This is a genomic window from Actinomycetota bacterium, from assembly GCA_004297305.1.
Classification (GTDB): Bacteria; Actinomycetota; Actinomycetes; order S36-B12; family FW305-bin1; genus FW305-bin1.
This window is the reverse complement of record SCTR01000007.1, coordinates 1-115,343: the sequence shown is the minus strand read 5'-3', so window position 1 is coordinate 115,343 and position 115,343 is coordinate 1. Positions and strand designations below refer to the sequence as shown.

The window sequence follows — 115,343 nt, the reverse complement described above, 5'->3', positions numbered from 1 at the left end:
CCGCAACGACGGCCGACTCCACCACACCGACAGCAGTGGCCTCCGTGGCCGCCATACCGACGACGACCGGGCACGCCGTGGCGGTCGGGCCCGACACCGTCACTCGTTCTGGAACCGTCGCCCCCGCCGGCGAGGACGGGACGGTGTCGCGCCGGGTCGTGGCGGGGCGGGCGTACGCGGTCGGTGACTCGGTGATGCTGGGCGCGCGATCCTGCCTGGCCAGCAAGAGGTTCGCCGTCGACGCGGTCGGCAGCCGGCAGGCCTCGGCAGGGGCCGCGGTGATCGCCGCCCACCGACGGACGCTGCCGCCGATTCTCGTCGTCCACCTGGGCACCAACGGTGGCCTCACCCGGCCGTGGGTCGACCGGATCATGCGCCTCGCCGGCCCGCAACGGTTGGTCGTCTGGCTCACCCTGCAGTTGCGCAACGACTATCGCCGCTACACCTTCGAGAATCGGAGCAACACGATGCTTCGCGCGGCGATACCGCGCTACCCCAACGCACGGCTCGCGGACTGGAACGCCGCGTCGGAGTTGCGTCGTACGAGCTGGCTGGGCGGCGACGGCATCCACCTCACCGCTGCGGGCTGCCGGGGGTACGCCGCACTCGTCCGCAACGTGGTGCGAGCAGGCTGATCAACGGGAGCCCGGAACCCATACCCAGCCGGCATCGTGCGAGGTACTGTCGGCGGCGTTCCGGGGAGGCGACGGCGCCAACACGCCGCCGCCTCGCCGCCCTCCACCTCGCTGGCCTCAACGACCCGGGCGCCGATCCGGAGAGCCGTGGCTCAGCCGTCGCCAAGGAGCCGACCATGCCCAGGATGTTGCGTCGTGCCGCCGTACTCGGAGCGACCGCGCATGTCGCCTCCAAGCGGGGTGCCGCCAAGGCCGAAGCAGCGCAGGCCCAAACAGCACAGGCTCAAGCGGCACAGGCCCCGCCGGCCGCGACCCCTGCTGCCGATGCGCCTGCCCCGGACAACTTCGCGGAGCTGATGAAACTCAAGCAGTTGCTCGACGCCGGCGTCTTGACGCAGGCCGAGTTCGACGCAGAGAAGCTCAAGATCCTGAACGCCTGACCGACCTCCGCCTTACGCAGCCCCAGCCACGCATCACCACGTTTGAGGAGTTCGACCCATGCCCATCGGACCGGTGCAACTACTCGTCGTCGGTTTCGACCAGCCCAACTTCACCGGAGAGATCCTCACCGAACTCAATCGGCTGCGGGACACCAACGTGATCCGGCTGATCGACGCGCTGGTGGTGCAGAAGAATCTGGACGGGGACCTGGCCGCGCTGCAGTGGAGCGACTTGTCGCTCGACGAGGCCGAGGGGCTCGGCGCGACCGTCGGTGCACTGTTGGGTCTGGGAGCGGCGGGCGAAGCCGGCGCCGAACTGGGCGCTGTCGCCGGGGCCGAGGCCGTAGCCGCGACCGACGGACACCTCATCGACGAAGCCGAGGTCTGGGACGTCGCCGAGGCGATCGCTCCCGGGAGTGCGGCGGCGATCGCGCTCATCGAGCATGTCTGGGCCATTCCGCTGCGGACCGCGATCGCCAACGCCGGCGGCGTTCCGGTCAGCGACGAATGGGTGCACCCGCTGGATCTGGTCGAGATCGGCCTGCTGGCCTCGGACGACCTCGAGATCGGCTGAGGTCAACCCGCATCGCGGTCCCGCCACTGCAGCACCGATTGCGGCTGCGCAGCGGGGTACCGCGGCTTCGGCGCTGAGGCGGAACACGTGCCGTCCTCGGCGGCACTGACGCTGCCTGCACCGCACGGCCATGGCGCTGGGCGTTTGCCGACAGGTACCGCCGGGCACCACTGCCGCCTCGATCGGGCGACAGTGAGGGACGACGATGACGAACAACGACGAACTCGACGACATCAACAAGGCGGCCGACGAGGCACGCGACACCGTCGCCAAGCAGCTCGGCATCACTGACACCGACGATGACTCCGACGCGGTCGCGACGTCGTCCGCAGCATCGGAACCCCATGGGGACGACGCAGAACGGCGGGCGGACATCCCGCAGGACCAGGACGAAGCGCAGGCCTACGTCGAGAGCACGATCGAGGACAGCACCGATTGAGACCGGCATGACCGGAGCCTCCCGGTACGGCAGCAGGCGGGTGCACCACAGGGACGGCCATTCCGCGTTGTCACACTTCGGTCAGTGGGAGTTCAGCGAGCGGGACGTCCGAAATGCTTCAGACGTCGGGCTGGCAGGAACCACTGCCGAGTACGGCGAGACCCCGCAGGTCTCCGGCCTGGTAGTCGACGACCGCCGGCTGGAGCTGCGGCCACATGATCTGGTTCTTGTCATTGACGTGGCTGAGACCCAGAAGGTGTCCGAGTTCGTGTAGCACCGCTGCCCGAGCGACGTCGTCGCCGTAGCGGGCCTGTGCCTTGCCCATCTTCGCTGCGTCGAGTGCGACTGTGCCTGAGACGAAGGCGTCGTCCCCGCTAGGGGTGCGGACCCGGACCGGACCCGCTTCGCCGAGGACGTCGATACCGAAGTCGGGTACCTCATCGGCCGTCGCCCATGTAATGAGCACTGGCGCCCAGCGCTCGCCGTACCGCGAGGGCTGATAGGCCGGTCGATCCTCCTGTGGCGCTTCGGTGGTGGTCCCGTCGTTGACGAACGACAAGCCGGTCGCGGCCGCGACCCGAGCGATGGCCGACGCGATGAGCCGCTCTCCGCCAGCGGGTGCCTTGTCCGGGCGGACGACATAGTGAATCGGTCGGCAGGGCGACCAGGTCACCGCGGTCGCGCTATCCGGCTGGTGGGCGATCACGCGGTAGCCCGGCTTGGCAGCCGAGGCGATCGCGGGCGGATGTCCCAGGGGGTGGCCGGCTTCCTCGAAACCGAGGGGCGGCGCCACTGCCTGACGGGAATCCGACGCCGGCGGCAGCTCGCCCGGTCCGGCTTCGATCTCGGGTGCCAGGCGCAGCACGACCGACGCCACCACGGACGCCGCGACGCAGGCGAGGAACAGGATGACGACGACAGCAGCTGTGGGAGGCCGCCGACTGCTTCGCCACCTCGCGGCGTCTGGGGTCGTCAGATCGGTACTACCGCTTCGGAACGGCACCGCATCGATCGGTGTGCGGCCGGCCGCCTCGTCCATGACCCAGCGCGGAATGCGCCCACTCGGCGATCGCCGGATCGGCGCATCACCGTCGCCTGGATCGCCGGCCATCAATCCCCCGTCTGTCGGCAGGCCGTCACGGCCGCGGTGTGCATGGTAGGTGGCACGGCGAACCCTCGATGAGCCACAACAGGAACGCCGCACGAACGGACGAGGTCGGCTCCGGGGACGCCCGGCGTACCGCGATATGGTCCAGTTCGCCTACCATCCTGGCCGGGACGATATCCACGGCATCCGGTCGGCGCCCACCAGGCGCCTCACGGCGCGCCGTGGTCCGGTGGCCGACGCCACCACACTCGCGGGGCACACGGGGATGACGTGAGCACGCGAAGGAGCCGGATGGCGACGACCGAGCTGAGCCGGGCCCGCCAGGTCCTGCTTCTCGGGGGATTGTGCTTGGGGCCCTTGACTTTCGGGCTGCTGTCGACCGCTGTCGTCCCGCTGGTCCCGATGGCCAGCACGCACTACGGCATATCGGCGGCGACGGCGAATCTGATCGTGACGGTGACCTTGATCGCCGGAACGGTGTCCATTCCCCTGCTGGCGCGACTGGGCGATCGTTACGGGCGGCGGCATGTCCTGCTGCTGTCACTTGGACTGCTGTTGAGCGGCTGCGTGCTGGCCGCCGCCACCGACAACGTCGCCGCGCTGCTCGTCGCGCGCTTCCTGCAGGGGCCGGGGGTCGCCTCAGCTCCCCTCGGCTTCGCGGTGGTCGCGGACCTGATCCCTGTCCGGCGGAGGACTTTCGGGATCGGCATCGTCAGTGCCGCCGCGTCGGTCGGCGGTGGGTTCGGCGCGCCGATGGGTGGACTCATCGTCGCGGGTACCGGCAGCATCCAAGCCGTCTTCTGGGTCTTGACCGGTATTGCCCTGGCCGCGTTCCTGGCCACGTGGCTGACCGTGCCGGCAACGCGGTCGGCCACAAGCGGCGACGGCGACGTCGTCGGTGGGGCGTTGCTCACCATGGCATTGGTCGGAATCCTCGTCGCACTGGCGGAGGGAGGCAGTTGGGGATGGGGCTCACCGGCAACCCTTGCCTTCGCCGGCGTCGGGCTGGTCAGCGGCGGCCTCTGGATAGCGCAGGGCTACCTGGCCGCCCATCCGCTGGTGGACATGCGGGTGTTCCTGAGCTGGCCGGTGCTGTCGACGAACGTCGGAGCCATCGCGCTGGGGGTCGGGCAGCTCAGCATGCTGCTGTCGTTCGTGGCGATCAGCCAACGCGATCCGGCCAGTGGCTACGGCCTCGGCCTCGGCATTCTCGCCGCGACGCTGATCATCGTGCCCTGTTCCCTGGTGCAGGCCGCCTCGTCGGCACTGCTCCCCCGCGTCGCCAGCCGCATCGGGCTTCGACGATCGCTCATGGGCGGATCGATCGTCGCCGGGCTGAGTCTGGTCCTGCTGGCTGTCTGGAACGACAACGCCTGGGCTCTGGTTATCGGCAGTTGCCTGTGTACGGCCGGTACCGGCGCGTCGATGTCGGCATCGCCGGCGTACATCGTCACGGTGGTCGTACCACCGGAACGGGGAGTTGCCACCGGGATGAACTTCATCTGTCGCACCATCGGCCAGGCTCTCGGGACCGCCATCGTCGCGGCGACCGCCACGGCTGCGACCCCGCCGGGCTCGGCCGTCCCTGGACTGGGGGGCTACCAGGTCGCCCTCGTGCTGGCGGCGGTCGCGTCACTGGGTTCCGCGGCCCTCATCGGGTACGCCCGCCGGCGTACCCCGGCGGCCGCGGGCACCCTGCTGTGAGGCCCGCATGCGGCCACGGTGGACGGCGGCCCTGCTGCCGCTGCCGGCACGAGCGGAGGCTGCAGCGGTGGTGACGACGTCGGATCCGTTGTCGGAGTATCTCCACCGGATCACGCCTACGGCAGTTCCGGCCGCGGCGCCCCTGGTACGCGAGCTGCATTCGGTGATCACGCGAACCGCCCCCGAACTGGTGGCCGCGGTTCGCTACGGCATCCTCATGTATGCGTTGCCCGGCGAGCGACGGTTCTGGGTCGTCGCGCTGGACGCGGGCAAGGCCTCCGTCGCCATTCGGTTCCTGTACGGGGTGATCCTCGATGACCCGTTAGCGGTGCTGCGCAAGGGATCATCGGTCCTCATGACCTGGGACATTCCGTACGGCACCGCGGTCGATCAGGCGAATGTGGCGGCGTACGTCGGCGATGCCGTCGCGAAACACTCGACGTACCGAACGGATTGGCGGGAGATCACCGCCCGGGCGAAGAACACGAGCCGCGGCGACTCGGGGGGCACGCCCACCGACGTCCCCCGGGGCGACAGATAGGTCGACGACGGGGCCTACGCCGCACTGACCGTGGACATCACGACGACCGGCCCACCTGGGACGGGAGGGTCCGAGTTGTCAGTCCGGGCCGAGTCGTCAGTCCAGGTAGTCGCGCAGGACCTGCGAGCGGGAGGGGTGCCGCAGCTTCGACATGGTCTTCGATTCGATCTGCCGGATCCGCTCGCGGGTGACGCCGTACACCTTGCCGATCTCGTCGAGCGTCTTCGGCTGCCCGTCGGTGAGCCCGAAGCGCATCTTCACCACGCCGGCCTCGCGTTCACTCAGCGTGTCCAGCACGGAGTCGAGCTGCTCCTGCAGCAGCGTGAAGGAGACCGCGTCGGACGGCACGATCGCTTCGGAGTCCTCGATCAGATCCCCGAACTCACTGTCGCCGTCCTCGCCAAGCGGGGTGTGCAGCGAGATCGGCTCTCGGCCGTACTTCTGCACCTCGACGACCTTCTCCGGGGTCATGTCGAGTTCTTTGGCGAGTTCTTCAGGAGTGGGCTCGCGACCGAGGTCCTGCAGCATCTGCCGCTGAACTCGGGCGAGCTTGTTGATGACCTCGACCATGTGGACCGGAATCCGGATGGTGCGGGCCTGGTCGGCCATGGCCCGCGTGATGGCCTGCCTGATCCACCAGGTCGCGTACGTCGAGAACTTGTAGCCCTTGGTGTAGTCGAACTTCTCGACCGCCCGGATCAGGCCCAGGTTGCCTTCCTGGATGAGGTCCAAGAACAGCATTCCGCGTCCGGTGTAGCGCTTGGCCAGCGACACGACCAGACGAAGGTTCGCCTCCAGCAGATGGTTCTTGGCGCGACGACCGTCCTCGGCGATCCACTCGAGGTCGCCACGCAGCGTGGGATCGAGCTTGGCGCCGGAGTTCAACCGCTCCTCGGCGAACAGGCCCGCTTCGATCCGCTTAGCCAGCTCGACCTCCTGCTCGGCGTTGAGCAGTGGGACCTTGCCGATCTGCTTGAGATAGTCCTTGACCGGGTCGGCGGTCGCACCGGCCTGCGTCACCTGCTGAATGGGCTCGTCGGTGTCGTCGACATCGGAGATCGTGAAGGCTTCCGATTCCGTCTCCGGCTTCTGGTCGCCCTCCACCTTCTCTTCGGACTCGACCACGGCGAGATCCACCGCGAGCTCGGTTTCGAGTTCCGCCTCGATCTCCGCCTCGACCTCGAGGTCGATTACCTCGCCGCCTTCGACGACCACCGTCGGCTCGGCGTCCGGCGCCGCAGCGGCAGCGTCGACCTCGGTGGCCTTGGCCGCTGCGCTCTTCTTCCTGGCCGGGGGGGCCTTCACGACCTCGATCTGCTCGACGGCGGCGTCACCGGTCTGCCGGCGGCGAGACGGGCTCTTGGTCGGCTCCTTGGCGCTCGTCGTCGGGGCTGTGGGGGTCGCTGTGGTCGGCACCGGAGTGCTCGCCGCCTTCCGCTTGCGGGTGGACCGGGAGACGCCGGTCTCGGGAGCCTTCTCGTCGGCCGCCGGCGCTGGGTCGGCGACGGCGGTGGCGACAGCACGAGCAGACGAGGTTCGGGTCGGTGACACGGAGCACCTCTCGAGCTGGACCAATAACGAGGGCCCGTGTCAAGCCACCGTGGTGACCTGGACGGGCGCGGCGCCGGGCGAGGACGCACCGGCTGCAACATTGTGACATGGCAGGACCATTCCCACCCCTGCCCACCACCCCAAGGGGCGCTCGGACCTCAGTGCGGTAGCCGGCCGCAGCGGCGGGATACGACGAATCCTCGGCCACAATGGCGATCCCTCAGCTGGAACCCGCGCGAGCCGCCGCCTTCGCCGCCTGCTTGAACTCCCGCACCTTGGCCAGTGCCGCCGGACCAGTGACGTCGGCGACCGACCGATACCCCGGCAGGCCGTAATCACCGGCGGCCGCCTTCCACCCGGTCGGCCGTACGCCCAGTTGCTTGCCCAGCAGCGCGACGAAGATCTTCGCGGTCTGCTCGCCGAAGCCGGGCAACGCCTTCAGCCGGGTCAGCAACTGCGTCCCGGACGACGCCTCGGTCCAGATCCGGGTGACCTCACCGTCGTACTGCGACACAACGAGGCGCGCGAGGTCCTGCACCTTGGCCGCCTTCGCCGCCGGATAGCGGTGGATGGCCGGCGGCGTACGGCACAGCGCGGTGAACGTCTCGGAGTCGGCCTCGGCGATGTCGGCCGGTTCGAGCGAACCGAACCGGGACAGGATCTTCCAGCCGCCTCGGAAGGCGTGCTCGATCGGATACTGCTGATCCAGTTGCATGCCGATCACGACGGCGAGCGGGTACTCGTCGAGGACGGCGTCGGCAGCCGGATCGTTGGTGATCTGGAAGACCATGGCCGGATCCTTCCACGACGACCCGACGGATTGGCCGCTCAACGGGCGCCTCCTGCGCTCCCGGACGGTCCCAACACCAGGACCGCGCGAGCCTGCCGCACCGTCGAGGCGAGGGTGGCTTGCTGCAGCACAGGGTCGACGACGGCGAACGGACCGAGCTCGCCGATGGTGAAGGTCGCCGACCAGCGGGCCGTGACGCCGATCGAGACGCCGCCCGACTGCCGATAGGTGTGGACCACTGCACCGGCCGCGCCGCGATGCAGTACGGCGGGATCGAGGGAACCCGGCGACGAGGTCGCCGCCCGGGAGCCGTCGCCGAAGTCCCACGCCCAGCGAGCCACCGGCCGGGCCGTGACCTCGTAGCCGCCCAGGACGTAGTGCAGCTGTGGGGGCTCGGCCGACTGCCCGGCTGACAGCAGCGTCGGCAGGCCGGTGACCGGCCCGGCAGCCGGCGCGATCGCGGGCTGGAGCGGCGGTAGGCCGCGGGCGATCCGGTCACGCAGATCTGTCGCGACGTCGTCCACGGTGCGTGGCCGATCCGGCCCGAGACACGCGAAGGTGACGAAGTGAGCGGCTTCGCCCGGCCGGGCGAGCCAGACGGTCATGAACAGGCCGCCCTCGTCATTGCACCGTGGTTGTCCGCCTCGGCAGGACCCGGCATCCAGCCCGGCACGGCACAGCGGCCGGACATGCCACACGCAGTCTCGGCACGTGGCCAGCTGCGAGCGGGCGTCGGCCCCGGCCGAGTCGGAACCGGGCAGCAGCAGCCCGCCGGTGCCGACGAAGGCGTCGTGCTCGTCGTCGCCGGTCACCGCCGGGTCGCGGGCACCGGCGTCCGGTGGCGCAGCGGGGCCGGCAGCCAAGACCGGCGACGCGACGACGGCGCTGGTGGCCGGCGCCGCGACGGCGGCAGTGGTGGCCGGCGCCAGGACGGCGGCAGTGGATGGCGTTGGTGCGAGGGACAGCGTGGCGATCAGGGCAACGAGCCCGGCGACCGCGCCCGCCCCCCGTGGCGGGATCCTCATGAGCCGGAAGGTATGTCGGCGTCCAGGCCAGCGGAACCAGGTTGGGCCGACCTGGGGATAACCCTGGCGCTGCGTGGTCGGCTGTGCGCGAAGGGCAATCGTCAGCCGACGGACCGGGCCAACGTCTCCTCGACCAGCTTGCCCACCTGCACGCTCTCCAGCAGGAACGCGTCATGCCCGTGCGGCGAAGCGATGACGCGCAACTCTTCGGCGGTCGGCACCAGCGCGGCGATCTCCGCCTGCAGGCGTAACGGATACAACCGGTCGGAATCGATGCCGGCCACCACCAGCGGCAGCTGCACGGCGCGCAGCGCGGCAGGCACTCCGCCGCGGCCCCGCCCGATGTCGTGCGTCGACATCGCGTCGGTCAGGGCGACGTAGCTGCCGGCGTCGAAGCGACGGATCAGCGTGTCGGCCTGGTGATCGAGGTACGACTGCACCGCGAACCGACCGGACCCCGCGCTCGACCCCGCCACCGACGGCCCGAGAGGGTCCTCGCCGGGCTGTGCGGCTCGACCGAATCGCGCCTCGAGTTCGGTGTCGGTGCGATACGTCAGCTGGGCGATCCGGCGGGCGAGTCCGAGCCCGGCATGGGGCCCGTCGCCGGGTCGCGCCAGGTGGTAGTCACCGCCCGCCCAGCCGGGATCTCCGAGGATGGCTCGCAGTTGCACGGACTGGGTGGCGATCTGGTCGGTGGTCGCGGCAGCACCGACCGCCAGCACCAGCGCGGCGCCCACGCGGTGGGGAGCACCGACCGCCCACTCCAGCGCGCGCATCCCGCCCATCGATCCGCCGATGACGGCAGTCGCCCGCTGGACACCCAGGTGATCGAGGAGGGCGAGTTCGACGGCGACCTGGTCCCGGATGGTCGTGCGCGGCCACCGCGATCCCCAAGGCCGGCCGTCCGGTGCTCTCGACGACGGTCCAGTGGTGCCCTGGCACCCGCCGAGGACGTTGGCGCACAGGACCGCCCAGCGGTCGGTATCCAGCGCCCGCCCGGGACCGACGATCTGGTCCCACCACCCGGGAGTCGGGTGGCCCGGCCCCGGCTGACCGGCGACATGAGCGTCGCCGGTCAACGCGTGCAGCACGACGACGACGTTGTCTGCGCTGTCGTTGACGGTGCCGAGCAGTTCGTACGCGACCCGTACGGCGGGAATCCGCCCGCCGAGTTCGAGATCCAGCGAACCGAGTTCGGCGAAACGCCGGTCCCCGACCGGGTCCGTCTCCTGCCAGGCTCCCGTCGCAGGCGGAAGACGCTGATCCTCCTGCGGCGGGCAGTTCGAGGCCTGCGGCATACGACTCAGCCCTGCTTCGCCGCCCGGAACCCGGCATCGAGGTCGGCCAGGATGTCATCGATGTGTTCGATGCCGACGGCCAGCCGGACGAGGCCCGGTGTCACACCCGCGGTGAGCTGCTCGGCCGGCGACAGTTGCGAGTGTGTCGTCGACGCCGGGTGGATCACCAGGCTCCGCACATCTCCGATATTGGCGACGTGGCTGTGCAGGGTGAGCGCCTCGACGAACTGCCGCCCCGCATCGATGCCGCCGGCGATCTCGAACGCCAGGACCGCGCCCGGACCGCGCGGGGAGTACTTCTGCGCCAACGCATACCAGGGACTGGCCGGCAGGCCGGCATAGTTGACGGACAGGACCTCGTGCCTGCCGTCGAGCCAACTGGCCACCGTCTGAGCGTTCGCGACGTGTCGTTCGACGCGCAGGCTCAGCGTCTCCAGTCCCTGCGCGATGAGCCACGCATTGAACGGCGCCACGGCCGCTCCCAGGTCGCGCAGCAGCTGCACCCGCGCCTTGAGGATGAAGGAGAGATTGGCGCCGAATGCCGATCCGACGCCCAGATCGCGGGCATAGACCAAGCCGTGGTAGCTCGGATCCGGTGTGTTGTAGCCGGGGAATCGGTCCGGGTAGCGAGCGTAGTCGAACGACCCACCGTCCACGATGACGCCGGCGATCGCGGTCCCGTGGCCGCCCAGGTACTTCGTCGCCGAGTGCACGACGACGTCCGCTCCCCATTCGAGCGGGCGGATCAGGTACGGCGTCGCGACCGTGTTGTCCACGATGAGCGGGACGCCCGCCTCGTGCGCGACCGAAGCGACCCCTTCGATGTCGAGGATGTCGTTGCGCGGGTTGGCGATACTCTCGCCGAAGAACGCCTTCGTCCTCGGCGTCACCGCAGCGCGCCACGAGTCCAGATCATCGGGATCGTCGACGAAGGACACCTGGATGCCGAGCTTCGGCAGCGTGTAGTGGAACAGGTTGTAGGTGCCGCCGTACAAGCTCGGACTGCTGACGATGTGATCGCCGGCCTCGGCGACGTTGAGGATGGCCAGGGTCTCGGCAGCCTGCCCACTGGCGACCAGCAGACCAGCGACACCGCCTTCCAGCGCGGCAATGCGGTCCTCGACCACAGCCTGGGTGGGATTCATGATCCTGGTGTAGATGTTGCCCAGTTCCTTGAGCGCGAAGAGATTCGCCGCATGCGACGTGTCGTTGAACGCGTACGAGGTCGTCTGGTAGATCGGCAGGGCTCGCGCGCCCGTCGCCGAATCGGGGATCTGGCCGGAGTGGATCTGTTTGGTCTCGAACGACCATGCCTGACTCATGGGTACTCCCGGGTTGGCGCGGAGATTCCGCTCGGTCACGATGCGCTTCGACGCGAGACGTCCGCCCCGCGGTTGGTACCTGGTGGTGTGAGGTTGAGCGATTAACACTATTCGGGTAGGGCGAGTACGATAGCGCATCAGGAGGCGCCGAGGCAGTCCTGCTCGCTGAGACCGGCCATGAACGATCGCCAGCCGTCCGGGGGGACGCCCGCGCACAGCAGGCGATCGATCAGCCGGGCCAACGAGTAGCCAGGCTCGTCTGCTATCGCGCGGTCGATCGCAGCGCGGGCCAGAACCCCGTCACCGAGCAGCCAGGCGATCCCCGCGGCAACGGCGGCGACCGGGGCGACCTGGCCGCTCGGAGCCCGTCGGAGGACGTCGAGAACGACCGCGGCAGCGCGGTGCCAGACACCCGGATCGGCCTGCCCGTGGGACACCAGCCGGACCAGCACCAGGTCTCGGACGCCGGTGTCCCGCAACCAGACCAGGACGACGGCGACGTCGTCAGCCGGCAGTTCAGCCGCGCCGCCGGATATGCCGGCGACGACGTCGGGCTCGCTGAGCAAGCCGTAGATCCACTCGGCGGCCAGTCGCCTCGCCTCGTCCGCCGCACGAGCCGGTGTCCCGTCGCCCGCATCCGGCGAAGCGAGCACTCCCCCGCCGGCGGACGGCAGGAGCGTGCGCAGCGCCGCCGCTACTGCATCGCTGCCAGGCCCGGGGCGAACCTGCGCCACGACGTCGTCACGGCTGGCAAGGACGGCCGACCCCCGCAGCACGAAGGCTGCCCTGGCGCGCCACGCCTGCGGGTCAGCGTCGATCGCGCACCCGGCCGACGCGCCCACCACGCCGCCGCCGGCGTCAAGGAGCCACCACCGTCCGTCGTGGACGACCAAGGGGTCTCGCCACTGCGCACCGCTCGCCTCGAAGGCCGACCGCAAGGCGGCGAGCAGGTCCCGGTGTTCGGTGGCACGGTCCGGCACGGGTGGTCCCGCCGGATGCAGTACGGCGACCACGGCGGCGACCTGGGCGTGCCGGCACTGCTCGAGCAGTGCCGCCGCGAGCCGCGTCGCATCGGCACCCAGCAGGGCAGGAGCCGGTAGGTCGATCCGCATCGTCGCCCGTAACCGTCCAGCGACACCGGCCAGCAGCACGAGGACCAGGCTCCGGTGCGGCGTGAACCCCAGCAGGTGCGGGATCACCGCGGCGATGCCGCCTGGCGAATCGAGCTGGACCACGGCGCCGCCTGTGGCGACCTGCGGTGTGACGTCGGATGTCCGGTCAGGATCTCGCCGAGGTGCGGTCATGCCCGACAGCGTCCTCATAGACCAGGGGCGGCGCCGTGGTCGGCGCCGCCCCTGGGGACGTTCGAAACATACTGAGCCGCTTGGGGATAGCAAGCATCGCCGGAAGCCCGGCGGACCGGCGAGGTCAGGCGGCCGCAGCAGCACCGTCCGGGTCGACCGCGACGACCTTGCACGGCCACGGGCCGGTCGGCGCTTCCACCCAGACGGTGTGACCCGATCGCGCATCCAGCAGGGCGCGCGCCAGCGGAGACGTCACGGAAATGCGCTCGTCGTCGAGGAACGCCTCGATCGGATGCACCAACCGGACCTGGGCGACCTCGCCGTCGGGCATCTCGACCCGGACGAGCGACCCGAGACCGATCCGGCCGTCGAAGGCGTCGCCGTCGCGACCGACCTTCCCCGCCTCCGCAAGCACGCCTTCGAGGCGGTCGAGCTCAGCCTGGGTCCTTTCGAACTCGGCCACATCGCGCTCGTCGCGTTCCCATTCGACGAGCAGGGGACGCAGCCGGCCGAGCACCTCTTCACGCAGGTGACGGACCCGCTCCTCGAGCAGGCGCCGGCCGTCGGCGGTGAGAACGGGACCCGCCGGCAACCGCCCAGCAGGTGCGAGTGTGGTGGCGTTGGTCATGACGCTCTCCTTCTGCTTCGGTGCGGGCCGCTTCGGTGCGGGCTGATCCGTCGACGGGCTGGTGGTCATCACTGTTCCTTTGGAGGCTGTGATCCGGCCAAGAAACACGTCAGCGTCAGGTGAACATCTGCCGTCGCAGCACACCTGACGGTGTGGCGCGCCACGGGGTAGCCAGCGGCAGAGCCGACAGCCGGAACGACGAGTGCTCGGCCGGTCAGGGCGAGAGGAGAGACGAGCGAGGTAGCGGAACGAACTGTCACGGCGTGCCCTTCGGTCGGGGCAGGCAGCAGCCTGCTCGGCCGAAGGTCTCCCGCCGCCGGACCGAGGTCCGACCGGTCACACCGGGCGCGCGAGCGCCGTACTGACGATGTGCCGCGAGGGGGTACTCCCCTTCGAAGTCGTCACAGTGTCAAGGAGTCGCGCCGCAGAGTCAACTTGCCGCAGTGGGAGCCGGGGCTCCCGTCCTGCCGCGGGCCAGCGGACCGCACCTGACATGCAGAGGCCCGGCCGCACGAAGGCTTCCCCTCCCCCGCGCGACCGGGCTCGCACAGCTTAGAGGCGGCAAGCCACCGCGTCGTGACGGACACGCCGCACCGTGAACGACGAGGCGAATGGCAACCTCTGGGACCTCGCTCCTCGACGCCGGCGTGGCGCGCTGCCCGGTCAGATCTCGCCGGATCCGGGCGCGACTCCCGGCGCCCGGTCGCTGGCCAGCGCCGCGTGCCCGCGGCGTACCTGCCAGGTGATCAGGGTGGCGACGCCGGTCAACGCCAGTGGAACGAAGGACACTGCGCGCCAGACGATCGTGGCGGCCAGGGCATCGGCAGGGCTGGCACCGAACGACGTCAGCAACGCGGCCAGGGTGGCGTCGACGGTCCCTAGCCCTCCTGGCGTGATCGGGATCATGATCCCGATCTGCGCGATCGCCCAGGCGCCGAAGGTCTCCAGGAAGGTCACCGAGGACGGTGCGTCGCCTTCGACCGCGCGCAGCGCCAGGAACAGAATCGCGAACTGCGACAAGGACACCAGGAGATTCGTCACGGTGATCGCCGCCCAGCGGCGCTTGACCGTGTCGAGGATGCCGACGCGGAAATTGAGGATGGCGCCGGTGAGATCCAGCGAGCGACCGTGCCGGAACCGGCTGATCAGGCGGCCGGCGAGGCGGTCGGCTAGCGCGCCAACTCGCCGTGCCACAGTCTCTTTGGCCAGGATCAGCGCGAACAGCACGATCGCGACGGCGAGCACGAGCAGCCCGAGCAAGGCAGTGATGACGTTCGTGGAGTTGGCTCGACCGCTGGCGGCCAGGGCGGCCAGCCCGAGGATGGGGACCCCCAGCGTGATGAAGACGCTCCACACGCTGTTGACCGCGACCACGGCGGCCGCGCGCGCAGCGGGCAACCCGAACGACCCGAGCATGGCGTACTGCATCCCGACGCTCACCGCGGCGCCCGCCGGCACCGCGTTGCTGAGCATGAACGAGGTTTCCCCGACGACGAAGGCGTCGCGGTATCGCAGGCCGGGGGCGGCCGCGACGAACGGCAGCGGATAGACCAGCAGATACACCACCATCGCGACGGCCAGCCCGGCAACGGACACCAGACCCATGGTCTTGATCGAGTCCCACGCGTCGCCGTAGTTGCCGAGCTTGGGCAGCAGGAACGCGAACACGAAGACCAGGAAGACCAGGCCGATCACGCCCTGGATCACCGTCTTGCGCCGGTTGAGCCCCGTCCGGCCGCCGCTGGCGGTCGCCGGTGCCGGAGCCGTCTCGTCGGTCACGCCGGTCACCCTCCCACCTGTGGCCCCCCGGCGTCGCGCGGCACGCGCCCGTCGGCCGGCCGTCGGCGGGGCGGTGTCCGGCCCCGCCATGCCGACAGTGTTGGATGCCGGCCATGCGCCTCGACCACGTCTCCTATGCCTGTACGAACGAGGAAATCGGCGACGTCGTCCAGCGGCTCGGCTCGGCGCTGGGTGGCACGTTCACCGACGGGGGGCGGCATCCGCGCTTCGGCACCCGCAACTTCATCCTTCCGCTGGCGGCCGGGACCTACCTGGAGGTCGTGGCGGCACTGGAGCATCCAGCGGCGGACAAGGCGCCATTCGGTCAGGCAGTACGACGGCGCTGCGGGCTCGGTGGGGGCTGGCTGGGCTGGGTCGTGGCCGTGCCGGACCTGGCGCCGTACGAGCAGCGGCTGGGCCGCGCCGCAGTGCCGGGCAACCGGGTGCGACCCGACGGCGTCGAGCTGCGGTGGCACCAGATCGGCATTCTCGACGTGCTGGACGATCCGCAGCTGCCCTTCTTCACCCACTGGGAGGTCGAACCCGCCCTGCACCCCTCGGCGACTGCCTCCGACGCCATCGCGATCCACGGTCTGCAGATCGCCGGTGACCCCGTCACGTTGGCGCGGTGGCTGGGCGAACCAGCCGACCACCCACTGGAGGACATCGACGTGACGTGGACAACCGGGGAGGACGGTGGCAGCACCGGGCTGTCCGCCGTGGTCTTCCAGACCAGCCACGGCCTGGTTCGCATCGACTGAACAAGCGCTCGCGACGACGGCGCAGCAACGGGCTAGACCAGGGCGACGGCCGCGGCAGGTTCGGTGACGCGGAACGCGAACGACTGCTCCAGGTAGAGCTGGACGGCGTCGACGTCGTGGCCGGAGTAGCCCACGGACAGGTCCTGTCCGCTGTCGAAACGAAAGTCGCCGCCGCGCTGGCTCAGCACCACACCCCCGGTCAGGCCGGGCGTACGAACCACCGGACCGCCGAGAATCCGCTCAAGGTGCTTGTCCAGCAGGTAGCCACCGCTCTCGGTGCTCTCGGTGATCGAGGTGTAGCCGGCCGGGTCCACGGCCAGCGCGTAAGGGCCGCCGATCCCGCTGTCCTGCAACTGGTTCACCGCCGTCGCCACCGCTACCGGGTACTCCTGTGGACTGGCGCCGAGCGAGACCGGCGGCTGGCTCGAGGCCCGGACGATCCCGGTCACGCCGGCCTCGGCCCAGCCGAGCAGCACGGCGCGGTTCTCGGCGAGCGCCATACGTTCGGCAGCGACGTCGATCTCCTCGAGATCGGGCGCGTTCGCGCCGCGGTCGATGTCGTCGAGGGTGGCCCGGCGTACCGAGAATGCGACGCGGAGTTCGACGGCGGGCGCGACGACCCGGACCGCTGCCCGCACCCCGTCCTGCGCCGCGGGCAGCGATCGGACCTGACCGAGGCCGACCGAGGAGAACGTCCAGCCGTGGGGGCCGGCGAAGTCGACGAGCCTGCGTACCGCAAGTCGGGGGACCAGCCGAGCCCGCGCCTCGTCGTCGATGGCCGACCAACCGGCAGCGGTGATCGGCGCGTGACCGCGCAGCAGGTGCTCACCGTGCGTCATACGCCGACGCCCTCGCTGTCCGCGCTCTTCAGTCCACCGATCCCGAGCGACCCGGTCGCCGGGCCCGCGGCGCGATTGCTCGACGTGGCAGGCGCATCGCCGTCCGACGTCGCGCCTTCCTCGACCTCGAGCACGGCCGCCTCGGTGAACAGGTACGTCCGCAATTGCCTGTCCAACACCGGATCCCGTCGACGCAGCCACTCCAGGGTCATGACGGCGTGCTCCTTCTCCTCGTCCCGGTTGTGGCCGAGGATCGCGGCGAGTTCGGCGTCGCCGCAGGCCGCCGCACGCTGGTCGTACCAATCGACGGCCTCGAGTTCTTCCATGATCGAGACGATCGCCCGATGCCGGTCGACGAGGTCGGCGGACAGGACCGCCGGATCCTCGTGAAGTCCTGCGCTGCTGTCCGCCATGCCCCTCACCGCACCAGCCGCCGACAGCCCTGTCAAACCGAACGACGAGGTGCCCGGTGCCCGGCGCCGCCGCTCACAGGAGGAGTTCGGTCACCGTGTAGATCGCCAGCCCGGCGAGCGCACCGACGACAGTGCCGTTGATCCGGATGAACTGCAGGTCCCGCCCGACCTGCAGTTCGATTCGCCGGGATGCCTCCTGGGCGTCCCACCGTGCGACGGTCTCGGTGATCGTCGTGGTGATCTCGTCGCGGTACGTCGTGGTGACGTGGACGACCGCGTCCGCGGCCCAGCGATCGAGTTTCGCGCGGACCTGCGGATCCTCCTGCAGCGTGTGCCCGAGGCGGGCCAGGGACTCGTCGGCCCGGCGCCGCAACGGGCTGCTCGGGTCCTCGACGGCGTCCAGCAGGGCGATCCGGGCGGTGGCGGCCGCCTCGGCCAGGACACCTCGTACTCGCACGTGCCGCAACAGGTTTGCCGCGACCTCGTCCGCTCGGGCAATGGTCGGCGGGTCGTGTTGGAGTGCGCCGGAGAACTCCGACAGGAAGCGATCCAGCGCCTGCCGGAGTGGGTGGTCCCGGTCGGCGGCGAGCTCGCTGCTGATGCGCAGCAGCTCGGTATGGATGCGGGTACCGACGAGGTCGCCGACGAAACGGGGCGACCACGACGGTGCCTGGCCGGACACCAACGAGACGACGAGGTCACGGTTGGCCGCCACCCATCGATGGAACTCCCCGGCGGCCAGGTCGACCAGCTCGTGGTGCGCCCCGTCGACGACGACCTGCTCCAGCAGCCTGCCCAGCGGCGGTCCGACGTGGACCCGGGCGAGATAGCGAGAGAGGCTGGCCTCCAACGATGTCCGCACTTCCTCGTCGCTCAGCACGCCGAGCAGTCCGCGAACCATCGCCGCGCCCTCGCGGCCGACCCGCTCCACGTTCTGCGGCTGACACAACCAGTCGCCGACCCGCGAGGCCAGGTCGAGATTGGCCAGGCGGAGCCGGACCACCTCTTCGGACAGGAAGTTCTCGCCGACGAACGTGCCGAGGCTGGCCGCCAGCTGGTCCTTCTTCGTGGGAATGATCGCGGTGTGCGGGATCGGCAACCCGAACGGATGCCGGAACAACGCGGTCACGGCGAACCAGTCCGCCAACGCGCCGACCATGCCTGCCTCGGTAGCAGCGCGCAGGTACCCGGTCCAGGCCGGTCCGCCGCGTGCCTCAGCGACGCGCGCGACCAGGTAGACCGCGGCGACCGCCAGCAGCAGCCCGGTCGCCATAGCCTTCATCCGGCGCAGCTCGCGGCGCCGGCTGCGCTCGGCCGCTGTCAGCCAGCGGCTGCCGCGTCCAGAACCGGACGGCCCGGGCGGCCCGGACTCCACGCGAGGAGAGGTCGACAGCACGGGCATCCGGCGATTGTGGTGCACCCCGGCCGTCGGATCGTCGCGGCACACTGACCGCATGGTCAGCGCCGACGAGCCGGTCCTCACGTTCCACACCGGCGACGACTGGGAGGCGTGGCTGGAACGGCACCACGAGACGTCCGGCCCGGTCTGGCTGCGACTGGCCCGCAAGGGGGTGACGCCGGCGACCGTGGGCTACGTCGAGGCGGTCGAGGTTGCCTTGTGCTTCGGCTGGATCGACAGCCAGAAGGCGGCGTCGACGGGCGGCTATTCGGTGCAGCGCTTCAGCCGCCGTCGCGCCCGCAGCCCGTGGTCGGCCATCAACCGGGAGCGGGCCGTCGCGCTGGCAGCGGCCGGGCGGATGCGCCCCGCCGGCATCGTCGCGGTGGACGCGGCGAAGGCGGACGGCCGGTGGGACGCGGCGTACGCCGGCTCCCGCACGGCCACGGTGCCCGACGATCTCGCCGCGGCGCTGGCTGCGGTGCCGGAAGCCCGGCAGGCCTTCGACGAACTCGACAAGGCCAACCGGTACGCCATCCTGTACCGACTCATGGCTGCCAAGCGCCCGGAAACCCGAGCGCGCCGCATCACCACGTTCGTCGACATGCTGGCTCGCGGCGACGTACTGCACCCCACCAGCGCCCGGCGTCCGGCAAAGCCGCAGGGCACCTGACGGCGGTCAGCCGCCTGACTTGCGGCGGAACATCCGCTGTGTGGCCGCGTTCGATGTCGCGGCCGACGCCTTTCCCGCACCGGTCTGACCGCCCGTCCCGGAGGACTGCTTGCCCTTCTTGCGGGCCAGCGCCTCGCGGTACTTGCGACGCACGTCGTCGTCGGTGCCGGGTGTCGAACCGTCGTCGGGCGGTTGCGGAGATGCCGTGTCGGCCGTCGGCCGGGCAGGCGGGTCTGGCTGGCTCATGCGGTCATCCTGCCCGGCGCGAGACCACGGGGCCGATCCGGCACCCTCAGCCGGCCGCACGACCGGCCGAGCCGCCCGCGATGGCGAACGACCACAGTTCGCTGCTCACCGCGACCGACGGCCGGGCGGGTGCCTCCGACGAGCCGCTGCCGCCCTGCTCGTGGCCACTGCCCTCCGGCCCCCCGCTGTCCGCTGGGCCGCCACTGCCCTCCGCCCGGTGACTGCCGTCCGACCGGCCACTGCCTTCCGACGGGCCACTGCCCTCCGACCGGTGGCCGTGGCCGAAGGCCGGCGAGGCCACCCAGGCCTGGAACGCCGCTTCGTCGCGCCAGCGGGTCACCACCAGCCAGGTCGTGCGCTCGTCCGTGGGCTGCAGGAGCTCGAAGCCCTCGAAGCCGTCCTGGTCGTCGACCGCTCCGGCCCGGGCCGCAAACCGCCGGGCAAGTTCGTCGCCACTGTCGGCGGGGACCGTGATCACATTGATTTTGACGATGGTCATGCCGCCCATCCTGTCGGACCGTGACGGCATGCGGCTCATACCGGGACCGGCAGCGTGGCGGCGTATCCCGAGCCGACGTCGCCGGTCACCGTCGCCAGCTGCAGCGACCAGCCATCCCGGAAGACCGTGTCGGTGGCCAACGACGTCCGTCGCAGGTTCTGCGCACTCGCCTCGTATCCCGGTGAGGCGTACACGGCCTCGCAGACCTCGGCCGGCAGCGCCAGCTGTGAGGTCCGGAGTTTGTCACTGGCCGCCGTGGCCTGGGCGATGCTCGGATAGATCTCGAAGTGGAGATGCGGCCAGCGGCCCGAGTACGCCGCAGGGAAGATCGTCTGGAAGGTGACCGTCCCGTCGGCCGCGGTCGGCTGAACACCTCGAAGGTAGTTCTCCTGTGTCACGCCGGGGCTGTACATCGAGTACCGGCCTTCGCGATCGCAGTGCCACAGATACACCGCCGCGCCGACCAGCGGCGTGGCCCCCGCGGCGACCGACATCACCCGCAGGGTCACCGTCAGGGGCACACCTGCCGCCGTGGTCGTCGACGTACCGAAACTGCTGCGAATGTCGCGGCGGATGATCCCGCTGTCCCCCAACACATCGACGCCGTTGGACCCATCTGCAGGGAACGGCCCCGCCGTCTCTTCCGGGATCCGCGTCGAAGAGGCCGCAACAGACGTCCCCGGCGTCGCGGTCGCGCCGACGGTCGAGTTTCCGTCGGATGCCGACGCGCTGCCGCTGACGGATTGTGGTGTCGTGCCGCTCGGCAGGGCCGTCGTACTGCAGGCGGCCAGGGCACCGATCCCGGTCAACCCCAACAACGACAGGGCACGTCGGCGATCGAGCAGGACCGGCAGGTCCGCCGCTAGGCCGCCATCGTGCTCGTCGAGTTCACCCTGATCCTGCTGTGGTACCAGTGCGGATGCGCGATGCGCCGCGGGTGGCCGCGGCTGCGGTGACTGGGCGGGTAGCTTCGCCATGGCGTGTCCTCCGATCGAGTCCGACCCCGGATCGTCGACGTTAGGGCGACCGGCTGTGCACCAGCTATGACCGGACCCTGAGGCCATCGAACGCGCCAAGGCGCCTCGACCCTCGGCGGCGGACCATCACTCGCAGCGCCGGGGCGCTGCGCCGCGGATGGTCGTAACGTCACTTCCGGCCGACTCGCGAGGAGGACCGATGAACGCACCGATCGTGATCGTGGGAGCGGGTTTGGCCGGCTCGAAGGCGGCCGAGACGCTGCGGGCCGAGGGCGACGACTCCGACGTGGTCCTCATCGGCGCCGAGCCGGAGCGCCCGTATGAGCGGCCCGCCCTGTCGAAGGACTATCTGGCCGGGCGCGTCGACCGCGAATCCGTCTACGTCCACGAGGCGTCGTGGTACGAGTCGCACGCCGTGGACCTGCGCGTCGCCACGACGGTGGTCGCGGTGGACCGCACCGTTTCCGAGGTCCAGCTGAGCACCGGCGAGCGGCTCGCCTACCACCGGCTGCTACTGGCCACCGGGTCACAACCACGAACGTTGGACGTCCCGGGCTCGACGGCCAGCGGCATCCGGACGCTGCGGACGCTGCCGGACAGCGACCAGTTACGCGAGGCGATCGCCACCGCCAGTGACGTCGTCGTCGTCGGTGCCGGCTGGATCGGCCTGGAGGTCGCCGCGGCAGCGCGCGCCGCCGGGTGCACGGTCACGATCGTCGAGACGGCCGACCTGCCGCTCGTGCGCATCCTGGGACCGCAGATTGCGGCGGTCTTCGCCGCCCTCCATCGCGACAACGGCGTCGATCTGCGGTTGCGCACCGGGGTCAGCCGGTTCACCACTGCTGCCGGCCACGTCACCGGCGTAGAGCTCAGCGACGGGACCTCGGTCGCCGCGCAACTCGTCGTGGTCGGCGTCGGTATCAGCCCGCGAGTGGAACTCGCCGCCGGGGCAGGGCTGGACGTGGCCGACGGAGTGACCACCGACGCGTCGTTGCAGACCTCAGACCCCCGGATCTACGCCGCGGGCGACGTTGCGGCAGCCTTCCATCCGTTGCTCGGCAGGCGAATCCGCGTGGAGCACTGGGCGAATGCGCTCCACCAGCCGCAGGCCGCCGCCCGGGCCATGCTCGGCCAGGACGTCTCCTACGACCGGCTGCCGTATTTCTATACCGATCAGTTCGATCTCGGCATGGAGTACACCGGTTACGCGATGCCCGGCGAGTACGACGACGTGATCATTCGCGGTGACCTGGACGCTCGGGAGTTCGTTGCCTTCTGGACCAGCGGCGGGCGTGTCGCGGCCGGTATGAACGTCAATGTCTGGGACGTGACCGATCAGATCAAGGCGCTCATCCGCAGCCGCGCTGTTGTCGACCCGGTCGCGCTGGCCGATCCCGGGACACCGCTGGAATCGCTGAGCTGAGTTCAACCGGTCAGGAGACCGAGGATGCTGTTGCCGGCGCGCGGCCGGAACTGCCACGGATGTCGAGGCCGGCGAGCAACTCGACGGTCGCCTCGGTCACTGCCGCCACCGCCTGCTCGAACGCTTCGGCGTTGGCCCGGCTCGGCGCCCGGAAGCCGCTGATCTTCCGGACGTACTGCAAGGCGGCGGCATGCGCCTCTTCGGCGGTGGCGGCCTCGACGAACGGCGGACGCAACGTCTTGATGCTTCGGCACATGGCCCCACCGTAGAACTCGGGTGGCCACGCCGCCCTCAGGGTCGCCGAACCCGTCCCAGGACCGCCGCCAGCGGCGTCGCAGGGTGACCGGTCAGCCGCTCGACGTCGTCGTGGACCGCAGCGAACTCGCCGGCGGCGATGGCGGTGTAGGTCGAGACCCAGGCATCGAGCAGGTACTGCGGCGCACCGTAGTGGGCACGCGAGGCGTAGGCCTCGGCCACCGTCTCGGGCTGATACCGGAAGGACCGCCCCGAGGTCACCGCGAGGGCAGCAGCCAGCTCGTCGAGGGTGAGCGATTGCGGACCGGTCAGCTCGTACGTCGCGCCCCGGTGTGCACCGGGGTTCAGCAGGACCGCAGCGGCCACGTCGGCGATGTCGTCGATGGCGACGACCGCGACCCGGCCGCCCCCACCGGGGCCGCGGATGACGTCGTCCTCGCCGGCCAGCAACGGGACGAAGTCGGCATAGAGGTTGTCCCGCAGCAACGTCGTGGCCACGGACATGGCCTGCAGCAGCTGTTCGGTCGCGGCGTGGTCACGACCGAGGGTGAACACCGAATCGGCGGCAGCGCCGACGAACGACGTATAGACGATGTGCTCGACTCCCACGGCCGCCGCCGACTCGATGAAGGCCGCGTGCTCGGCGACCCGAACCGGCGACTCCGCGGCAGACACCATGAAGAGCACCCGCACGCCCTGCAACGCCGCACGAGCTGCGACCTGGTCGTCGTACGACGCCGCAGCGATCGACGCGCCGGGGAGCTGAGGCGCTCGAGCCGGGTCACGCACGATCAGTCGTTGCGCCACGCCGGCCGCTGCCAGCCGGCGCGCCACGGCACCGCCGAGCCGGCCGGTGGCGCCGGTGATCGCGATGTCCGTCATCTCATGCCAGGCATTCGGCGGGCGCAGCGCGATGACGACACGGCTCGACACGCCAGGGGCGGACGACTGCCGTCGCCCGCCCCTGACAGGTCTGCACTCAGGCGAGCGCCTTCGCCTTCGCGGCCTCGAACTCCGCGTCCGACAACACGCCGGAGTTGCGCAATTCCGCGAGGTGCGCGATCTCCTCGGCCGGGCTGCGGGAACCGGCGACGCTCTGGATGTACTCGCGGGCTTGCGCGTCCTGCTCCTTCAACGCCGCCAGCGTGCGCTCGTGCATTTTGCCGCCGCGGACGATCAGGTAGATCAGCACGCCCAGGTATGGCAACACGATGATCGCCACGGTCCAGATGCCCTTCGCCCAGCCGCCCAGGTCAGCAGACCGGAAGATGTCGCTGAACACCACGATGAGCAGCCAGATCCAGATGAAGAACATGACGAACCAGAGGAAACTCCACAGCACCTCGCCGGTGCCGAACTCAGCGGCGAGCAGACTCATGTCGCGCGTCCTTTCTCATCGGGCTTCCAGCCCGCGTGGCAGCCGCCCGGTATCCGGATGGTCGGGCATGATCATGGCACCGGCATGGACCTCCGGCATCAACCACACGGGATGATCGCGCCGCGCGATACGAGGCCACCGAGCCGCCGATTTGTCCGTCCCCTCGCGGTGGCACAAACTGGAGTCATCCGCATTCAGCGCGCTCAGCCACTCAGGCTCCTCCTGCTGCTTGCCCGGCGCATGGAGGAAGCTGTTGTCGTCGTCTCTTCTCACGACCACGGAGCCCGTCGGCTCGCCTGAGTACGACGGCACGACTGAGTACGACGGCCCGACTGAGTACGACGGCCACGTGCCGTTCGATCTGGCGCCGCGGCCAAAGGCGCCGGCCAGGCAGTCGCTGTCGCGGGTGTCGCTGGCTGTGACGCTCGGGGTCGTCCTCGTCCCGTTGATCGGCTTGGCCGCCGCCGTGGCGTTCGCGTGGGGTTCGTGGGTGAACCCGCTCGACCTCGGCATCGCGGCAGTCCTGTACGTCGCGACGGGCCTCGGGGTGACAGTCGGCTTCCACCGCCTCTTCACCCATCGATCCTTCACCGCCTGCCCGGCGCTACGCGCCAGCCTTGCGATCCTCGGTTCGATGGCCTTCCAAGGCGAGCTCATCGGCTGGGTCGCCCTTCACCGCCGCCACCACGCCCTTGCCGATCAACCGGGCGATCCGCACTCGCCGTACGAGTACGGCGGTAGCGGCCTGGCCCCGCTTCGGGGCCTGTTCCATGCCCATGTCGGCTGGTTGCTGCGTGGCGAGCAGGCCGACAGTGAGCGCTATGCGCCTGACCTGCTGAAGGACAAGGACATTCGGACGATCTCTCGGCTGTTCGTGCCGTTGTCCGTGCTCTCGCTGGCACTGCCCTTCGGGTTGGGGTGGTTGTTCGGTGACGGGATCGGCTCGGCACTGACGGCCCTGCTGTGGGGTGGCCTGGTCCGCATCGCGCTGCTGCAACACGTCACGTGGTCGGTGAACTCGTTGTGTCACGTAGTGGGACGGCGGCCGTTCCGCACCCGAGGACACGACCGCGCGACCAATCTGCGCCTGCTGTCCGTGGTCTCGCTGGGCGACAGCTGGCACAACGCCCACCATGCGTTTCCCGGTTGCGCTCGGCACGGCGTCGACGCCGGTCAAGCTGATCCCAGCGCGGCCCTGATCAAGCTCTTCGAACGCTGTGGCTGGGCCACCGACGTTCGCTGGCCGGACGCCAGCCGCCTCGACCGGCTACGGACGCACGTCGCTGCGCCGGGGGTCGACACCGCCTGAGGGCCGCCGTTCGGCGGTGCCACCAGATTCTCGGTGGCGGTGCGGGTCAGCCCATAACGTGGGGCCGGTCGGCCGTAGCGTGGGGCCGTGCCCGCCGCCGCAGTCAGTCCCGCCGCGACCGGACGGCGTGCCGCCGGCGACAGCCCCGCGACGACCGGCATCCCCGTCGAGGTGGCCACCCGCGGCGAGGGGCTACCGGCGGCCGTCTCGCCCAGCCAGGTGACGACGTACCTCAGTTGTCCTTTGCGGTATTACTTCGCCACCGTGGGTCGCTGGCGCGAGCCGCCGTCACCGGCCACGATCGCGGGCAGCCTCGTGCACGACACGTTCGAGGCGCTGTACCGGGAAGCGCCGGCCGACCGCACCCGGCAGCGGGCGCACGACCTGCTGCGAGCCGAAGCCGCCGAGTGCTTCAGCGCGCCGGAGAACGCGCCATACGCCCGCGATCCCGACGTCGCCGATCTGGCGAAGGCCAGCGTGGACGGGCTCTTCGAGGTGGAGGACCCCACCCGCGTTGCCGTCGCCGCCACGGATCTGGCGGCAGCTGTGGCGACCGAGGTCGGCGGGGTCAGGTTCGCCGGCCGGCTGGACCGCCGGAGCCGCGGCGAGGTCGACCGCCTGACCGACTACAAGACCGGCCAGCGGCCGGCGGCTGCCGACCTGGGAGATGCACTGCGGCAGCTGCATTTGTCCGCGGCAGCACTCGAGGTCACCGGCGACCCGGTCGACGAGGTGGAACTGCTCTACGTCGCAGTCGGGACACGCGTGCGGCGCCCGGTGTACCGGGCCGTGCTCGACGACGCCGTCGCGACCCTGTCCACCATGCGCGCGTCGTCGGCTGAGTCGCTGCAGCGCAACACCTGGGAGGCCCGGCGTGGCCCGCTGTGCCGTCGGTGCGCGTTTCGCCGGGCGTGCCCGGTGCTACGGCACGGCGCCCCGGCACCGGGAACCGCCGATTCCGATCTCCTGCTGACCGGCACTGGGCTGCAACGCCGGTCGGGTCCGCGACCCGAACCGCGACAGGCGGATCCCGCGACCGCGGCTGACCACGCCCGATGACCGGGACTCCGTCGACGCGCGATCACGCGGCCGCGAACGCCTGGACTCCGCCGTGGGATTACGACGGAAACCTCGACCATGTCCGGGTTAGCGCCAGCCTGCTCGGCGAGGTCGGTCCTGGTTCCTGCGCGGAGTACCTCGCGGGCAAGGCGCATCCGCAGGTCTGGCCGCGACGGGCCGAATGGGTACCGCGGCGGCAACCCCGCTGGGAGTCCTTCCCGCTGGGCCTGGTGGTCGCTGCCGTGCGATCGGTCGAGTCCGGCGGGGTGCCGGCTGCTGCGGACGAGCCGTGGTCGGCGATCGCCGATCGAGCCGTCGCCGCGGCCGTCGCTGGAGACGACGTACGACTCGAGGTCCATCCGGCGATGCAGCGCTGGGCCGAACACGCCACCGAGACCTATCTGGACCTCGCCGAGTCTCTGGCCGCCGTATCGGCCGGCCTGCTCCCCGATGCGCCGCGTGCCGTGGTGTGGGCGAACGACGGCGACATTCGCGAGGTGACGGCGTGGGGCTTGGGGTACGCCGCTGCCGACGGCACGGTCCGCGAGCTGCGGCTCCTCCGGCTGCGGTCAGCCCGCGACGTCAAACCTCGTCCGGCACAGCAGATCGCGGCCGCGGCGTACGTTACCGCGGTCGGACGCCGGGTGATCGACGGCACGGACCGCGGCGGCCCGGTGCGGGTCGCTCCCGCCGAACGACCCGTCCAGTTGGTGCGCCTGCTCGACGTCGGACTCGGCGACGGCAGCGTTGAGGTGCTGTGGGAGGGCGATCCGGCCGAGGCGACCGACCGCTACCGAGCGCTCGGGTTGCCGCTGGTCCCGGTGCTCATCGCCGGTGGGGACACCCGGCCGCAGCGGAAATGCGGGACCTGCCGGGCACGGCCGCAATGCCGCGCGGTGAACCGCGACCCAGGCCTGCTCGGGATGCCCGACAACGGCCGACGGCCGCGGGTACTCAACCCCAGCCGGCTGGTCACCTACGCGGTGTGTCCGGCGCGCTATCTGCTCACCGCCGATCTGAAGCTCCCGGCCGAACGCAGCACCGAATCGGCACCGATGCGCCGCGGCCTGCTGGCGCATCGGTGGCTGGAACAGTCCCATTCGCGCGGCACCGGCTGCTGCGCAGCCGACCTCGACCCGCAGTCTCCTGCCGCCGCGGACCTCCTCGACGCGGCGGGCATGTCGGTGCCAGAACTGACCGAGGTGGCCCCTTACCTGCTGCAGCACATGACGATCTGCCCGTTCCAGCTCCACGACGTCGGCGCGGTGCGGCCCGAAGCCGACCTCGCCATCGATGACACCGACGCCGAGGTCCTCGTCGTCATGCGTCCCGATTTGCAGTTGCGGACCCCCACGGGCGTGGTGTGGCGAGAGACCAAGACCCTGACTCACCTGCCCACCGCCTCCGACGATGTCCTGTTGGCTGCCTTCCCCCAGGTCGCCATCGCCATCTGCGCCCTGGCCGACGGCGCCGTCGGTGCAGCCGTCACCGAGTCCGGCCCTGCCGGCGACACCGGGGCCTACCCCGTCGCAGACCCGGGCGCTGGCACCGGGCCCGGTGCTGGTGCCAGCACGGACGCGGACGCCGCGCTCGGGGAGGGCGCCGCGACCGTGGAACTGGAACTGCTGAGCCCCGTCGAGTCCCGGCTCGTGCGGTACGACGCCAGGCACGAGGCCACCGTGGTAGCGGCGCGAGCGGCTCTGGCACAGGCGATCCATGCCTGGCACCACGACGACGACTTCGCCACGCGGCCAGGACCGGCTTGTGCCAGTTGCGAAGTCGCTCGCTGGTGCCCTGACGCCTTCGCCGACCGCGACTCCGGGACGAGGCAGACCGGCGGCACGGTTGCAGCGCCGGGCGACGGGTCAGACCCGGATACGCCGCCGGACGTCGATCCGGTCACCGGCGAGATTCTGGAGTCCGTCGACGACCCAGCGGCGATCGGGCTGGCCGCAGCCATCCTCGGGATCCCCGGCAGCGAGGACGACGAGTTTCCCTTCTGATTCGGCCTGCTGTCGGCCAGGAGATCCTCGGCCGCGCGGCTGCCTGGCCCGCGCGGTGGGACCACGCCGATGGTCGGCCGGGCGGCCTGCGGCGCGCTAACGTCATCCGCAGTCCTCGCCACCGCTGCACCCGACGGAGGGCACCATGACCGGTAGCGGCACCGCCGACGATCCGTGGCACCTGACGACCGCGCCCGGGACGTCGTCGTACACGATCCACCGTGACGACACGACCGACCCGCCGACGTTGCGCTGCCAGGTCGGTTCGACCTGGTTGTCCTACGACGCCCGGGCGATCGACGACCTGCACGCGATGCTCGTCGCCGCCAGTGACTGGATCGCGCTGGGCGCGGCTGACGAGAACAAGGAACCAGCACCCGGCACCGTAGAGGCGTGGGGCCGCGCGCCGGACAACCCGATCGGCGGGTGGTACGGCCTGCGCAAGGGGTACCGCGGCCGCTTCGGGATGTACCTGCCGCCGCTGCTGGAAGAACTCGGACTCGCTGAGCTGACGCACGAGCCACGCAACAACCGGGTTCGCGCCCGCTGACGCCACGCCGGCTCGCCCCGGCCGGACCTCGGTGTCACGGCCGGTCGGTGTCGCTCGCCGTACCTGTCGCCGTACCGGCCGCGGCGTCTGTCGCCGTACTCGCCGTACCGGCTGCGGTGTCGACCGGGGCGCCGTGGCGGCCGCCGATTGCGTCCCACCAGCGGGTACGGCGGTCACCCCAGATGGCCGCCCGGCGCCCGCCCCTGGCGAGCTTGTCGGGTCGGTCGCGGTACCAGCGCCTGGCCCACCACGACGACGGCTGGGCCAGCCGGAGCGCTCCGATCAAGGCCACGGTAGGAATCATGATTCCTATCGCGGCGCAGTAGTACTTGCCCTTGAGCGCGGAGCCGACCACGGTCGCGGTGTTGCCGACGACGACCAGCAGGGGAACCCACCACCAGCCGGCCAACCAGCCCAGCTGCAGGGTGTCCAGGTCCAGCGGGCGGTAGCCCAACGCGACGAGTCCGCCGACGGCGAAGGCAACGACGATGACGTCGACCGATCGCCTCCCCTCGTCACTCCAGTAGACATCGGACAGGTGCAGCCAGAGCGCGTACTCGTCCAACGTCAACGCCGCCCCGGCGCCGAACGCCACAGCCAGCAGTTCGAGCCAGGGCGACCCTGGCGCGAGGGCGAACACCAGGAAGCCGGACAGCAGCAACAAGAAGATGCCAGGTACCAGGTGATGGACGTGAGTCCCACCGCTGGACAGGCTTCGCGGCCACCAGGAGGGACCGTCACGTTGCATCCGGACCCATAGCCGGACGATGACGAAAGTGACCAGGAAACTGCCCACCAACAGCAACGCCACCCGATCCACCGGCAAGGTCCCGGCGGAAAACTCAAGATTCATCGACACCGCCAGCCCACCGGCATCGCAGACCGGCCCATCGAGGTCAACGAGCTTCCCTTCGCCAATGCATTGCCTGACAGTCAAACTAGACCACGACAGCCTCGTTGGGTGTCAGCGCTGGCTGCTTTCACCTGACCGCATGCGGGTGTAACGTGCCCACGCCTCGAGCCACGCTGCCGAGACGACTTCAGTCCGACAATCCGGCCGTCCGGTGATCGTCGGGTCCGGTCCACACCGCGCCCGATCTGCGATCCGCCACGATCGCTGCGGCGCAATGAGAAAGGACCTGGCATGGCGAGAATCCTGGTGACCGGAGCGACAGGCCTGATCGGCGCGCCGGTGACGCGGCAACTGGTCGAACTCGGTCACAGCATCATCGCCCAGGATCTGTTCCTCAACCCGGGACGCCTCGGAGCAGCCGCCGACGAGGTCGAACTGGTCCGTGGCGATGTCACCGACCTGGTCGGGCTGTTGTCGACACTCAAGCGAGGCAAGGTCGAGCGGATCGTCCACCTGGCCGGAGCCGTCGCGGACACGATCGTGCCGATGCAGGTCGTGATGGCCAACTGCGTCGGGACCACCAACGTGTTCGAAGCCGCCCGCATCCTGGACGTCGAACGCGTGTGCTGGGCCAGTTCGAGTGGGGTCTACGGCCGCAGCCAGGAGTACGGCGCGACGGGCCTGTTGGACGAGGACCAGCTGGTGGGACCGTTCACCGTCTACCGCGCGAGCAAGGTCACCTGCGAACAGGTCAGCTTGGCCTACCGCGACCAGTACGACCTCGACGTCGTGGGCATCCGGCCGGTCACGTCGTACGGCGTCGGCCGACTGGGGAGCGGCAGCGGTCTGATCGCCGATACCGTTCGCCGCGTCGCGCTGGGCGAGCCGGCCGTGTTCCCGGCGATGTTCGGTCCGCGAGAGGCCAAGTGGCAGCCGATGTACGCCGCGGACATCGCACGGACCTTCGTGGCCGGCGTTCTGGTCCCGCGCCCAGAACACGTCATCTTCAACGCGCCGGTGAGCGAGATCCTCACCGTCGGTGAGACGTTGGAGACCTTCCGGCAGGTCGTGCCCGACGCGCACCTCGACCTGGCGACTATGGGTGCGGCGGAATCGTCGGCCGACATCCCACTACTGGACGGCAGTCGCGCTCAGCGCGAACTCGGGGTCGTCCCGGAGTACACCTTCCGTACCGCGATCGAGGAGATGATCTCGATCTACCGGCAGGAGCAGGCCGCGACGGTCTAGCGGTCGGGAGTATCGGGGACGATCCGCGCGCGCCGTTGCCCGCCGCCCCGCCCCGAGTTGTGTCAGTAGCGGGCTGCGGCGTCCCCGGTCACGCCGGTGCCGGCGACCGGGGCCGGCTCGGTGTCGGCTTCGTCGAGACGGAAGCAGGTCCGCAGGATCGCCTCCTCGCTGATCTGCGCGCCAACCAGTTCTGCTCCGACGGCTCCGTCATGCAGGACGATCACGCGATGGCACAGCATCTCGAGTTCGGCCAGGTCGGCTGAGACCACCACGACGGTGCGGCCTTGCGCCGCCATGGACCGCAGCAGGTCGTAGATCTCGGCCTTGGCATGCACGTCGATACCGATCGTCGGTTCGTCGAGCAGGATGACCTGGGCGCCGGTCGCCAGCCATCGCGAGATCAGCACCTTCTGCTGGTTACCGCCCGACAGCGCGTCGATGTCGGTGTCCGGCTGCGCGCCGGCGATGCGGAGTTGGTCGATCAAGCCGCCGGCGCTGCGCCGTTCGGCAGCCACCGACGGCACCGGCAGCCAGGACAGCGCCCGGAAGCGTCGCAGCGATCCAATGGTGGTGTTCCAGCGCACCGAGAAGCCATGAAATGCCCCCTGGCCGGCGCGATCCTCGGTCAACAGGACCAGGCCCGCGGCGATCGAGGCGCGCGGTGACCCACGTCGTACCGGACGACCGCCGACAGTGACCTCGCCATCGAGTACCGGATCGGCGCCGTAGATCCCCCGGAGCAGTTCGGTACGCCCGGCACCGACGAGACCGCCGACGCCGAGCACCTCGCCTCGTCGTACCTGCATCGAGACCGGCGCTGTCGCACCGAGAACCTGCAGCTGCTGAACGTCGAGCATGACCGGGGCGTCGTCGGACAGCGGAGCCGGCGCGGCGGCACGGTGCACGTTGCGTGCCACTCCGCCAATGAGCGCGACCAGCTGAGCCTTCGTCAGGTCGGCCCGCGGGACATCAGCGACAACCAGCCCGTCGCGCATGACGACGATGCGGTCGGCGAGCGCGAGGACCTCGTCGAGCCGATGGGACACGTACAGCACTCCGACGCCCTCGGCGCGCAGGGATTGCACGGTTCGATGCAGATGACCGATCTCCTCCTCGGTCAGCGACGCCGTCGGCTCGTCGAGGATCAGCAGCCGGGCGTCCACCCACAGGGCCGCCGCAATCATGACGAGGCGCTGCTGGACCGGGGTCAGGTCCGTCATCGGGGTATCCGGGTCGAGTTGATCCAGATGAACTCGAGCCAGCACGCTGCGCGCCTTCCGATCCAAGGCGCGCCGGTCGATGAACAGGCCGGCCCGCCGGGGATAGCCCGCACCCAGCCCGAGGTTCTCCGCCACCGTCATCCGGGCAGCGACGTTCAACTCCTGATGCATCACCGAAACGCCGGCCTGCCGTGCCGCAAGCGGGCCGGAGAACCGGCGCGCCTGACCGACCAGCGAGATCGTCCCGGAGTCCCCCGTCGTCGCCCCGCTGACGGCGCGGATGATCGTGCTCTTGCCGGCGCCGTTCTTCCCGACCAGAGCGACGATCTCGCCGGCAGCCACGGACAGGTCGACGCCGTCGACTGCACGCTGCCCGCCGTACGTCTTCGTCAGGCCCTGGATCTGAAGCACCGGAGTGCTCATCTGCTTCCTCCGACTCTGGTGACAGGCCTGGCGGGTCCGACCCCACAGGGCCGAACCCGCCGCGGTCGTCAGGACGTGGGCCCGTACAGTCCCTTGGCCCACCGGTCCTTGAAGTAGCTTCGGAAGTCGTAGTCGATGTCGAAGTACTTCGTGGGGTCCTGGGGCACGTTCGCCTTGGTGATGGTGAGGACCTTGGCCGGCGGGAACGGGTAACCCGTGCTCGGCGGCCCGTCCTGCGGGATCGGCGTGCCGTTGGCGAGGTTCGCGGCGAGGAGATCGAGTTCGGTCCACATGAGGGGGAAGACCGGGACATCGACGAGGACGTTCACACAGCCGTCGCGGACGGCCGCCAAGTTCGGCAGGTCGCCGTAGTAGGTGACGACGGCGACCTTGCCGCACAGACCTTTTGCTTTGAGGACCTGGACCGCTTGCGGCACCGTCGTGCTGGAGTCCAGATACAACCCGACGATGTCCGGATGCGCGTTCAGGATGTCGGTCAGCGCCTTGGTCGTGTCGGCCTGCACGTTGGTGTAGTCGGTCTGGTGCGTCGCGACGATCTGGATGTTGCCCGCGGCGTTGATCTTGTCCTCGAGAATCTTGCCCCGAATCGCCCCGAACCCGAACTGCTTGGAGTTGAAGTAGGCCACCGGGCCACCCTTGGGCAGCAGCTTGATGAACTCGTCCGCCGCGACCGTCCCCATCGACGTCTCACTCGGTCCGAGCTGGCCGGCGAACAGCGGCGACTTCGGCACCTCCGCCCAGACATTGACCACCGGGATCTTGGCATTGTTGGCGGCCTGCAACGGTTGCCGGAGCACGTCGGCGCTCCACGCCGTCGACATGACGGCGTCGACTTTCTGCGTGACGAAGGTCTGCAGGTTGGTGACGACCTTCTGCGGGTCGGCCTGAGCATCGAGCTGGACCATCTTCCAGCCGAGGAGGTCGATGGCTTCCTGCGAACTGCTGATCGCGCGCACGGCGTACTCGCTGGCCTTGCTCTGCAGCAGCAGTCCGATGGTCTTGGCGCCGACCACCTTCGCCCCCGTTCCAGCGGCCTGCGGCGTGGCTGACGAGTTCGGTGAACTCGTACCGCTGCCGCAGCCGGCCACCGCGACCGTCGCGGCGAGAGCGCCTGCCAGCAGCGCCCCTCCTACGTGCTTCTTCATGGGTCGTCGACTCCTCGAAACTGGGTCACGGTGCGGACTGGTGGTGGGCGCCCCCCGCACGGGGTCGTGGACGTTGCGGCCGGCCCTGCGGCGCGGCCGCGCGACGCTCAGGTGGAGCGCCGGGCCGAGGCGCCGAAGGCGGAGACCATGACGGCGACGACGAGCACAAGACCCTGCACCACAAGGACGATCCAGGGTTCGACGTTGAGCACCGTCAGGCCGGTCTGCAGGGTCTGCAGAAAGATGACACCGAAGACACTCGCGAGTACCCCGAATCTCCCAGCCCCCACAGCGGTACCGAGGAACGCTGCGGCATAAGCGGGTAGGAGGTAGCCGCCGCCCGCACCGGGGTAGTACGACGCGTTCTGCGAGGCGAGCAGGATGCCCCCCGCTCCGGCGGCCGCTGCCGCCGCGACGAAACCCCAGGTGCGGATTGCTCTGACGCGCACGCCGGCCAATCTCGCGGCGGTGCTGTTCTCTCCGGTGGCGTAGAGGAACCGGCCCCATTCGGTGTGGGACACCACGACGTAGAGAACGATGCTGGCGATCACGGCAAGCCAGAAGGCGACACTCATGCCGAAGATCGCCTGGATCCCGACGTCGGCGAACTCGACCGGAACCCCGGTGGAGATCGTCTCCTGACCGGTGACCTTGGCGTCGATGCCGGCGACGACGCTGGTCATGGCCAAGGTCCCGATGAAGCTGTTGACCCGTAGCCGCGTGACCAGGACGCCGTTGACGACGCCGATGACTGCGCAGATCGCCAGGGCCAGCAGGCACGCCAGCGGCCAACTGATCCCGACCTCGGCCATGAACACGATGCTCAGCGCCATACCGAAGCCGAGTACCGCACCGATCGACAGGTCGAAGTCGCCGCCGATCAGCGTGATCGTCAGGCCCACCACGACGATCACCGGGATAGCGCTCTGCTGCAGGATTCCCTGCCAGGTCGCCCACTCGGAGAAGGTCTCGCGCCGCAACAGGAACACGACGACGACGATGAGCAGGTAGGTCCCGAAGACGGCCCACCGACCGATCGGCTGGGCACGTCGCCGCCTGGGCGCGGCGCTGCTGCCCGCCGGCTGGGCGACGGACGACGTATCCGGCGCGATTGCTGGGCTTTCCGGTCTCGTGCTGGTCACTGCTGGTCCCTTCCCTCGCCCGATTCGGGGCATTCCGCGACACCAGCGCCGGCTACGGCGACGTCCATGTCCTGAGGGGTTCAGCGCGGTCGACAACCTGGCCGCGGCCTGTCCCCCGCCTCCTGCTTCGTCGGCTTCATGCCCCGGTGTCGATGACGAGATTGCCGAAGGAATCCGACACGGCGCGCTGGCCGGGATGCAGCACAACCACGGTGTCCGGCAGCGCGATCAGCGCGGGACCCTCGACCGGTTCGGCGAGAACTCCGGTCGCCGTCGCCAGGACCGGGGTATCCCGGCGCTCGCCCAGGTCGGGCCAGTAGACCGATCGGCTCGTCCGCGTCACCGTGGTGTCGCCGTGCTCGCCGCCTCGCAGTTCCGGCTTGGCCGTTTGCCCCTGGTAGCGAACCTGGAATCCCGTGAGATCGGCACCACCTTCCCGGAAGCCGGCGCCGACACCGAAGATCTGTTCGTAGACCTCGTTGAATCGATCGTCGAGGTCGGCCACGGTCTCGGCGGTCAGCACGCCCGACGGCATCGGCACTTCGACGTCGTGCACCTGCATGCGGTACTTCACCCGCACCGACCGGGCCATCGTGGCGGGCAGGTCGGCGAGGCCTTCCGCGGCAACAGTGGCGAGCGCTCGGGCTTCGAGCGCCGCGAATGCGTCGTTGACCGGCGCTGCCGCCGCAGGCAGCCGCAACCACATCGGCTCCTGGTAGACGTACGTCACGTCGGCGACTGCCGCGCCGAAGGCGGACCACATGGCAGCCACCGCCGGCAGGGGCACGATGACGGTCGAGACGCCCGCCTCGCGCGCCACGGCGGTGGCATGCACCGGTCCTCCCCCGCCGAACGCGTACATGACGAACTGACGAGGGTCGAAACCCTTGAGGACACTCATCCGCCGGATCAGGTCGGCCATCTTCGAGTCGACGATGCGGCAGATGCCGGCGGCAGCGGCGTCGACGTCCAGCCCGACCGCAGCACCTACCCCCGCCACGGCTCGTTCGGCGAGATCGGGCCGGATCGTCATGCGGCCATTCAGGAAGCGATCCGGGTCGATGTAGCCGAGGACCACGTCGGCGTCGGTCACCGTCGGCTCTGCGCCGCCGGCGCCATAGCAAGCCGGACCCGGGACGGCGCCGGCACTGCGCGGACCGACGTTCAGCCGTCCGGACTCGTCGACGAACGCGATCGAACCCCCGCCTGCGCCGATGGACTCGACATCCAGCATCGGCAGCGCGAGCTCGTACCGCTGCAGCAGGGACTTCGTGCGTCGCAGCGCCCTGCCCTGATTGATGACGCTGACGTCGAACGTCGTGCCGCCCATGTCGGCAAGCAGCACCTGCGGCGTGTCGATGCGCTGCGCCAGGAGTTCCGAACTGACGATCCCGGCGACGGGGCCCGACTGCACGGTGCGGATGGGCGCCGACTTCGCCTCAGCGCCCGTGATCGCGCCGCCCGCGCACTGGGCGAACAACACGCGGCCCCCGAAACCACGTTCGGCGGCGCCCCGCTCGATGCTGTCGATGTACCGGACCATGAGCGGCCCGATGTAGGCGTTCATGACCGTCGTCGTGGTCCGCTCGTACTCACCGAGGTGCGAGATGAGGTCGCTGGAACAGGTCGTGTACAGCCAGGGAGCGACCTCGGCGGCGAGTTCGGCGACGCGGTGTTCATGAACCGGGTTCTTGATCGACCACACCAGGCTGATGGCGAGAGCTTCGATGTCATGCACGGCGACGAGTCGTTCGATCGTGGCTCGCGCGGCTGCTTCGTCGAGCGGCGCGATCACCTCGCCGTCGACGTCGATTCGGCCCACGATTTCGGCGGTGAGGTGTTTGGGCACGATCGGAATCGGCTTGTCCGTGGACGGGCCGTGCAAGGCCTGATCGACGTCCAGACCGGAGGTCCGCCCGCCACCGGCCATGAGGAACATCACGTCACGAAGGCCGGCCGTGGTCAGCAGCGCGGTCTTGGCTCCCTCACGCGCCACGATGGCGTTGGTGCCGGTCGTGGTCCCGTGCACGATCCGCTCGCTGCGACGGTAGAGATCTGCCGACGAGATGCCGACCTTCGCTGCGGCGAGGTCGATTGCGGCGAAGAAGCCGACCGACCGGTCCGCTGGCGTCGTCGGGGACTTCGCACCGACGACCCGACCGTCGGGAGTTGTCACCGCACAGTCGGTGAACGTCCCCCCGATGTCGACTCCGATCACATAGCCGTCCTGCTCGCGGTACTGCACGTCCGATGTCATGTACGAGGTCCTTTGCGCTGGGCCAGCCCGGCGGGCGGCGAAGAGTGCTGGTCGACAACCGCGATGAGGTCAGGTCACCGAACCTGCGGCGTGTCACGGCGACGCAGCGTCGCGAGCCCGGCGGCGCTGAAGGAGACGTCGAGCGTCGGAGGGTCGGATTGTTTGGTGCATTCGGCCGCGAACACCGTCCCGCAGGACGGGCAAAGGAACTGCCGCAGGACGAAGGGAATGTCACAGAAGTCGGTGGGGTCCGGGTAGCGATGCGGATCGACGTGGGCCGGATTGTCCTCGAGGACGGCGGCGCCGAGTTTGTAGTTCTGGTCGGTCGAGCCCATCACCGCGCCGCATCCTCCGCAGGCCCAGCGGCTGCTGCCGGATGGCCCGAACACGACGCCCAGGACGTCGGAAATCCTCGTCACATCGCGGGGGTCGACCGGCGCACCGACGGGGTCCTGCGGCATCGTGGCGCGTCCCAGCCGCTCGTCGCGGATCGCCTGACGAGCCTTCCGTGTCTCCCGTACATCGGGATCGCCGTTGTGGTCGAGGACCACGCCGAACGAGGATCGGGCCTGGGCCTCGGTCACCCGGCTCTTGGCGACGTCGGCGGCGACCAGTTCCGGGAGACGCAACAGCATGTCGCCGTAGCCGCCGCCAGCGCTGTAGTCCACCGCCAGCACGTCGTCGTTGCCGAATGACGTCGTCGCCTTCGGAGAGAGCCGGGTGAGCCCGCCGAGCAGCTCGTCGAGCTCGGCCCGGCTGGCCGGCATGACGCCCTTGGACATCAGATCGCGCACTGCGGTCTGCCGGGCGTGCAGGAAGTTGCCCGAATGCCCTGGCAGGCCGCCAGCAAGACCCGGCGTCACGTTGACGGCCGGATCGGACGAGATGATCTGGACGACCAGGTCCGTCGACTTGTAGGGCATGATCGCCGTCTCGTTGCCGTTGCCACCTCGCCAGCGGCCCGACCCGCCACTGTCGATCTGCTCCAACCGGTACAGGTACAGGACGGGAAGTGCGGCCTCCCACTCCTCCACGTTGCCCGAGCGACTCGACGGCCACCACCACGCGCCCCCGGTGTCCACCCCGTCTCGGCCAGGAAAGGCGCCGAGCGAGCCGTTGAGGGGATCGCCGGTCATATCCGCGACGAAGTTGCCGTGACGATCGAGCCCGGAGCACAGCCAGAAGCCCGGCAGTGAGCCACCACCGGTGGCGTTGGCCGTGTCCTTCACGTCGCCGTCGGCAGCCAGCAGCATCTTGCTGAACACCTGCGACGCGACGTGGACGCTCACCACGGCGCCGGTCGAGGACGTGACGCCGCCGGGAAACTCCGAACAGTTGATCTTCCCCGGAACCGGTTCGAACTCCAGGTGATCGACGATTCCGGCCGGACAGTACAACTGGTCGAAGCCCAGCAACGCCGAGCCGGCACAGACGATCCCGGAACGCCAGGTGGTGAAGCTGGCATTGGCGGCGAAGTACTGCGGATCGGATCCGGCGTTGTCGAAGATCAGCCGATCGCCGACCTTGCGCAGCCGCGTCGTCAGCCGGTGCAGGTCATGGTCGTCCGGCCCGACGCTCCCGACGTAGATGGTCTCGCTCCACTCACCATCCGGGATCTGGGCGAGGCGTCGCTCGACCGCCGCCGACGCATCGCGGATCATGCGTCGCATCACGCCCTTGACGACGTTCGGGCCGTACTCGGACAGCATGTGAACCATCCGCTCCTTGGCCATGCGCAAGCCAGCGACCTGCCCCCGCAACTGCAACGCCACCATGTCCGGCGTCCGGCTCTGCCGCACCAGCACATCGGCCACGTCCTGCTGGAGGACGTCGCGACGCACGAGCTTGACCGGCGGAATGACCACCGGCTCCTGGAAGATGTCCGGCGCACTGGCACAGAAGCTGCCCGGATCCATGCCGCCGATGTCACCGACATGGCACACATTCATGACCCACGAGAAGATCGCGCCATCCCAGAAGACCGGGCTGTAGATCGCGACGTCCATCTGGTGGCTGGTCCCGATGTACGGATCGTTCATCATGAAGACGTCGCCGTCCTCGATACCCGGGTTCCCGCTCCGGTTCTCCAGGGTCCACTTGACCGTCAGGTCACTGTGCCCCGTGAAGTATTGGATGGCGGGACCGGCGACCAGATTGTCGCCGTTCTCGGTGAGAATGGCGGTGTTGAAGTCGCTCATGTACACGATGATCGGCGAGCCGGACATCCGCTTGATCGCGTCGAAATGGTCGAGATTGATGTTCCAGAAACGCGATCGCAGGACCTGGTAGGTCACCGGGTCGATCTCGCGGTCGAACGTCTCGTGCAGCCGGACCGCCGGCGCGATGTCCAACTCGACTGTCGGCAGGTATCCGTGCCGCCGGGTGACCCAGCCGTCGGCGTACAACGCGGCAGCGTCGACCTGACGATTCCGCATGACTCCGTCGACCGTGCTGGTCCCGGAACGGCGGGGCTGGTCACCTGACATCGGGCACTCCTCGGTAGCTGTTCACGCGGTTTCGCCATGCCGGAATACCGGATCCCGCTCGCCGGGTCGGCCGACACGATGGATCAGGTAGCCAACGAGCCCGGCCCCGACTGATCGCTGGTCGGCGGCTTCTGTTGGTGGACAGCCGGTCGCCGGCCAACGCGGCGAACGTTAGGCGGCCCGCACTGCTCGGACAACCCCCGCCTGACCGCCTGTTGATAAGGCCGGCGGACCTGTCGGAGGGCGTACCTACGTTCCGGTCACGAACGTCTCGGCGGCCGACTCGCCGCACCACTGCGGAGCACGACAGCCGGCTGGCTCGGCCGACCGCTACGGAGCACGACAGCGTCGTGGCGATGCGGCGACAGACCGACCGACGCCGCCTCCCGTCGACGGCGATCCCACTGCGGCACAGAAGCTTCCGGCTACGTCGGACGTGGCCGTGCTGGCGCATCTATCGACCTCATCCCCGTGACATGTCGCGACGGCTGATCGGGGGCGACCAGCCGCCGCGACGGCTTCAGGAGGTAGCTCCGTGGACCAGCGGGCTGTCGGGCCGGGCGCCGTGGTGGCTGCCTGCGGCTCGGCGTGGCTGCTCGTTCTCGGCTGTGCTCCGAGCCGCAGCACACCACCTGTCGTCCGCGATGGACAGATCCGAAACAAATCGTCCTACGAGCCATCCTTGTCGTTGGACGATCGCCGAGAGGTCGCGACAGCAGCCCGCAATCCTGTTCGGGTCAGGCACTGCCGTGCCATCCGATGACCCGCCCACGCTGCTTCGTGGTCCGGCTGCTGACGAGCACGAACGGGACGATCAGCGGTTCAGTCGGCGGCGGCGGCTAGACAGCCGTTCATTGTTCCCGCGCGACTACTTGCTCGAACCACATCGGTTCGGTTCAGATCCCGATGCTACGACCGTACTGCCCCCCGGCGGCGATCCGGTGTCGCTCGCCGTCGCGGTGGTCCAACATCGCCTCGCGTGTGTCATCCGCACTCGTGACGACCCGAATCTCGCTCGGGTGGTGACCCGCAGATTCGGATTCTCCAAGAGTTTCTGGAGCCGCTGCATGCTGGGTCAATCGTGGATGGGTGAGACGGTATTCGCCGCGGCCATCAGCGTCCTGCTGCGCGAGGCCTGGCCGGCCCACGATCACGGGCGGGGGGCGCCACGGTGAGTGCCGGGCGATCGGCAGCGAGCGCCGGACGGTCAGCGCAAGCGGGGTAGCCGCTGCTGCGTCGCCAGGACGTCGGCGAACAGGTCGCCCTTCGCTGCCAGCCGATCCCCGATCGTCCGGATCGTGAACCCGTCAGGTCGCAGAGTCGGATCGTCCAGTTCGTCCCAGTCGATCGGTGCCGAGACCGGCGCGCCGGGCGCAGCGCGGGGGCTGTATGGCGCGACCAGCGTCTTGTTGATCGCGTTCTGGGTGTAGTCGAGCCGGGCGAGCCCGCCGCGCTCCGCGACGTTCCAGGACCAACTGACCAGCTCCGGCACGATTGCCCCGACCGTGCGGGACACCTGCTCGACCCAGGTCCGCGTCTCGTCGAAACTCGGCCCGCGAGCAATCGGCACCCAGATCTGGATACCGCGGCGCCCGGTGACCTTCGGTCGAGCGGCGATGCCGAGGTGGTCGAAGGCAGTGCGATGCAGGCGCGCCAACTGCAGCGTCTCATCCCAGCTGGTGCGGTCGCCGGGGTCGAGGTCGACCAGCGCGTATGTCGGATGCCGGGGCTGGTCGGTCCGCGACGTCCAGGCATGCCATTCGAGCGCACCGAAGTTAGCCGCCCAGACCAAGGCGGCAGGCTCGTCGACGACGAGGTAGGTGTGAGCCTCCCCGGCGTCTGCTGCTGCGTTGTCCCATCGCGGGAGCCACGGCGGTGCATGCGCGGGAAGTTCCTTGTGCCAGAAACCGCGGGTCGCCGCACCCTGCGGAAAGCGGTGCATGTTCAGCGCGCGACCCGCGAGGTACGGCAACACAACGGGAGCAATCTGCGCGGCATACCGCAGCAGGTCGCGCTTGGTGACCGGTTCCTCTCCTGGCCGGGCCGGGAAAAGGATCTTGTCCAGATTGGTCACCCGCAGTTCCCGGCCGAAGATCGGCCAGGTCCCGCCGGGGCCGAGGGTGTCGAGCGCGGCGAGCTCCGCTGCCGGCACCGACTGCAGCGCCGGTGCTCGCCGCAACGACACCGCGGCCGCCGCAGCCGGCAGGTCCGAGCGCCACATCGTTGCCGGATCCGCCTTGACCTCCTCGTTGGTGCGTCCGGACAGGACCGATCGGGGATGATCCTCGGGATCCCAGTCGGCGACGGCGGCGGCGTCCCGCTTGTGGAACAGCAGCCATTCCTCCTTGCCGGCGGCATCGGTCCGGGTGCGGATCAGCATGAAATGGCCGCGGAGCTTCTGGCCCGCCAACTCGATGTGGAGCTCTCCGTCGGTGACCGCTTGCGCGGGGCCGACCTTGCCGTGCGACTGCCAGGTACCGGTATCCCAGACGATGACGTCCCCACCGCCGTACTGCCCCGCCGGAATGACGCCCTCGAAGTCGGCGTACTCCATCGGATGGTCCTCGACGTGGAACGCCGCACGCTTCACGGCGGGGTCGAGCGTCGGGCCCTTCGGCACGGCCCAGCTGGCCAGGACGCCGTCGATCTCGAGCCGGAAGTCGTAATGCATTCGGCGCGCGCGGTGCCGCTGGACGACGAAGACCGGCGCCGCGGAGTTGTCGTGGGCCGTCGGCGTCCCGTTCGGCTCCGGGGTCGCCGCGAAATCCCGTTTGTCCCGATAGGACGCCAGCGCCTCGGCTGAGGGGCGACCTGCGGACGACCGAGCCACACGTCGAGTGAAACGTGGTGCCCGACCGCGTGCAACATCGGGCCGCCGGAACGCTCGTCGCTGCCCTGCTCTCTGCTGGCCGGGCTGCGCTCTCGTGGACTGTCGGCGGGCTCGTGGGCCGATTGCGCTCTCGTGGCCACGGTGTGCTCGTCGGCTGGCTGTGCTCGTGGCGCTTTCGGTCGGCTCGTGGGCTGTCGGTCGGCTTGGGCATGATGACCCGCGTGTATCTGCTCGACGACGGGGGCCTGGTCTGCAGCCCGACAGACCTGGCGGCCGCAGCGACGTGTGAGTACGCCCTGCTGCGTCAGCTCGACATCCTGCTGGGCCGCGCGGCGCCGACCGCCGTCGCGGACGACGCGCTGCTGGCCCGGACCGCGACGCTCGGCGACGCCCACGAGGCACGCGTACTCACGGGTTACCTCACCGACTACGGACCCTGGGACCCGGCAACCGGCCGCGGCGTGGCCTGTATCGAGCGGGTGCCCCGCGGACAGCAGACGCGCGCCACCCTCGCGGCGAAGCACGCCGAGACCATCGCCGTCCTTCACACCGGAGCCGACGTGGTGTTCCAGGCCGGCTTCTTCGACGGCCGGTTCGGCGGCTGGGCCGACTTCGTCGTGCGCGCCTCCGACGGCCAGGCGTACGCGGTATACGACTCGAAACTTGCCCGGCGGGCGAAGGTCACCGCGCTGCTGCAGCTGGCCGCCTACGCCGATCAGCTGCTGGCCGCGGGCGTCCCCGTGTCCGACGAGGTCCACCTGATCCTGGGCGACCGGAGCACAACCTCGCACCGAGTTCACGAACTCATCCCCGTCTACCGCCACCGGCGGGCCCGCCTCGAGCAGCTACTGGACGACCACCGCGACGGCGGAACCGCCGTCGGATGGGGCCGCGGCGGGCATCGGGCGTGTGGGCGCTGCGACGACTGCCGGGTCGACGTCGAACGGACGCGCGACGTACTTTTGGTCGCGGGGATCCGAGGCACCCAACGCACCCGGCTGTGGGCTGCCGAGATCCGCACCGTGGACGACCTCGCCGGCCATGCCGGGCCGGTGGACGGCATCAGCGCCGCAGCGCTGGATTCCCTTCGGCAGCAGGCCATCTTGCAGGCCAGACAAGACCCACTGCCCGGTGGTCAGCCGGTGACGGCGCCGGTGTTCGACCTCTATTCGCCCGCGACCGTCGGAGCCTTGCCGCCACCGGACGACGGCGACATCTTCTTCGACATCGAGGGCGACCCACTCTGGTGGGACGCCACTGACGCCGACCACGCCGAGGGCTGGGGGCTGGAGTACCTGCTCGGCGTCGTCGAACCGCCGGCCGGTGGCACGGCTGCGGAGTTCCGGGCGTTCTGGGCCCACGACCGCGGTCAGGAGAAGGCGTCGTTCCTGCAGTTTCTCCGGTACGTCGAGCAGCGCCGCGCGCAATTCCCGGACATGCACGTCTACCACTACGCGTCCTACGAACGGACTGCCCTGCTGCGGCTGGCCGGGCGGCACGGCGCCGGCGAGCAGATCATCGACGACTGGCTGCGTTCCGGCCTGCTCGTCGACCTCTATGCCACGGTCCGCGGCAGCCTGCGGACCGGTCAGCGGTCCTACTCCCTCAAGCAACTCGAGCCGCTGTACATGCCGGTCCACCGCGCCGGCGATGTCACGACCGCAGCAGATTCGATCGTCGAGTACGCCCACGCTTGTGAATTGCGTGAGGCCGGCGACGACATCGGCTGGCAGCAGCGACTGTCGCAGATCGCGACGTACAACGAGTACGACTGCGAATCCACTCGGCGGCTGCGCGACTGGCTGCTTGATCGCGCTGCGGCCCAAGGAGTTCAGCCGACTCCGCGGCCGCAGCTGACTGCCGCCGGCGACGAGGAGGACGACAGGGACGTCGATCCGGTCGTTGCGACGCTGCTGGCGTACGCCGACCCCGGTGGCGGTCCGCGGGACGCCGACCAGCAGGCCGTGGCCCTGCTCGCGGCAGCAGTCGGGTACCACTGGCGTGAGGACAAACCCTTCTGGTGGTACCACTTCGACCGGCTGCAGTCGCCGCCGGACGAGTGGGCGGACAGCCGCAGCACGCTGGTAGCCGACGAGGTGGCTGTCGACGTCGACTGGCACATCCCGCCAGGCAAGCGGACAGAACGTCGCCAGCTGCGACTGCTCGGCCAACTCGAGCCCGGCAGTGAGCTGCGCGCCGGCGGCAAGGCGTACGCGTTGTACGAGCCGCCGGTGCCGCCCACCCTGCAGGTGGCCGTCGGCGGTGGCCGCGGGTACCGCGAGGTCTTGATCACCGAGGTGACCGCAGACGTCACCGGTGCCGTTCCCCGCGACCTGGTGCGAGTCGAGGAGACCGTGCCGACGGGACACGTCGGTCACGACGCGCTGCCCATGGCGCTGTCCCCCGGCGCGCCGCCGCAGACCAAGGGGATCACCGCGGCCATCCAGACGCTGGCCACCGCAGTCGCCGCCGGCCTTCCCGAGCTCCCCGCGGGTGCGGCACTGGACCTGCTTCGACGGCAGCGGCCGCGTACCCGCAGCGGCTCGGCGCTGCCCACCGCGAGCGGCCGTGAGCCGATCGCCGACACCATCGTGGCTGCCCTGCTCGACCTGGATCGGTCGTACCTGGCCGTGCAAGGGCCGCCCGGGACCGGCAAGACGTACACCGGCGCGCGGGTGATCGCTGCTCTGGTCGCCGCCGGCTGGCGGATCGGGGTTGTCGCGCAGTCGCACGCCGTCGTGGAGAACCTGCTGCGCGGCGTGGCGGCCGCCGGCGTCCCGGAGTCGGCCATCGCCAAGAAGCCGGGGAGCAAGGGGAACGCGGCGACCTGCCCCTGGACCTCGGTGGACGACAAGAGTTTCGCCGCGTTCTACGCCGCGCAGGCCCGCGGTTACGTCGTCGGCGGTACGACGTGGGACTTCGTCAACGCCAAGCGGCGGCCCCCCGACGAGCTGGACCTGCTCGTCGTCGACGAAGCCGGCCAGTTCTCGCTGGCCAACACCGTCGCCGCCGCCTGCGCGGCGCGCAACGTGCTGCTGCTCGGCGACCCGCAGCAGCTGCCGCAGGTCAGCCAGGGAATCCATCCCGAGCCGGTCGACGGCTCGGCGCTCGGCTGGCTCAACCACGGGCACGACACGTTGCCTGACGAGTTCGGCTACTTCCTGGCGCAGACCTGGCGGATGCATCCGCAGCTGTGCGCGGTGGTGTCGCGGCTGTCGTACGACGGCTTGCTGCAGGCCGCGGCCTGCACCAGCGACCGTCACCTGGCCGGGGTGGCGCCGGGAGTTCACGCCGTACCCGTCGAGCACCACGGGAACGCAGTGGCCTCGACGGAGGAGGCCGCCGAGGTGGTGGCGCGGATCCGCGAGCTGCTCGGGCGCGCCTGGACGCCGGCGGCCGACCTGCCTGCCCGGCCCCTGGAACCGGCGGACGTCCTCGTCGTCGCGCCCTACAACGCGCAGGTCGCGCTCATCGCCGAGGCGCTCCACCGGGCCGGCATCGACGGCGTCCGCGTAGGGACGGTGGATCGATTCCAGGGCCAGCAGGCGGCCGTGGTCGTCGTGTCGATGACGGCGTCGTCAGCGGACGACGCGCCCCGGGGATTGTCGTTCCTGCTGGATCGCAACCGGCTCAATGTCGCGCTGTCGCGAGGGCAATGGTGTGCCCTGGCCGTGTACTCCCCCCGGCTCGCCGATCACCTGCCCGGCCGCCCGGCCGAGGTCGAGGAGCTCGGGGCGTTCCTGCGTGCGCTCGATGGCGCACCACCTGATCCTGCCGCCCAGCCGCCACACCAGGGCGGCCCGGTCCGCGCTCGATGACGCTGCCGGCCGCCGCTCAGGATCGGTCCGGCGGGCGGTCGCCGGGCGGCGGCGGCGCCCCGGCGTCGCCACAGCGCGGGCACGGCGTGGCTGGTGAGCCGGGGCCCGTCGCGAGGTACGCGCCGCAGACCGGGCAGATCCGATCCAGCCAGCAGGCCGACTCACCGCCCTCGTCTGCCGCCATGGCACCGACGATAGATACCGGTGTCCACCGCGCCGGCCGCGGGCCAGGCGGCAAGCGGCTGGTGGCCGCATCGGGGCGGCCACGGCCCAGGCGGCTGCGGCCCGCGCGGCGGGCACGGGCAGGCGGCCCATCGAGCGGCCGCGGGCAAGGCGCCGCGACCCCGGGGCAAGCCCATCGGCGCGCGTCCGCAAGTTCTCAGCCCAGATAGTTAGTCGCAACAGACGAGTTGATCCATCCTGCGCTTGCCACAACTGGATCCGGCCTATCAGGCTGCATGCAGTTCGGCTACGCTGGCGGGCAGTTCTGCCTCTGGCGCGGTCGTCCGCGATCGTCGCCGCTGCCGCATCGAGGAGCTGATCGTCATTTCCGCACTGACACCGCTGATGGAACTGATCGAACTCGACGACCCTTACGCGGCCAACGGCCCCGAGGTCGCGCAGCTTCGGCTGGCGGCGATGGCCGAGCGATTCCAGGAGCACCGGGAGAAGATCCCCGTCCTCGGCCGGCGAGCCGCCGAGACCGGGATCGACGCCATCCGCAGTCGTGATGACATCGTGCCCTTGCTGTTCTCGCACACCACGTACAAGAGCTATCCCGAGTCGTTCGTGAAGCAAGGACGTTGGGACCGGATGACGACGTGGCTGACCACGTTGTCCGCCGTCGACGGTGGCGAGGTCGATCTCGAGGGCATCAAGGACGTCGACGAGTGGCTGGACCGGCTTGCCGCCGCCGGGCACTTCGTCGTCGCGTCGAGCGGGACGTCCGGCAAGAGCTCGTTCCTGGACCAGAGCGCGGCCGACATCGAACAGATCGGCTACAACCCGCAGCGCCTCTTCGGCTGGCCCCATCAGGTCCCGCTGCGCAACGACCGCATCGTGATCAGTCTGAGCCGCTCGGCGAAGGGCCGCTACCGCGGCTTCTATATGCATCAGGCGCGCGTGCGCTACTTCGCCAAGCCGGGCGGCGACTATCTGATCGACGAGCCAGTGCCGCTGGCCGATCTCAGCCGGATGGCTGCGCTGCGTTCGATGATCGCGGCGAGCACCGCCACTCCCAAAGAGGTCCAGGAGTTCGAGGGTCTTCGTGCCGATGCCGCTGACCGGATGAACGCGTCGCTGGGCCGGCTCGCCGACATCGTGATCGCCCATCACGACGAGCCGATGCTGCTGCTGGGAATGTGGCCGTTTGCCTACCAGCTCGTCGAGGCGGCGCGCGCCCGCGGCGTCGAGCGCGGCGACATGCACCCGGACACCGTGCTCGGGCTTGGCGGCGGGACGAAGGGGCTCGTCCTGCCCGATGACTACCGCGAGCAGGTGCTGGAGTGGTTCGCCCCGGCCCGGCAGTGCGACCAGTTCGGCATGTCGGAGATCTCCGGGCACGCGCAGAAGTGCGAAGACGGCTTCTACCACTGGCCACCGTGGATCGAGATGCTCATCGTCGACGAGAGCGGTGAAAAGCTGCTGTCCGGGGAGGGCAAGGTCACCGGACGACTCGCGCTCTTCGATCCGGTCTACGGCGGACGATGGGGCGGCCTGGTCACCGGGGACAAGGTCAACGCCAACTTCGGGCGGTGCTCCTGCGGGCGGAACGGCCCGACGATCGAGGACAACGTGACCCGGTACGGCGCCGGTTCCGCGGCCGGCGACGACAAGCTCACCTGTGCGGCGTCAGTCGACGCTTACGTCCGGGAGGCGATCAGCTGAGCTGCGCCATGGAGCCCGGGCGGTAGGCGCCTTCCGGCCGAGAGGTCAGGGCGGCGACGTCACAATAACGAGGCGAGGGCAACGACTTTCTGGGCACGCGGGTGACGTCTGCGACGTCACCCGCGTCGACTCAGCGATGTCAACGCAACGAGCCAGGGACGTCAGCACGGGGGCGAGGTCTGCGACGTCAGGCTGCGGACCGCGGTGTCGCCTGCGCACCGGCGGCGGGATAGTCCAGGCACAGCACCGTCGCGCCGTCGGAGCCGGCACTGATCGCACGGTCGTCGACTGTGGCGGCGTATCCCCACGACCAGAGCCCGAACTCCCGGCCGGCGTCGACCAGCGATCCGGACACCACCGCGACGAGCCGACCGATCCCGGTGCACGCGGGCAACTCGATGCCGTTGCCGGGCGCAAGCCGGACCCGGTAGGCAGCGAGCCCGTCCGGCTGCGCCTCGATCAGGACGTCCAGAACGGCGCCTTCCTGCGCCTCGCCGGCGTCGGCCGGCGCGAGTGAGACGGTGAAGTGGCGTCCGGAACGCTGCGGCTTCTCGTGCCGGGACTCCGGCATGAAATGGGCACCGGTGTCCGAGGCCATCCGAGCGGTGAAGTAGCTGAGGCCGGCGTCGCCGCCGACGATCGGGCCGTACGTCGTCCACGGATCCGCATAGTGGATCGTCGGTGCGGACACCTCGGCACGACCGAACCGGCCAGGACGACCGTCGAGGACCTGGAACTGTGGGACTGCGTGATAGTGCGGCGCCGTCGTCTGGCCCGCACCCTGCTCAACGCGGAAAACCTGTGGGCCAGGAGCGTTCGCCTCGACATCCCCGAACAGGTTCGTGATGCGGTATCGCAGGTTCGACGTCAGCACGCCATCCCGCTCGAGCGAACGCAGGTCCATCGCACGTCCTCCTCAACCTGGCAAGCACCGGCTGGCGGCGTACCCCACGACCGAGAACCCGGTCGGGCGTCGCGCCGAGGCCTCGGTGTCGCCCATTTGGCACGCTGGCGATCTCGGACGGGATCGTCAACCGCGATAGTCGACTTCCGGTGGTGCGGTGTCAAGGACCGGTCAGCACGGCAGTTCGCGTGCATGGGCAGCCACCGTGGACGCTCCACCGGCGGCGGCTCAGCTCCTCAACCACGCTTGGACGCTCCGAACCATATTCTCGTCAAAGGTGACTGTACTTTGTGCATGTGGAATGACCTCTGCGAGGAAGGCCTCGTGCCCGCCAAGGACAGGGTCCTCCGGCGTGTCCTTCACGTAGAGGACCAGCACGCGAGCAGGCCGGCCGTCGTCCTTCAGCCTGATAACCCGCCCCATGCGCTGCACCATCTGGCGTCGCGTCCGGCTGGCTGCGACGATGACCGCCAGGCTGGCTTCGGGGACGTCGATACCTTCGTCCAGGAGCCGCGGAGCGGTCAGAACCTGGACTCGCCCTGCGCCGAAGCGCCATCTCTCGGCTCCGCCGAGTTATGTCGCCGGTGAGAGCTGCGGCCGGGGTGAATTCGCCGATGGCGGCGGCGGCGTTCTTGGCTGCTGACACCGTCTCAGTGAAAACCAATGCCTGACCGGCCTCGATCCAAGCGATGCCGATTTCCTTGAGGATGCGGGACTTGGCCACGGCGGCGGCCAGCAGCTCCTTTCGTCGCATGAACGCCGCGAGGTGCCGTCGACAGATCTGAGCTTCGTTCCAATCTGGACTGGCGGCCCCCGATTGGACGGCCTCAAAGAACGCACTCCATGGTGCCCTTGGATATCCGTGCATCTCGATGAGAGCCGTGGCGGTGTCCTTACATTCCTTGTCGAAGCGGTCGTGCTCCGATCGCTCGATGTCCGTGAAACTGACGCCGACCATAGCGAGGTGGAACGGTGCCACGACCTTGTCGAGAAGGGCATCTGCGTATCGATACTCGAATGCCACTCCACCAAAGTACGGATCGAGCCAGGTGGTGATTCCGTCGTCAATCCGCTCGTAGGTCCCGGTCAGCCCTAACCGTCGATCGAATCGATCTGACAGCACCTGTGCGAACGTGGGCGCGCCATACCTATGCACCTCGTCGGCGACCAGCAGACCCAGTCCGGGAGGGACGGGTCGATGGCGATACCCGGATTGGACGGATGCGATGAGGACGTCATTGTCGTAGAACGTCGCCGACGCTCCGTCCCCGAGCGCTGCGATCCGGATGCCGCGAATTTCCGCCTCGAGCCCGCGTCGCCATTGCTGAAGGAGGGCGACGCCGGGCACGACCACCAATGCCCGCCCTCCGTCGCGCACGACCTCCTCGACCGCCTTGATGCCGACAAGGGACTTCCCCGTACCGGTGATCGCCTCGATAACTCCGCGCCGGTCCGCCGCCCGCCAGGAGCGGAGCGCTCGGATCTGCCAGCGGCGCAACTCCGGTCCGCGATAGGTGACCTCCCAATCATCATTCAGCGAGTCGTGATGCGGTTGGATTCCCGCTGCGCCAGACCGCACCGACCAGGCCTGTCGATGATCAGGCCGGCGCGCGGCGGTCGCATCTGTCATGCCCTCCAGCTCCAGCTTGATCTGGTGCGACCTCAGCCGGATACCGTGGGCGGCGAGCTGCGTCGATATCTCGAACGCGGACAGTCCTGGGTTCTCCGCCAGTATTGACCTGATCAAGAACCGAGCGGTTTCGTCCATGCCCTCCCCCTCGTGCAGCCGTCACATCGTCGACACTGTGGCGCGCTATTAGTCATCGAATCCGCTTGCCTTGAACTTCAAGGTCGTTGCATTTTCCCCCACAACGCGGACTGTCTCAGGGCTGAAGCCCTCGGTCGCCGTGGCGTGGATCTCGATCGTGACCGTCAGCTCAACTCCCGGGACAGCAGCGAGGTGCTGCAAGATCTCCTGCCCCACGCGGGCGAAGTCCCGGTTGTATCGCTCAGGATCGACGCCGACGGAGCCAAAGAAACGACTGACCGAGAGCGAGCGTCCCGGCTCGGCCTCGGCGGCTGCCGAGAGTCCCGCCACCTCAAGCCCGTCCGCGGTGTCATCGGAGCCGGACAGCCCTATCGGATCGGCGACGGTGTTGTCCGCAGCTGCCTTGTCCGCTGCTCGCTGCCGCAAGGCCCGCCCTGGCTTCACGACAAGCCAGGAATCCGGCAATGAGCTCGGTACGGTCTCGTCACTGGGCAGGACCAGCCCGACGTACCGTCCACCGTCATCCACCGAAGCGGCCCAGGCGAAGCCTTCCTGTTCCCACAGAATCGGCGGACTGAGCAGAGCCGACTCCAGGACGGACCGATCGCGAAGGCGGTCCAGATACGGATACTGCGTATAGAGCGACCACAGCTCCCCCACGGAGACGTGACCCGCTGCCCAAGCCGTGCTCAGCGGCCCATCGAGCGCCATCCGCGCCGAGAAGGCACCGTAAGTCGTTGCCAGCAGACCTTCCCGTACGAGCTTGGTGGTCACCCGCTCGGCCAGACCGCCCTGGCCGTCCTTCACCGGTACCACTGCGACCTCAGGTGGCGACTGTGGATCCTGCGTCGGGACGAAGGTCCACGTGTACGTCGCCGCCAGTCGGTTCCTGGCATCCTCGTCAGCCTGCCGCCGACGACTATCGGCCTGGGCCTTCTGGCTGGGCGTCAGGTCCATTTCCGTGGCCTGGTCGGCAATCTGCTTCCAGGACAGGAAGGCCCGGACCGCACTGTCGAGCTCCTCGTACCGCTGCCCGTCGGCAGCGACGAAGACGACCATGTTCCGGTTGCGCCGCTGTGCGGATCCGACTCGCAACGTGGCATCGCGGGCGAAGCGGAGCGCCTCGGACTCCTTCTCGTTCTTCGCGTGGCGCATCCGGGGGTGTACGACGACAAGCCGCACCTCCTCCAGGTCCGGAACGTCCGCCGACGACACCGGGCCCACGTGGACACCGGCGAATCCACCCCGGTCACGGACGAGCACCTTCACCCGATCGAGGATCTCCTTCCACACCGCCTCGGGCTCCTCACGAAGCCGGTCGGCAATGTCGGCGGCGGTGCGGGTGACCGACGCCGCGGTTGAGAACCAGTAACGCGCTGCTTCGGAGTACAGGTACGTCGACTCCTGACTGAGCAGTTCCAGCGCGGAGCCGAAGTTGCCGAGCGTGTCACCCGGGATCGCGACCCCGAGCCAGATCCGCGGTCGCTCCACGCCGCGGTGGTCGCTGTTCAGCGTGGCCGCCGTGTCGAGGAAGATCGTCCGAGCGATCCGGCGGGTCAATGACCGGGCGCCGAACGTGCCGGGGCGACTCGCATCGATCCGCACGGCATCGGAGCCCTCGCCGTCGATGTCGCTGTCGATGATCGGGCGCCACGCATCCGGCAAATAGTTGGTCAGCTCGCTGGCCACAAGCGGCGCGTGCAACGGGATCGTGCCCGGGGTGATGAGCGGGCTCGCGTCGCCGGACCGCCACAGCTCGTGGATGACGATCGACATGAGCCGCAGCACGCCCCGCGTTCGCTGGAACCGTTCGAGCGTCGACCAGTCGTGGTAGAGGCGGTCGAAGAGCTCGGGGTGGATGGGGTAGGCCGCTTTGAGGCGGTCCTCGTACGCCGACTCCTCGGCCTCGCGGGGGAACTGACCGTGGTGCTCCCGGTAGAACTGGACGACCTGCCGCGCGACCGCAGCGATCTCCGTGCGCGCCGCGGCATCGGGCTCGGCGAACAACCGGCGTCGGACAATCTCGAACGACTCGATGCTGCTCGCCGGCCGCCAGTGGTCGGCCTTGCGGCCGACCACGTTCTGCAGCGCCATGAGGGCGCGACGACCCCGCTCACCACCGACCTCGATCGCCGACCCGCCACCGCCAGCGTCCAAGGTGTCAGACGCCGGGATAGAGACCAGCAGCATCGCTCCGGGGATCGCGCTGACCGCCTCGGTCAGGTGCTGGGCGAACGTGAACTGGTTGTCGAAACGCCCGCCGGCGAGATCCTCGTCATCGCTGAGTCCCCGGGCGTAGGCCACCCACTCGTCGATAAGGATGAGCACCGGTGCGTGCTCGCGCAGCAGCCCGGTCAGTGCATCTCCCGGCGGAGTTCCCGACCGGTCAGCGTCGGCGACGACGTCGTACGCCGTACGTCCGCCGAGCTGCCAGGCGAGCTCTCCCCAAAGGGTACGAACGGCAGTGCCGTCCTCCTTGACCCGTGGCTGGTTCGGGGCGAGATGCGTCCCGACAAGGGTCACCCGCCGGACGTTGAGTTCGTCGAGTTTCACCGGCCCGACGATTTCCTGGACCGGCTGCGGATAGGCACTGGCCGGCAGGCCGGCCACCAGGTGGTAGACGGCGAGCATCGAGTGGGTCTTGCCGCCACCGAAGTTGGTCTGCAGATTGACAACCGGGGACGCGTTGAGGTCACCGCTCAACCGCTGGACCGCCCGCCCGAGCAGGTCCTTGAGCCCTTCGGTGAGGTACGTGCGCGCGAAGAACTCCCGCGGATCGGCGTACTCCTGCTGTGTCGTCTCCCCCGTCGATACCTGATGCAGGTCGGCGGCGAACTCGGCGGCGTTGAACTGTCCCGCTGTGACGTCGGGATGCGGCGTGATGACCTCGCGCCACGGCTTCAGGCCGGTCCCGGGCGTGTTGACGGTGCCGACTGCGGCGCGCACGGTCTTCTTGGTCTGCGCCTCGAAGACGTCGCGCTGATGGTCCAGCCGCAATGTCCGGACGGCGTCGGCCTGGTCGGGCGCGCCCACCGACGTAAGCAACCGCTCGATGGTGTCCAGTGCGCGGGTGGTGTCGTCCGCGCTGAACGACTCGCCGTGGGCGAGCCGATTGCCGACGTCGCGCAACTCGGAGGCATAGGACTGGTCGACGCGCGAGAGTTCCTGGCCGAAGGCGCGCCATTCTTCGGTCAAGATCTTCAGGAGGAAGCGCGGGTCGTCCGGTGAGTTCTTCTTGACCGTGCCGTGCTTCGCGGCGTCGCGAGCAGTGAGCAGCGCGACCCAGTCGGCGCCTTTGGCGGCGGCGCCCATGTGCTGGTCGACGAACGGCCGCACCCCGAGGACGAGCGCCTGAAGCCCACGATCGATCCTGTCCCGGTTGCTCAGCGCCACGGCGTGATCCCCCTTGCGTCCAGCTCGTCAATGGTGGTGGAACTCGCCGCGCCGCATGGTGGCGGCTCGGGTAAGAAGTGACTACTCATCCTCGTCGCCGTAGTTGAGTGTCGGTGCCGTCACCGTCGGCGCCGGGTCGGTACGCCGGGTGGATGCAAGATCACCCCATGAAGTACCGAGCGCGTTGAACAGCAACGCATCCGCGGGCCGGTTGGCTTGTGACAGCTCGTAAAGCCGGTACGCGATCAGCTGGACCGCGTCAAGGTCGATCCGCTGGCCCACCTTCGGAATGAGCGCCGCGGCCGCCTCGACGCCGCCGGTGTCGAGGACCCGAGCCAGATGCATCGTGGCTTCCCACACGCTGATCCGGTCGTCGGCCAGGGGGTCCCAGGAGGCGTCCAGATCTGTCGGCGCCAGGAGGCGAATGTCTCCTCCGCCCGAGGCCAGAATGCCGCCACGCTTCAGTCCTTCGACGGACGTGTTCGTCGCACGAGCCAGGACGTCGGCCTCGCCGAACTTGCCCTTGGCGAGGCCGAAGCCATACTGCTCGTACCACTTGAGCGCGAACCGGGTGTCGACGTCGAGGTCGCCGTCCTGCTCCGCCAGCACCTCGTCGAGCGCGTGGTTGATGAGCGCGAGCGCCGTCTTCACTGACATTGCCGAGCCGTCTGCTTCGACGACTCGGCTGTGGCGGGAGAATACGGCCATGCCTGGACCGATGGTGGCTTGGGCCAAGTCGACGGGTGCGATCGCGCCCTGCTGCATCTCCCGGAGCGAATGCGGCAACTCGGCCTTCAGCGCGGCGAGGAAGCCGCGACGGGTCGTGGCCTGAGCGTCCTCGTGGCGGGGACGAAGCGCGAGGACGATGGAAGATGCGAGGGCGTTGGTTCCCTGGGCAGTCAAACGGCTCGATGTCTCGGTGCGTAGCGGCCACGTGCCAGTGACCGACCAGCCTGCGCCGATGATGCCCTCGAGCATCGTGGCCCATCCCGTCGATGAAACGCCGTCAGTCTTGAGCTCAGCTTGCTTGAAGGCGTAGTACACGGCAATGGGCATATCCGGACTTGCATGATCACGTGCTCGAGTGAACACATCACGAAACCGCGTCTCGAAGAATTGCTCCGCCGTGTCGCGACCACCGTGGCGATACGGGTTCGCCACCAACTCGTCTGCCTTCGGCACCAGCAGGGTTCCGAACAGAGCCGGGAACTGATCGCCGGACGTTCGTCGCAACCAAATGTAGAAGAAGTCCGAAAGGTCGGAGTACCCGATATTGTCGTAGTAGGGTGGATCGGTCGATATGACGACCTGCTTCCGCGAAACCGCCTCCAGCGCATCTCCTTGAGTTGCATGCGCAGACACATTGGCCCGCGAGAACGCTGCACTGGCGAAGGCGCGTTGCGTGCCGCCGGTCAGCACCTGCCAGGAGCCGGACGATTCGCCGAGCGAATTGCCCTCCGCATAGTCCCACACCATGGCAACGGCCTGGCGGCCGAAGAGTTGACGGGGACATTCGGCGACGGGTTCCCAACGACAGAGAGAATTGCCGAGATCAGCGAGGCGGCTTACGGTCATGGCTAGGTAGGTTGCCACGGCGTCGGCGTAGGCGGCGGCGTGGGAGCCGCCGGCTTCTAGGCGGGTGCCTTCAGGGAGGCCGGAGGCGAGGGCATCGGCAAGAACTTGTTCCCGTGCCTCGCCGACGAGGTCGCTGAATGTCGTCAACGCCACCAACTGCCGGTTTGTGAAAAGATCCGCAAACTCGGTCATCCCAAATGCAGGCGTCGAAAACCACCTTGGGTTGGTGGCGATTTCGCCCTCGGGCACGTCATCCGGACGGGCCACGTCCGCCGCGGCGATGTGTTCTGCATTCGGCGGCAGGTAGATCCGTTGCCGAGCGCCTTCCGCGACGATGGCGAGTAGCTGCGCGCCCATACGCCCCGCGACGCCTTCGGCCTTGATGTGATCAGTGGGCACGGCTGTACCGCAGGCGACACAAAGGGCGCCGCGACGGCCCGACATCGTCCCGTCCGTGTCCTTGGTCGGCGCCTGGGCGGGATCGTGCCCGATCGTGTAGACGACTCGGCGCCCTGCCGCGACTGACGGGTCGGGGACGACGGAGGGGACGACGTACGCCTCCTTTCCCTTCTTCTTGCCCAGCCGCCACTTACTCGTGAGCGGCATTTCGATCCCGCAGGCGGGGTTGGGACACGTCGCTGTCCGGGCCCAGATCCAGGCGATGACGGGGGCGGTCGATCCGTCCGGCAGCTTCGCCGGCGGGTAGAGATGCCCGATCCGTTCCTGGGCGCGCTCGCGCATCCAGCCGCCGTACCGGCGGACGTCCTCGGCGAGCCCGGTCGCGCGGGGCCAGTCGCCGAGCCGCGACTCGGCGGCGCCGGGAAAGACGGGAGACCGGCCGGCGAAGCGGGGCGGGATCTCGATGAGTGCCTTGTTGATGAGGACAGCGACGGGGTTCAGGTCGCTGGCATGGGCCTCAAGGCCGAGCCGCTGAGCCTCCAGCGGGATAGACCCGCCGCCCGCGAACGGGTCGAGGATGACCGGCAAACTGCTGGCCCCCCCCCGCTGGATTTCAAGATTTCCTCGTGGGCCTCGCGCAGGAGCCGCTCGTCACCGACGTTTTCCCAGACGACGAGTCGCCGAATCAGGTCGTGCAGCCGCTCCCGCTCGGCGGCCTGAGCCTCCGGCGTCGGGAAGCGGTCCGGGTGCGACGACGGGTCGTCCACGAGTTGGGCGAAGAGCACGGCTCGTGCTGCAGCCGTCGGCTTCCTTGACCACCACAGGTGCAGCGTGGACGGGTGGCCGTGCCGGATGGACTTCTCCCGGGCGGACTCGCGGTTGATGTCCTCCAGCGGCAACGACACCTCGATCAGCTTCCGCCTTGGCACGTCCGCCGTCGTGGCCATCCGCTCGGTCCCCTCGTCACGCCGGACGTCCAGGCCGGCGATCACCCCATGCGGCTCTCAGTCCACAGACTCCGTCGCCGCTCTTGACGGCACATCATGGCGCGTCGGACAGACACGTTGCGCGGTCCCTTCGCGGGGCCCCTGCGTGACAGGTCGCCGAGGGACCGTCTGACCATGCGCGTCAGACCTCGTCAGCGGGGACCCGGGCAGCGGCATCCGAGATCCGCGTGGGCTCGACCGTCGCGTTCGCGATGGCGAGCAACGCCTGACTGGGCGCCTCGCCGCGTCGGCGCATCAACCTGATGACCACCTTGGCGGCCCGCATCTCCGTCGGCGTCACGGCGATCACGTCAGGTGTCGTCGTCATCGGTCGCCTCCCCGGGCACGGGTTCCGATCGAACAGTGTATGGACCTTGACCAGGGACGGCAGGGAAGGCGTCGGACGTGACGACCACGGAGGTGTCGGCCGCGGCAGCCACCGCCACACGCGACCGCAGCTCCTCCACGAGCGCTGCGCTGACGACCTCGGCGAGCGCAGCGCCCCCTGCGTCCAGCACGCGGCGACGGCGCCTGGGCTCCCACCACCGCCGCGATCCGGGGGTCGTTGCCGTGAGGTAGTCGAGGACGGCCGTCCCGACTGCTGGTCCGTCGTGGTCGGATCGGCGTTCCTGAGCGGCCTGTTCGGCTGCCCAGCGGACCATACGGAAACTCTCCTCGCGTCGCCACAGCCCGACGGCGACGCTAGCCGCGATAACCGCAACGATGACCGCAGCAGCCGGGCCGACTGTCGTCGTCACAATCACGAGCCAGGTCGGATCAGCCTCCACGCCGCCCCTCTATTGGATCTGGGGCACCCTGGCAGTCCCGTCTGACACAGCCACATGGATCTCCGGCGGAGCGAGGGGCCCGAGTTGCCGCGGAGACTCCGAGCGCCCGCTGTGGGAACCTGCCACCTGGTAGATCGCCGTACGCCGAGACCGGGGGTGTTGTGGACGCCGAATCGCCCATCGAACGCGCACTCGCCGCAGCGCTGGAGAACCTCGTGCCGGGCGTTCGTGCCGCCGGTGTCGCGACCGCCGGAGTGGTCGACATCGTCGCCGCCCGGTGGGTAGGGACGCAGTTCCTCGAAGTCACCTACCGCGACGGTCACGGCGATGTCGGCCAGGCGATGCTCGGGCGGGACGACGAGCCTCGGCTGCGGCTGGAATCCGCCGGGACCACCCGCGCCTTCGATGCCGACGGGGCGCTGTGGCGGCTCGCGGCGGAGGCGTTGCGGATCCGGTACGCCGCGCTCTTCGACCCCATGGTCGCGGTGTCCACGTCCGAATTGGAAGCGCTGCCACACCAGCTCACCGCCGTCTACGGCGAGTTGCTGCCCCGCAGCCCGCTGCGTTTCCTCTTGGCCGACGATCCCGGCGCCGGCAAGACCATCATGGCCGGCCTCTACATCAAGGAGCTCCGGCTGCGTGGCGACCTCGCCCGTTGCCTGATCGTGGCGCCTGGATCCCTGGTCGACCAGTGGCAAGACGAGCTGCACGACAAGTTCGGTCTCGACTTCGAGGTGCTGACCCGCCCGATGATCGACGCCACCACGTTGGGGTCGAACGTCTTCGACCAGCACCCGCTGCTCATCGCCCGGATGGACCAGCTCTCGCGCAACGATGATCTGCGCGGCCAGCTCGACGGCAGCGACTGGGACCTCGTCGTCGTCGACGAAGCGCACCGCATGTCCGCGCACTACTTCGGCAACGAACTGACGACCACCAAGCGCTACGAACTCGGGCGATCGCTCGGCCGCGTCACTCGGCACCTGTTGCTCATGACGGCGACGCCGCACTCAGGCAAGCAGGAGGACTTCCAGCTCTTCCTCGCGCTGCTGGACGGGGACCGTTTCGAGGGTCGCTTCCGGGACGGGTTGCACAGCGCACAGCCCGGCGACCTGATGCGCCGCATGGTGAAAGAGGAACTGCTCACCATGGACGGTCGGCCGCTCTTCCCCGAGCGGCGCGCGTCCACGGTGCCGTACGAGCTGTCGGCGGCAGAGAAGGAGCTGTACGACGTCGTCACGGCGTACGTCCGTGAGGAAATGGGCAGGGCCGACGCGCTCGGCGAGGGCGACCGGCGCCGCACGAACGTGGGATTCGCGCTCACGGTGCTGCAACGCCGGCTGGCGTCCAGCCCGGAGGCGATCCTGCGCAGCCTGCAGCGGCGGCGCGACCGATTGGGGCGCCAGCTACAGACGATCGACCGTGACGGCTCGACTGCGGCTGCGCCGCTGCGGGATCGCTTGGCCGAGATGCTCGGCCGCGACGTCGGTCGCATCGACGACGCACTGGAGGACATGACCGCCGAGGAGGTCGAGCAGGTCGAGGACACCGTCACCGACGCGGCGACCGCGGCGCGCACGCGCACCGAACTGCAGCACGAGATCGGTGTCCTCGACGACCTGATCGAAGTGGCCCGGCGGGTGCGGCAGTCCGACACCGACCGCAAATGGACCGAGCTGCGCACCATCCTGCTGGACGAGGCGATGGTCACCGACTCCGCCGGCACACCACGGAAGATCATCGTCTTCACCGAACACAAAGACACGCTGAACTATCTCGTCGACCGGATCGGCACGTTGCTCGGCGACGACCGAACCGTCGTCGCGATTCATGGCGGCGTGCGTCGGGAGGATCGGCGCACGGCGCAGGAACTGTTCACCTCGGACCCGCAGGTGCGCATCCTCGTCGCCACCGACGCTGCCGGGGAAGGCCTGAACCTGCAGCGTGCCCACCTGATGGTGAACTACGACCTGCCGTGGAACCCGAACAAGATCGAACAGCGGTTCGGTCGGATCCACCGCATCGGCCAGACCGAGGTGTGCCACCTGTGGAACCTCGTCGCCCGCGACACCCGGGAAGGCGATGTCTTCCTGCGCTTGCTAGCCAAAGTCGACGAGCAGCGTGAAGCTTACGGCGGCAAGGTCTTCGACGTGCTCGGCGACGCCTTCGAGGGTCGGCCATTGCGAGAACTGCTGATCGAAGCGATCCGGTACGGCGACCTTCCCGAGACCCGCGAGCATCTCAACCGCGTCATCGACGCATCCGTCAACGAGGGAATCGAGGCTCTGCTCGCCGAGCGGGCACTCGAACACGACGTCCTCGCGCAAAGCGACCCCGACGAAGTCCGCCGCCGCGTCGAGGAGGCGCAGGCCAGGCGATTGCAGCCGCACTACATCCGGGCGTTCTTTGCCGAGGCGTTCGAACGCATGGGCGGGCAGCTTGCCGCTCGCGAACGCGGTCGGCACGAGATCACCCACGTCCCGGCACGAATTCGCGACCGCGACCGGCAGGCTGGAATCGGCGCTGCCGTACTCACGCGCTATGAACGGGTGTGCTTCGAGCGCAACGACGTACGCCGGCCAGGGTTGCCCGTCGCCCAGTTGCTGGCGCCGGGGCATCCGCTGCTCGACGCCGTCGTGGACCTGACCGTCAACGACCACTCGAGCCTGCTCAAGCACGGCGCGGTCCTAGTAGATCCGGATGATCTGTCGAGCACGCCGCGGCTGCTGGTGGCATCGATCGAGGAGATCAAAGACGGCCGGTCGCGGACGGTGTCCAAACGCTTCGGCTTCGTGGAACTGGACGCCGATGGCGTTGCGCGGACTGGCGGACCTGCGCCGTACCTCGACTACGCCCCGTGGCAGCCGGCCGCTGGTGACCAGCTGGAGTCGCTACTCGGCGCGGAGTGGCTCACGGCCGGTGTGGAAGACGTGGCCCGCGCGTGGGCGGTGCAGCACTCGCTGCCCGACCACCGCCGCGACGTTGAGACGCGCGTGGTGGCGTCGGTCGCGCGGACCCGAGACGCCGTGCGGGCCCGGCTCACCAGCGAAATCAACTACTGGGACGGGCAACACGCCCTGCTCCTGGACCAAGAGTCGGCAGGGCGGCAGTTGCGGATGCGCCCAGAAACGGCATACCGGCGCGCACGTGACCTTGAGGGGCGGCTGCAGCGTCGGCTGGCCGAGTTGGACGTCGACGCCGCATTGACGGTGCTGCCGCCCGTGATCTCCGGTGCGGCCCTGGTGATTCCGCAAGGACTGCTCGACCGGTGGCGAGGCGCGTCCGTGGTGGATCTCGCCGCTTCGGAGGAGGCGCGGCGGGCGGTGGAGCGGCGGGCGGTGGATGCGGTGCTCGCTGCGGAGCGGAAGTTGGGCGCGGTGCCGGAGGAGATGCCGCCGAACAACCCGGGCTTCGACGTCCGGTCGGTACGGGTCGACGGGTCGGTGATACGGATCGAGGTGAAGGGCCGCATCGCCGGGGCCGACGAGTTCAGCATCACCCGCAACGAGGTTCTGACGGCGAAGAATCTCGGCGACGACTACCGGTTGGCGCTCGTGGAGGTGTCGCCTGAGGGCGCGGGGGCGGATCGATTGCGGTATGTGCGGCGACCCTTCGATGCGACCGGGACGGACGACTTTCGGCTCACGCGGTACGTGTTTGTGTGGCGAGAGCTATGGAGCGAGGGCGGCGGCCCTGGGTAGTCGCGTCTGCCCTACCTCAAAGAGAGCAACCGAGACAACGACCAAGTCATCGATTCCCACGAGGTCGTGCGTATGCGCACATTGCGGGCCACGACGGCGATGATCTCGTTCAAGGCCCGCAGCCACTTCGCACGGTGGTCGCTAAGCTCACGAACCGCGGCGCAAGTCCTGTGAAAGCGGGCTGCGTAACCTGCAATCGGGCTAAGCGTGCGCGACCTTCCCAACGTAGGCAACGCTAGGTCGAACCAGACAGCACATCCGCCCCTTCCACTGAGTCTGGCACTCGGATGCGATATGAAGCACTACTCGCACAAAATACAATCTTGTCGCGCAACTCTTCCATCATGTGGAGGACTTCTTTCTGCAGCTCTAGGTACTGCCCGCTCCCCTGATCAAGATATCTCCCGTGTGCAATTGAGTTTCGTGCGTCACAAAGAGACTTGTCTATCAATAACTGCTTGGTCTCGAATTCGGCAGAATCCATCCCAACGGATCCCAAGATCTCCTTCAGCACTTCGAAGCGAAGATTCGCTCGTGTATCAACCATTGCTGCCCTAGAAGGTATAGGAGCACGGCCCTCACTTGGACGCCGAACAGCCTCCGCCACCGATTGCAGAGCCGCAAGATCTCCATTCGCAACTCGCCTATGGAGCGCCTTGGCCACGGCTCGAAGCAAACCATCGTTCAACTCGGCGAATTTTGGCTTAGACGCTGAGATATAGTCCACATAGGCGCCGAATGCATCCCTGACGAATCCTTCCCAATGGGCATATAGGACGGCGAGCGAACTTCGGGTAAGGGCTCTACAAACGGGCTTGTCTTCACCAAGTTGCGCGGCGCGTTGAACTTCTTTCTCGAGCGTCTTCATTTCCATCCTGCGCCACGCGAGTGAGTTGTCCACTGCATCAGCTACTTCTTCAGCAGAGCGAACCTTCACGTCAGCCCTCCGCGAAGTATCTCCGGGCCGCATGTACCAGCTTCGGAACACGGCGCCTGGGACTGATCCCACTTCCAGAGTTATCACGGAATGTTGGCTCGGACCATGTGCCCCGAATACGCGTCGTCAATTCGTCAGGGCGACTCACCCACCGCGAAAAGTTAGATGCCAAACCAGTAGTAACGAATTCATACGACGAAATCGAGAAGGGACCAAGATGAGCGCCACGTTCCGGATCCCAGCGCCTGAAGGAGTCTTCGCCGAGCGCACCCCCCAACAGTCGGAAGCACGACTCGAAAAGACCCGAGTCCACGTCGTTCAACTCCGCAGAAGGGCCCTCAGCCTTGCGTCGCATCCAATTCGTCAGATACTCCCCGTATTCCACGTCTAGCTGGCCTTCTCCTCTATCGAAATCAGCCTGTGAGAAGAACCTCAGCACGAGTTCTTGCCGGTACGCTTGATCCTCCTGCCTATCCGACAGTGGCGTGCAAGAGACAAACTCATCTTGCTGCGACAAAGAAGCAACCCGATTGAACAGCTCAACATTCATCATTACGAGCAGGCAGTTTCGTGCCTCTTGAGGTGAGAGTTGAGCACCCGAGTTTAGCCGCTGGAACAGATCGTACTTTGCGTTTGCATCCGATTCTTTACGAATAATACGGAATTCGAGCTTGGCCCGCTTGAAGTCCCTACGCAGCGGTTCGGAGAACACCTTCTCCTCGTCGGTACCGCTTTCCCATGTGCAGCCATCCAGCGCCGGCAAGTACTCTGTCTTACGCAGAGTCGAACTGGGTGTCCTCAGTCCAGCTTCATTCTTGTACTCACCCACGAACTCCAGAACCGTCGATAGACGCTGGACGCCGTCGATTACGTCCCACACCCCATCATCGCGTTGGGAAACAAATATTGGCGGGATAGGTATCCCCAGAAGAATCGACTCAATTAGCCTCGACTTCTGGTCTTCATCCCATCGAAAGATCCTCTGAAACTCCGGATGAATATCAATGTCGCCATCTCGGTACAGGGAAAGTACCTCGCCTATCGACATTGGGTATCCGTCGGTCTTGATCTCACGAGCCCGTCCCAGGATCTGCTTCTCGAGTTCCACCTGGCCTCCTCTGCCGCCGTCGTCCCAAAGCAACCAAGCGAGCGTCTAACTACACCCGCTGGTGCTGCCGCAACCTTCGCAGACGTAGCAGCTGCCGGCCGGGCGCATCTTCGTCCCGCAGGTCATGCACAGCGGAGCGTCAGACGCCGTCCCGGTGAACACTTCCAGCAGTTCCGCCGACGAGTGGACCTCCCGCGGGGCAGCGACAGCGGTCGCTGTGACCGGGTCGGCCGCAGGCTTGGCAGCCGGCAGGCTGTCGGCCTTGCCCACCGGGACCGACTGGGCGAGAGCGTCCATGTCGTCGTCTTCGGCCGGCGTCTCGTACGACCCGGTCTCCACCGCCCGGGTGCGCTCCTCGGCCGTGTAGATGCCCAGACCGGCCCGCTGCTCGTACGGCAGGTGGTCCAGCGCCAGCCGCCGGAAGATGTAGTCCATGATCGACTGCGCCATCCGGATGTCCGGGTCGTCCGTCATCCCCGCCGGCTCGAACCGCATGTTGACGAACTTGGACACGTAGGCGTCCAGCGGGACGCCGTACTGCAGCGCGATCGACACCGCGATCGAGAAGGCGTCCATCACACCGGCGAGCGTCGAACCCTGCTTGCCGAGTTTGAGGAATACCTCGCCGAGACCGTCATCCGGGTACGAGCCGGCCGTCATGTATCCCTCGGCACCGGCGACGCTGAACGACGTCGTCATGCTCGGCCGCGACTTCGGCAGCCGCTTGCGAACCGGGCGCTCCACGATGACCTCGACCGGGGCGTCGGCCTTCTTGGCCTTCGCGTCCGACAGCGGCTGCCCGACCTTGCAGTTGTCGCGGTAGATCGCCAGCGCCTTGATACCCAGCTTCCAGGACTCGAAGTAGATGTTCTCCACCTCGTCGACCGTGGACGACTCGGGCATGTTGACCGTCTTGGAGATGGCACCGGAGATGAACGGCTGCACCGCCGCCATCATCCGGACATGGCCCATCGGGGTGATCGCTCGTTCTCCTACGGCGCAGTCGAACACCGAGTAGTGCTCCGGCCGCAGGCCGGGCGCGTCCACGACGTGACCGTGCTCGGCGATGTACTCGACGATCGCCTCGATGGTCTCCTCGGCGTACCCGAGCTGCCGCAACGCCCGCGGAATCGTCGCGTTGACGATCTGCATCGAACCGCCGCCGACGAGCTTCTTGAACTTCACCAGCGAGAAGTCCGGCTCCACACCCGTTGTGTCGCAATCCATCATGAAACCGATGGTGTTGTGGCTCACGAAACCTGCGGCAACGTACGTGACGTTCGCCGGCACCGAGAGGTCGTACGTCGGCTGCACCCCGCCGTCCGCGTTGTCCGCGACCTCCTCGTAGAGGTAGAGCATCGCGTTGGACAGCCGGGGATCTTCGGTCTCTCGCAGCACCTTGATCGCCAAATCACGTGCGACGCCCTGCCCCCGGCGAACGGCCTGCAGCAGCAGCTCGCGCGAGACCGGCGCCCGGTCAGCCAGTTCACGCCACACCGGCTCGGGCAGGTGAATGCGGTCTCGGTTGCCCGACTGGGTGGGCAGCAGGCTCATCGCGCGGTTCTTGCGGTCGGACAGGAAACCGACGGTCTCGGCGAACTGGGCCACGTGGGACAGGTTGCGCACCCGCAGCTGGTACTGGGCACCGCCCCAGCCGCTGACGGTCTGCCGAGTGGTGGTCGGAACGCCAAGGGCGAGCAGCATTGTCCGCAGGTCGGCGGCGAACGTCTCGGACGCCGTCGACAGCGCGGGCACGCCCGCGGAGACCGACCCGTCTGCTTCGAAGAGACCGCGCAGGAACGCGGCGTACACGCCCGCGTCGTTGGTCTCCCGGATCGCCGCCGGCACCCGTGGGGTCCACCCCTTGCCGGCATGGTCGACCCCGGGGAGGTCCTTGGCGAACCCGGCCGCCTGCCACCACCGTGCCAGCCGCACGGACTGCAGCGTGACCTCCTGATAACCCTGCTGCGCGGTGACCACGGGCTCGAGGTTGAACAGGCCCTTGCACAGAATGCGGATTCGCTCGACGACGTCGAGATCAGTATCGGCAACGCAGAGGCGAACACCCTTGGCGTGCAGGCTGCCGTCGCCCATGAAGTACCCGACCAGTTCGGCCAGTTCCGCTTGGAGCGTCTCAGGGACGACGATGCCCCTGTCGCCGGCGTAGTACGCCTGGTCGAGAACCGGCAGCGGGACCTCCCGCTCGGCACCGACGAGGAAGCCCAGTTGCATCGGGACGAGGTCGCCCGCGGTGACATCGGCGAGCCGCTTCCAGACCCACTCACCGGTCGACTCGTCGACGACCTTGATCCGGTGCGCCAGCGTGCCCTGGATGGTATATCCGCCTGCGGTGGTGATGCGGCGGGTCGGCTCCTCGCCGTTGACGAAGAACTTCGTGGCCTGCTTCGGGCCCTCGTCGGTCATCACAGTGAGGTCGAGGTCTTGCCACTTGTCTCCCCACACGTCACCGATCTCCGACAGCCGCATGAGCCCGCGATCGGTGGTGACGAGGGTGTCGCCGGTGAGGCAGCCAGTCGGTGCGAGCACGCTGGCCTGGGCGTTGCGCCAGCCGTTCTTCTCCCCGATCGCCAGGCAGTCCGCCCACGCCTTCGTCGCCAACGTCAGGATGTCGGCATCCAGTGCGCTCGCCGACCGCACCGAGTCGGTGGCCGCGGCGTGCTTGCGCATGACCCGCTTGTGCGCGTCGGCGTTGCGGGCGTAGCCCTCGTACGGACCGACGATCGCGGCCAACTCGGCCGAGCGCTTGTACGCCGTACCGGTCATCAGGCTGGTGATGGCCCCGGCAAGCGCGCGACCCCCGTCGGAGTCGTAGGCCAGCCCGGTCGCCATGAGCAGGGCGCCGAGGTTGGCGTACCCGATGCCGAGCTGCCGGTAGGCACGCGTGGTCTCCGCGATCGGCTGGGTCGGGAAGTCGGCGAAGCAGATCGAGATGTCCATCGCGGTGATGACGAACTCGACCGCCTTGGCGAACCGGTCAGCGTCGAAGGTGTCGTCGTCGGTGAGGAACTTCAGCAGGTTCAGCGACGCCAGGTTGCACGACGAGTTGTCCAGCGACATGTACTCGCTGCACGGGTTCGACGCGTTGATGCGGCCGGTCTCCGGGTTGGTGTGCCAGTCGTTGATCGTGCCGTCGTACTGGATGCCGGGGTCGGCGCACGCCCACGCCGCCTCGGCCATGGAACGGAACAACTGCTTGGCGTCGACGGTCTCGAGGACCTCACCGGTACCGCGCGCGGTCAGCCCGAACTGGCCGCCCTCCTCGACCGCACGCATGAACTCGTCGGACACCCGCACGGAGTTGTTGGCGTTCTGGTACTGCACGCTGGTGATGTCCTTGCCGCCCAGGTCCATGTCGTACCCGGCGTCCCGCAGTGCGCGGATCTTGTCCTCCTCGCGCACCTTCGTCTCGATGAACTCGACGATGTCTGGGTGGTCGACGTCGAGCACCACCATCTTGGCTGCCCGCCGGGTCGCACCACCGGACTTGATGGTCCCCGCGGAGGCGTCCGCGCCCCGCATGAACGACACCGGACCACTCGCCGTCCCACCAGAACTCAGCAGTTCCTTGGACGAACGGATGCGGGACAGGTTCAAGCCGGCTCCGGAGCCACCCTTGAAGATCAGCCCCTCTTCCCGATACCAGTTGAGGATCGAGTCCATCGTGTCGTCGACGGCGAGGATGAAGCAGGCACTGACCTGCTGCGGAGCGGACGTCCCGACGTTGAACCACACCGGCGAGTTGAAGCTGAATACCTGGTGCAGCAGCATCCACGTCAGCTCGTGCTCGAAGATCTCGGCATCGGCCGGCGTGGCGAAGTAGCCGTGCTCGCGACCGGCCTTGGTGTAGCTCAGCACGACCCGGTCGATCAGCTGCTTGAGGCTCCACTCCCGGACGTCGCTGCCGACCGCGCCACGGAAGTACTTCGTGGTCACGATCGTCGAAGCGTTGACGCTCCAGAAGTCGGGGAACTCCACAGCACGCTGCTCGAAGACCGTCTCGCCGGTCTTCCAGTTGGTCTGAACGACGTCACGCCGCTCCCAGGTCACCTCGTCGTACGGGTGCGTGCCCGCCGTGGTGTAAAGGCGCTGCAGCGCCAAACCGGCGCGCGCGAACCCGGTGCCGGCAGTGGGCCCGGTCACGGTCTCGGTCATGGGTGGTCCTCCTCGGTCGTTCAAACAACGGCAGGGCGGCGGGGCATCCCGCTCGGGGTCTCGGTCAGGCAGTGCGTCGGGGAAGACGTCGTACGTCGTACGGATGGCTGGGGCGGCACCAGTCGGTGGCCCAGCACGGGTCGGTGGGCACGTGCTCGGCGGGGCGCTACGGGGTGGCGCCGACCGCCTTGGTCTGCGGCGGACGCTCCTGGCCGGTGGGCTCCCCCTCGGCTCGGAGCAACGCGATCTCCGCCTCGAAGTCGTCGAGCGTGTCGAACGAGCGGTACACGCTGGCAAAGCGCAGGTACGCGACCTCGTCGAGTTCGCGCAGCGGTCCGAGGATCGCCAGCCCGACCTCGCCGGAGGGCACCTCGGCCGCACCCCCGGAGCGCACGGCCTCCTCGACTCGCTGGGCGAGTAGCGCGAGGTCGTCCTCCCCCACCGGCCGCCCCTGGCAGGCCTTGCGCACGCCGACGAGCACCTTGGTACGGCTGAACGGCTCGCTGACACCCGACCGCTTCACCACCGACAGCGTCGCGGTCTCCGTGGTGGTGAACCGACGGCCGCACTCCGGGCACTGCCGGCGGCGGCGGATCGCTGCGCCGTCCTCGGACGGGCGCGAGTCGACGACCCGGGAGTCCGAGTGGCGGCAGAACGGGCAGTGCATCGAGTACCCCCTCCTGGGTGCGGAGCCCCGTCTCGGGCGACGTGGCTGGGCAGTGTCTTTCGGATCGGCAGTCTTCGGGTCGGGCTGTGTCTTGAGCGGGCCGCGCTGTGGACGGGTTGGGGATCGCTGGGCCTGTCCGTTCGGGCCGGCCTGTGGATCCTGCAACTCCCCAGATGTGGATGAATGACACCGATGTCATTACTAGATGTAGGGGAAGGTAGACCCTCCGCCGCTATGGGTGTCAAGAACCGGCAGCAACCTCGCGCGTGTCGCGCACCGGCCGAGGCCTTGGGCGGGCGCGCACGGGCCGAGGCCCTGGGCGGGGCGGCCCCGGTGAAGCAGCTCGATCCCCGAGGGCGCAGTGCACTCCCGGTGGAGCAGCCGATCTCGTCGGGCGGTGCGGGTCCCGTGGAGCAGCTGATCTCGTCGGGCGGTACGGGTCCCGGTGAAGCAGCTCGATCCCGTCGGGCGATGCGGTCTGGTCGAGCAGCCGATCTGGCCGGGCAATGCCGCCGCTCGAGCAGCTCTACTCACGCCGGACAGCGCGGCACAGCAGCCGCCCCGGCGTCTTGCGCGACGTCAGACGAACACCGGCACGACGAGCGGCTGACCAGGGACGACCAAGGAGCTGTCGAGATCGTTGAGGTCGCGGATCCGCAGCACCATCTCCCGCGGATCCACTCCCGGAGCCACGTGCTGAGCGATCTGCCACAACGACTGCCCCGGCTGCACGATCAGCTCCCGGGTCGCCGGGCGCGCCGCTTCCGACGAAGCCTCGGACGAAGCGCTCCGACCGAACGACACGGCGGCGAACATGAGCAGCACGAGCAGGACGAGCAGGACCAACCGGCCTCGTCGGGTCAGCCGGGCCGGCCCCTTCCGGCGGGACGTCCCCTGCCGGCTGATCCGCTGTGGGCTGATCCGCTGCCGGCTCGGCGTCGCCGGTGGGTTGGACGCCCCCGGTCGGTTGGACGTCGCCGGGCGGGTGAACGTCGCCGGTTGGCGTGCCGGTAGCTGCCGCCACGAGGAGCCGGCCGATGCCTGCGGTACTGCGGTGCGGGCCGAGCGGACAGTCGTACTCATGGGGACCTCCGGGGAAGGGAGAGGCGAACATGCGTTCGATCGAACCTGTGTGCGATTTCTACCAGGCCGGTCCGACACGCGCAACGATTTCTTCGTACAGGTGTTTGATGTCGTCGGCGGGGCGCACTAACGTCCGAGGCACGCCCCACACGGTGCCGCGCCTGTCTGACAGTCCTGTCGGCGTCCTGTCCGACAGACAGAGCAGGCCGCTCACACAAGCGCCGAGGTGACACGAACAAGGGAGCCCCCGTGGCCGAGCGCCGCAGCCGTACCGGTACCACTCCGACCGCCGCGCGCGGCTCGATCGGCACGGCGTCGCCACAGTCGAGCACCGCGGGTGAGTCCGGCGCGGTGATCCCCATTCCGGATGGCCCTCCGGACATCCACGGGCTGACGCCACGAGCCCGACGCGTGCTCGAGGTCATCCGGGAGACAGTCGAACGCCGCGGCTATCCGCCGAGCATCCGCGAGATCGGCGAGGCGGTCGGCCTCACCTCACCGTCCAGCGTCGCGCACCAGCTGAAGAGCTTGGAGGCCAAAGGGTTTCTGCGTCGTGACCCGCACCGCCCGCGGGCGGTCGAGGTTCTGCTGCCCGGCGAAGCGGCGTACGACGAGACCGGCAGCGGCGACGCCCACCCCGCGGCGGCGTACGTCCCGGTCGTCGGGCGGATCGCTGCCGGCGGTCCGATCCTGGCCGAGCAGGCCGTCGAACAGGTCTTCCCGCTGCCGCGCGAGGTCGTGGGCGACGGTGAACTCTTCCTGCTCAAGGTAGTGGGTGACTCGATGGTCGACGCGGCAATCTGCGACGGCGACTGGGTCGTCGTCAGATCCCAGCCCACAGCGGAGAACGGCGACATCGTTGCTGCCCTGCTGGACGACGAGGCGACCGTCAAGACCTACAAGCGCCGCGACGGCCACGTCTGGCTGATGCCACACAACCCCGCGTACGAGCCGATTCTCGGCGATCACAGCCGGGTGCTCGGCCGCGTCGTCGCCGTGCTGCGCAAGGTCTAGCAACGCCGAGCACGCAACCCCCGAACGACCGCCGAGCCGAGCACGCAACCGAGCGACCGCCGAGAAGGAGCGAGCTTTCGGGCTACAGCGTGGGATTGATGCTGCGGTCGACCGACGACCGGGCGTCAGCGCGGATCGGCCACAGCGCGATCACCAGGCCGATCAGTGCGGTCACGCCGTGCAAGACATTGTCCGCGCTGTTGATGCTGAGGAAGTTCTCGTTCCCGGTCCGTCCGACCGCCCAGAGGCCGTACACAAACACGATGCCGTACCCGGCGAACAGCAGCCAGCCGTAGGTGCGGGCACCGGTCAGGCTACTGGCGAGAGCGATTCCGGCGAGACCGATGACGATGTGCACCACGTTGTGCAGCGGGTTGATCTCGAACCACAGCAGATGCTCGTCGGTGTGCGAGGCGAAGTTGTCGAACCCGGTGATGAAGAAGCCGACGATCCCGACGACCAGGTAGACAATCCCGAAGACCAGAGCCAACGTCCGGGGAACCACACCGGGATCGTTCGACCACGTTGGGCGCGTATCCGACATGTCCCACCTCCGCAGCAGGCACCGCCACACGGCGGTACCGGTGCGCTGGGGATTCCCCCTCACCGTCCGCTCAAACGCCCCACTCAGTGTCGGCTGGAACGCCCTACTCAGTGTGAGCTCGAACGCCCACTCCATGACGACTCGCCAGCCGGTCGCTGGCTGGCGCGGAGCAGCGGCCGTCGGCTGCCGTCAGCTGCGAGGCTGCCGAGGATCGGCCGGCGACTCCGCCCGGTGAGCTTGCTGCAGCGCCGGTGGCGCGGCCGCCCGCCAGGCGTCGAGGAGGAGTTCGGTCAGCTCCGGCTCGTCGATCTCGGCCAACCGCACCAGGACGGCGGGATAGCCGTCGTAGTGCGGTTCGGTGAAGTAGATCCGTGGGTCGGCAGCGACCAGTTCGCGCTTCTCGGCCTCACCGGCCACCCGGACGGCCAGCACCGTCGGATTGGGCACCCGAGACCGTTTGGGCTGCAGACGCTCGAGCCACACCCAGGCGAGCTTCTTCAGCTTGCCGTTGTGCCGGATTCCGATTCCGAAGCGGTCCGTCGCTTCCTCGGTCTCCGGCAGCGCAAGGGCGATCCGGCGTACGTCGTCCTGATCCATGCGCCCATCATCGTCGCTAACCGGTGGAGTCCTCGTTCGCCCCGGAGCCGGCACGACCAGCGCCGCTGAGAACAGCACCGGGACGATCGGATTCGGTGAAACCGGCGTCCAGCCGGGTCAGTGCGGCACGGACCAGCGAGCCGTCCACGGTGTACCAGAACGGCGGCAAACTGGCCCGCAGGAAACCGCCGTAGCCGGCCGTCGCCAGCCGCGGGTCGAGCACGGCCACCACCCCCCGGTCGTCACCGCCCCGGATCAACCGCCCGACCCCCTGGGCCAGCAGCAGGGCGGCCCGAGGCACGCTCACCGCGCGAAACCCGCTGCCGCCCTTGTCGTCCACGGCCTGTTGCCGGGCGGCGACCAACGGATCGTCCGGACGCGGGAACGGGATGCGATCGATCACCACACACGTGCACGCCGGTCCCGGGACGTCGACGCCCTGCCACAACGACAGCGTGCCCAGCAGCGTGGAACGCTCGTCCGCGGCGAAGCGCTTGACCAGATCTCCGACGCTGTCGCCTCGGCGCTGCACGTGCAGCGGACCGGGTGCCTTCTCCCCCAACCGGACCCGCAGGTAGTCGGCCGCCCGGTCGACGGCGCGCCACGACGAGAACAGCGCCAGGGTCCGGCCGCCGGCCGCCGCCACGAGGTCTCCGAGTTCGTCGAGCGCTTCCTCAGGCAGCCCGTCACGGCCCGGCGACGGCAGATGCGCTGCGACGTAGAGGATGCCCTGCCGGGCGAAGTCGAACGGCGAACCCACATCCAGGCTGTCCCACCGCGGGGCGGCAGGTCCGGCCAGACCGAAGGAGGCGGCCAGCGGGTCGAACGACCCGCCCAGCGTCAGCGTCGCACTGGTCACGATGACGGTGGACTGCTCGAACAGGGCCAGCCGGAGCAACCCGGACACCGACAACGGGGCCAACTTCAGTGCCGGCGTCCGCTGTTCGCCCGCGTCCAACCAGGCGACGTCGTGCTCGGTGAGGTCCGACAGCCGCACCGCCGCATCGTGGACCTCGTCCAGCGCGGCCCGGACCAGTTGCCGCCGGGCGATTCCCTCGGCGTCGCTGGCGTCGAGCTTCGTCCGGTTGATCGCGGTGATCACGGCGTGGGCGGCGTCCCGCACCTCGACCAGCGCCGCGGCCAACGGTCCGTCGGCGCCCTGGATGCGGCGTACTGACTGGCCAGCAAGCGATTGCAGCGCCTCTGCCAGGTCGTCGCCGGCGTCGGCGAGTCGGTCCACCACCTCGTCTTCCGCACTACGCCGGGCACGTCCGGCCGCGCGTTCGACGGTGCGGGAACTCAGCTCCATCGTCACGGCCGCCGTCGCCCGGTCGACCAGTTCGTGACCCTCGTCGATGACCACCGCGTCGTGTTCGGGCAGGACCGGAATGCCTTCCAGCGCACCGATCGCGAGCAGCGCGTGGTTGGTGACGACGACGTCGGCCTCGCGAGCGCGATCGCGGGCGCGTTCGGCGAAACACTCCTCGCCGAACCCACAGCGGGCCTTGCCGACACATTCCCGGCTCGACACCGACAAGCCGCGCCACACCCGAGGGTCGACCGGGTCCGGATAGTCGTCCCGATCGCCGGTGTCGGTCTGCTCGGCCCACTCCCGCAGCGCCACGGACTGCTTGCCCAGCGCCGTCTGCGGCGCGTCGAACAGCGCGGCGGTGTCGTCGTCCGGGCCAGCTCGGTGCAGCCGGTCCAGGCACACGTAGTTCTGCCGGCCTTTGAGTACGGCGTAGACCGGCCGACGCCCGATCACCGGCTCGATGGCATCGACGAGCCGCGGCAGGTCACGCTCGACCAGCTGGTGCTGCAAGGCCAGGGTTGCCGTGGCGACGACGACCCGGCCGCTGCCACTGCGGGCGTGCAGCAGCGCGGGGACCAGGTACGCCAGCGACTTGCCCGTCCCCGTCCCGGCCTGCACGAGCAGATGTCGGTTGCCGTCCAGCGCCGAAGCCACGGCCTCGGCCATCGCCACCTGACCACTGCGGTGCTCGCCACCCAGGGCGTCGACGGCGGCAGCGAGCGCCCGCAGCACGTGCGGGCCCGCTGTGGCCGCATTCGAGGTCGACGTGGTCGCCGGGCCGTCGGCGGCCAGCTCGCCGGGCGCTGCGCTGGATCGACGTCCATCGGAGGCACCGGTCACCCCGGCATGGTCGCAGAGTCATCGCCGGCAACCAGCTCGGCGTCGCGGCCTGGGGACACCGACGCGGCGAGCGAGGCCGCTGCGCGCTCAGGCGAGGGCGCGAAGTTCGCCGGCGAGCCCGGCCGGGACCCGCGCGACCAGTCGCGTGCCGGCCGACAGGTGATCGAGTTCGAGAACCTCGCCGTCACGATGGACCCGGGAGACCAGGTCACCGCGGTCGTACGGCACGACGACCTCGACCTCGACGCGGGGCCGTGGCAGCAATTGTTCGATCCGCCGCGACAACTCCTCGAAACCCGCGCCGGTCCGTGCCGAGACCACCAACGAGCCGGGGTATTGCCGGCGGACCTGTTCCAACGCCAACGGGTCGGCGGCGTCGGCCTTGTTGAACACGATCAGTTCGGTGACCGTCGTCGCGTCGATATCGGCGAGGACCTCACGGACCGCCCGGATCTGTTCCTCCGGAGCCTCATCGGACCCGTCCACGACATGCAGCACCAGGTCCGACTCGGCGACCTCTTCCAGGGTCGACCGGAACGCCTCGACGAGTTGGTGCGGCAGATGCCGGACGAAACCGACGGTGTCGGTCAACGTGAACTCGCGTCCACCGACGGTGCGGCCCCGCCGTACGGTCGGATCCAGCGTGGCGAACAGCGCGTCCTGCACCAGCACGCCGGCGCCGGTCAGCCGGTTCAGCACACTGGACTTGCCGGCGTTGGTGTACCCGGCGATCACCACGGCCGGGACGGCGTGGCGGCGCCGGTGCGCACGCTGGGTGGTCCGGGCGGTCGCCATATCGCGAATGTCCCGGCGCAGCCGCGCCATCTGCGTACGGATCCGCCGCCGGTCGGTCTCGATCTTCGTCTCGCCCGGGCCTCTGGTCCCGATACCGCCGCCAGCGGCACCGACCCGGCCACCGGCCTGCCGGGACAGCGACTCGCCCCAACCGCGCAGCCGCGGCATCAGATATTGCATCTGCGCCAACGAGACCTGAGCTTTGCCCTCTCGGCTGCGGGCGTGCTGGGCGAAGATGTCCAGGATCAGCCAGGTCCGGTCCACGACCTTGACCTTGACGACGTCCTCCAGTTCGCGCAGCTGCCCGGGGGTCAGTTCGCCGTCGCAGATCACCGTGTCCGCTCCCGTCGCGGCGACGATGTCGCGCAGTTCGCGGGCCTTGCCCGACCCGATGTACGTCGCGGCGTCCGGGCGGTCGCGGCGTTGCACGACGCCGTCGAGCACGATCGAGCCGGCAGTTTCAGCCAGCCGGGCGAGTTCCTGCAGCGAACGCTCCGCGTCGCGCAGCGTCCCCTCGGTCCAGACTCCGACCAGCACGACGCGCTCGAGCCGGACGCGCCGATACTCGACCTCGCTGACGTCCTCGAGTTCGGTCGACAGGCCGGCGACGCGTCGCAGCGCCTGGCGGTCCTCCAGCTGCAACGACCCCAGGTCGGGGTCCTCGTCGTACGGCGCGCTGCGCAGGGGCGCCTGGGGCACGGATTCAGTCATCGGCTCCAGGGTCGCACGCGACGCCGCCCGGCGCAGTGCCGATTCGCCGCCGGCGAACGTCGCGCCGGCCCAGCTCAGCCGGTGACCTCGGCCAGCCACGGGAGGCTTAGCCGGTGACCTCCGCCAGCCAGGCGGGGCTCAGCCGGTGACCTCGGCCAGCCAGGTGGGACTCAGCACGCCGCGGGCGACGAACGAGACCGGCCCGGCCAACTCGAACGACCCGTCCTCGCGTTCGGTCACCCACAGCGTCCCGCCGCCCACGTCGACCCGCCAGCGAGCCTCCGGCGACGCGCCGTCACGTCGCCGGGCGGCCCAGGTCGCCGCGACCGCCCCGGTCCCGCACGACAGCGTCTCCCCCGAGCCGCGTTCGTGGACGCGCATCGCGAGGTGGGCCTGGCCGCGGGTGACGACGAACTCGACGTTCACCCCGTCCGGGAACGCCGTGGATGGCTCGACCCTCGGCGCCTGCCGCAGGTCGCCGGCGTCGGCAAGGTCGTCGACGAACACCACGGCATGCGGGTTGGGTGCGAAGACAGCGGCTGCAGGCCAACGGTTCCCGGGCACGGCGACCTGCGGCGCGGCCGTCGGCTCGCCCGGCTGCGGGCGTCCCATCTGGACGACGACGTCGCCCACCGGCGGGACGTAGCCGCGCAGGACGCCGGCGCGGGTCGCGAACGGGATCCAGCCGGCAGGACACAGTTTCGCGGCCACCAAATACCGCAGGAAGACCCGGGCGCCGTTGCCGCACATCTGAGCCAGCGAGCCGTCGGAGTTCCGGTAGTCCATGAAGTACGGCGCGGCGGCGACCTGGCCGGCGCTGACCGGATCGGCCCCACTGGCCACGACGCGCAGGACGCCGTCGGCACCCACCCCGCGGTGGCGATCGCAGATCGCGGCGACCAGGCCCGGGGTGAGGTCGAGCCGGCCGTCGGAGTCGTCGAGGATCACGAAGTCGTTGCCCGTGCCGTGCGCCTTGAGGAAGGGCAGCCCGCGGTGACCGAGGCCGTCGGCCGGCGGCAGCCCGGTGACGAAGGCGTGGGCGTCGGCAGTCACGCTGGCAGCCTAGGCGTCCCGGGCCCGCTCCGGTCAGGTCAAGCGGTGGTCCGGGGTCAAGCCGCCGTCGCTCCGGCGGCGGCGTACGCCGCCCTGGTCGCAGCGAGCACGTGCGGCCAGTCCTGGACCACCGGGGTCTGCCGGTTGTGGTCGCTGATCCGGTCGAGCAGCACCGGGTCCTGGCCGAGCCGGACCAGCGCGGCGGTCAGCCCGGCATCGTCGGCGGCCAGCAGGCCTTCCACCCCGTCACGGACGAAGGTGCCGATACCGGCCTGGCTCCGCGCGACGACCGGCAGGCCCGCGGCACGCGCCTCCAGTGCAGCCAGCCCGAACGACTCTCGTACCGACGGCTGCACGAAGACGTCGGTGGTGGCGTACAGCGACCGGATCGCGTCGTGCGACAGCCGCCCGGGCAGCCGTACGGCGCCGCCGGCGTGGCGTTGCAGCCGGGCGCGGTCAGGTCCGTCCCCGACGACGGTGGCCCGCAGTCGGACCTGGGGCGCGAGCGCGTCGGCGGCGTTGCGCAGGATGACCGCCAAGGGGACCGCCCGCTTGCGGGGCGCCAGCCGCATGACCGCGGCGACCCGCAGCACACCTGGCTCACGGGGCCGGTGTTCGACCTGCCACCGTGACGGGTCGATTCCGTTGGGCAGCACCAACACTGACGCGCCGTCAGCGGCGACGGAACGGATCGGTGCGGCGGCCACGTCGCTGACAGCCGACAACTGCGCGCCGGCGCTGCTCCACCGCACCACCTTCTCGGCGAGCCGGAAGCCCGGTGTGGCCAGCGGACCCCAGACGCAGTGGGCCGTGACGAGGGTGGGCATGCCGAGGTCCAGCGCGGCCTTGAGCCCGGACCAGGCGAACGGCGACACGACACCGGCGTGGACATGGACGACGTCGACGCGGTGGCGGCGCAGCACGTCGGTGACGTGGTGGTGAGTGCGGGGCGCCACCGGCAGGTCGAAGGGGACGCGGGCGGTGATCCGGTGCACCACCACACCGTCCGCGCCGTCGTGGTCCGCGCCCAGCCGCGTCGCGGTGAGCACCCGGACCTCGTCGCCGGCCTCGACCTGGCGACGGGCCAGTTCGCCCACCTGGACCTCGATGCCGCCCAGCCGCGGGGCGTAGCAGTCGCTGACGTGCGCGATCCTCACGCCGCTCCTCGCCTGGTCCGGGACGGGCCTCGTCGAGCCGCCCGCGTCGTCAGTTCGGTGTCGGGCGGCAGGGTAGTCGCCGGTCCTGACCGCCGGGACGTCCCAGCGGCGGCGCGACCTCCTCTCCCCGGCCACGCCATACCGGGGGCCGCTGCCGCCGGCCGGAGCTCAGGCCGGGCGCCACGGGGAGCCGGCGTGCGCGGACGGGAACGCCTTGCGCGGAGGGAAACGCCGCTCGGGTTGGATGGGGTCGTGCCGCAGACGCTGGTGTTCTTTCACGCTCACCCCGACGACGAGGCACTGCTGACGGCGGGAACCATGGCCCGGGCATCGGCGGCGGGACACCGGGTCGTCCTCGTCGTCGCGACCGCTGGGGAAGCCGGGCTGGCCGCCGCCGCGCTACGCGACGGTCTCGGCGAACGCCGCCGGGCCGAGCTGCGCGCCTCTGCCGCCGCGCTCGGGGTCGCCCGGGTGGTGGAGCTGGGGTACGCCGACTCCGGCCTGGACGGCACGGCCACACCGCCGCCGGGCGGCCCCGTCCCGTTCAGCCGGGCCGACCCGGCCGACGCGGCCGGCGGTCTCGCCTCGTTGTTGCAGCAGGAGTCCGCCGACGTGCTGACGGTGTACGACGCCGCGGGCGGCTACGGACACCCGGACCACGTCGCCGTACACCGGGTCGGAACTGCCGCAGCGGCGATCGCGGGGACACCACGACTGTTCGAGGCGACAGTTCCCCGCGAGGCGCTGACCCGGGCGATCTCGTTGGTGGGCAAGGTGTATCGGTTCCCACCGGAATTCGACCCGACGACCTTCGAGCGGGCGTTCACCCCGCGTGCGCAGATCACCCACCGGGTCGACGTACGCCGGTTCGCCGCCGCGAAACGAGCCGCGATGGCCGCACACGCCAGCCAGGCCAGTGCGGACGGCGCCGACCGCACGCTCGCGGCGTTCCTGCGCCTGCCGATGCCGCTGTACCGATACGTGTTCGGCACCGAGTTCTACCGCGAGGTCCCCGCGCGCTGAGCCACCGCGCCAACCGTGCGGTCGACGAGGTCGCCGGCGGCGGCGTCGAGCCAGTGCACCTGCTGGTCGCGCCTGAACCAGCGCTGCTGACGCCGGGCGAAAGCCCTTGTCGCGCGAGCGGTCTCGGCCTGGGCGGTGGCCTCGTCGTACTCTCCGGCGAGCAGGCGGAGCACCTGGGCGTAGCCGAGCGCACGGGATGCGGTCGGCGCCGTTCGCAGGCCACGCTCCACCAGGCGCCGTACCTCGTCGACCAAGCCCTCGGCCCACATCCGCTGCACCCGGGCGTCGATGCGGGCGTCGAGCTCCGGCCGCGACAACTCCAAGCCCAGCCGGACCGAGGGGTACACCGGCTGCGACGGCGGCAACGTGGCGACGAAGGAGCCGTGAAGCTCGACCACTTCCAGCGCCCGGACCACCCGACGGCCGTTGCTGGGCAGGATGGCCGCGGCCGCCGCGGGATCGACGGCGGCCAGTTCGGCATGCAGCGCAACCGATCCGCGGTCGGCCAGGGCCGACTCCCACCGCGCCCGCACCGCGGGATCGGTGCCCGGGAACTCCAGGTCGTCCAGAACCGCGCTGACGTACAACCCGGAACCGCCGACCAGGACCGGGGTGACGCCCCGCGAGAGCAACTCGTCGATGACGTCGCGGGCCTGGCGGCGGTAGCGCACGACGCTGGCGGGATCCTGGATGTCCCAGACGCCCAGCAGATGGTGCGGCACGCCCCGGCGCTGCTGCTCGGGGACCGTGGCGGTACCGATCCGCATGCCGTCGTACAGCTGCATGGAATCGGCGTTGACGACCTCACCCCCGACGGCTTCGGCGACGGCGATGCCGAGGTCGGACTTGCCGGTGGCGGTCGGGCCGACGATCGCCACGACGCTCGGCGCGTCACCGGTCGGCCGTCCGGCTGTCGTTGGCGCCCGATCCGGTGGCGTGCCCGGGTGCACCGCACCCGACCGTGGGGTGGGCTCCCCCGAGTCGGGTGTCCCCAGGTCGGGTGTCCCCAGGTCGGGTGTCATGGCCGGGATCCTCCCCTAGGTTGGTCCCTTCAGGCGTCAGGGAAGGAGCTCAGTCGTGAGCGGAACGTTCGACAACTTCAAGGAGAAGGCCGGCGAGTTCGCCGACAAGGCAAAGGACGTCGCCAGCGAGGTTGCCGAGAAGGCCAAGGACATCGCTGGCGACCTCAAGGAAAAGGTCGGCGGCCTCGCCGACCAGCACGGAGACAAGGTGACTGGCGCGGTCGAGAAGGGCACGGACTTCGTCGACGACAAGACCGGCGGCAAGATCACCACTGTCACCGACAAGGTCGACGACCTCACCGGTAAGGCGGTCGACGCGTTGAAGAGCGGCGAGGACAAGACCCCGCCGGCTGACCCGTCGGTCTGACGCCGGCCGGGCGTCAGCCGCGCCGCAACGGCCGCTCCCGGTCCTCGCGCCCGGGGGCGGCCGCCGGGCGCGGGGACACCGTGTCGGGCACCCGTCGCCAGCTGCCGACCACCATGGCCACGCCGTACCGAGCTTCCTCGACGGCGACATGGGCGTCCCAGTCCGCCTGCGCGGTCGCGGCCGCTGCGGCGCGCCAGGCAGGCGCCCCACCGACCAGCAGTTCAGCAGCGACGTCGCGGTCGAGGTCGGCCAGAGCGGCCGGATCGCCGTCGCGGATCGACTCGAGCCACTCCTTGTCGTAGGCCTCCGCCCGGGGATCGAGATAGCCGGGCGCCGCGACTCCGCGTCGAGCGGAACCGTCTCCCATCACCACCAGCACCACGCGCTCGCCGGGGTCGGTGGCCAGCGCCGACCCCGTCGCGTCGAGCTCCGCATCCGTCGCGGTGGCCGCGACCGCGACTGCTCGCACCGCGCCGGACCACCCCACCCGCTGCAGCTGCCAGGCGCCGAGCCGTAGCCCCAGTGGGACCAGCCAATCGGCATTCATAGCCGCGGCGCCGTGGTTGACCTCAACGGTGAGGTCGATGTTGAGACCCAGGTCCGCGAAGTCACCCGCGGCGGGGTTGGTGGTGTCGGTGACGTCCCACGGCTGCGGTGCGACGGCCAGCAGGATCACTCGATCGGGAGCAGCTGGGCCGAGGACCCCGGCCAACGTCTCGTCGGCCGCCGCCCGGAGATGGTCCAGTTCGGGGGCGGCAGCGCCGGCGATCTCCGGCACGACGATCGGCGCCGTGGGAAGGAACACCACCGCGTCGATCATGGCGACGACCTTAGAGCCCGCCCTGCCGCCGCCCGCAGGTGGTCAGGCGAGGGCCACGGCGGAATCGGCTGTCGCGCCGGCCGGCCTGACCTGCGGCATGCCGAGCGCAACCCTCGTGGGCGATGGCGCGACGTCCGGCGGCGCTGCGGCACGCGACTGCCAGGCGTCGCCGGCCCGGGTCGCGCGGACACCCAGCACCTCATCGGCGACCAGATGATGCGGCGCGGCGTACGTGACGCGCGCGGTGACCAGATCACCGGGCCGCGGCTGCCCGTCGCTCGGGACGGCGACGTGGACCAACCGGTTGTCACGCGCCCGCCCCGACAGCCGTCGGGTGGCGGCGTCCTTGCGCCCCTCCCCTTCGGCCAGCAGCACCTCGACGATCTCGCCCTGCAGGGCGCGGTTCTCCGCCCAGGCGACGTCTTCGACGATGGCCACCAGCCGCTGATAGCGCTCCGCCACGACCTCGGCCGGCACCTGGTCCGGCATGGTGGCCGCGGGCGTCCCGGGACGCGGGGAGTACTGGAAGGTGAAGGCGCTGGCGAATCGGGCCGCCCGGACGACGGCGAGCGTCTCGGCGAAGTCGGCCTCGGTCTCCCCCGGGAACCCGACGATGATGTCGGTGGTGATGGCGGCCTGCGGAATCGCCTCACGTACCCGTTCGACGATGCCGAGGTAGCGCTCCTGCCGGTAAGAGCGGCGCATGCGGGCCAGCACGGCGTCCGAGCCGGACTGCAGCGGCATGTGCAACTGCGGCATGACGTTCGGGGTGTTCGCCATGGCATCGATGACGTCATCGGTGAAGTCGCGTGGATGTGGGCTGGTGAAGCGGACCCGCTCGAGTCCTTCGACGTCCCCGCAGGCTCGCAACAAGTCGGCGAACGCGCCGCGGTCGCCGAACTCCACGCCGTACGCGTTGACGTTCTGCCCCAGCAGGGTGACTTCCAGAACCCCTTCGGCCACCAGCGCTTCGACCTCGGCGAGGACATCGCCGGGACGGCGGTCCTTCTCCGTCCCACGCAGCGACGGCACGATGCAGAACGTGCAGGTGTTGTTGCAGCCCACCGAGATCGCGACCCAGGCGGCGTACGGCGACTCCCGCCGGGTCGGCAGCGTCGAGGGAAACTCCTGCAGGTGCTCCAGAATCTCGACCTGCGCTTCTTCGGCGATCCTGGCGCGTTCCAACAGCACCGGAAGCGAACCGAGGTTGTGCGTGCCGAAGACGACGTCGACCCAGGGTGCCCGCCGGGTGATCTCGCCGCGGTCCTTCTGCGCGAGGCAACCACCGACGGCGATCTGCATCCCCGGATGGCCGGCCTTGACCGGCAGGAGCTGGCCGAGGTTACCGTAGAGCCGGTTGTCGGCGTTCTCCCGGACCGCACAGGTGTTGAGGACCAGGACATCCGGCGTCGACCCGGGTGCAGCTGAGGTGTAGCCAGCGTCCTCGAGCAGGCCCGAGAGGCGTTCGGAGTCGTGCACGTTCATCTGGCAACCGAACGTGCGGACCTCGTAGGTGCGTGTCACCGTCACAGGCTACGGCGCGCCGGCGCCGCTACCGCTCGCCGGCACTTTCCAGCTCGTCCTCCGGAACATCCTCGATCGCCGCCGCCTCGGCCTCGTAGTCCTCCTCGGACTCCACCGAGACATGCGGAATGATCTTGTCCAGCCAGCCGGGCAGCCACCAGTTCACCCGGCCGAGCACGGTCATCAGCGACGGCACGATGATGAGCCGGACGACGAACGCGTCGAGGAGCACGGCGGAGGCCAGGGCCACGCCGAACAGTTTGATGAACGTCACGTTCGTCGGAATGAACGCGGCGAACACCGAGCCCATGATCGCCGCCGCGATCGCCACGACCCGACCGGAACCGGCCAGGCCACGTCGAACGGCGGCCCGGTTGTCGCCCCGATGCAGCCACTCCTCCTGCATCCGGGTCACCAGGAACACCTGGTAGTCCATCGAGAGGCCGAACAGGATCGCGAACAACATGATCGGCAGGAACGGGAAGATCGGCCCGGTCGCGGTCACACCGAACACGCTGGTCAGCCAGCCCCACTGGAACACGGCGACGGTGATCCCGATCGCCGCCCCGAGCGAGAGCAGGCTGGTCAGAACCGCGGTGAGCGGGACAACCAGAGACCGGAACAGGACGACGAGCACGAGGAAGCCCAGACCGACGACGACCGCGAGGAACAGCGGCAGCTTCTCGACGAGGACGGTGGTGAAGTCCTGCGTGATCGCCTGGGTCCCACCGACATAGGCCTTGATCCCCGACGACGCCGTCGCCTGCGGGATCACGTCGGAGCGCAGAGTCGAGAGCAGATCCGACGTGGCCTCGTCCTGTGGCGCCGACTTCGGCACGACGATGATCGACACCACGTCGGCGCCCGGATCGGTGAAGTTCGGGATTGCCACGGCCTGAGCCACGTCGGGAGCCGAGGCGAGTGCCTGCACCAGTGCCGGTACCCCCGCGGCCTGGCCGGGTGCCGGCAGCTGCGCCGCGACGAAGAACGGCCCGTTGCTGCCCGGGCCGAAGCCCTCGCTGAGCAGGTCGTAGCCGATCTTGGCCGGGCTGCCGACCGGGGCACCGCTGTCATCGGCGAAGCCCTGCCGGATCGAGAACGCCGGGATGGCGAACAGCATCATGACGATGAACGCCGAACCGCCGATCAGCCACGGGTGCCGCTGCAGCCGGTTGCCGTGCCGGGCGAAGGCGTTGCCGTGCTCGTGGGCACGTCCACTGGTGAGCTTGTGCCAGGCGAGCCCGATGAGCGAGATCGGGAAGAACAGGATCCAGAAGAACCAGCGAACGCCGATCCCCACGGCGCGGAACGCGGCGAGGATGCCGGGGTGCTTGTCGCCCTTCATGGGCGGGGCGACGTGCGGCGCCAGCTTCGACACCCACGGCATCCGCACGCCGAAGGCACGGTGCCCGACCAGTGACAGGAAGGCCGGCAGCAACCACAAGGCACCGAGCATGACCATGAACACCGTCACGGCAGCCGCGACAGCGAGGCCGTTGAAGAAGTTGATGCGCAGGATGAACAGGCCGAGCAGGGCGATGACGACGGTGACCGCCGCGAACTGGACGGCGCGGCCTGCGGTTCGGACGGCCTCGAGCGCGGCCTCGCGCGAGGTCCGGCCGACGTCGAGTGCCTGCCGGAACCGGTTGATCACGAACAGCGAATAGTCGATGCCGACGCCGAGCCCGATCATCGAGGCGAGGATCGGCGCGAAGGTCGCGACGTCGAGCCAACGCGCTGCGACGTTGACCAAGACCAAGCCGAGGCTCAGCGAGATCGTGGCCGACAAGATCGGCAGAATCGCGCCGACGACGGAGCCAAAAGCGAACAGCAGAATGATCAGCGCGACCAGGATGCCGATGAGTTCGCTGCTGGGCGGCTCCTGACCGGCGAAGGTGAGGACGTCACCGTTGGCGCCCACGGTCAGCGTGGCGTTGCCGACGGTGGATCCGTTGGCCGCCTTGACCAGGTTGAGCACCTTGGTGGCGTCATCGACCGGAACGTCCTCAGCCGCTCCGGCGAAGTCGACGGTCAGGTAGCCGACGGACTTGTCCGGGCTGATCGGCGAGAAGACGGCGAGGGCCTTGGCTGCCTCGGCCTGCTGCGCCGGCGTGAGCTTCGACAGGTCCGGCACACCGGAATCGGCCGCACACTTGGCGCCGACGTTCTGGCCCAAGGGGTTCTGCACACACTCGACGGAGGGGACGGCCGCGATCTCGTTGGCGAGGGTCGTCACCCGCTGGACCACCGCGGGGTCGGTCACGGTGCCGGTGGACGGCGAGAACACCACCTTGGCGGTGTTGCCGAACGCCGCCTGGGAGGTGCCGTTGGACTCGAGCAACGTCTGGGCGGTGGTGGACTCGGTGTCCGGAAGGTTGAACGAGTCGTTGAGCGTGCCGGCCGCAGCCCCGCCACCGACGAAGACGACGACCATGAGGACGAACCACCCCAAGATCGCCGACTTCGGGTGCAGGACCGCCCACCGTGACAACCCACCCATGCGCGTGCTCCCCTCAGTGATGGCTCCGGTCGCCACCTGTGATCGCCGAGGCTAGAGTGTATGTGTGGCACATGCAAATGACTTGCCCAGGCCGCCCGGGGTGACTCCCGTCGCACCGGCGGTCCGGCGTGCTGCGGGCACCGAATCGTCGTCGCCAGTGTGGCAGCGCCCGAGCCGTCCGTCTGCCGGTCCTCCGCAGACGTCAGCTGCGCGTTCCGTCGACGCCACGTTGGAAGCGCCGACCGACCCCGAGGCGCCGGGACCGGACGAAGCGGGAACGGAGCGGGCCGAACGATTGGCTGCGGTCAATCTGCTCGGCGACGTGCTGGACGGACTTCGACTGCTGTTCACCCGGCCGCCGGTTCAGAGCTACATCGCCGAACGCCTGGGACGCCGGATCGACCTGGCCAAGCTTCTGGCCTGTCAGAAAATCGCCGACCTCTCGGCAACCGGAACATCGATCTCGGTCAAGGACGTGGCCGCCACCATGCAACTGGATCAATCGACGGCGAGCCGGCTGCTCGCCGATGCCGAGGCGGAGGGTCTGGTCGTCCGCAATGCCGACCCCCACGACCGGCGACGCACTGTCGTATCGCTCAGCGACGCGGGCCGGGATGCCGTCCGCGCCCTCACCGACGCCAGGATTTCGGTGATCGAGCGCATCGTCGCCGACTTCTCGACTGACGACCTGCAGACCTTCACGGCGCTGGCCGATTCGTTCGCGCGCGGCGTGGCCCGGCTCGGTGAGAACTCCACCGACACCTGACGCCATCGCTCCGGCGACCGCCGCGCGCCCCTTCCCTGTTGGCAGCGCGCCTGTAATAACCCGCCTGTCAGTACCGCGCCTATCAGTCCGACTGCTGCGCTCAGTCGACGAACTCCGGATCGGCCAGTTCCGCATCGACAGACTCCTGGCCGCGCAGGGCCGCGTGGACCACGGCGTACGCGACCGCGGGCGGATAGCCCTTGCGCGCCAGCATCGCGGTGAGCCGGCGACGGCGAACATCGACGGCCAAACCCGCGGTCCGGCGCATCACGCGAGCGACCAGGTCGGCCGCCCGTTGCCGTTCGGCCGCCGAATCGACTGTGGCGACGGCCTCGGTGATGACCTCCGGCGGGATACCCCGCTGCCGCAGTTCGTGCTCCAACGCCCGGGCCGACAACCCTCGGCCGGCATGCCGGGACTGGACCCAGGCGTGAGCGAATGCCACGTCGTCCACCAGGCCGACCTCGGTCAGGCGGTCCAGCACCGTCTTTGCGATCTCCGGTCGCACACCGCGGCGTGCCAGCGTGGCCTCCAGCTGCGCCCGAGTCTGCGCGGACGCAGTCAATCGCTGGAGCACGATGGTGCGCGCCGCCGCCTCCAGATCGGCGGCGCCGCCATCGTGCTGGTCGACAGGCATCGGCGTACGCCCGGCGATGTCGACAGAACTCACATTCAGATGTCGATCGGTGCCGGCGAGTCCACTGCCGGAGCATCGACACGGGCACCGATGCCCAGCGCTTCTTTGATCCGCTTCTCGATGTCGTCAGCCAGATCAGGATTGTCTCGCAAGAAGGTCCGTGCGTTTTCCTTGCCTTGGCCGAGCTGATCGCCTTCGTAGGTGAACCACGCGCCCGACTTGCGCACGATGCCGTGGTCGACGCCCATGTCGATCAGACTCCCCTCACGGGAAATCCCCTCGCCGTAGAGAATGTCGAACTCCGCCTGCTTGAACGGCGGACTCACCTTGTTCTTCACGACCTTGACGCGCGTGCGGTTGCCGACCGCTTCGGTCCCGCCCTTCAACGTCTCGATCCGCCGGACGTCGAGACGAACCGAGGCGTAGAACTTCAGGGCCCGGCCACCGGTCGTCGTCTCCGGCGAACCGAACATGACGCCGATCTTCTCCCGCAGCTGATTGATGAAGATCGCCGCGGTGTTGGTCTGGCTCAGCGCGCCGGCCATCTTGCGCAGCGCCTGACTCATGAGACGAGCGTGCAGGCCGACGTGGCTGTCGCCCATCTCGCCCTCGATCTCCGCTCGCGGAACCAGAGCGGCAACCGAGTCGATGACGACGAGATCGAGCGCCCCCGATCGGACGAGCGTGTCGCAGATCTCCAGTGCCTGCTCGCCGGTATCCGGTTGCGAGACATAGAGACTGTCGAGGTCGACACCGAGCTTCTTGGCATACTCCGGGTCGAGTGCGTGCTCGGCGTCGATCATGGCCGCGATCCCGCCGGAACGCTGCACGTTGGCGATCGCGTGCAGGGCGACGGTGGTCTTGCCGGACGACTCCGGGCCATAGATCTCGATGATGCGGCCCCGCGGAAGACCGCCGATCCCGAGTGCGACGTCGAGGGCGATCGAACCGGTCGGAATGACGTCGATGGGAGCGCGGCCGTCGTCGCCCAGCCGCATCACCGAACCCTTGCCGAACTGACGCTCGATCTGCGCCAGCGCAGAATCCAGCGCCTTCTCTCTGTCGTTCGGCCGAGAGGCCACGGAACGGTCAGGGGTCGCAGCCATGAGGGGCTCCTTCGGCGAGAACGATTGATGCCGGACGCACGCTAGGGCGGCGGTCCGACATCCCTGCCGGCCACGACACCCCTGGGGGCGCCGTACCCACAGCTTCACCCTAGAACGAACACCTGTTCGATGACAGCGACACGCCGCAGCGGCTGGTGGCCCGGCTGCTGCTACCGAGTCGGCTGCTACCGGCTCAGCTCCTATCGGGTCAGCGGTCCCGGGCCGGCAAGCCGAGCTCCGCGTGGACGGCCCGCCAGACCGCTTTCGCCTCTACCCCGGCATCCAGCGCCTCGTCGACCGTGCGCCCGCCGAGCGCCGCGACGACGTGGTCGTGTGCCCAGGACCGGGCGTACGACGGGCCCAGTGCCGCCTCGAGCCTGGCCCAGAACTCGGTCAACCGCACGCGGCCATCCTGCCCGACCGCCCGCCCGCCGGCGGCTCGCGGCCGCCGCTTCGCTGCTGTGCTCCCCCGATGATCGCGACGGGCCGGCGTCAGACCGCTGGGCCAGGATGGCGACCGTGAGCGCGACACAACCGGCTGCCGGCCCGGGGACCTCCCCGCTGGAAGCGGCCGGTTTCGGGGCGGCGACGAGATCGTGGTTCGCCGCGGCGTTTGCCGCTCCGACGCCAGCCCAGATCGGTGCGTGGGCGGCGATCAGCCAGGGCGACCACACGTTGGTCGTGGCACCGACCGGCAGCGGCAAGACACTCGCCGCCTTCCTGTGGTCCGTCGACCGACTCGCCAGTACGCCGCGCCCGGACGACGCCCGAGCCCGCTGCCGAGTGCTGTACGTCTCGCCGCTGAAGGCGCTGGCCGTCGACGTGGAGCGCAACCTGCGCAGCCCACTGACCGGCCTGCGGCGCGAAGCGAGCCGCCTCGGCCTTCCCGAACCCGACATCACCGTGGCGATCCGGACCGGCGACACCCCGCCGAACGAGCGGGCACGGCAGGTCCGCCGGCCGCCGGACATCCTCATCACCACGCCGGAATCGTTGTTCCTGCTGCTGACCTCGCAGGCACGAGAGTCGTTGCGCGGCATCGAGACAGTGATTCTCGACGAGGTCCACGCCGTGGCCGGCACCAAGCGCGGGGCGCACCTGGCGGTGTCGCTGGAGCGGCTCGACGCCCTGCTGGCCCGGCCGGCGCAACGCATCGGCCTGTCGGCGACGGTGCGCCCGCCCGACGAGGTCGCCCGTTTCCTTGCCGGTGCCGGTTCCCACGACTCCGGACGCGGCCTGACCATCGTGGCGCCGCCGGCGGACAAGCAGGTGCAGCTGCGCATCGAGGTCCCGGTCGCCGACATGGGCGCACTGGGCGAGGAGCTCGACCACACGGGGCCGGCCGCCGGAGCCACCGCCCGCAGCTCGATCTGGCCGCACGTCGAGGAACGGGTCGTGGACCTGGTGGCGGCGCACCGCTCGACGCTGGTGTTCGCCAACTCGCGACGGCTCGCCGAACGCCTGACCGCCCGGCTCAACGAGATCGCCCACGAGCGTGCCAGCGGGGAAACCCTGGACCCCCGCGGAGCGCCAGCGGCGGTGATGGCCCAGGCCGGATCCAGCGGCGGCGCCGCCCCGCTGCTGGCCCGCGCCCATCACGGATCGGTGAGCAAGGAACAACGCGCTCTCATCGAGGACGACCTCAAGGCCGGCCGGCTCCCAGCTGTCGTGGCGACCAGCAGCCTCGAACTCGGCATCGACATGGGGGCCATCGACCTGGTCGTGCAGGTGGAATCACCGCCGAGCGTCGCCAGCGGACTGCAGCGGGTCGGCCGTGCCGGCCACCAGGTCGGAGCCGTCAGCCGCGGCGTGGTGTTCCCGAAGTACCGCGGCGACCTCGTCCAGACCGCCGTGGTCGTGGAACGCATGGACGCCGGTCTCATCGAGTCGACGCGGATGCCACGCAACCCGCTGGACGTGCTGTCCCAGCACATCGTGGCGGCCGTCGCGGTCGACGACTGGGACGCGGACGCGCTGCTCGCCCTCGTCCGCCGGGCAGCGCCGTTCGCCACCCTTCCGCAGTCGGCGTACGACGCGGTGCTGGACATGCTGTCCGGCCGCTATCCCGCGGACGAGTTCGCCGAGCTACGACCGCGCCTGGTGTGGGACCGCATCGGCGGCACGTTAACGACCCGGCCCGGTGCCCAGCGGCTCGCGGTCACCAGCGGCGGCACCATCCCCGACCGCGGACTGTTCGGGGTATTCCTGGTGGGCGAGAAGGCAAGCCGTGTCGGTGAACTCGACGAAGAGATGGTCTACGAGTCCCGGGTCGGCGACGTCTTCAGCCTCGGCGCCAGTTCCTGGCGGATCGAGGACATCACCCACGACCGCGTGCTGGTATCGCCGGCCCCTGGCCAGCCCGGACGCCTGCCGTTCTGGCACGGCGACGCCATCGGCCGGCCCGCCGAACTGGGCCAGGCGATCGGCGGTTACGTCCGAGACGTCGCCGGCCTGCCCGCGGCAGCAGCCCGAGACCGGCTGCAGCGCAGCGGGATGGACGACTGGGCCGTCGACAACCTGCTCGGCTATCTCAGCGAACAGCAGGCCGCCATCGGCCAGCTCCCGGACGACCGGACGCTGGTCATCGAGCGGTTCCGGGACGAGCTGGGCGACTGGCGGGTCGTGCTGCACTCGCCGTACGGCGCCCGGGTACACGCCCCGCTCGCCCTGGTCCTGGCGGCCCGGCTACGCGACCAGTGGGGAGTCGACGCCCAGGTCATGCATGCCGACGACGGAATCGTCGTACGGCTGCCCGACACCGACGCCGACGACGACGCAGACCGCCTGCTGGCCGATGTGGTGTTCGGGGATCCGGACGAGATCGAGCCGGTGGTCACCGCGGAGGTCGGCGGTTCGGCGCTGTTCGCGTCCCGGTTCCGGGAGTGCGCGGCCCGCGCGCTGCTGCTGCCCCGGCGGGATCCGCGTCGCCGTACTCCGCTGTGGCAGCAGCGACAACGCTCGGCGCAGCTACTGGGCGTCGCCTCGCGATTCGGCTCCTTCCCGATCGTGCTGGAGACGGTCCGCGAGTGCCTGCAGGACGTGTACGACGTCCCGGCGCTGGTCGAGCTGGTCCGGCGGGTGCGCGACGGCGAGGTCCGGGTCGTGGAGGTGCAGACGCCGACGCCGTCCCCGTTCGCGTCGTCGCTGATGTTCGGCTACGTCGCGGCCTTCCTGTACGAAGGCGACGCGCCCCTGGCAGAACGCCGCGCCCAAGCCCTGACCCTGGACACCGGTCTGCTGGCAGAACTGCTCGGCCAGGCAGAACTGCGCGAACTCCTCGATCCCGCGGCCATCGGGCAGGTCGAGGCCGAGATCGGGCGGCTGGCACCCGATCGCCGGGCCCGGCACGTGGAGGACGCCGCTGACCTGCTCCGCGTGTTGGGACCGCTGTCGGCCGAGGAGGGCTCTGCTCGCGGCGTCGAGCCGGAGTGGTGGGACGAACTCGTGGCGGCCCGGCGCGCCTTCCGTGCCCGCCTCGGCGGCGTCGATCGCGTCGTCGCCGTGGAGGACGCCGCTCGCGTCCGCGACGCGCTCGGCACGGCCCTGCCGGTCGGCCTCCCGGAGTCGCTGCTGGAACCGGTGGCCGACCCGCTCGGCGACCTGGTGATGCGCTACGCGCGCACCCACGGGCCGTTCGCCGCTGCCGACGTGGCCGGCCACTTCGGTCTCGGCATCGCCGTCGTCCGCAGCGTGCTCGACCGGTTGACCACCGCCGGCCGGCTGGTGACCGGCGAGCTGCGCCCCGGCGGTTCGGGCACCGAGTGGTGCGACGTCGAGGTGCTCCGGCTGGTGCGCCGCCGCAGCATCGCGGCCCTGCGCAAGGAGGCCGAGCCGGTCGATCCGGTGGTGCTCGGGCGCTTCCTGCCGGCCTGGCAGCACGTGCGTACTGCCGGCGGCGGGCGGGCGCCCGCCGCATTGCGCGGCGTCGACGGCGTGCTGACCGCCGTCGAGCAGCTCGCCGGAGCGGTCGTTCCGGCCAGCGCGCTGGAGTCGCTGATCCTGCCGGGACGCATCGCGGACTACTCCCCCGCGATGCTGGACGAGCTCACCTCGGCCGGAGAAGTGCAGTGGTGGGGCGCAGGCGCGCTGCCCGGTGACGACGGCTGGATCGCGCTGGCCCCCACCGGGATCGCGGACCTGCTGCGTGCGCCGCCCGATCCGCAGCTGCTGGCGCCCGCCGTGCCGGCGGCAATCCTGGCGGCGTTGGACGGCGGTGGCGCCTGGTTCTTCCGGCAGCTGGCCGACCGGGTCGCCGGTTCGCAGCCCGACCCGGTCGGGGACCGGGACCTCGGCAGCGCGTTGTGGGATCTGGTCTGGGCCGGCGCGGTCACCAGCGACACCCTCGGGCCGTTACGGGCCCTGCTGGGTCACCGGCCGCACCGGACACGCGTCCCCGCCGGCCGAGTCCGACGTGCCCGGGCGGTGACCGGCGCCGCGGCCCACGTCCTGCCGACCCTGGCCGGTCGATGGTCGCTGCTGCCGGCACCGTCGGACGACGCCGCGCGGCGGGCCGCGGCGCTCGCCGACAGCCTGCTGGCGCGGCACGGCGTGGTCACCCGCGGCGCCGTCGCCGCCGAGCGGATCCCCGGCGGCTTCGCCGCGGCGTACCGCATCCTGGCTGCGTACGAGGAGGTCGGCCGGGCCCGCCGGGGCTACGTCGTCGACGGTCTCGGGGCGGCCCAGTTTGCGGTTCCGGGTGCGGTGGACCAGTTGCGCAGCCACGCAAGCCCACAGGCGGAATCACTGGCGCAGCCGGAATCACTGGCGCAGCCGGAATCACTGGCGCAGCCGGAATCACTGGCGACCGGGCTGCCGCAGTCGCAGGCGATCGCGTTGGCGGCGTCGCAATCGACCGGGCTGTCAGGGGTCCAAACGACTGGGCTGCCGCAACCGCAGGCGATCGTGCTGGCGGCCGCCGATCCGGCGAACCCGTACGGCGCGGCGCTGCCGTGGCCGGATCCGCCGGGCACCAGTGGCCACCGTCCGGGTCGCAAGGCCGGTGCGCTGGTCATCCTCGTCGACGGGGCGCTGACGCTGTACGTCGAACGCGGGGGCCGAAGCCTGCTGACGTGGTCCGGCGACCCGGCCACGCTCGACAGTGCGGTAGCGGCGCTGGCCGGCTCGGTACGAGCCGGAAACCTGGGGCGGCTGACCGTCGAACGCGCCGACGGTGCCGCCGTGGTGGCCACCCCACTCGGCGAAGCGCTGGAACGCGCGGGCTTCCGCGCCACGCCGCGCGGCCTGCGGCTACGTGCCTGACGGCTGATCTGCGAGGATCCGCCCGTGCGCCTCGCTGCTCGAACCGACTACGCGCTGCGGGCGGCCCTGGAATTGGCCGCCGCAGGCGGATCCGCGGTCACCACCGACGAATTGGCCGACAAGCAGAAAATCCCGCCGCGTTACCTGGGCAACATCCTCGGCGAGTTACGTCGAGCCGGCGTGGTCCGCGGTCACCGGGGACCCGAAGGCGGCTACACCCTGGCGCGGCCGGCCGACAAGATCAGCCTGGCCGACGTCATCCGAGCCCTCGACGGCGCGCTGGCGCAGGTGGGCGGTGAACGGCCGGAGCACCTGGAGTACGCCGGCGCCGCGGCGTCGTTGTCGCAGGTCTGGATTGCGGTCCGGGCCAGCGAGCGGGCCATCCTCGACGCCGTGTCGCTTGCCGACGTCGCCGCAGGCAGGCTGCCCGCGCGGGTACGCAAGCTGCTCGAAGACCCGGCCGCCTGGGTCTGAACCGGAACCGGTCTGACCGGAACCGATCCGGCCAAGACTGGTCTGGCCAAACTTGGGTGTGACCGAAATCGGTCTGACCGGAACTGGTCTGAACCGGAAGGGGCGGGCCGGTGCCCGAAGGTGACACCGTCTGGCTGACCGCCCACCGGATGCACGCGGCACTCGCCGGAGAAGTCCTGCAGCACACCGACTTTCGTGTACCGGCTCTGGCGACCACCGACCTGTCGGGTCGAGCGGTACGAGCCGTCGTGGCCCGCGGCAAGCACCTGTTGCTGCGGGTCGACGGCCGCTCCGGCGACGCTGTTCCCACCGGTCTCACGCTGCACTCCCACCTGCGGATGGAGGGCTCGTGGCACCTGTACCGGCCGGACAGTCGGTGGCGAGGCGGACCGCTCTGGCAGGTCAGGGCGGTGTTGACCACCGCGGACCGGGTGGCCGTGGCCTACCGGATGCCGGTGCTCGAGATCGTCGCCACCGGGGCCGAGGACAGGATCGTCGGCCACCTGGGACCTGATCTGCTCGGGGCTGACTGGGACCTCGACCCCGACGCGAGCCTTGACGAAGCCGTGCGGCGGCTCGGGGCCCGACCGGATCGCGAGATCGGCCCCGCGCTGCTCGACCAACGCAATCTCGCCGGGATCGGCAACGTGTACAAGAACGAAGTGCTGTTCATCCGCCGGGTTCATCCCTGGACACCGGTGGGCCAGGTGGACGACCTGGCCGCGGTGGTCGTCGCCGCCCGGCGGCTGCTGCTGGCGAACCGGACCCGGCCAGTGCGCGTCACCACCGGCGACATCCGCCACCCGGCCTTCGTCACCGAACGCGGTGGGCGGCCATGCCTGCGCTGCGGTACGCCGATCGCCTCAGCCGAGCAGGGTGAGCCGCCGTACCAGCGGATCACCTGGTGGTGTCCACGCTGTCAACCAGCTGCCGTCCCGGGCAGCGGAGGGACGGCGTAGGACTCGCTTCCACCAGCGGAACCCGGGTCGCCGGCGGATCGCAGCCGAGCTGGGTGCGCCGAGGGCGTCGACGGGTGAACCGAGGGCGTCAGGCTGCGGCGACGACCGCGCCGCCGTCGCTGACGGCAAGGGCGGCGACGTTGTCCAGGGCATCGAGCAGAACATCCTCGGCGCGCAACTCGTGGGCTGCCACGTCACGGTCCGCGTTGCGCGCGTGCCGGTCGTGGGTCTGCGCCACGTCGGCCGCCATGCTGTCGGGCCCGCCGGCCACGCGTCCGCCGTCGACGGCTCGCAGGCCCTCCAGGCCAGCGACCCGGTGGGTGACCGAGGCCAGCAAGGCCGACATCGGGATGTCCAGCGCGACGGCGATCGAGGCGAGCAACTCGGACGAGGCTTCCTTCTGACCGCGCTCGACCTCGGACAGGTATCCCAGCGATACCCGGGCAGCAGCTGACACGTCGCGCAGGGTGCGGCCTTGGCGAAGCCGGCGACGGCGCAACTCGTCGCCGATGACGCTGCGGAGAACGATCACGACACGCCACCTCCCGAGTTGCTCGTCACCCTTGCCGGGCTGGCACCACCGCGGCGCGGACACCACCGTCGCGAACCGGAGCGACCGGCTGCGGTGTCCACCGTACCTTGCGCGTCCGACCGATCGCAGGCTTGCCGGCGCTCGAGTGACGGTGTGGCTTGCGCGGCGGTCGCCGACCACGTCAACCGTCGCGGTGGGGCACTTCTTCCCGGCCCGAGACACCCGCGTCGGACCGCTCCGCCACGGCGAGCAACGCGGCCAGTGCGGCGTCCACGGTCGCGGCGCGCACCGCCATCCGGTCGCCGCTCAGCCGCAGTGCGGACCCCGTTGTCGTCCCCCGAGCAGCGTCGTGCACCGCCAGGTACACGACACCGGGCGGCTGTCCGGCCTGTGGCGCCGGGCCTGCGACCCCGGTACAGGCCACGCCGTACGTCGCATCGAGACGGCGGCACACGCCAACCGCCATCTGCGCGGCGACGGTGGGATCGACCGGCCCGCGATCGGCGAGCAGCTGCGGGTCCACATCCAGCAGCGAGGCCTTCACGTCGGTGGCGTACGACACCACCGCGCCTCGCACGCACGCCGACGCGCCCGGGACTTCCGTGAGCACGGCACACAGCTGGCCACCGGTCAGCGACTCCGCCGTTGCCACGGTGACACCCCGCGCGACCAGGGCCGCGATAACTGCTGCAGCGGTCGTCGTCATGGACGCCGGTCGACCAGCGGCTGGGCTTCCCGGATCGGACCCCGCGATCGCGACACCCGCCGCAGCCGCCAGGCCCGCACGACGTAGTCGATACCAGTGGCCAGCGTCAGTACGACCCCGACGGCCATGACCAGCGCGGCGACAGTCAGCCAGGTGCCGGTCAGCGGCAGGACGTACAGCCAGATCGCGAGCATCTGGACGACCGTCTTCGCCTTCCCGCCACGGCTGGCGGGGATCACTCCGTGCCGGATAACCCAGAAGCGCAGCACGGTCACGCCGACCTCACGGGCCAGGATCACCCCGGTGACCCACCAGGGCAGCCAATCCAGCAGCGACAGCCCCACCAGTGCGACACCGATCAGGGCCTTGTCGGCGATCGGATCGGCGATCTTGCCGAACGTGGTCACCAGGTGCCGGCGCCGGGCCAGCGCGCCGTCGGCGAGGTCGGTCAGGCTCGCGACGAGGAACACGATCGCCGCCGCGACCCGCTGCCGGTCGTCCCCGCCGCCACCGGACAGCAGCAGCCAGCCGAAGACGGGGACCAGCGCGAGCCGCAGGATGGTGAGGGCGTTGGGCAGGTTGAGCACCGGCACGTCGGCGACAGCGTCGCCGGCATGGTCAGCCGGTGCCGGCCTCACGACAGTTCCCGGGCCTCGGCGAGCAGGTCGATGCCCTCGGCACCGACGACGACGGCAGGCAGCAGGGTGCCGGCCGGCCGGCCGGCCAGTCCGGTCACCGTCGTACGACCGTCCTCCGGCCCCTGGTGGGCGGCTCGGCCCTCGCCGGTATCCCCGTCGACGTGCTCGACCAGGACCAGGACGTCCTGGCCGATACGGTCCTCGGCGCGCTGCGCGGTCAGTTCGTCCACCAGGCTGCTGACGCGCTCCACGCGGTCGCGTACCTGCTGCTCGGACAACCGGCCGGGCAGCGTCGCGGCCTCGGTACCGTCCTCGTCGCTGTAGCCGAAGACACCCACGGCGTCCAGCCGCGCCGCGACGAGGAACTCCTCGAGTTCGGCGAGTTCGTCCTCGGTTTCACCCGGGAAGCCGACGATCACGTTGCTGCGGATTCCCGCCGCGGGATCGTGGGAGCGGATGTCCTCGACGAGCGCCAGGAACGACTCCGTCCCACCGAACCGGCGCATCCGGCGGAGCACGGTCGCGCTGGCGTGCTGGAAGGACAAGTCGTAGTACGGCGCGACCCCCGGCGTACCGGCGATGGCCGCCACCAGCGACGGCCGGGTCTCGGCGGGCTGCAGGTAACTCACCCGCACCCGGTCGATCCCGGGCAGCGCACCGAGTTCGGGCAACAGCGTTTCCAGCAGCCGCAGGTCGCCGAGATCCTTGCCGTACGACGTGGAGTTCTCGCTGACGAGAATCAATTCCCGGACGCCGTCGGCGGCCAGCCAGCGGGCCTCGGCGAGGATGTCGGTGGGACGGCGCGACACGAACGAACCGCGGAACGCCGGGATCGCGCAGAAGGAGCAGCGGCGGTCACACCCCGAGGCGATCTTCAGCGGCGCAACGGGTCCGCCGTCGAGCCGGCGTCGCAGCACCGGCGGGCCACTGGCCGGGCCGGAGTGGGCTGCAGCAGTGCCGTCGGGCGATGCGGTGGCGTTGTGGGGCGCGGCGCCGTTCGGCGTCGGGCCGTTCGGCGTTGCGCCGTCCGGCGTTGCGCCGTCCGGCGTCGTGCCGGCCGGCGTCAGGGGGGCGTGCCGTGCTCGGTGGTCGAGACCCGTTGCGTGTCCGGGCAAGGCGACGGAAGCATCCCGGCGCTCGACCGGCGCCAGCGGGAGCAGCCGACGGCGGTCGGTCGGCACGTGCGCCACGTGCGGTACGCCGGCCACGATGGACCGCAGCCGTTGACCGATCTCGGCGTAGTCGTCGAAACCGAGGACCGCGTCGGCCTCCGGCAGTTCCGCGGCCAGGTCCGCGCCGTACCGCTCGGCCAGACAGCCGACGGCCACGACCGCACGCTGCCGGCCGTTCGGCCGGTCGGCAGCGGCCAGCAGCGTGTCCACCGAGTCCTTCTTGGCCGCTTCAACGAACCCGCACGTGTTGACCACGACGGCGTCGGCCTCGTCAGCGTCGGCGACCAGCAGCCAGCCGTCCGCCTCCAGCCGCGCTGCCAACTCCTCCGAGTCGACCTCGTTGCGGGCACAGCCCAGCGTGACGAGCGCGACGCGCCGCAGGTCGTCGGTCGTCGATGCCACGCGCGAAGCCTACGGCGGCGCGGCGACCCCCAAGCGCCACGGCCCTCAGGCGCTGCGACCCTCTGGCCCCGCGACTTCTGAGGCGCTGCGGCCCGCAGGCCCCGCGGCCCTCAGGCGCTGGCGACCGGCGCGGGGCCGAACTCGAGGCGGGCGACCACGCCGCGACGTCCCGGGGTGCCGAGCTCCTCCCCGTTCACGGTCAAGGCGACAGCGCCCGCGTCGCCCACGACGACCCGGAGCCGGCCGGCCGCGGTGAAGGTGCGCGTCTGACCTTCTGCGAGTACCCCCTCGAACAGCGGCTTGCCGCCGCGCACCGGCCCCACCGCAACCCAGCTGCGGGGGCCGGTGACCCGGACCACCACGGTCGTACCGGCGCCGGGGGCCGAACTGGACGGAGTCGCCGGTGGTGAACTGGTCGGCGGAGTCGAGGGGGCCGAGCTCGCCGTGGTGGCCGGCGCCGGCGTGGGGCTCAGGGACGCCACCGGTGGCGCGGCGTCGGCGGGCGTGCGTACGCGTTGCACCAAGGACACGACGACGACAACGCCGATGGCCAGCAATGCGACGACCATGGCCAGCGTCCAGTTCGGTCCACGGCGCACCCGCGGCGACTTCGTCGACAGGCGCGCCATCACAGCGGTCTGGTCGTCAGCAGCGGACTCCAGCGATTCCACCGCGCCGGCCGGCGTCGGCCGGCTGAATCCGGCCGCGGCCGGCGGGCCTCCCCGCTTGCGTGGCGGTGGCACGGCAGGGGGCACCTGGGCGCTGAACGCATCCAGCCACGGCTGCGGATCGACCCGCAGAGTGGCCGCGACGCTGCGCAGATGGCCACGGGCGTACACGTCGCCGCCGCACAGGGAGAAGTCGTCGTCCTCCATCGCCCGCAGCAGCGTGGCACGCACCCGGGTGGCGTCGGCGACCTGGTCGACCGTCATGCCCGCGGCCTGCCGCGCAGCAGACATCATCTGGCCGACAGTCACCCCGGTGTCCCTTTCTTGCGGCAAGGAACCACTGTAGGCAGTCGGGCAACGTTGGCCAGCTGCCGAACAGGGCCTCGGTCAGGCGCCGCCTCGGACGGTGATCAGCACTCCGTCGAGCTCGTCGGCGGTGATCAGGACGTCACGGGCCTTGGACCCCTCGGACGGCCCGACGATGCCCCGGCTTTCCATGAGGTCCATCAGGCGGCCGGCCTTGGCGAAGCCGACCCGCAGCTTGCGCTGCAGCATCGACGTCGAGCCGAACTGGGTGGTCACCACCAGTTCGATGGCCTGGCACAGCAGGTCCAGGTCGTCGCCGATCTCCTCATCGATCTCCTTGCGGGAGCTGGCCGCGGCGGCCACGTCCTCGCGGTAGACCGGGGCCAGCTGGGCCTTGCAGTGCTCGACGATCGCGCGGATCTCGTGCTCCGGGACGAACGCGCCCTGCACCCGGATCGGCTTGCTCGCACCCATCGGAACGAACAGCGAGTCGCCCTGGCCGACCAGCTTGTCCGCGCCCGGCCCGTCGAGGATGACCCGGCTGTCGGTGGCCGAGGAGGTGGCGAACGCCAACCGGCTCGGCACGTTGGCCTTGATGAGGCCGGTCACCACGTCGACGCTCGGCCGCTGGGTGGCCAGCACGAGGTGAATCCCGGCGGCGCGTGCCAGCTGCGTGATCCGCACGATCGAGTCCTCGACGTCGCGCGGCGCAACCATCATGAGGTCGGCCAGTTCGTCGACGATGACCAGCAGATACGGGTACGGCGCCAGCACCCGCTCGGAACCCGGCGGCACGCTGAGCTGCCCGGCCCGAACCGCCTTGTTGAAGTCGTCGACATGGCGGAAACCGAAGTGCGACAGGTCGTCGTAGCGGGCGTCCATCTCCTTGACGACCCACTGCAACGCCTCGGCGGCCTTCTTCGGGTTGGTGATGATCGGCGTGATCAGGTGCGGAATGCCTTCGTAGATGGTCAGTTCGACCCGCTTGGGGTCGACCAGGACCATGCGCACCTCGTCCGGCGTCGAGCGGACCAGGATCGACGTGATCAGCGAATTGATGCAGCTGGACTTGCCGGCGCCGGTCGCCCCGGCCACCAGGATGTGCGGCATCTTCGCCAGGTTCGCGCAGACGTAGGCGCCTTCGACGTCCTTGCCGAGTCCGACCACCATCGGGTGGTGGTCGTTGCTGGCGACCTTGCTCGACAGGACGTCGCCGAGCATGACCCATTCGCGGTCGGCGTTCGGGATCTCGACACCGATCGCGCTCTTGCCCGGGATCGGCGACAGGATGCGCACGTCGGCGGTCTTGACCGCGTACGCGATGTTCTTCTCCAGGTTGGTGACCCGCTCGACCTTGACCGAGGGACCCAGTTCGATCTCGTACCGCGTCACCGTCGGTCCGCGCTGGAAGCCGGTCACCTCGGCGTCGATGTTGAACTGCTCGAGGACGCCGCGCAGTGCCGCCATGACCCGGTCGGTGGCCGCCGAGGACGTCTTGTGCGTGGCGCCGTGACTGAGGTTGGTCAGCGACGGCAGGGCGTACGACGCCGACTGCCCGAACGCGAGCTGGACGGCACGGACCTGCGGGGCCGGGGCCACCGCGGCGGACCGAGCCGGCGACGGCTCCAGCAGTCGACCCGTGGCCGGGTCGATGACGACGGTGTCCGCCCGATCCGGATCGACCGGCTCGGCGATCGCGGCGTCCCGCAGGTCGATGTCGGGCCGCTGCGCCGCGCCCGAGCGCGACGCGCCGGGATCACCGTCGGTGTCGTGTTCACCGTCCTGGGCGAAGGACTGCTCGAGGTCCTCGTCCAGGTCGGCCAGCAGCGGTCGATCGAAGGGCACGTCGCCAACCAACGGACCGGATACCCCCGACCCGTTCGCCATCCCGGGTTGCTCAACCCCGAAGCGGGCCAGCAGGCCGCGCAGCCGCCGACGCAGCACCCCGGGCGCTGCGGCGTACTCCGCCTCGTCAGGATGGCCGGCCGCGTCGTCCGGCCGGACCGGTTCACCACCCGCCCCGGGGCTCAGCAGGTCACGCAGCGCTCGGGCACGCTCCGGAATGGCCCGCACCGGTGTCGCGGTGATCACCAGCAGGCCGAAGCACAGGACCAGCAGCAGGATGGCCGCGGTGACCGGCCCACCGAGGGCTGCCGACAGCGGCGCGGTGGCCAGCCAGCCGACCGCTCCTGCCGCTTCGGCCAACTGGTCGCCGGGGGCGCTGGGAGTGGGCGCACCGTGTCCGAGATGCCAGAGGCCGGCCACGGCGACGAAGACCGTCGCCGCGCCGATCAGGACCCGGCCGGTCTGCGGGCCGCGGTCGGGGTGGCGCAGCACCCGCCAGGCCACCGCGACGAGCAGGACCGGGACGAGCACGGCGAACGCCCCCACCACCCCGGACACCACGGTGTCGACCGCGTGCAGGACGGGCCCGCCCGCGCCGAACCAGCAGGCCGCCGCGACCAGGATCCCCGCAGCGACCAGCAGCAGGCCCGCGCCGTCGCGGCGGTGCGCCGGATCCAGGTCACGAGCGCCGCGTCCCAGCAGTCGGGCGGTACCGCCGAGCAGATGGGCCAGCCCCAGCCACAGCGCCCGTAGGCCGCGTCCGATGGCCCGCAGCAGCAGGCTGACCGGACCCGGCCCGGACGGGCGTGGCCGCCGGGCAGCCGCACGACGACGCGCGTCGCGCTGCGGAGCGGTACGGCCACGCGGCCGCCGAGCCGGCGCGGCGGCACCGGCAGTACCGCGGGACGGCGCACTGCGCGTGCTGCTCCGCGCGGTGCTCCGGGCAGGACGCGGGGGGGAAGTCGTCCGGGAAGCCATGACCGGAGACTAGCGAGCGTCGTCGCACCAGCCCCGCAGATCACAGGCGTCCCGCGAGTCGAGACGTGCCGGCGGCGCCGCCGCCGGGGACCGATCAGGCCTCGATCACGACCGGCACGATCATCGGCCGGCGCCGGTGGGTGTCGCTGACCCACTTGCCGACCTGCCGCCGCACGAGGCGCTCCAGCTGGTGGGAGTCGAGCACGCCGTCACGCAGCGCATCCTCGAGCGCGGCCGCGATCCGCGGCAGCACGTCGTCGAAGGCCGACGGGTCGTCGGCGAACCCCCGGGCGTGGATCTCGGGCCCGGCGCTCACCTTGCCCTCGACGGTGTCGACGGCGACCACGACGGAGATGAAGCCTTCCTCACCGAGGATCCGGCGGTCCTTCAGCAGGTTCTCCGTCACGTCGCCGACGCTGGAGCCGTCGACGTAGACGTAGCCGCACGGGACCTCGCCGACCACCCGCAGCACGCCGTCCACCAGGTCCACCACGACGCCGTCGTCCACCACGACGACCCGCTCGTCCGGTACGCCGGTCCGGACCGCCACCTGCTTGTTGGCCCGCAGGTGCCGCCACTCGCCGTGGACCGGCATGACGTTGCGCGGCTTGACGATGTTGTAGACGTACGTCAGCTCACCGGCCGCGGCGTGACCGGACACGTGGACCAAGGCGTTGCCCTTGTGGACGACTTCGGCGCCTTCGCGGGTCAGCCCGTTGATCACGCGGTTCACCGCGTTCTCGTTGCCGGGGATCAGCGAGGAGGCCAGCACGACCGTGTCACCGCTGCCGACCCGGATCGCGTGATCCCGGTTGGCGATGCGCGACAGCGCGGCCATCGGCTCCCCTTGCGAACCGGTGCAGATCAGCACGACGTCGCCGTCGGGCAGGTCGGCGAGCTGGTCCAGCGAGACCAGCGCCCCGGCCGGGATCGTGAGGTACCCGAGGTCGCGGGCGACTCCCATGTTGCGGACCATCGAGCGACCGACGAACGCGAACGACCGGCCGTGGGCGACCGCGGCGTCGATGACCTGCTGAATGCGATGGATGTGCGACGCGAACGACGCGACGATCACCCGGCCGCTGGCCGCGGCGAGCACCCGGTCGAGCACCGGTGCGATGTCGCGCTCAGGCGCCAGGAAGCCCGGCACCTCGGCGTTCGTCGAGTCGATCAGCAGCACGTCGACGCCGGCGTCGCCAAGCCGGGCGAACCCGTTGAGGTCGGTGAGCCGCCCGTCCAGCGGGAGCTGGTCGAGCTTGAAGTCGCCGGTGTGCAGCAGCACGCCCGCCGGAGTGGTGATCGCGACGGCCACCGCATCCGGGATCGAGTGCGTGACAGCGAGGAACTCCAGCGCGAACGGGCCGAGTCGCTCGCGCTGTCCATCGGACACCTCGAGGGTATACGGCGTCATCCGGTGCTCGCGCAGCTTGGCTTCCAGCAGGGCGAGGGTCAGCCGGGATCCCAGCAGCGGGATGTCGGGCCGGCGGCGCAACAGGTAGGGCACCGCGCCGATGTGGTCCTCGTGCCCGTGCGTGAGCACGATCGCCTCGATGTCGTCCAGCCGGTCGGCGACGTACTCGAAGTCCGGCAGGATCAGATCGATGCCCGGCTGGGCGTCCTCGGGGAACAGCACCCCGCAGTCGACGACCAGCAGCCGCCCGGCGTACTCGAGCACGGTCATGTTGCGGCCGATCTCGCCGAGCCCGCCCAAGGCGACGATGCGCAGGGCGCCGTCGGCCAGCGGCGGCGGCGCAGTCAGCTGGGGATGGTGCGGGGTCACGCGGAGGCCCTCCCGAGGGTCACAGTCGGCCGGGGCGCCCCAGGACCGGAGATGATCAAGACGCGGTAAAGCCGGCGACGCCGCCGGCAGCGAGGTCGGCGCGCAGCGTCGCCACCTGTTCGGCGGTGGCCGCTACCAGCGGCGAGCGCAACGGTCCGGCGGGCAGGCCGAGGTCGGTCAGCGCCGCCTTCGTCAGGATGGCGCCCTGGGTGCGGAAGCAGCCGGTGTAGACCGGCAGCAGGTCGCGGTTGAGCGCAGCGGCCGTCACCACGTCGCCGTGCTCGTAGGCGTCGAGCAGGGCGACCAGCCGGTCGCAGACCAGATGTCCCACCACCGAGACGAAGCCGGCAGCCCCGATCGCCAGGAGCGGCAGGTTCAGGACGTCGTCGCCGGAGTACCACGCCAACCCGCTGCGGGCCATCGCCCACTGCGCGGCACCCAGGTCGCCCTTCGCGTCCTTGTTGGCCACCACTCGCGGGTGTTCGGCCAGCCGGACGAACGTCTCGGTCTCGATCGCGACGCCCGCCCGGCCGGGGATGTCGTAGGTCATCACCGGCAGTTCCGTCGCGTCGGCGATCGCCGCGAAGTGCTGCAGCAGACCGTCCTGCGGTGGCCGGCTGTAGTACGGCGTGACCGCGAGCAGGCCCGTCGCGCCGGCCTTCTCGGCTGACCGGGCGAGTTCGACCGAGTGGTGGGTGTCGAAGGTGCCCACCCCGGCCAGCAGGTGCGCCCGGTCCCCGACCGCCTCGGCCACAGCGCGGACCAGCCGCTCCTTCTCCCCGTCGGTCGTGGTCGGCGACTCGCCGGTCGTGCCGTTGACGACGATGCCGTCGTTGCCGGCCGCCACCAGGTGCTCGGCGAGCCGGGACGCGCCGTCGAGATCCAGGCCGCCGTCGTCGGTGAACGGCGTCACCATCGCCGTCAGCATCCGCCCGAACGGGCGGGCCGGCGTGGAGTCGAGGGGCACGGCGCAAGGCTAGCCGCCCGCCCGGGATCAGCCGGGGACGCGCCCCGGGCACGGGCCCACCGCGACAGCGCGGGACGCCGGCTGCGTTACGGCGCTACCCGGCCGGCTGCGACGAAGGCGGCGTGGGTCAGCGGCATCAGGCCGGCCCAGATCTCCTCGTAGCGCTCGGCGACCAGCTCGATCTCCCGTTGCGGGTAGGACGGGAAGGTCGCGTCGTCGGAGCGACGCCGTAGCGACAGGAAGTTCATCAGAGCGCGCGCGTTCATCGTGACGTACGCCGAGGAGTACGTCGCCACCGGCAGCACCACCCGGGCGACCTCCCGCGCGACCCCGGCATCGAGCATCGAGCGATACGCCTCGTACGCCGCGAGATAGGCCGCACGCGCCTGCTCGGTGACGAGCTGGGACTGCTCCGGGCTGCCCTCGACGAACTCGTAGGCACCGGCCTTGCCGATCTGGACCAGGCGCCGGTCGGGGCCAGGCAGGTAGAACACCGGCCGCAGCTGCCGGTAGCGGCCGCTCTCCTCGTTGTACGAGGTCATCCGGTGCCGCATGTGCTCGCGCCACACGAAGATGGGCGCCTCGACGTAGAACGTCATCACCGAGTGCTCGAACGGGCTGCCGTGCCGGTCCCGCATCAGGTAACCGATCAGCCCCTGCGACTTCTGGGCATCCGCCCCCACGGCGTCCAGCGACCGCTCCCCCACGGTCGAGACCCGGGCGGCGAACAGCACGTCGGAGTCCGCGGCGCTCGCCTTCACCAGTTCCACGGTCACGTCGCTGCGGAACGTCACCTCGTCAGCGGCCGTCGTCGTCACCGGCCCAGTGTGGCCGACATCGGCACTGCTGCGACGGCCGGTGGGACCGAGGTCGGCACCGGCATCGCGGATATCGACTGCCGCCACGGCTGGGACGTCGATCGACATGGCCGAACCTCCTAAGCAGTGCACGAACGTCGACGGCATGAATCCAGCAGCGTCCCGGCGACGCCCGGACCGCACCAGCCGGCAGCGGGGCGGCGGAAGCGGGACTGGTCGGCACCCTACGCAGCTACTCCGACAACCGATTCGCGACGCACCGGCCCTTCGCCCGGTTCGGCGCCCGCACGGCCCGGCACGATCCCCGTGCGAGGATCCGCCGGTGACCAGCGATCCGGTGGCCGAGGGATCGGTACGGCTGGGCCGGACCTCCGACACCGACGACATGGCCCACGTCCAGCTCGCGGCCTGGCGCGCGGCGGACGACGCCGTGCTGCCGGCCGCCGAGCTCGATCCGGCCGCAATCGCCGCCGCCTGGGGACAGGCGATCCTCGACCCACCGCCGGGCAGCCATCGGGTCCTGGTCGCCCTCGCCGGCCGGCAGCTGGTCGGATTCGCCGCGACCGCACCGGCAGCCGACCCCGACACCTCGCCTACCCGGGACGGCGAGCTGGTCGCCCTCGTCGTCCATCCGGATCACCAGCGGGAAGGCCACGGCTCGCGACTGCTGCACGCCGCGGTCGACTACTGGCGCGACGACGGCTTCACTACGGGCATCGCGTGGATCCCGCTGGCCGACGAGCCCCGGCGGCAGTTCCTCGTCAGCGCCGGCTGGGGTCCCGACGGGGCGCTGCGCGAGGTCGCCGACGAGACCGGCACGACCGTGCGACTGGCTCGCCTGGTGACCACCTGGGCCGACTGAGGACAGCGCCGCGGGGCGGCCGGTCGGTCAGGCCGGGTCCAGGTTCCAGCCGGCCGGCCGATGGCCAGGTCGACCTGGCAAGGTCGAACCAGCCGGCGAAACGGGCTGGGCCTCAGCCCAGCAGGGCAGGTGCCAGCGCCCGCCACTGCGCGACCGGGATCGGCGCGTCGTCGGTCGGGACGACCTGCACGCAGACGTGGTCGGCGCCGGCGGCCAGGTGCTCGGCCACCGCCGCGGCGATCTGGTCCGGCTCGCCCCACGCCACCAGGGCATTCACCAACCGGTCGCTGCCACCGCCACTGAGGTCGTCTTCGGTGAAGCCCTGCCGGCGCCAGGAACGGACGTAGTTCGGCAGCGGGAGGTACTGCGCGAGGTGGTCGCGGCCACGCGCCAACGCCACCTGCCGGTCGGCGGTGAGGACGACGGACTGCTCCACCGCGAGCGTCTTGTCCGGCCCGAGGATCTGCCGGGCGCCCGCGGTGTGGTCCGGCGTCACCAGATACGGCAGCGCCCCGTCAGCGCGGTCGCGGGCAAGTTCGAGCATGCGCGGTCCCAGCGCGGCCAGCACCCGCGGCGCCCGCGGCCCCGCCGCCTCCACCGAACGGGAACTGACCGCATCCATCGCGTCGAGGTACGCCGACATCGCCTGCAGCGGTGGGCCGTATGTCTGGTGGCGACCACCTTCGACCAGCGGCCGGTGGCTGACTCCCAGACCCAGCACGAACCGCCCCGGGTACTGCGCGGCGAGCAATCGACTGCCGCCGTTGGCAGCCATCGGGTCCCGGGCGTAGATCGACGCGATGCCGGTCCCGATGACCAGCCGCTGCGAGGCGCCCAGCAGCATGGCGCTGTTGGCCATCGACTCACGTCCGGTCGACTCCCCGAACCACAAGGCGTGCCAACCGGTCTCGTCCAGTTCGGCGACGAGGTCACGAGTCTGCGACACCTCGACCCGGTCCAGCACCGCCGACCAGATTCCTATCCGTCCCAGCATCCTCGGACCTCCTGGCGCTTCGTCGTCTGTCAAGGCACGTCGCCCCCGGGACGAGTCGGTCCCGCTCATCCGGCGGAATGCACGGGATACCGCGCGATCGCCTCTCGCATCGCAGCCCGGGCGCGCCGGCGGTCGCGGGCGTCGTCGTACGCGACCGCCAGCCGGAACCAGGTCCGCCAGTCCTGCGGCGCAGCGTCGACCTCGGCCTGCCGCTGCGCGAAGACCGCATCTGCCGCAGCCAGTTCCACCCGCCCGGACGGCGTACGCGGCAGGTCGTCCACCGGCAGTCCCCGTTCGGCGTCGAGGGCACGTCCCATCGCCTGCACCCGGAAACCGAAGCGCACCTCGCGCCAGACCAATCCCACCGCCACGACCGGTACGACGAGGACCGCCACGGCCAGCCCGATCGCGACCGGATCACCGGTGGCGATCAGCTGCACGCAGCGGACGCCGATGAGCACCACGTAGGCGACCACGACGACGACCAGCAGAGCCGCCCAGCGGCGTGGCGTCACCGTCAGCCGAGCCCGAGCAGGTCGTCCAGGCCGACCGTCAGCCCGGGGCGGTCCGCCACGGCTCGCACGGCGAGCAGGACACCGGGCATGAAACCGGCGCGGTCCGAGGAATCGTGGCGCAAGGTCAGGGTCTCCCCCATCCCACCCAGCAGCACTTCCTGGTGCGCCACAAGACCTTGCAGCCGTACGGCGTGCACCGGTACGCCGTCCACGACGGCACCACGGGCGCCGGGTATCGAGTCCGCGGCCACCGTGGCGTCCGGCGCCGGGCCGACGCCGGCGTCCCGGCGGGCCTGGGCGATCAACGCCGCGGTGCGCCGGGCCGTCCCACTGGGCGCGTCCACCTTGCCGGGGTGGTGGAGTTCGACGATCTCGACCGAATCGAAGTACGGCGCGGCCAGCGCGGCGAACCGCATCATCAGGACCGCCGCCAGGCCGAAGTTGGGAGCCACCACCGCCCCGACGCCGGGTGCGGCCTGCAGCCATTGCTCCACCTGGGCCAGCCGCCCGGCATCCATGCCCGTGGTACCCACGACAGGGTGAATACCGTGTGACACAGCGAATTCCACGTTGGCCATGACCACGTCCGGCCGGGTGAAGTCGACGACGACCTGCGCCCCACCGGAGACCAGCGCAGCCAGCTCGTCGCCCTCGTCGATGCGTGCGACGAGCTCGAGGTCCTCGGCCGCCTCGACGGCCTGGCACACCTGCGACCCCATCCGGCCGCGGGCGCCCAGCACCCCGACCGCGATCACGCGACTGCCGTGCCGAAGTCGGTCGCGTCGTCGAACGGGCCGATCACGGCCAGCGTCGGCGCCGCGGCGAGCAGGTCGGTCGCCACCTGCCGCACGTCGTCGAGGGACACCGCGTCGATGCGGCGCAACGTGTCGTCGACGCCGGGCAGGTCGTCGTACAGCAGTTCCGCCTTGGCGATCCGGCTCATCCGCGACCCGGTGTCTTCCAACCCGAGGACGAGCGACCCGCGCAACTGCCCCTTCCCCCGCGCCAGCTCGGCTTCGTGAATGCCACTGGCGGCCACGGTCGCCAACTGCTCGCGGCACAACGACAGCACCTCGTCGATCTTGCGCGGCTGGCAGCCGGCGTAGACACCGAAGATGCCGTCGTCGGCGTAGTGCGAGGTGAACGAGTAGACCGAGTACGCCAGTCCCCGCTTCTCCCGCACCTCCTGGAACAGCCGGCTGGACATCCCGCCGCCGAGGGCAGCGTTGAGGACACCGAGCGCGAAACGGCGGTCGTCGGTGCGCACCAGGCCCGGCACACCCAGCACGAGGTTGGCCTGCTCGGTACGCCGCGGCAGCAGATGGACCGCCGGCCGGCGGCGCGGCCGGGCCCGTCCCGCCAGCCGCGGGCGAGCCGGTGCGGCGTCCGAGTCCAACGCCGAGACCGCGTTGAACGCCTTGCGGACCAGCCGGACGACCGTGGCGTGGTCGAGTGATCCGGCCGCCGACACCACGAGGTTCGCCGGTCGATAGTGCTTGCGGTAGAAGGCGTTGATGGCCGAGCGGGTGATCGACGTGATCGTGTCGACGGTGCCGAGGATGGGCCGGCCCAATGGGCTCGCCGGGCCCATCACCGCGGCAGTGAACTCGTCGTGCACGACGTCGGCCGGATCGTCGTCATGCATGGAGATCTCCTCCAGGATGACGCCGCGCTCGTTGTCGACCTCGACCGGATCGATCAGCGCGGAGGTGATCATGTCGCTGACGACGTCGACGGCCAGCGGCAGATCGGCGTCCAGCACCCGCGCGTAGAAGCAGGTGTACTCCTTGGCGGTGAAGGCGTTCATCTCTCCGCCGACCGCGTCGAGTGCGCTGGAGATGTCCAGCGCGCTGCGACGCGACGTGCCCTTGAACAGCAGGTGCTCCAGGTAGTGCGCCGATCCGGCCTGCCGCGCCGTCTCGTCACGCGAGCCGACACCGACCCAGATCCCGAAGGTCACCGAGCGCACGCCCGGCACCTGTTCGGTGACCACCCGCAGCCCGCCAGGCAGCACGGTCCGTCGAACCACCCCGCCGTCGGGCTCGCGCAGCAACGTCCGGGTCGAGCCCGGACGTTGCTGCGTGGCCGGGAAGTAGCCGCTCACCGACGGTCAGTTCGCGGTGGCGCCGACGGGCTCGGCGCCCGCCGCCGCAGCACCCTCGTCCAGCACCGGGACGAGCGAGAGCTTGCCGCGCGAGTCGATCTCCTTGATCTGCACCTGGACCTTCTGGCCGACCGACAGCACCTCCTCGACGCTGTCGATCCGGTTCTTGCCGGCGAGCTTCTTGACCTCCGAGATGTGCAGCAGACCGTCCTTGCCCGGGGTGAGCGAGACGAAGGCGCCGAAGGCCGCGATCTTGACGACCGTCCCCAGGTAGCGCTCGCCGACCTCGGGCATCGTCGGGTTGGCGATCTGGTTGATCGTGGTCCGCGCCGCCTCGGCCGCGGCACCGCTGGTCGCGCCGATGTAGATGGTGCCGTCGTCCTGGATCGTGATGTCGGCGCCGGTGTCCTCCTGGATCTGGTTGATGATCTTGCCCTTGGGCCCGATCACCTCGCCGATCTTGTCCGTCGGGATCGTGATCGTGATGATCCGCGGCGCCAGCTCGCTCATCTCGTCCGGCGCGTCGATCGCCTCGAGCATGACGTCGAGGATCGCCAGCCGGGCATCGCGGGCCTGGGTCAGTGCTCCGGCGAGCACCGAGGCCGGGATGCCGTCGAGCTTGGTGTCCAGCTGCAGCGCCGTGACGAACTGCCGGGTGCCGGCGACCTTGAAGTCCATGTCGCCGTAGGCGTCCTCGGCGCCGAGGATGTCGGTGATCGCGACGTACTCGGTCGTGCCGTCGATCTCCTCGGAGATCAGGCCCATCGCGATCCCCGCGACCGGCGACCGCAGCGGGACACCGGCGGCCAGCAGCGACATCGTCGAGGCGCAGACCGAGCCCATCGACGTGGAGCCGTTGGAGCCCAACGCTTCGGACACCTGCCGGATCGCGTAGGGGAACTCCTCCTTGCTCGGCAGGACCGGCAGCAGCGCGCGCTCGGCCAGGGCGCCGTGACCGATCTCGCGGCGCTTCGGCGAACCCACGCGTCCGGTCTCACCGGTGGAGTACGGCGGGAAGTTGTAGTTGTGCATGTAGCGCTTGCGCGTTTCGGGGTTGAGCGTGTCCAGCTGCTGCTCCATGCGGAGCATGTTCAGCGTCGTCACCCCGAGGATCTGCGTCTCGCCGCGCTCGAACAGCGCCGAACCGTGTGCCCGGGGCACCACGTCGACCTCCGCGGATAACGTGCGGATGTCGGTGATCCCGCGGCCGTCGATGCGGACCTTGTCGCGCAGGATGCGCTGCCGTACCAGCTTCTTGGTCAGCGCCCGCAGCGCGCCGCCGACCTCCTTCTCCCGGCCGGCGAACGTGTCGGCCAGCCGCTGCGCGGCGAGGTCCTTCACCCGGTCCAGTTCCGCCTCGCGCTCGGCCTTGCCGGCGATGGTGAGCGCCGCGGCCAGCTCGGTGGACACCGCGGTCTCGACCGCGGTGTAGGCGTCGGGCAGGTAGTCCGGGTACGTCGGGTAGTCCGCGGTCTGCTTCGCGGCCTTGGCGGCCAGCTCGGCCTGGGCCTGGCAGAGCACGCGGATGAACCGCTTGCTCTCCTCGAGGCCCTGCGCGACAACCTCTTCGGTCGGTGCGGCCGCACCGCCGGCGACCAGGGCGACCGTCTCGGTCGTGGCCTCGGCTTCGACCATCATGATGGCGACGTCGCTGGACCCGTCCGCCGCGTCGACGACGCGACCGGCCACGACCATGTCGAACACGGCGTCGGCGAGTTCGGCGTGGCTCGGGAAGGCCACCCACTGGCCCTTGACCAGGGCGACGCGCACGCCACCGATCGGGCCGCTGAACGGCAGCCCGGCCAGCTGGGTGGACATCGACGCCGCGTTGATGGCGACCACGTCGTAGAGGTGGTCGGGGTGCAGCGACATGACGGTCACCACAACCTGGATCTCGTTGCGCAGACCCTTGACGAACGACGGCCGCAACGGCCGGTCGATGAGCCGGCAGGTGAGGATCGCGTCCTCACTGGGGCGGCCCTCCCGGCGGAAGAACGAGCCCGGGATACGCCCGACGGCGTACATCCGCTCCTCAACATCGACGGTGAGCGGGAAGAAGTCCAGGTTTTCCTTGGGGTTCTTCGAGGCGGTGGTCGCCGACAGCAGCATCGTCTCGTCGTCCAGATAGGCGACCGCCGACCCTGCTGCCTGCCGGGCGAGCCGGCCGGTCTCGAACCTGATGGTGCGGGTGCCGAAGGCGCCGTTGTCGATGACGGCTTCGGACGAGTGGATCTGGGGACCCTCCACGGGTGCCCTCCTGTCGGTGCAGGGGGCGGGCGTCGCACGCGTTGGGGTGCAGGTGCGCCAATGTCGGCGAGACACTGTCGGCTCTCGATCGAGGCGCGCGGGGTACGGCGGGAGCCCAAGCGCCCGGACCCGCGAGCCACTACCGAGGACCGACGTACGCGACCGTCGTCCGCCCCAGGTGGTGGGTGTGCTGGCAACCAGCACGGATGGTGGGGTGTTCAGTTGTGACGGGCCGGCCACGTCGGCCGGTCCGCGTCGCGTGGCCAGCCCGCCACGGGCCGGCCACGCCGACGTCAGCGCCGGATACCGAGCCGCTCGATGAGGGAGCGGTAGCGCTCGATATCGGTCTTGGCGAGGTACTGCAGCAGCCGCCGGCGCTGGCCGACGAGCAGCAGCAGACCCCGCCGCGAGTGGTGATCGTGCTTGTGCAGCTTCAGGTGCTCGGTGAGCCCCTTGATCCGGGTGGTCAGCAGCGCGACCTGGACCTCCGGGCTGCCGGTGTCACCGGGGACGGTGGCGTACTCGGCGATGACCTGGGCCTTGGTGGCGGTGTCGAGCGACATGCGGGATCCTCTCGGGCGCGGACGGCCGGCACGGATGCGCTCGGCTGGGGACACGGATCGAGGGGCGCCCGCCCCAGGACCGTCACGGGGAGGGTAACAGCGCGGTCCCCCACGACCGAATCGACGCGCGGCCGACGGAGAGCGACGACACCCGAGCGCGGTTCACCGCTGACGGGCGGAGCCGCGGCAGCATCCCGGTATCGGTACGCGGCCGCCCCCGTCGCGCGGCCGCGTACAACCACGGAGATCATCGACGCCAGCAGGTCCCCCGCTGAAGACGGCAAATCAGGGGACATGCGACGACCCGTCAGGACGACCCGGGGGGCGGGATCAGGCCGTCGCGGACGGCCGCCTCGGTCAGGTCGTACCGGGTGCTAACGCGCCGTCCCGCCGCGGCGTACTTGGCGCGGACCCGGTCGAGGTACTGCTTGACGCTGGAGGGCTTCACCCCCATGGCGCGCGCCACGCTGTCCAGCTTGAGGCCGGACGTGTACAGCACGACCGCTCGTCGCTCCTGGTTCGACAGCGCCGGCACCCCGTCGCGCACCGCGGGAGCGGCGAGCTCCGGCGACACCCAGCGCTCGCCGGCCAGCACCGCGTCGAGCGCGGCCACCAGGCCGGTCGGGTTGTCCCGGGTCGCGACGTATCCCGAGGCGCCGGCGGCCAGCGCGACGACCGCGTCGGCCGGGGTGGCGACCTGGCTGACCGCCACCACGCTGACTCCCCCGCTGACCAGTCGGGAGATCGCCACGGGCGGCGGCTCCGGCGCGCCGGCAGCCGGATCGAACAGCACCACGTCGGCGCCCGCCACGACCGCCCCGGCAGCGTCGGCACCGGCGTAGACGACGACGTACTCCGGGCGCCGCGCGCCCAGCAACTGCAGCACGCCGGCGACGATCAGCGCATGACTGTCGACGATCGCGATCCGTGCGGCGGCCACACCGGCACCCCCGTCCCCGTGAGTTGACGGAGGCGACCTTAGGGAAGCGTTCCGGTGTTCGGCGGCTACGCGCCGCAACCACCCCGCTGCGTCCCCTGAACTGGGGACAGTTGCGGCCCGGCTCGCGGCGGTCAGGACCCGACGAGCAACTCCCGCGTCCGCGCGACGTCCACGCCGATCTGGTCGACGAGGGCCTCGACGGTGCCGAACGACAGGGTCTCCCGCAGCCGGACACACAGGTCGAGCGCGACGTGCTCGTCGTAGAGGTCGAGGTCGTCGTGGTCGAGCACGTACGCCTCGACTCGGCGCGTCGTGCCGTCGAAGGTGGGATTGGTCCCGATCGAGACGGCGGCCGGCAGCGCGACCGGCTCGGCGGCGTACGGCTGCCGGACCAGGTACCCGGCGTACACGCCGTCGGCGGGCACAGCGCTGTAGGGCGGCAGGTGCAGATTCGCCGTGGGGAAACCCAGCAGCCGGCCACGGGCGTCGCCGTGGACGACCTGCCCTTCCAGCCGGTGCCATCGACCGAGGGCCTCGGCTGCGCCGGCCATGTCGCCGTCGGCGACCAGCCGCCGCACCAACGTCGAGGACCAGGTTGCGTCGGCCCCGGCGAGGGCGACCGTGCGGACCGCGAAACCCTGTCGCGCCCCCGCCTCACGCAGCGTCTCGACCCGGCCGGCCGCCCGGTTGCCGAACCGGAAGTTCTCGCCCACGACGACCTCGGCGACACCGAGATCACGCACCAGCACGTCGTCGATGAACTCGGCGGCGGTCTGCCGCATCACCTCCGCGGTGAACGGGAGGACCACGACTGCGTCGACGCCCAGCCCGCCGAGCAACGCGACGCGGTGCGGCAGGGTCGACAAGGCTGCCGGATGGCTGCCGGGCCGGACCACCTCCGCCGGGTGCGGGTCGAACGTCAGCACCAACGCCGGACGGCCGAGTTCGCGGGCGCGCGCCACGACGTCCTGGATGACCGCGCGGTGCCCGCGATGGACGCCGTCGTACACCCCGATGGTCACCACCGCACCACGCCAGCTGGCTGGCAGGTCGTGCGGACCGGTGACGACGGGCACGACGCGCAGTGGGGCGGGCAGCTGCATGGCGGGGTCAGCCTGCCAGATCAGCTGAAGACGACCAGCGACACCGCCTGGTCGTCCTGCCGGCGGGCCAGCGACAGCACCCGGCCACCCGGGCCGAACAGACCGACGGGCCCGGTGTCCGGTAGGCCGTCCGGCCACGGCAGTCGGGCGCCGTGCAGCACCCGGTCCGCCACGGACGCCTCGACCTGCCAGCAGGGGAAGAACGCGGACACCGCGGCTGCCAGCGCCATGACGTCGAGCTGCTCCTGCAGTTCCTCGAGGGTCCGCGCCGAGGCCAGCGAGAACGGCCCGACCCTGGTGCGGCGCAACGCGATCAGGTGCCCGCCCACCCCGAGCAGGTCACCGAGGTCGCGCGCCAGCGCACGCACGTACGTCCCGCTGGACACCTCGGCGACCACGTCGACGTCCAGCAAGTGCGGCGCCGGCCGCCGCGACGCGCGCACCTCGAGCCGGTGCACGGTGACGTGGCGCGGCGGCAACTGGACCGCTTCGCCGGCCCGCACCCGGGCATACGCACGACGGCCGTCCACCTTCACCGCGCTGACCGAGCTCGGTCGCTGCAGCAGCGCCCCGGTCAGCGACTGCGACACCACGTCGCGGACTGCGGCCTCGGTGATCCCCACTGCGCTCGCCGAGGAGATCACCTCGCCCTCGGCGTCGTCGCTCACCGTCGCCTCGCCCAGCCGGATGGTGGCCTCATACTCCTTGTCGGACAACGACAGATGGCCCAGCAACCGCGTCGCCCGGCCGACCCCGGCCACCAGCACACCGGTCGCCGACGGATCGAGCGTGCCGGCATGACCCACCCGCCGGGTGCCGCACAACCGGCGCAGCCGCGCGACCACGTCGTGCGACGTCATCCCGGCCGGCTTGTCGACGATCACCAGGCCTTCTATCGGGTCACCCCCGGACGCTGCGGCCGGCCTCATGCGCCGTCGTGTCGTACCGGCCGCGGCAGGCGCTCGGCGATCGCGGCGAGCACCGCGTGCGGG

92 protein-coding genes and 1 pseudogene (1 of these 93 running past the window's edge) are annotated in these 115,343 nt (G+C 70.0%); 25 read left to right on the top strand and 68 right to left on the bottom strand.

Annotated elements, in window-relative coordinates; translation table 11 throughout:
• The 4 genes from EPO13_06165 to EPO13_06150 all read left to right on the top strand — a co-directional run.
• Positions 1-635, top strand: partial view of a hypothetical protein gene (locus tag EPO13_06165; GenBank protein TAK69467.1) — the 3' portion only. 112 nt of this gene lie to the left of the window's left edge; 635 of the gene's 747 nt are visible here — the last part of the coding sequence; its start codon lies off the left edge, out of view; the stop codon is at positions 633-635.
• Between the two features lie 176 nt (positions 636-811).
• A complete protein-coding gene (locus EPO13_06160) occupies positions 812-1,075 on the top strand; it encodes an SHOCT domain-containing protein (protein TAK69466.1) in 264 nt (87 codons plus the stop codon).
• A gap of 58 nt (positions 1,076-1,133) precedes the next feature.
• Positions 1,134-1,649, top strand: a complete 516-nt coding sequence (locus EPO13_06155; GenBank protein TAK69465.1) for a hypothetical protein — start codon at positions 1,134-1,136, stop codon at positions 1,647-1,649.
• 205 nt (positions 1,650-1,854) lie between these two features.
• Positions 1,855-2,088 (top strand): hypothetical protein, encoded by a 234-nt coding sequence (locus tag EPO13_06150; GenBank protein ID TAK69464.1) that lies wholly within the window; start codon positions 1,855-1,857, stop codon positions 2,086-2,088.
• A gap of 118 nt (positions 2,089-2,206) precedes the next feature.
• On the opposite strand, the gene EPO13_06145 is transcribed toward EPO13_06150, so the two are convergent.
• Positions 2,207-3,199: a matrixin family metalloprotease gene (locus EPO13_06145; protein ID TAK69463.1), complete on the bottom strand. Its 993-nt coding sequence runs from the start codon at positions 3,197-3,199 to the stop codon at positions 2,207-2,209.
• 288 nt (positions 3,200-3,487) lie between these two features.
• Here EPO13_06145 and EPO13_06140 point away from each other — a divergent pair, with 288 nt between their 5' ends.
• Both EPO13_06140 and EPO13_06135 read left to right on the top strand, forming a co-directional pair.
• The gene (locus EPO13_06140; GenBank protein TAK69462.1) at positions 3,488-4,900 is read left to right on the top strand and encodes an MFS transporter; all 1,413 of its coding nucleotides are present in this window, start codon (positions 3,488-3,490) and stop codon (positions 4,898-4,900) included.
• 7 nt (positions 4,901-4,907) lie between these two features.
• On the top strand, positions 4,908-5,441 hold the full coding sequence (locus EPO13_06135; GenBank protein TAK69461.1) for a DUF1801 domain-containing protein: 534 nt from the start codon (positions 4,908-4,910) through the stop codon (positions 5,439-5,441).
• 96 nt (positions 5,442-5,537) lie between these two features.
• Here the strand turns inward: EPO13_06135 and EPO13_06130 are convergent, their stop codons facing one another.
• From EPO13_06130 to EPO13_06095, 8 genes are all read right to left on the bottom strand, one after another.
• Positions 5,538-6,992, bottom strand: coding sequence for an RNA polymerase sigma factor (locus tag EPO13_06130; protein TAK69460.1), 1,455 nt, complete (start codon positions 6,990-6,992; stop codon positions 5,538-5,540).
• Positions 6,993-7,212: 220 nt separating this feature from the next.
• Entirely contained in the window at positions 7,213-7,782 is a 570-nt protein-coding gene (locus tag EPO13_06125) for a Fe-S cluster assembly protein HesB (GenBank protein TAK69744.1), read from the bottom strand.
• 38 nt (positions 7,783-7,820) lie between these two features.
• Positions 7,821-8,807 (bottom strand): hypothetical protein, encoded by a 987-nt coding sequence (locus tag EPO13_06120; GenBank protein TAK69459.1) that lies wholly within the window; start codon positions 8,805-8,807, stop codon positions 7,821-7,823.
• 101 nt (positions 8,808-8,908) lie between these two features.
• Positions 8,909-10,105, bottom strand: coding sequence for a homoserine O-acetyltransferase (locus tag EPO13_06115; protein ID TAK69458.1), 1,197 nt, complete (start codon positions 10,103-10,105; stop codon positions 8,909-8,911).
• 5 nt (positions 10,106-10,110) lie between these two features.
• Complete coding sequence (locus EPO13_06110) at positions 10,111-11,427, bottom strand: bifunctional o-acetylhomoserine/o-acetylserine sulfhydrylase (protein TAK69457.1); 1,317 nt, start codon at positions 11,425-11,427, stop codon at positions 10,111-10,113.
• Positions 11,428-11,564: 137 nt separating this feature from the next.
• A complete protein-coding gene (locus EPO13_06105) occupies positions 11,565-12,956 on the bottom strand; it encodes a DUF4192 domain-containing protein (protein ID TAK69456.1) in 1,392 nt (463 codons plus the stop codon).
• Positions 12,856-13,428 carry a hypothetical protein gene (locus EPO13_06100; GenBank protein ID TAK69455.1) on the bottom strand — a complete coding sequence of 191 codons (573 nt, stop codon included), beginning with the start codon at positions 13,426-13,428 and terminating at the stop codon, positions 12,856-12,858. The genes EPO13_06105 and EPO13_06100 overlap by 101 nt, the downstream gene beginning before the upstream one ends.
• Positions 13,429-14,022: 594 nt before the next feature.
• A complete protein-coding gene (locus tag EPO13_06095) occupies positions 14,023-15,228 on the bottom strand; it encodes a flippase-like domain-containing protein (GenBank protein TAK69454.1) in 1,206 nt (401 codons plus the stop codon).
• 23 nt (positions 15,229-15,251) lie between these two features.
• Between EPO13_06095 and EPO13_06090 the strand changes: the two genes are divergently transcribed.
• Positions 15,252-15,899 (top strand): VOC family protein, encoded by a 648-nt coding sequence (locus EPO13_06090; protein ID TAK69453.1) that lies wholly within the window; start codon positions 15,252-15,254, stop codon positions 15,897-15,899.
• A 32-nt stretch (positions 15,900-15,931) separates the two neighbouring features.
• Here the strand turns inward: EPO13_06090 and EPO13_06085 are convergent, their stop codons facing one another.
• The 3 genes from EPO13_06085 to EPO13_06075 form a co-directional block, all read right to left on the bottom strand.
• A complete protein-coding gene (locus EPO13_06085; protein ID TAK69452.1) occupies positions 15,932-16,738 on the bottom strand; it encodes a bacteriocin in 807 nt (268 codons plus the stop codon).
• Positions 16,735-17,151, bottom strand: a complete 417-nt coding sequence (locus tag EPO13_06080) for a ferritin (GenBank protein ID TAK69451.1) — start codon at positions 17,149-17,151, stop codon at positions 16,735-16,737. Before EPO13_06080 ends, EPO13_06085 begins: the two co-directional genes overlap by 4 nt.
• A 73-nt stretch (positions 17,152-17,224) precedes the next feature.
• Positions 17,225-18,553, bottom strand: coding sequence for a DUF445 family protein (locus tag EPO13_06075; GenBank protein TAK69450.1), 1,329 nt, complete (start codon positions 18,551-18,553; stop codon positions 17,225-17,227).
• Positions 18,554-18,605: 52 nt separating this feature from the next.
• On the opposite strand from EPO13_06075, the gene EPO13_06070 reads away from it, so the two are divergent.
• Complete coding sequence (locus tag EPO13_06070; protein TAK69449.1) at positions 18,606-19,220, top strand: bacteriocin-protection protein; 615 nt, start codon at positions 18,606-18,608, stop codon at positions 19,218-19,220.
• 6 nt (positions 19,221-19,226) lie between these two features.
• Here the strand turns inward: EPO13_06070 and EPO13_06065 are convergent, their stop codons facing one another.
• From EPO13_06065 to EPO13_06055, 3 genes are read right to left on the bottom strand one after another with little or no spacing between them, the layout of a single operon-like run.
• A complete protein-coding gene (locus tag EPO13_06065; protein ID TAK69448.1) occupies positions 19,227-19,466 on the bottom strand; it encodes a hypothetical protein in 240 nt (79 codons plus the stop codon).
• A gap of 46 nt (positions 19,467-19,512) precedes the next feature.
• Entirely contained in the window at positions 19,513-19,965 is a 453-nt protein-coding gene (locus tag EPO13_06060; GenBank protein TAK69447.1) for an antibiotic biosynthesis monooxygenase, read from the bottom strand.
• A 35-nt stretch (positions 19,966-20,000) separates the two neighbouring features.
• Positions 20,001-20,942, bottom strand: a complete 942-nt coding sequence (locus EPO13_06055; protein ID TAK69446.1) for a hypothetical protein — start codon at positions 20,940-20,942, stop codon at positions 20,001-20,003.
• A 199-nt stretch (positions 20,943-21,141) separates the two neighbouring features.
• On the opposite strand from EPO13_06055, the gene EPO13_06050 reads away from it, so the two are divergent.
• Complete coding sequence (locus EPO13_06050) at positions 21,142-22,365, top strand: NAD(P)/FAD-dependent oxidoreductase (GenBank protein ID TAK69445.1); 1,224 nt, start codon at positions 21,142-21,144, stop codon at positions 22,363-22,365.
• Positions 22,366-22,375: 10 nt separating this feature from the next.
• Here EPO13_06050 and EPO13_06045 read toward each other — a convergent pair whose 3' ends face one another.
• The 4 genes from EPO13_06045 to EPO13_06030 form a co-directional block, all read right to left on the bottom strand.
• Positions 22,376-22,621 carry a DUF2277 domain-containing protein gene (locus tag EPO13_06045; GenBank protein ID TAK69444.1) on the bottom strand — a complete coding sequence of 82 codons (246 nt, stop codon included), beginning with the start codon at positions 22,619-22,621 and terminating at the stop codon, positions 22,376-22,378.
• A 35-nt stretch (positions 22,622-22,656) separates the two neighbouring features.
• Positions 22,657-23,502 carry an SDR family oxidoreductase gene (locus tag EPO13_06040; protein ID TAK69743.1) on the bottom strand — a complete coding sequence of 282 codons (846 nt, stop codon included), beginning with the start codon at positions 23,500-23,502 and terminating at the stop codon, positions 22,657-22,659.
• A gap of 97 nt (positions 23,503-23,599) precedes the next feature.
• Positions 23,600-23,998 carry an SHOCT domain-containing protein gene (locus tag EPO13_06035; GenBank protein TAK69443.1) on the bottom strand — a complete coding sequence of 133 codons (399 nt, stop codon included), beginning with the start codon at positions 23,996-23,998 and terminating at the stop codon, positions 23,600-23,602.
• Between the two features lie 15 nt (positions 23,999-24,013).
• Positions 24,014-24,271, bottom strand: coding sequence for a hypothetical protein (locus tag EPO13_06030; GenBank protein TAK69442.1), 258 nt, complete (start codon positions 24,269-24,271; stop codon positions 24,014-24,016).
• Positions 24,272-24,416: 145 nt separating this feature from the next.
• On the opposite strand from EPO13_06030, the gene EPO13_06025 reads away from it, so the two are divergent.
• The 4 genes from EPO13_06025 to EPO13_06010 all read left to right on the top strand — a co-directional run bounded on the left by EPO13_06025 (position 24,417) and on the right by EPO13_06010 (position 28,919).
• Positions 24,417-25,307 (top strand): acyl-CoA desaturase, encoded by an 891-nt coding sequence (locus EPO13_06025; GenBank protein TAK69742.1) that lies wholly within the window; start codon positions 24,417-24,419, stop codon positions 25,305-25,307.
• Between the two features lie 87 nt (positions 25,308-25,394).
• Positions 25,395-26,366, top strand: a complete 972-nt coding sequence (locus EPO13_06020) for a PD-(D/E)XK nuclease family protein (GenBank protein TAK69441.1) — start codon at positions 25,395-25,397, stop codon at positions 26,364-26,366.
• Positions 26,363-28,369, top strand: coding sequence for a hypothetical protein (locus EPO13_06015; protein TAK69440.1), 2,007 nt, complete (start codon positions 26,363-26,365; stop codon positions 28,367-28,369). Before EPO13_06020 ends, EPO13_06015 begins: the two co-directional genes overlap by 4 nt.
• A gap of 145 nt (positions 28,370-28,514) precedes the next feature.
• A complete protein-coding gene (locus tag EPO13_06010) occupies positions 28,515-28,919 on the top strand; it encodes a hypothetical protein (protein TAK69439.1) in 405 nt (134 codons plus the stop codon).
• A gap of 34 nt (positions 28,920-28,953) precedes the next feature.
• On the opposite strand, the gene EPO13_06005 is transcribed toward EPO13_06010, so the two are convergent.
• Positions 28,954-29,772, bottom strand: a complete 819-nt coding sequence (locus EPO13_06005; protein ID TAK69438.1) for a hypothetical protein — start codon at positions 29,770-29,772, stop codon at positions 28,954-28,956.
• A 291-nt stretch (positions 29,773-30,063) separates the two neighbouring features.
• Here EPO13_06005 and EPO13_06000 point away from each other — a divergent pair, with 291 nt between their 5' ends.
• Positions 30,064-31,020 (top strand): NAD(P)-dependent oxidoreductase, encoded by a 957-nt coding sequence (locus EPO13_06000; protein ID TAK69437.1) that lies wholly within the window; start codon positions 30,064-30,066, stop codon positions 31,018-31,020.
• A gap of 62 nt (positions 31,021-31,082) precedes the next feature.
• On the opposite strand, the gene EPO13_05995 is transcribed toward EPO13_06000, so the two are convergent.
• The 6 genes from EPO13_05995 to EPO13_05970 all read right to left on the bottom strand — a co-directional run bounded on the left by EPO13_05995 (position 31,083) and on the right by EPO13_05970 (position 42,505).
• Complete coding sequence (locus tag EPO13_05995) at positions 31,083-32,663, bottom strand: sugar ABC transporter ATP-binding protein (protein ID TAK69436.1); 1,581 nt, start codon at positions 32,661-32,663, stop codon at positions 31,083-31,085.
• Between the two features lie 68 nt (positions 32,664-32,731).
• Positions 32,732-33,829: a sugar ABC transporter substrate-binding protein gene (locus tag EPO13_05990; protein ID TAK69435.1), complete on the bottom strand. Its 1,098-nt coding sequence runs from the start codon at positions 33,827-33,829 to the stop codon at positions 32,732-32,734.
• A gap of 107 nt (positions 33,830-33,936) precedes the next feature.
• Positions 33,937-35,004: an ABC transporter permease gene (locus EPO13_05985; GenBank protein ID TAK69434.1), complete on the bottom strand. Its 1,068-nt coding sequence runs from the start codon at positions 35,002-35,004 to the stop codon at positions 33,937-33,939.
• A 103-nt stretch (positions 35,005-35,107) separates the two neighbouring features.
• A complete protein-coding gene (locus EPO13_05980; protein TAK69433.1) occupies positions 35,108-37,228 on the bottom strand; it encodes a hydantoinase/oxoprolinase family protein in 2,121 nt (706 codons plus the stop codon).
• A gap of 74 nt (positions 37,229-37,302) precedes the next feature.
• The gene (locus EPO13_05975) at positions 37,303-39,714 is read right to left on the bottom strand and encodes a hypothetical protein (GenBank protein TAK69432.1); all 2,412 of its coding nucleotides are present in this window, start codon (positions 39,712-39,714) and stop codon (positions 37,303-37,305) included.
• A gap of 1,207 nt (positions 39,715-40,921) precedes the next feature.
• Positions 40,922-42,505, bottom strand: coding sequence for an ATP-dependent DNA ligase (locus tag EPO13_05970; GenBank protein ID TAK69741.1), 1,584 nt, complete (start codon positions 42,503-42,505; stop codon positions 40,922-40,924).
• Between the two features lie 260 nt (positions 42,506-42,765).
• Here EPO13_05970 and EPO13_05965 point away from each other — a divergent pair, with 260 nt between their 5' ends.
• A complete protein-coding gene (locus EPO13_05965; protein TAK69740.1) occupies positions 42,766-46,362 on the top strand; it encodes a TM0106 family RecB-like putative nuclease in 3,597 nt (1,198 codons plus the stop codon).
• A 567-nt stretch (positions 46,363-46,929) separates the two neighbouring features.
• Complete coding sequence (locus EPO13_05960; GenBank protein TAK69431.1) at positions 46,930-48,249, top strand: hypothetical protein; 1,320 nt, start codon at positions 46,930-46,932, stop codon at positions 48,247-48,249.
• Between the two features lie 187 nt (positions 48,250-48,436).
• On the opposite strand, the gene EPO13_05955 is transcribed toward EPO13_05960, so the two are convergent.
• From EPO13_05955 to EPO13_05930, 6 genes and pseudogenes are all read right to left on the bottom strand, one after another.
• Positions 48,437-49,153, bottom strand: a complete 717-nt coding sequence (locus EPO13_05955) for a hypothetical protein (GenBank protein ID TAK69430.1) — start codon at positions 49,151-49,153, stop codon at positions 48,437-48,439.
• Between the two features lie 271 nt (positions 49,154-49,424).
• Positions 49,425-50,921, bottom strand: a complete 1,497-nt coding sequence (locus EPO13_05950; protein TAK69429.1) for a hypothetical protein — start codon at positions 50,919-50,921, stop codon at positions 49,425-49,427.
• Positions 50,922-50,969: 48 nt separating this feature from the next.
• Positions 50,970-54,314, bottom strand: coding sequence for an ATP-binding protein (locus tag EPO13_05945; protein TAK69428.1), 3,345 nt, complete (start codon positions 54,312-54,314; stop codon positions 50,970-50,972).
• A gap of 81 nt (positions 54,315-54,395) precedes the next feature.
• Positions 54,396-57,235: pseudogene (locus EPO13_05940) on the bottom strand (DUF1156 domain-containing protein).
• A 181-nt stretch (positions 57,236-57,416) separates the two neighbouring features.
• On the bottom strand, positions 57,417-57,602 hold the full coding sequence (locus EPO13_05935; GenBank protein TAK69427.1) for a hypothetical protein: 186 nt from the start codon (positions 57,600-57,602) through the stop codon (positions 57,417-57,419).
• Positions 57,586-58,032: a hypothetical protein gene (locus EPO13_05930; GenBank protein ID TAK69426.1), complete on the bottom strand. Its 447-nt coding sequence runs from the start codon at positions 58,030-58,032 to the stop codon at positions 57,586-57,588. The genes EPO13_05935 and EPO13_05930 overlap by 17 nt, the downstream gene beginning before the upstream one ends.
• Before the next feature lie 191 nt (positions 58,033-58,223).
• Between EPO13_05930 and EPO13_05925 the strand changes: the two genes are divergently transcribed.
• Positions 58,224-61,763 (top strand): DUF3883 domain-containing protein, encoded by a 3,540-nt coding sequence (locus EPO13_05925; protein ID TAK69425.1) that lies wholly within the window; start codon positions 58,224-58,226, stop codon positions 61,761-61,763.
• Between the two features lie 235 nt (positions 61,764-61,998).
• Here the strand turns inward: EPO13_05925 and EPO13_05920 are convergent, their stop codons facing one another.
• The 5 genes from EPO13_05920 to EPO13_05900 form a co-directional block, all read right to left on the bottom strand.
• Positions 61,999-62,700, bottom strand: coding sequence for a hypothetical protein (locus EPO13_05920; GenBank protein TAK69424.1), 702 nt, complete (start codon positions 62,698-62,700; stop codon positions 61,999-62,001).
• 1 nt (position 62,701) lies between these two features.
• Positions 62,702-63,808: a DUF262 domain-containing protein gene (locus EPO13_05915; GenBank protein TAK69423.1), complete on the bottom strand. Its 1,107-nt coding sequence runs from the start codon at positions 63,806-63,808 to the stop codon at positions 62,702-62,704.
• A 45-nt stretch (positions 63,809-63,853) separates the two neighbouring features.
• Entirely contained in the window at positions 63,854-67,981 is a 4,128-nt protein-coding gene (locus EPO13_05910; protein ID TAK69422.1) for a vitamin B12-dependent ribonucleotide reductase, read from the bottom strand.
• Positions 67,982-68,147: 166 nt separating this feature from the next.
• On the bottom strand, positions 68,148-68,648 hold the full coding sequence (gene nrdR, locus EPO13_05905) for a transcriptional repressor NrdR (GenBank protein ID TAK69421.1): 501 nt from the start codon (positions 68,646-68,648) through the stop codon (positions 68,148-68,150).
• A 579-nt stretch (positions 68,649-69,227) separates the two neighbouring features.
• Positions 69,228-69,731: a LysM peptidoglycan-binding domain-containing protein gene (locus EPO13_05900; GenBank protein ID TAK69420.1), complete on the bottom strand. Its 504-nt coding sequence runs from the start codon at positions 69,729-69,731 to the stop codon at positions 69,228-69,230.
• Between the two features lie 249 nt (positions 69,732-69,980).
• Here EPO13_05900 and lexA point away from each other — a divergent pair, with 249 nt between their 5' ends.
• Positions 69,981-70,745 carry a transcriptional repressor LexA gene (lexA, locus tag EPO13_05895; GenBank protein TAK69419.1) on the top strand — a complete coding sequence of 255 codons (765 nt, stop codon included), beginning with the start codon at positions 69,981-69,983 and terminating at the stop codon, positions 70,743-70,745.
• A gap of 82 nt (positions 70,746-70,827) precedes the next feature.
• Here lexA and EPO13_05890 read toward each other — a convergent pair whose 3' ends face one another.
• The 6 genes from EPO13_05890 to EPO13_05865 form a co-directional block, all read right to left on the bottom strand.
• Positions 70,828-71,289: a DUF4383 domain-containing protein gene (locus EPO13_05890; protein TAK69418.1), complete on the bottom strand. Its 462-nt coding sequence runs from the start codon at positions 71,287-71,289 to the stop codon at positions 70,828-70,830.
• 189 nt (positions 71,290-71,478) lie between these two features.
• Positions 71,479-71,886, bottom strand: a complete 408-nt coding sequence (locus EPO13_05885; GenBank protein TAK69417.1) for a hypothetical protein — start codon at positions 71,884-71,886, stop codon at positions 71,479-71,481.
• A 16-nt stretch (positions 71,887-71,902) separates the two neighbouring features.
• Positions 71,903-73,864 carry an ATP-dependent DNA helicase gene (locus EPO13_05880; GenBank protein TAK69739.1) on the bottom strand — a complete coding sequence of 654 codons (1,962 nt, stop codon included), beginning with the start codon at positions 73,862-73,864 and terminating at the stop codon, positions 71,903-71,905.
• A 261-nt stretch (positions 73,865-74,125) separates the two neighbouring features.
• A complete protein-coding gene (gene hflX / locus EPO13_05875) occupies positions 74,126-75,544 on the bottom strand; it encodes a GTPase HflX (protein TAK69416.1) in 1,419 nt (472 codons plus the stop codon).
• Positions 75,545-75,682: 138 nt separating this feature from the next.
• Complete coding sequence (locus EPO13_05870) at positions 75,683-76,531, bottom strand: diaminopimelate epimerase (protein ID TAK69738.1); 849 nt, start codon at positions 76,529-76,531, stop codon at positions 75,683-75,685.
• Between the two features lie 122 nt (positions 76,532-76,653).
• Positions 76,654-77,754, bottom strand: coding sequence for a glycosyltransferase family 1 protein (locus EPO13_05865; protein TAK69415.1), 1,101 nt, complete (start codon positions 77,752-77,754; stop codon positions 76,654-76,656).
• Positions 77,755-78,006: 252 nt separating this feature from the next.
• On the opposite strand from EPO13_05865, the gene EPO13_05860 reads away from it, so the two are divergent.
• The gene (locus tag EPO13_05860; GenBank protein TAK69414.1) at positions 78,007-78,777 is read left to right on the top strand and encodes a PIG-L family deacetylase; all 771 of its coding nucleotides are present in this window, start codon (positions 78,007-78,009) and stop codon (positions 78,775-78,777) included.
• Here the strand turns inward: EPO13_05860 and miaA are convergent.
• The gene (gene miaA / locus EPO13_05855; protein ID TAK69413.1) at positions 78,753-79,799 is read right to left on the bottom strand and encodes a tRNA (adenosine(37)-N6)-dimethylallyltransferase MiaA; all 1,047 of its coding nucleotides are present in this window, start codon (positions 79,797-79,799) and stop codon (positions 78,753-78,755) included. The genes EPO13_05860 and miaA overlap by 25 nt on opposite strands.
• A 151-nt stretch (positions 79,800-79,950) precedes the next feature.
• On the opposite strand from miaA, the gene EPO13_05850 reads away from it, so the two are divergent.
• The gene (locus EPO13_05850) at positions 79,951-80,166 is read left to right on the top strand and encodes an antitoxin (GenBank protein TAK69737.1); all 216 of its coding nucleotides are present in this window, start codon (positions 79,951-79,953) and stop codon (positions 80,164-80,166) included.
• 13 nt (positions 80,167-80,179) lie between these two features.
• Here EPO13_05850 and EPO13_05845 read toward each other — a convergent pair whose 3' ends face one another.
• The 3 genes from EPO13_05845 to EPO13_05835 are packed head-to-tail and all read right to left on the bottom strand — an operon-like array spanning position 80,180 to position 85,010.
• Positions 80,180-80,986 carry a hypothetical protein gene (locus EPO13_05845; protein TAK69412.1) on the bottom strand — a complete coding sequence of 269 codons (807 nt, stop codon included), beginning with the start codon at positions 80,984-80,986 and terminating at the stop codon, positions 80,180-80,182.
• A 42-nt stretch (positions 80,987-81,028) separates the two neighbouring features.
• Positions 81,029-82,516, bottom strand: a complete 1,488-nt coding sequence (gene miaB, locus EPO13_05840) for a tRNA (N6-isopentenyl adenosine(37)-C2)-methylthiotransferase MiaB (protein TAK69411.1) — start codon at positions 82,514-82,516, stop codon at positions 81,029-81,031.
• 22 nt (positions 82,517-82,538) lie between these two features.
• Positions 82,539-85,010: an MMPL family transporter gene (locus EPO13_05835; GenBank protein TAK69410.1), complete on the bottom strand. Its 2,472-nt coding sequence runs from the start codon at positions 85,008-85,010 to the stop codon at positions 82,539-82,541.
• 229 nt (positions 85,011-85,239) lie between these two features.
• Between EPO13_05835 and EPO13_05830 the strand changes: the two genes are divergently transcribed.
• On the top strand, positions 85,240-85,776 hold the full coding sequence (locus EPO13_05830; GenBank protein TAK69409.1) for a MarR family transcriptional regulator: 537 nt from the start codon (positions 85,240-85,242) through the stop codon (positions 85,774-85,776).
• A gap of 100 nt (positions 85,777-85,876) precedes the next feature.
• On the opposite strand, the gene EPO13_05825 is transcribed toward EPO13_05830, so the two are convergent.
• The 3 genes from EPO13_05825 to EPO13_05815 form a co-directional block, all read right to left on the bottom strand.
• The gene (locus EPO13_05825; GenBank protein TAK69736.1) at positions 85,877-86,413 is read right to left on the bottom strand and encodes a regulatory protein RecX; all 537 of its coding nucleotides are present in this window, start codon (positions 86,411-86,413) and stop codon (positions 85,877-85,879) included.
• 35 nt (positions 86,414-86,448) lie between these two features.
• Positions 86,449-87,495, bottom strand: a complete 1,047-nt coding sequence (recA, locus tag EPO13_05820; protein TAK69735.1) for a recombinase RecA — start codon at positions 87,493-87,495, stop codon at positions 86,449-86,451.
• A 232-nt stretch (positions 87,496-87,727) separates the two neighbouring features.
• Positions 87,728-87,922, bottom strand: a complete 195-nt coding sequence (locus EPO13_05815) for a DUF3046 domain-containing protein (GenBank protein ID TAK69408.1) — start codon at positions 87,920-87,922, stop codon at positions 87,728-87,730.
• A 107-nt stretch (positions 87,923-88,029) separates the two neighbouring features.
• On the opposite strand from EPO13_05815, the gene EPO13_05810 reads away from it, so the two are divergent.
• The 3 genes from EPO13_05810 (at position 88,030) to EPO13_05800 (ending at position 94,211) form a co-directional block, all read left to right on the top strand.
• Positions 88,030-92,778, top strand: a complete 4,749-nt coding sequence (locus tag EPO13_05810; GenBank protein ID TAK69407.1) for an ATP-dependent helicase — start codon at positions 88,030-88,032, stop codon at positions 92,776-92,778.
• Positions 92,779-92,802: 24 nt separating this feature from the next.
• The gene (locus EPO13_05805; protein TAK69406.1) at positions 92,803-93,252 is read left to right on the top strand and encodes an Rrf2 family transcriptional regulator; all 450 of its coding nucleotides are present in this window, start codon (positions 92,803-92,805) and stop codon (positions 93,250-93,252) included.
• Positions 93,253-93,362: 110 nt separating this feature from the next.
• Complete coding sequence (locus EPO13_05800; GenBank protein TAK69405.1) at positions 93,363-94,211, top strand: Fpg/Nei family DNA glycosylase; 849 nt, start codon at positions 93,363-93,365, stop codon at positions 94,209-94,211.
• Positions 94,212-94,299: 88 nt separating this feature from the next.
• Here EPO13_05800 and EPO13_05795 read toward each other — a convergent pair whose 3' ends face one another.
• The 9 genes from EPO13_05795 to EPO13_05755 all read right to left on the bottom strand — a co-directional run bounded on the left by EPO13_05795 (position 94,300) and on the right by EPO13_05755 (position 105,131).
• On the bottom strand, positions 94,300-94,743 hold the full coding sequence (locus EPO13_05795; GenBank protein ID TAK69404.1) for a helix-turn-helix domain-containing protein: 444 nt from the start codon (positions 94,741-94,743) through the stop codon (positions 94,300-94,302).
• 181 nt (positions 94,744-94,924) lie between these two features.
• The gene (locus EPO13_05790) at positions 94,925-95,449 is read right to left on the bottom strand and encodes a nicotinamide-nucleotide amidohydrolase family protein (protein ID TAK69403.1); all 525 of its coding nucleotides are present in this window, start codon (positions 95,447-95,449) and stop codon (positions 94,925-94,927) included.
• Complete coding sequence (pgsA, locus tag EPO13_05785) at positions 95,446-96,087, bottom strand: CDP-diacylglycerol--glycerol-3-phosphate 3-phosphatidyltransferase (protein TAK69402.1); 642 nt, start codon at positions 96,085-96,087, stop codon at positions 95,446-95,448. Before pgsA ends, EPO13_05790 begins: the two co-directional genes overlap by 4 nt.
• Positions 96,084-97,661, bottom strand: coding sequence for a radical SAM protein (locus tag EPO13_05780; protein TAK69401.1), 1,578 nt, complete (start codon positions 97,659-97,661; stop codon positions 96,084-96,086). Before EPO13_05780 ends, pgsA begins: the two co-directional genes overlap by 4 nt.
• Positions 97,662-97,771: 110 nt before the next feature.
• Positions 97,772-98,662 carry a helix-turn-helix domain-containing protein gene (locus EPO13_05775; GenBank protein TAK69400.1) on the bottom strand — a complete coding sequence of 297 codons (891 nt, stop codon included), beginning with the start codon at positions 98,660-98,662 and terminating at the stop codon, positions 97,772-97,774.
• Between the two features lie 54 nt (positions 98,663-98,716).
• Positions 98,717-101,458: a hypothetical protein gene (locus tag EPO13_05770; GenBank protein ID TAK69399.1), complete on the bottom strand. Its 2,742-nt coding sequence runs from the start codon at positions 101,456-101,458 to the stop codon at positions 98,717-98,719.
• Positions 101,459-101,552: 94 nt separating this feature from the next.
• Positions 101,553-103,238 carry a ribonuclease J gene (locus tag EPO13_05765; GenBank protein TAK69398.1) on the bottom strand — a complete coding sequence of 562 codons (1,686 nt, stop codon included), beginning with the start codon at positions 103,236-103,238 and terminating at the stop codon, positions 101,553-101,555.
• A gap of 55 nt (positions 103,239-103,293) precedes the next feature.
• A complete protein-coding gene (dapA, locus tag EPO13_05760) occupies positions 103,294-104,205 on the bottom strand; it encodes a 4-hydroxy-tetrahydrodipicolinate synthase (GenBank protein ID TAK69397.1) in 912 nt (303 codons plus the stop codon).
• An 86-nt stretch (positions 104,206-104,291) separates the two neighbouring features.
• Positions 104,292-105,131 (bottom strand): FAD-dependent thymidylate synthase, encoded by an 840-nt coding sequence (locus EPO13_05755; protein ID TAK69396.1) that lies wholly within the window; start codon positions 105,129-105,131, stop codon positions 104,292-104,294.
• On the opposite strand from EPO13_05755, the gene EPO13_05750 reads away from it, so the two are divergent.
• Positions 105,130-105,885: an N-acetyltransferase gene (locus EPO13_05750; protein TAK69395.1), complete on the top strand. Its 756-nt coding sequence runs from the start codon at positions 105,130-105,132 to the stop codon at positions 105,883-105,885. The genes EPO13_05755 and EPO13_05750 overlap by 2 nt on opposite strands.
• A gap of 112 nt (positions 105,886-105,997) precedes the next feature.
• Here the strand turns inward: EPO13_05750 and EPO13_05745 are convergent, their stop codons facing one another.
• From EPO13_05745 to truB, 9 genes are all read right to left on the bottom strand, one after another.
• Positions 105,998-106,879 carry an LLM class F420-dependent oxidoreductase gene (locus EPO13_05745; GenBank protein TAK69394.1) on the bottom strand — a complete coding sequence of 294 codons (882 nt, stop codon included), beginning with the start codon at positions 106,877-106,879 and terminating at the stop codon, positions 105,998-106,000.
• Between the two features lie 65 nt (positions 106,880-106,944).
• Positions 106,945-107,394 carry a hypothetical protein gene (locus tag EPO13_05740; GenBank protein TAK69393.1) on the bottom strand — a complete coding sequence of 150 codons (450 nt, stop codon included), beginning with the start codon at positions 107,392-107,394 and terminating at the stop codon, positions 106,945-106,947.
• A 2-nt stretch (positions 107,395-107,396) separates the two neighbouring features.
• Positions 107,397-108,149 (bottom strand): 4-hydroxy-tetrahydrodipicolinate reductase, encoded by a 753-nt coding sequence (locus tag EPO13_05735; protein TAK69392.1) that lies wholly within the window; start codon positions 108,147-108,149, stop codon positions 107,397-107,399.
• A complete protein-coding gene (locus tag EPO13_05730) occupies positions 108,146-109,498 on the bottom strand; it encodes an insulinase family protein (protein TAK69391.1) in 1,353 nt (450 codons plus the stop codon). The genes EPO13_05735 and EPO13_05730 overlap by 4 nt, the downstream gene beginning before the upstream one ends.
• 6 nt (positions 109,499-109,504) lie before the next feature.
• Positions 109,505-111,745 carry a polyribonucleotide nucleotidyltransferase gene (locus EPO13_05725; protein ID TAK69390.1) on the bottom strand — a complete coding sequence of 747 codons (2,241 nt, stop codon included), beginning with the start codon at positions 111,743-111,745 and terminating at the stop codon, positions 109,505-109,507.
• A 293-nt stretch (positions 111,746-112,038) separates the two neighbouring features.
• Complete coding sequence (locus EPO13_05720) at positions 112,039-112,308, bottom strand: 30S ribosomal protein S15 (protein ID TAK69389.1); 270 nt, start codon at positions 112,306-112,308, stop codon at positions 112,039-112,041.
• A gap of 307 nt (positions 112,309-112,615) precedes the next feature.
• Positions 112,616-113,119: a response regulator transcription factor gene (locus tag EPO13_05715; GenBank protein TAK69734.1), complete on the bottom strand. Its 504-nt coding sequence runs from the start codon at positions 113,117-113,119 to the stop codon at positions 112,616-112,618.
• Between the two features lie 260 nt (positions 113,120-113,379).
• Positions 113,380-114,351, bottom strand: coding sequence for a bifunctional riboflavin kinase/FAD synthetase (locus EPO13_05710; GenBank protein ID TAK69388.1), 972 nt, complete (start codon positions 114,349-114,351; stop codon positions 113,380-113,382).
• A gap of 20 nt (positions 114,352-114,371) precedes the next feature.
• Positions 114,372-115,280, bottom strand: a complete 909-nt coding sequence (gene truB, locus EPO13_05705; GenBank protein TAK69387.1) for a tRNA pseudouridine(55) synthase TruB — start codon at positions 115,278-115,280, stop codon at positions 114,372-114,374.
• Between the last annotated feature and the right edge of the window lie 63 nt (positions 115,281-115,343).

Coding starts and splice junctions, on each gene's coding strand:
- EPO13_06160 (TAK69466.1), top strand. CDS start 812: ATGCCCAGGATGTTGCGTCGTGCCGCCGTACTCGGAGCGACCGCGCAT.
- EPO13_06155 (TAK69465.1), top strand. CDS start 1,134: ATGCCCATCGGACCGGTGCAACTACTCGTCGTCGGTTTCGACCAGCCC.
- EPO13_06150 (TAK69464.1), top strand. CDS start 1,855: ATGACGAACAACGACGAACTCGACGACATCAACAAGGCGGCCGACGAG.
- EPO13_06145 (TAK69463.1), bottom strand. CDS start 3,199: ATGGCCGGCGATCCAGGCGACGGTGATGCGCCGATCCGGCGATCGCCG.
- EPO13_06140 (TAK69462.1), top strand. CDS start 3,488: ATGGCGACGACCGAGCTGAGCCGGGCCCGCCAGGTCCTGCTTCTCGGG.
- EPO13_06135 (TAK69461.1), top strand. CDS start 4,908: ATGCGGCCACGGTGGACGGCGGCCCTGCTGCCGCTGCCGGCACGAGCG.
- EPO13_06125 (TAK69744.1), bottom strand. CDS start 7,782: ATGGTCTTCCAGATCACCAACGATCCGGCTGCCGACGCCGTCCTCGAC.
- EPO13_06120 (TAK69459.1), bottom strand. CDS start 8,807: ATGAGGATCCCGCCACGGGGGGCGGGCGCGGTCGCCGGGCTCGTTGCC.
- EPO13_06115 (TAK69458.1), bottom strand. CDS start 10,105: ATGCCGCAGGCCTCGAACTGCCCGCCGCAGGAGGATCAGCGTCTTCCG.
- EPO13_06110 (TAK69457.1), bottom strand. CDS start 11,427: ATGAGTCAGGCATGGTCGTTCGAGACCAAACAGATCCACTCCGGCCAG.
- EPO13_06105 (TAK69456.1), bottom strand. CDS start 12,956: ATGCGCGATCGGGTCACACCGTCTGGGTGGAAGCGCCGACCGGCCCGT.
- EPO13_06100 (TAK69455.1), bottom strand. CDS start 13,428: ATGACCACCAGCCCGTCGACGGATCAGCCCGCACCGAAGCGGCCCGCA.
- EPO13_06095 (TAK69454.1), bottom strand. CDS start 15,228: ATGGCGGGGCCGGACACCGCCCCGCCGACGGCCGGCCGACGGGCGCGT.
- EPO13_06090 (TAK69453.1), top strand. CDS start 15,252: ATGCGCCTCGACCACGTCTCCTATGCCTGTACGAACGAGGAAATCGGC.
- EPO13_06085 (TAK69452.1), bottom strand. CDS start 16,738: ATGACGCACGGTGAGCACCTGCTGCGCGGTCACGCGCCGATCACCGCT.
- EPO13_06080 (TAK69451.1), bottom strand. CDS start 17,151: ATGGCGGACAGCAGCGCAGGACTTCACGAGGATCCGGCGGTCCTGTCC.
- EPO13_06075 (TAK69450.1), bottom strand. CDS start 18,553: ATGCCCGTGCTGTCGACCTCTCCTCGCGTGGAGTCCGGGCCGCCCGGG.
- EPO13_06070 (TAK69449.1), top strand. CDS start 18,606: ATGGTCAGCGCCGACGAGCCGGTCCTCACGTTCCACACCGGCGACGAC.
- EPO13_06065 (TAK69448.1), bottom strand. CDS start 19,466: ATGAGCCAGCCAGACCCGCCTGCCCGGCCGACGGCCGACACGGCATCT.
- EPO13_06060 (TAK69447.1), bottom strand. CDS start 19,965: ATGACCATCGTCAAAATCAATGTGATCACGGTCCCCGCCGACAGTGGC.
- EPO13_06055 (TAK69446.1), bottom strand. CDS start 20,942: ATGGCGAAGCTACCCGCCCAGTCACCGCAGCCGCGGCCACCCGCGGCG.
- EPO13_06050 (TAK69445.1), top strand. CDS start 21,142: ATGAACGCACCGATCGTGATCGTGGGAGCGGGTTTGGCCGGCTCGAAG.
- EPO13_06045 (TAK69444.1), bottom strand. CDS start 22,621: ATGTGCCGAAGCATCAAGACGTTGCGTCCGCCGTTCGTCGAGGCCGCC.
- EPO13_06040 (TAK69743.1), bottom strand. CDS start 23,502: ATGACGGACATCGCGATCACCGGCGCCACCGGCCGGCTCGGCGGTGCC.
- EPO13_06035 (TAK69443.1), bottom strand. CDS start 23,998: ATGAGTCTGCTCGCCGCTGAGTTCGGCACCGGCGAGGTGCTGTGGAGT.
- EPO13_06015 (TAK69440.1), top strand. CDS start 26,363: ATGACCGGGACTCCGTCGACGCGCGATCACGCGGCCGCGAACGCCTGG.
- EPO13_06010 (TAK69439.1), top strand. CDS start 28,515: ATGACCGGTAGCGGCACCGCCGACGATCCGTGGCACCTGACGACCGCG.
- EPO13_06005 (TAK69438.1), bottom strand. CDS start 29,772: ATGAATCTTGAGTTTTCCGCCGGGACCTTGCCGGTGGATCGGGTGGCG.
- EPO13_06000 (TAK69437.1), top strand. CDS start 30,064: ATGGCGAGAATCCTGGTGACCGGAGCGACAGGCCTGATCGGCGCGCCG.
- EPO13_05995 (TAK69436.1), bottom strand. CDS start 32,663: ATGAGCACTCCGGTGCTTCAGATCCAGGGCCTGACGAAGACGTACGGC.
- EPO13_05990 (TAK69435.1), bottom strand. CDS start 33,829: ATGAAGAAGCACGTAGGAGGGGCGCTGCTGGCAGGCGCTCTCGCCGCG.
- EPO13_05985 (TAK69434.1), bottom strand. CDS start 35,004: ATGCCCCGAATCGGGCGAGGGAAGGGACCAGCAGTGACCAGCACGAGA.
- EPO13_05980 (TAK69433.1), bottom strand. CDS start 37,228: ATGACATCGGACGTGCAGTACCGCGAGCAGGACGGCTATGTGATCGGA.
- EPO13_05975 (TAK69432.1), bottom strand. CDS start 39,714: ATGTCAGGTGACCAGCCCCGCCGTTCCGGGACCAGCACGGTCGACGGA.
- EPO13_05960 (TAK69431.1), top strand. CDS start 46,930: ATGGAACTGATCGAACTCGACGACCCTTACGCGGCCAACGGCCCCGAG.
- EPO13_05955 (TAK69430.1), bottom strand. CDS start 49,153: ATGGACCTGCGTTCGCTCGAGCGGGATGGCGTGCTGACGTCGAACCTG.
- EPO13_05950 (TAK69429.1), bottom strand. CDS start 50,921: ATGGACGAAACCGCTCGGTTCTTGATCAGGTCAATACTGGCGGAGAAC.
- EPO13_05935 (TAK69427.1), bottom strand. CDS start 57,602: ATGACGACGACACCTGACGTGATCGCCGTGACGCCGACGGAGATGCGG.
- EPO13_05910 (TAK69422.1), bottom strand. CDS start 67,981: ATGACCGAGACCGTGACCGGGCCCACTGCCGGCACCGGGTTCGCGCGC.
- nrdR (TAK69421.1), bottom strand. CDS start 68,648: ATGCACTGCCCGTTCTGCCGCCACTCGGACTCCCGGGTCGTCGACTCG.
- EPO13_05900 (TAK69420.1), bottom strand. CDS start 69,731: ATGAGTACGACTGTCCGCTCGGCCCGCACCGCAGTACCGCAGGCATCG.
- EPO13_05890 (TAK69418.1), bottom strand. CDS start 71,289: ATGTCGGATACGCGCCCAACGTGGTCGAACGATCCCGGTGTGGTTCCC.
- EPO13_05885 (TAK69417.1), bottom strand. CDS start 71,886: ATGGATCAGGACGACGTACGCCGGATCGCCCTTGCGCTGCCGGAGACC.
- EPO13_05880 (TAK69739.1), bottom strand. CDS start 73,864: ATGGCCGAGGCCGTGGCTTCGGCGCTGGACGGCAACCGACATCTGCTC.
- hflX (TAK69416.1), bottom strand. CDS start 75,544: ATGACTGAATCCGTGCCCCAGGCGCCCCTGCGCAGCGCGCCGTACGAC.
- miaA (TAK69413.1), bottom strand. CDS start 79,799: ATGACACCCGACCTGGGGACACCCGACCTGGGGACACCCGACTCGGGG.
- EPO13_05845 (TAK69412.1), bottom strand. CDS start 80,986: ATGATCGACGCGGTGGTGTTCCTTCCCACGGCGCCGATCGTCGTGCCG.
- EPO13_05835 (TAK69410.1), bottom strand. CDS start 85,010: ATGGGTGGGTTGTCACGGTGGGCGGTCCTGCACCCGAAGTCGGCGATC.
- EPO13_05825 (TAK69736.1), bottom strand. CDS start 86,413: ATGCCTGTCGACCAGCACGATGGCGGCGCCGCCGATCTGGAGGCGGCG.
- EPO13_05810 (TAK69407.1), top strand. CDS start 88,030: ATGGCGACCGTGAGCGCGACACAACCGGCTGCCGGCCCGGGGACCTCC.
- EPO13_05790 (TAK69403.1), bottom strand. CDS start 95,449: ATGACGACGACCGCTGCAGCAGTTATCGCGGCCCTGGTCGCGCGGGGT.
- EPO13_05770 (TAK69399.1), bottom strand. CDS start 101,458: ATGGCTTCCCGGACGACTTCCCCCCCGCGTCCTGCCCGGAGCACCGCG.
- EPO13_05750 (TAK69395.1), top strand. CDS start 105,130: ATGGCCGAACCTCCTAAGCAGTGCACGAACGTCGACGGCATGAATCCA.
- EPO13_05755 (TAK69396.1), bottom strand. CDS start 105,131: ATGTCGATCGACGTCCCAGCCGTGGCGGCAGTCGATATCCGCGATGCC.
- EPO13_05745 (TAK69394.1), bottom strand. CDS start 106,879: ATGCTGGGACGGATAGGAATCTGGTCGGCGGTGCTGGACCGGGTCGAG.
- EPO13_05720 (TAK69389.1), bottom strand. CDS start 112,308: ATGTCGCTCGACACCGCCACCAAGGCCCAGGTCATCGCCGAGTACGCC.
- EPO13_05710 (TAK69388.1), bottom strand. CDS start 114,351: ATGCAGCTGCCCGCCCCACTGCGCGTCGTGCCCGTCGTCACCGGTCCG.
- truB (TAK69387.1), bottom strand. CDS start 115,280: ATGAGGCCGGCCGCAGCGTCCGGGGGTGACCCGATAGAAGGCCTGGTG.